Here is a 112,020-nt window from a genome sequence, read left to right on the forward strand (position 1 = left end):
CCGCAACGTCAAGGCTTATGGCTGGCGGTCGGCCACGAGGGGCTGGGCGTGACGACCGCCCCCGGCACTGCCGACTTGCTGGTCGCGCAGATGTTCGACGAAACACCACCGCTGGCTGCGCAGCCTTATCTGCCGCAACGATTTTTCAAGGAACCTCTGTATGCCTGAATTGATGCTGGACGGCCGCGCGCTGAAGGTTGCCGAGGGCACCAACGTTGCTGCCGCGTTGGCTCTGGGTGGCGACGGTTGCGGTCGCACCTCGGTCAGTGGCCAGCGTCGCGCGCCGCTGTGCGGCATGGGCATCTGCCAGGAATGCCGAGTGACCATCGACGGTCGCCGCCGTCTGGCTTGCCAGACCCTGTGCCGTGACGGCATGCACGTGGAGACTCACGCATGAGTGAATACGCCGACCTGCTGATCATCGGTGCCGGTCCCGCCGGCATGGCCGCCGCGCTCGCCGCAGCGCCGAGCGGTGCACGCATCGTCATGCTCGATGACAACCCGCTCCCGGGCGGGCAAATCTGGCGCGACGGCCCCCGGGCCAGCCTGCCGAATCAGGCGCGTCAGATGCGCGAGCGACTGGAGGCATGCAGCAACATCCACCACCATCACGGCACTCGGGTGATCGCCTGCGCCGGCCCTAAACAACTGCTGGTCGAAGACCCCGATCACGGCTGGCTGATCGATTACGACAAACTGATTCTGTGCACCGGCGCCCGCGAGTTGCTGCTGCCCTTCCCCGGCTGGACGTTGCCCGGTGTCACAGGCGCGGGCGGCCTTCAGGCATTGATCAAGGGTGGCCTGCCGGTGCAGGGCGAGCGCATTGTGATCGCCGGCAGCGGACCGTTGTTGCTCGCCAGTGCCGCCACCGCGAAACACAATGGCGCCCGGGTACTGCGCATCGCCGAGCAGGCTTCAACGGCCGCCGTCGCCGGTTTCGCCACACAACTGCCACGCTGGCCGAACAAATTGATGCAGTCGTTCACGTTGTTCGACCACCATTACCGTAGCGCAACCCACGTACTGGCCGCGCTAGGCAGTGACCGGCTCGAAGGCGTGCGCCTGCAACAGCAAGGAAAGATCGTCGAACTGGCGTGTGATCGCCTGGCTTGCGGCTTCGGTTTGATTCCCAATACCCAGCTCGGCCAGGCACTGGACTGTGCCCTCGACGGCGCCGCGCTCGCGGTCAATGCCTGGCAGACCACTAGTCGCGTCGATCACTACGCAGCGGGTGAATGCACCGGTTTCGGTGGCAGCGAACTGGCCTTGGTCGAAGGCGCGATCGCAGGCCACGCAGCGGTGGGTGACAGTGAAGCGGCCCGACAATTGTGGCCGCGTCGTGCGCGCTGGCAGGGTTTCGCCAAGGCCCTGAACCATGCATTCACCCTCGACCCACAGCTAAAGTCGCTGGCGCAGGCCGACACCCTGGTGTGTCGCTGCGAAGACGTACCTTACGCCGCACTGGCCGGGCACACTGACTGGCGCGAGGCCAAACTGGCCAGCCGCTGTGGCATGGGCGCCTGCCAGGGCCGGGTGTGCGGCGGCGCGTTGCAGCATTTGTTTGGCTGGCAACCCGCAGCACCACGGCCGCCGTTCAGCCCGGCGCGGATCGAGACCTTGTTGTGCCTGGAAGACACCCCGCCGGCTTGAATGCCGGCCCGGGGCTTTCGGGACGGCAGCCGAGTCTTTATGATCCCGGCAGTTGCCACCAGACGCCCAGCGCCATGTATGCCTCACTCACTCCCTTCAAACCGTGCGACCTGCCGACCCTGCTGAGCAGCCTGGAGCCGATCGCGGCACTGCTCGATACCCTGTCGGACGTGGTGTTTTTCATCAAGGACAGCGAGGCCCGCTACGCCTTCGTCAACCAGACTTTGGCCCGGCGTTGTGGTTTCAAACACAGTGACGAGCTGCTCGGGCGGACCGCCGAGATGGTCTTTCCGCAGCGCTACGGCCCGCTGTACACCGAACAGGATCGACGAGTGCTGTCCACTGGCCGCGAGCTGGCCGACCAACTTGAACTGCACCTCTATTACGGCAACCAACCGATCTGGTGCCTGACCCACAAACTCGCTTTGCATGATGGACAGGGTCACATCGTCGGCCTTGCGGGCATCTCCCGTGACCTGCAATTGCCGCAGTCCAATCATCCGGCCTTCCAGAAGCTTGCCGCGGTGGATGCGCATATCCGCAAGCACTTCGCTCGCCCCATCAGCCTTGCCGAGCTGACTGAAATAGCCGGGTATTCGGTGGCGCAACTGGAGCGTCACTGCAAACGGGTTTTCCAACTCACGCCACGGCAGATGATTCACAAGGCTCGCCTGGAAGAATCCTCACGGCTGTTGCTGGACACCGATCTGCCGATCACCGAGATCGCCCTGCGCTGCGGTTACACCGATCACAGTGCCTTCAGCCGCCAGTTTCGCGCGCTGACCAGCCTTGCGCCGAGCCAGTATCGCGACAGCCGTCGCTGATCAGTGTTCCTTTAAGGGGCGTCAGTTGTCCCTGCTGCTCCCTTCTGTAACACCGGCTGATACAGGCCACCGAAGTCTTCTTCTCGTTCGTTTTAGGTTCCTGATCCTTCAGGCCGCCTAGCTCAAGGGCTGATGAACAATTCTCGCCTCTATTCAGAAACAGGCACGTTCATTGCTAATTTAATATCGTATACGAAATTCACAATACGATAGCTAACAGCACTTTCCGACAACGAGGCCTCTATGAAAAACCCCGCATTTGCCGTAGCCCTCAGCGCTGTTCTCAGTACCTCTTTCATCGCCACCGCCCACGCCGACAAACTCGACGACATTATCGGTTCGGGCAAACTGCGTTGCGCCGTAACCCTGGACTTCCCGCCCATGGGTTTTCGCGATGAAGGTAACAACCCGGCAGGTTTCGACGTGGACTACTGCCACGACCTGGCGAAAATCCTCGGGGTCGATGCCGAAGTGGTTGAAACGCCCTTCCCCGACCGCATTCCGGCGCTGGTCTCCGGGCGTGCCGACGTGATCGTCGCGTCCACCTCCGACACCCTCGAACGGGCTAAAACCGTCGGCCTCACCGTGCCTTACTTCGCCTTCCAGATGGTCGTGCTGACCCGCGACAACACCGGCATCAACAGCTTCGCCGATATCAAAGGCAAGGCATTGGGCAACACCAGCGGCACCTATGAAGCGATCGCCCTGGAAAAAGATGTGAAGAGCTGGGGCTCCGGGACATTCCGCGCCTATCAGTCGCAGAACGACACGCTGCTGGCGGTCGCCCAGGGCCACATCGACGCCACCGTGGTGACCAATACCGTGGCCGCCGCCACGCTCAAATCGGGCAAATACAAGAACCTGAAAATCGCCGGCAACGCGCCATACACCATCGACTACGTGTCCCTGGGCGCCAAGCGCAACGAGTATGGCCTGCTCAGATACCTCGACCTGTTCGTCAACCAGCAGGTGCGCACCGGTCGCTATAAAGAGTTGTTTACCAAATGGGTCGGCACCGAGATTTCGCCCACCGACCTGACCGTGCCAAAGGTCTACTACTGAGATGTCCGGCATGCCTAGGTCCACTTCTCTGAACGGTCGCAGCCTGGTCGCGGGTGCCGCCCAGGGCGCCCTGCTGTTCGCCGATGTTGGCTTGAGTTTCTGGGGTGGAGTCGATCCGTATAGCGGAGAAGTCATTGACCGTCACCACCCGCTCAGCGGCGAACATCTGGCCGGACGCGTGCTGGCCATTCCCAGTGGCCGTGGTTCGTGCACCGGCAGCAGTGTGCTGATGGAACTGATCAGCAACGGCCACGCGCCGGCCGCGCTGGTGCTGGCCGAACCCGATGAGATCCTGACCCTGGGCGTGCTGGTGGCACAGACCATTTTCGAGCGTTCCCTGCCGGTGCTGTGCATCGGCCGGGAGGCCTTCGCCGCCTTGCGCGGCAAGGCTTTCGCGCGGGTCGACGGCGCCGTGGTGACACTCTTCGATCATCTGCCGGGCGATGCCTGGCAGGCACTCGACAGCCCATCGCAAACAACCGAAAAAAACGCCTCGATCGAACTCACCGAACACGACTACGCGCTGCTCGACGGCGAGTATGGCAAGGCCGCCCAGGTGGCGATGCAAATCGTCCTGCGCATGGCCGAACTGCAAGGTGCCCGCCGTTTGGTGGATGTCACACAGGCGCACATCGACGGCTGCATCTATACCGGGCCTGCGAGCCTGCGCTTTGCCGAGCAGTTGGTGCAGTGGGGAGCAAAAGTACGCGTGCCGACCACGCTCAATTCCATCTCCGTCGACCAGCGCCGTTGGCGTGAGTTGGGCATCGACCCGGCGCTCGGTGTGCCGGCCAGTGCCTTGGGCGATGCCTATATGGCGATGGGCGCGCAGCTCAGTTTCACCTGCGCGCCCTACCTGCTCGACAGCGCCCCGAAGGCCGGCGAGCAGATTGTCTGGGCCGAATCCAACGCGGTGGTCTACGCCAATAGCGTGCTCGGTGCCCGCACTCTGAAATACCCGGACTACCTGGATATCTGTATCGCCCTGACCGGCCGCGCGCCCCTGACCGGCTGCCATCTGGACGCGCAACGCAAAGCGAGACTGCAAATCGAATTGCCGGATCTGGGCGAGCTGGACGATGCCTTCTACCCCCTGCTCGGTTACCACATCGGTGCACTGGCCGGCAGCCGGATTCCACTGGTGCTGGGACTGGAACGAAACAAGCCGAGCCTGGACGACCTGAAAGCCTTTGGTGCAGCCTTCGCCACCACTTCTGCCGCGCCGTTGTTTCATATCGCCGGAGTGACCCCGGAGGCGCTCGACCCGGCACAAGTGCTGGAGCCGGAGTACTCGATGCCGGTGGAAAAAATCCGCCTGAAGGACCTGCTGCTCAGCTGGCGCGAGCTCAACAGTGCCCGCAACACCCGGGTGGATGTGGTCTCGCTGGGCAACCCGCATTTCTCCCTCAGCGAATTCGCCCACCTGGCTCGGTTATGTCGAGGGCGGCACAAACACCCCGAGGTGGTCCTCGCCATCACCTGCGGCCGCGCGGTGCTGGAGCAGGCCCGCGAGGCCGGGCATATCACTGTGATCGAAGCTTTCGGCGCAACCCTGGTGACGGATACCTGTTGGTGCATGCTGGGCGAGCCGGTGATCCCGGTGGCCGCAAAAACCTTGATGACCAACTTGGGCAAGTACGCCCATTACGCACCGGGGCTGGTCGGTCGAAAGGTGCACTTCGCCAACCTCGCAGAATGCGTCGACGTTGCTTGCAGCGCCACGGCCAGCGGTCGTTTGCCGGCCTGGCTGCAACCTGCCGCGTTTCGGGAGAGCCACCCGCATGTTTGATTACACCTTCCAATGGCGCGCGACGCTGCGTGCCCTGCCGGACATGCTCGCAGGCGCCTTGGTCACCTTCGAGACCGCGGCCCTGTCGATGATCTTCGGTGTGCTGATCGCCCTGGCCCTGACGGTGATGCGCGAGACCAAAAACCCGCTGTTGCGCGGCATCGGCAATGGCTGGGTGTCGATCGCCCGCAACACCCCTTCGCTGTTCCAGATCTACGTCCTGTACTTCGGCCTCGGTTCACTGGGTTTGCATGTCAGCTCATGGTTCGCGTTGCTGGCCGGGATCACCTTCAACAATGCCGGTTATCTCGCGGAAAACTTTCGCGGTGGCCTTAAGGCCGTGCCCGGCACACAAGTGCGCGCCGCGCGTTCGCTGGGCATGAGTGCCTTCCAGGCCTACCGGATGATCATCGTCCCGCAGTTGCTGCGGATCGTGTTCTACCCGTTGAGTAATCAAATGGTCTGGGCCGTGTTGATGACGTCGCTGGGGGTGATCGTCGGGCTGAACAATGACCTTACCGGGGTGACCCAGGATTACAACGTCAAGACGTTCCGCACCTTCGAGTACTTCGCCATCGCAGCGGTACTGTATTACCTGATTGCCAAGACGATCGTCGCGGCAGCCCGGCTGATGGCCTGGCGGTTGTTCCGTTACTGAGGACGTGACCATGTTTACCACCAGTTTTTCCGGGAATGACCTGCTGTTCCTGCTCAACGGCGCCTGGGTCACGCTGCAACTGACGTTCTGGTCGATCATCCTCGGTTCCGTGGCCGGGTTGCTGTTCGGCTTGCTGCGGGCACTGTTGCCGCGCGCCAGCCTGCCACTGGCGTGGGTGCTGGACGTGTTTCGCAGCGTGCCGTTGCTGATTCAGTTTGTGCTGTTCAACTCGCTGAAAAGCATCGTCGGCCTGAACATCAGTGCCTTCAGCGTCGGCTGCATCGTGCTCGGGGTTTACGCTGCCGCGTACTTCACCGAGATCGTGCGCAGTGGCGTGCTCTCGGTGCCGTTCACCCTGCGCCGGGCCAGCCGTTCGCTGGGTTTGAGCTTCCTGCAGGACTTGCGCTGGATCGTCCTGCCGATGGCCACTCGAGTGGCCTTCCCCGGCTGGCTGAACCTGGTGCTGAGTGTGATGAAAGACACCGCGCTGGTGATGTGGATCGGCATCGTCGAACTGCTGCGCGCCTCGCAAACCATCGTGACCCGCATCCAGGAACCGCTGCTGGTGCTGTGCATCGCGGGCCTCATCTACTACGTCATGAGCCTGGTGGTCGCACGCCTGGGCGCTCGTCTGGAAAGAAGGTGGCAAGAAAATGATTGAGATCGACAACGTATACAAATCCTTCGGCGACCTCGAAGTGGTCAAGGGTGTGAACCTGACGGTGAACAAGGGCGAAGTGGTATCGATTATCGGCGGCTCCGGCTCGGGAAAATCGACCCTGCTGATGTGCATCAACGGCCTGGAACCGATCCAGAAAGGCAACATCCGTGTCGATGGCGTCGAGGTCCACCACAGCGGTACCGACCTCAATCGCCTGCGGCAGAAGATCGGCATCGTCTTCCAGCAATGGAACGCCTTCCCGCACCTGACCGTGCTGGAAAACGTGATGCTCGCTCCGCGCAAAGTGCTGGGCAAAAGCAAGGCAGAAGCCGAGGAATTGGCGGTTAAACAACTGACCCACGTCGGCTTGGGCGACAAGCTCAAGGCCTTTCCCGGCAAGCTGTCCGGCGGCCAGCAACAGCGCATGGCCATCGCCCGCGCCCTGGCCATGTCGCCGGACTACATGCTGTTCGACGAAGCCACGTCGGCCCTCGACCCGCAATTGGTCGGCGAGGTATTGGACACCATGCGCATGCTCGCCGAGGACGGCATGACCATGGTGTTGGTGACTCACGAGATCCGCTTTGCTCGCGATGTGTCTGATCGCGTGGCGTTCTTTCGCAATGGGCTGGTGCATGAGATCGGTTCGCCGGATCAGGTGATTGGTAATCCGGTGCATGCGGAGACTGCGGCGTTCTTGAAATCAGTGAAGTAGCGGATGGCCCCATCGCGAGCAGGCTCGCTCCCACAGGGTTTGGTGGTGTGCACAAAATCAGTGTGGGAGTGAGCCTGCTCGCGATGAGGCCCTAACAGACAAAACAAGGAGCAAACAATGCGCTCATCAAAAGTCATCCATGTAGTCAGCTGCCACGCCGAAGGCGAAGTCGGCGACGTGATCGTCGGCGGCGTTGCGCCGCCACCCGGAGCCACCGTGTGGGAACAGTCCCGCTGGATCGCCAAGGATGAAACCCTGCGAAACTTCGTCCTCAACGAACCTCGCGGCGGCGTATTCCGCCACGTCAACCTGCTGGTGCCGGCCAAGGACCCTCGGGCACAGATGGCCTGGATCATCATGGAGCCGGCGGACACACCGCCAATGTCCGGCTCCAACTCACTGTGCGTGGCGACGGTGCTGCTCGACAGCGGCATCCTGCCAATGACCGAACCGCAAACCCGGTTGGTGCTCGAAGCGCCCGGCGGGTTGATCGAGGCCGTGGCCGATTGCCGTGACGGCAAGGTCGAACGGGTGGAAATCAAGAACGTGCCTTCCTTCGCCGACCGCCTCGACGCCTGGATCGAAGTCGAAGGCCTCGGCTCCCTGCAGGTCGACACCGCGTACGGCGGCGACAGCTTTGTGATCGCCGATGCTGAGCGCCTGGGTTTTTCCATCCGTCCCGATGAGGCCGCTGAACTGGTCGAGGTCGGGCTGAAAATCACCCGCGCGGCCAACGAACAATTGGGTTTCGTCCATCCGCTGAACCCTGAGTGGTCGCATATTTCCTTCTGCCAGATCGCCGCGCCAATCGTCTATGAAAATGGTATCGCCACTGGTGCCAACGCCGTGGTGATTCAACCCGGCAAGATCGACCGCTCGCCGACCGGCACCGGTTGCTCGGCGCGCATGGCGGTGTTGCAGGCCAAGGGGTTGATGCAGGTGGGCGAGCGCTTTGTCGGCCGTTCGATCATCGGCTCCGAGTTTCATTGCCGCATCGATTCGCTGACGGAAGTGGCCGGCCGCCCGGCGATCTATCCGTGCATTTCCGGCCGGGCGTGGATCACCGGCACCCACCAATTGCTCCTCGATCCGAGCGATCCCTGGCCACAAGGCTATCGACTGTCGGACACCTGGCCCGGTGCCTGAATCATTTGTCTCACTGACAAACGGCTAAAAAAACCCTTCAAACCTGAAAAAAGCACTGGCCGAGTCTTTTCACTTGAAATATCGTATACGAAATACAATTAATGAACCGGAGGTAACAATGAGCAAGCGAATCAACTGGAGTGGCGTCTTCCCCGCGGTGACCACTCAATTCAACGATGACTTCTCCATCAACCTGGAAAAAACCCACCAGGTAATTTCCAACGTGATCCGTGACGGCGTATCCGGCCTGGTGGTCTGCGGCTCGGTGGGGGAAAACACCTCGCTGACTGCCGAAGAAAAAATCGCCGTGACCGAAGTCGCGGTCGACGCCTCCCGCGGCCGTGTGCCGGTGATTTGCGGTGTGGCTGAATTCACCAGCATCCAAGCGGCCAAGGTGGCCAACGCGGTACGCCGGGTTGGCGTCGACGGCGTCATGCTGATGCCGGCGCTGGTCTACGGTTCCAAGCCGTTCGAGACCGCCGAGCACTACCGCTACGTGGCCAAGAACGCCGATGTGCCGTTGATGGTTTACAACAACCCGCCGATCTACAAAAACGACGTCACCCCGGACATCCTGATTTCCCTGGCCGACTGCGACAACGTGGTGTGCTTCAAGGATTCCTCCGGCGACACCCGTCGTTTCATCGACGTGCGCAACGAAGTCGGTGACCGTTTTGTGCTGTTCGCCGGCCTCGATGACGTGGTGCTGGAAAGCATCGCGGTGGGTGCCGAAGGCTGGGTTTCGGGCATGTCCAACGTGTTCCCGAAAGAAGGCGAAACCATCTTCCGCCTGGCCAAGGCCGGTCGCTTCGCCGAAGCCATGCCGATCTACGAATGGCTGATGCCGATCCTGCACCTCGACGCCCGTGCCGACCTGGTGCAGTGCATCAAGCTGTGCGAAGCCATCGCCGGTCGCGGCAGCGCCCTGACCCGTCCACCACGCCTGGCCCTGCCGGAAGCCGATCGGGTATTCGTCGAGCAGATCATGGCCAAAGCCATGGCCAATCGTCCGGAATTGCCGGACGTCGGTCTCTGAGTGAATGCCGGGCGGGCCCTTGTGGGCCCGGTCCGGCTGCCTGTCTTTGCGCCTCTACAGGAAACGCCAGCATGTCCAATCCTCAAAGCACTTCCAGCGCAACCACACCCTCGGGACTCAAGCGCGTCGTGGCCGCCGCCATGGCCGGCACCGTCGCAGAATGGTATGAATTCTTCCTCTACGGCACGGCCTCGGCCCTGGTCTTCGGCCAACTGTTCTTTCGCCAGACCGACAGTCCCATCGACGGCATCATCGCCGCTTTCGCCCTGTACGCCGTGGGCTTTCTCGCCCGCCCGTTGGGTGGCCTGGTGTTCGGTCACTACGGCGACAAATTCGGCCGCAAGCGCCTGCTGCAACTGAGCCTGGTGGTGGTCGGCATCACCACCTTCCTGATGGGCTGCTTGCCCGGTTTCGACCAGATCGGTTACGCGGCGCCAGTGCTGTTGGTGCTGCTGCGGCTGATCCAGGGCTTCGCCTTCGGCGGAGAATGGGGTGGTGCGATTCTATTGGTGTCCGAACACTGTCCGGACAATCGCCGGGGCTTCTGGGCCAGTTGGCCGCAAGCGGGTGTCCCGGCCGGTAACCTGGTGGCGACCGTCGCGCTGCTGCTGTTGTCGTCGAACCTGTCGGAGGAACAATTTCTTGCCTGGGGCTGGCGCGTCGCGTTCTGGTTCTCGGCGGTGGTGGTGCTGATCGGCTACTGGATTCGCACCAGCGTCGATGACGCGCCGATCTTCAAGGAAGCCCAGGCCCGTCAGGCGCAAAACAAGCAACAACAGCTGGGCGTGGTCGAAGTGTTGCGTCACCACTGGCGTGCCGTGCTGGTCGGTATCGGCGCGCGGTTTGCCGAGAACATCCTCTACTACACCGTCGTGACGTTCTCAATTACCTACCTGAAACTGGTGGTGCACAAGGACACCTCAGAGATTCTGTTTCTGATGTTCGGCGCGCACTTGCTGCATTTCTTCATGATCCCGCTGATGGGCTATCTGTCCGATCTGGTCGGACGCAAACCGGTGTACCTGATCGGGGCGGTACTGACCGCATTCTGGGGCTTCATCGGCTTCCCGATGATGGACACCGGCAACAACTGGCTGATCATCGGTGCAATCACCCTGGGCCTGGCCATCGAGTCGATGACCTACGCGCCCTATTCCGCGCTGATGGCCGAAATGTTCCCGACCCATGTGCGCTACACCGCGCTGTCCCTGTGTTACCAGGTGGCACCGATCTTCGCCGGCTCCATCGCGCCGTTGATCGCCATCACCCTGCTCAACAAGTACCACAGCTCGACACCGATCGCCTGGTACCTGGTCGGTGCTTCGCTGATCTCCATCGTTGCCGTCGGCCTGACCCGAGAGACCCGCGGCAAGTCGCTGCATCAGGTGGATGCCGAATCCGCTGCGCGCATTGCCGCGCTGGACAACGCTGCTCCGGCCACCCCGCGCCGGGGTGATTCGCTGGCTTGAGCCCGCTTTACCGACAGGAGTTTTCCATGCCCAAGATCATCGGCCACAACTACATCGGCGGTGCGCGCAGCGCCCTCGGCAACATCACCGTGCAAAGCCATGACGCCAGTACCGGTGAATCGCTGCCCTACTCGTTCATGCAAGCTACCGCGGAAGAAGTGCACGCCGCCGCCCAAGCCGCCGCAGCTGCCTACCCGGCCTTCCGTAACTTACCGGCGAGCCGCCGCGCGGACTTTCTAGAGGCCATCGCCGCGCAACTGGATGCACTCGACGATGACTTCGTCGCCCTGGTAACCCGAGAGACGGCGCTGCCGACCGGGCGCATTCAAGGTGAGCGCGGCCGCACCAGTGGGCAGATGCGCCTGTTCGCTCAGGTCCTGCGCCGTGGCGATTTCCATGGTGCGCGCATCGATCGGGCATTGCCCGAACGTCAGCCGCTGCCACGGGTCGATCTGCGCCAATACCGAATCGGCGTCGGCCCGGTCGCAGTGTTCGGCGCGAGCAATTTCCCTCTGGCGTTTTCCACCGCCGGTGGCGATACCGCTGCCGCCCTCGCCGCCGGTTGCCCGGTGGTGTTCAAGGCCCACAGCGGACATATGGCGACGGCCGAGCGGGTGGCCGATGCGATCATTCGCGCTGCCGAGCAAACCGGCATGCCCAAGGGTGTGTTCAACATGATCTATGGCGCCGGGGTCGGCGAAGCGCTGGTCAAGCATCCGGCGATTCAGGCGGTTGGCTTCACCGGCTCGCTCAAGGGCGGTCGCGCCCTCTGCGACATGGCTGCCGCACGACCGCAGCCAATTCCGGTGTTCGCGGAAATGAGCAGCATCAATCCTGTGATTGTGTTGCCCGAAGCACTCCGGGCGCGGGGCGAGAAAATCGCCAGCGAACTCGCGGCCTCGGTAGTGCTTGGCTGTGGCCAGTTCTGCACCAACCCCGGATTGGTCATCGGTATTCGCTCCCCCGAGTTCAGCGCATTCGTTGAACATTTCAGCGCGCTGATGGCTGAACAGCCGGGGCAAACCATGCTCAATGCCGGCACGCTCGACAGCTATTCCAGAGGCGTACAGGCGTTGCGCGCGCATCCGCAAATCACTCACCTGGCCGGCCGCGAACAAGAGGGCAAACAGGCTCAACCTCAACTGTTCAAGGCCGACGTCAGCCTGTTGCTCAAGGGCGACCCGATGCTGCAGGAAGAAGTCTTCGGCCCGACCACGGTGCTGGTGGAAGTGGCTGACAACGCCGAGCTGCAACGGGCGCTGCAGAGTTTGCACGGCCAACTCACGGCCACGCTGATTGCCGAAGCGGGTGACCTGCAAACCCATGGCGAGCTGCTCCCGCTGCTCGAACAGAAGGTGGGCCGAGTGCTGTTCAATGGCTACCCGACGGGTGTCGAAGTTTGCGATGCGATGGTGCATGGGGGGCCGTATCCAGCCACCTCCGATGCCCGTGGCACGTCGGTCGGTAGTTTGGCGGTCGACCGCTTCCTGCGCCCGGTGTGCTACCAGAATTGCCCGGATGCGCTCTTGCCCGACGCGTTGAAAAACGCCAACCCGCTGGGCATTGCCCGCCTGGTTGATGGCAACAGCCACCGCGAGCCGGTTTAAACAATCTCTCAATAGGTTTGCCCCCTGTGGGAGCGAGCCTGCTCGCGAAAGCGGCATGTCAGTCAACGTTGATGTTGAAATCTGATGGCCTCTTCGCGAGCAAGCTCGCACACAGGATTCAATCAGGCCAGCAGTGCCTTCAGGTCGTTGTACAAGGCCTCGGGAATCTGCACACCCTCCACCAGACTGCGTCCTCGCGCCTCATAGCGTCGTTGCGACGGCAAGCGTGCGCCCTGCCCTTGAATGCTCTCGAACAGAACTTCGGCACGTGCCAGGTGCTGCTCAGTGGCTTCGCCGAGGAAGCGCCGTGGATCGAGTGCGATGATCAACTCGCCATGGTACGGCGACGACTTGCTGCCAGCATCGTAGGCCAGCGATTCGGCGCTGGTCAGGTCACCGATCAACGGCCCGGCGATCAGCTCCACCATGGCGGCCAGCGCCGAGCCCTTGTGCCCGCCGAACGTCAACATCGCGCCGGCATCGAGTACCACGTTCGCATCGGTACTTGGCTGCCCTGCAGCGTCGACGCCCCAGCCCTCGGGAATCGCTTTGCCAGCACGCCGGTGCAACTCGATATCGCCGCGGGCAATCGCACTGGTGGCGAAGTCGAACACAAACGGATCTTTTCCTGAGCGCGGCCAGCCGAACGCGATGGGATTGGTCCCGAACACCGGCTGACTGCCTCCCGCAGGCGCAACCCAGGCATGGCTGGGATTACACGCCAGCGCCACGAGACCAGCAGCGGTCAGCTGTTCGATCTCGACCCACAGCGCGGAAAAATGCACACAGTGATTGATCGCCAAAGCTGCTATACCGTTTGCGCGGGTTTTCTCCTCAAGCAACGCCAGGCCCGCCTGAAAAGCCAGCTGAGAGAAACCACCCGCCGCATCGACACGCACAATCGACGGCGCCTGGTCGATTACTCGCGGCTCGGCATCGGCGGACACTTTGCCGGCTCGAAGCGAATTCACGCAGCCCAGAATCCGGTACAACCCATGGGAGGCACAGCCATCGCGTTCGCCGGCAATCACTGTGGCGGCCACCGCCTGAGCGTGGGCAGCGTTGAAACCGTTGTGCAGCAGGATCGATTCGGCGAGCGTACGCGCTTCGATCAGGGACAGTCGGATCATAAATCAACTCCTTGGACAGACCGTCCAGACTGGCCCATTCCAGGCCGCAAGGCTTGATCGATTTAGATCAGGTCGATGACGAATTCGGCACATCGCGTGATCAACAGGAGCTCAGTGGGGAACACCCAACTTGGTGGCGATATCTTCAGGCTTGAGATGCCGTCCATCGACTGAAACCAACTCCAGTTTTCTGATCGGCTTGCGGTCCCTTGCATCGACCATTACTGATCCGGTTTCGCCGGGCTCGTACATAAACTCGTTACCCCACTGCGAAAGGGCAATGAGGACTGGCTGCAAGGCCCTGCCCTTTTCGGTCAACACATATTCTTTGTAGATACTCCCGTCAGCCGCCGGCTCCATGCGCATCACACCCTGCTCGACCATGTTTTTCAGCCGTGCACTCAGAATGTTTTTCGCGACATCCAGGCTTTTCTGGAAATCACTGAAACGCCGCGTGCCTGCGAGCGCATCACGAATGATCAGCAATGACCACCAATCGCCGATGAGATCAAGGGATCGCGCGACCGGGCAGGCATTACCCTGCAAGCTTTTACGTTTCACTTAACGAGCCTCTATCTAAGGTTTCGGCATTGACGCCAACGCGTCCCTTGCCGTGCAGGCCGTTGAGCCGCACCTCAATCCTGGCGCATCGATCATTTTGAACGGGTCGGTGCACGCGGTCATGGGATGGCCTGGCTACAGCGCTTACGCGGCCACCAAAGGGGCTGTTCGCTCGATGACTCGCGTCATGGCCGCAGAATTTGCCCCACGTGGCATTCGGGTCAATCAGATCACGCCCGGGGCTGCACGCACGCCGGTGTGGAACCCTCACGCCGCCTCCGTTGGAATGGACGCGCTGGAGAAAAAGCTTGTAACCGCTATTCCTCTCGGCCGCATGGGTGAAGCTGAAGAAGTGGCCTCCGTCGCTTTGTTCCTCGCCTCCAGCGACTCTACCAACGTCGTGGGTGCGGAGATCGTCGTCGATGGTGGTGCAACGAGTTCACCCTTGGGCGCCCCTGCTCACCGGACAAACTGGGGGTAATCGAGCGCCTCGGTAACGCTACCCCACCAAATCAATCAACTGCTCGCGTTGCGCGCCCGTCAGCATCGGACCGAAACCGGCCCCGGCATTTTCCGCCATGTAGCGCGGGTTGCCGGTGCCGGGGATGACGCAGGTCACCGCCGGATGAGCCAGTAAAAATTTCAACGCCAGTTGCGGCCAGCTTTTGACTCCCACTTGTGAGGCCCATCCTGGCAAAGGTTTGTCTTTCAATCGGCCGAGCAAGGAGCCGCCACCAAACGGTCGATTACAGATCACCGCTACACCTCGCTCCCGACACAGTGGCAAGATCCGCTTCTCGACGCCGCGGTCGTCCAGGGCATAGTTGATTTGAAGGAAATCCATTGGCTCGGCTTTCAGCAGCGCTTCCACTTCGTCGTACGCCGACGAGGTGTAATGCGTGATGCCGATATAGCGAATGCGCCCTTCTTCCTTCCATTTACGCAAGGTGGGCAAATGGGTTTCCCAGTCCAGCAGGTTGTGAATCTGCATCAGGTCGATACGGTCGGTCTGCAACAGTTTGAAGGACTGTTCCATCTGCGCGATGCCTTCTTCGCGGCCGCGGGTCCACACCTTGGTCGCCAGAAAGGCCGGTGAGCGCGGCTCATGAATCGACAACAGTTCACCGGTGGTCTGTTCGGCGCGACCGTACATGGGCGAGCTGTCGATCAACTTCCCTCCCTTGGCAAACAACGCGCTGAGCACGTCCGGCAGAAGCTTGTAGGCGGGATCGGAAGGCCGCACATCAAAGCCGCGATAGGTGCCCAGCCCGACGACGGGCAGCGGCTCGGAGCTGGAAGGAATGGCTCGGGTCAGCATGTTCTTGCCTCCTGTTCCCATCGACGGCGATGATTCTGCCAAGACCGGTTCTAGGGTGAAGACCGCCGAGACACCGGCGGCCAGCGTGAGTATTTTTCGACGCGTGTATCCATCAGTGTGGCTCATGATCTCGCCCTTCCCCATTGTTGCTGTCGGCCTTTTGTTCCTGCTGCCTGGCGAGCCATAGCGATAACCAGCCCCACAGCCCGGCAAACGGCACGATCACCAGCGCCACAAGACCGAAACCCGCGCCCAGCGCCGTCAAGCCTGCGGACAGCCAGCCACTGGCGGCATCTCCGCCGCGATACACCAGGGTTTCGATCACATTCTTGGCCTTGTATTTTTCTTCGCGGCTGACCACGGTCCACAGCACCTCTCGCGCCGGCCGCACGACGGCGAACTCGACTGCGCGGCGCAGCCCTTGTGCCAACGCGACGGTTGCAGGCACTGGCGCCAGGGCCATGGCGGTGAACGCCACGATCGTCGCCAATGGCAACGCTGCCAGCGCCCCGCCGACGCCAATCAATCGGATCAACGGCGCCGTCAGCACCAGTTGAAAGATCAAGGTCAGCGCCGACACGATCAAATCGACGACGGCGAAAAATTGCGTCCTGCTGGCAACATCAGCATAGCTACCGGCGACAATCCGTCCTTGTTCGAAATACAACAAGGTTGCCGCGCTGGTGTGCAACAGCATGAACAACACCAGCCCCAGCAGATAACGCGAACGCAGGATCAGCGTGACGCCCGCCAACAGGCTGCCGCCCATGCGTCGATCATCCAGCAACCGGCTGCCGGACTGCGACTCGGTACGGGACAACAGCCCCCGATAGCAGCGCACCGCGACTTCCAGCAGCACCGCCGCCGCGACAGTCAACGCAACCGGACCAAAACTCGTGGCCATGGTCGCGGCCAGCAATGGCCCGATAAACGTGCCAAGGGTGCCACCCGCCGCGACGAAGCCGAACAGCCGCCGCCCTTGCTCACTGGAAAATCGGTCCACCAGTACGCTCCAGAAGATGGAGACGATGAACAGGTTATAGATGCTGATCCAGACGAAAAACACGCGCCCCACCGTCACCGGCGCAACGTGATTGGCGATCAGCACACCGAACACCAGCATCGACAAGGCGATCAAGCGATAGATCAACGGCACGAAACGCGTGGCAGGCAGGCGCGAGACCAGCGCACCAAACAGCGGAACCATCAGCAGCATCACCACGAAGGTGGCCGTGAACAGCCATTGCAACTTGTCGGCACCACCCTCCAGGCCCAAGGCGTCGAGCAGCGGCCGCACCAGGTAGTAACTGGCGAGCACACAGAAGTGGAAGGCGAAGCCCAGCATCAGGGCCGCTCTTTCAGAGGGTCGAACGTCGAGCCATTTAACAACGATGGGCATGGCTGCCCTCCCGGTGCGTCCCGCTATCGATCCACTACACTTTGACCGCTATCAAGCGATAGCCGTCTCCAGGCCAGATCAGCCAATGCTGCCCACTAAAGCTAGCCGAATGTCACGCACCCTGGTGTCTCTCGTCATCATCGTAGTCGTCGTGTATCTGGCGCTCTGCGCTGCGCTGTTCGTGTTTCAACGCGCCCTCATCTACTTTCCGCAACCACGTGCCATTGAGACAACCACAACGCCGCTCACCCTGTCAGTAGACGATGAGCACGTGCTGGTGTCCGTCAGACCGCGCGAGGGACCGAATGCATTGATCTATTTCGGTGGAAATGCCGAAGATGTCTCTCGCAGCCTGTCCGAGTTCTCGCAGGCGTTCCCGGACCACGCTCTCTACTTGCTTCACTACAGAGGCTTCGGTGGAAGCTCAGGCGCGCCTTCCGAGGAGGCGATTGCGCGCGATGCCATGACGTTGTTTGACCTGGTCTACGCCTCCCACCCGCACATTGCCGTGGTCGGTCGCAGCCTGGGCTCGGGCGTCGCCGTGCGTCTCGCCAGCCTGCGCCCGGCTGCGCGCCTGATCCTGATCACGCCCTACAACAGCCTTGGAGAACTCGCCGCACGGCAGTACCCCATATTCCCGGTGAAGTGGTTGCTAAAGGACAAATTTGAATCCTGGAAATACGCCGCCCACATCACCGTGCCGACACTCTTGATCGCGGCGCAGAACGACGAGGTGATACCGGGCTCAAGCACGGAGCGCCTCTACACCCATTTCGCCAAAGGCGTGGCTTCGCTGAAGGTCATACCGGGTGTGGGGCACAACTCAATATCCGAGAGCCCCGAGTACCTGAAGCTGTTGGGGGAAGGATTGTGAATCGCTTTGCCATCGCTGAGCACATTCTCTGTGCGGTAACCCAAGGACGCTGCGGTTTCCTCGACCTTCTGCCGCGTCTTCGGCGAAACACTGGCGACCCTTGGTGAAGGTTCGTCGGCTTGAACGCAGTCAATCACGAGCAGCACGCACCTTCCCGCTAAAGACTTTAAAACCGTAAGTGTTGTAGATGAGCGTCACCGGTATCAACACGACAAAACCGACCAACATGAACATCTGGCTGGTCGGACTGGAGGCGGCAGCTTGCAAGGTCAGATGCGGTGGGACAATCAACGGGTATAGCGCTGTGATCATCAAGGCGAACGCCAAAACGAAGATACCCAATGCCGCGAACAGCGGCAGATACTCCCGGCGGCTTCGAAAGCCCAGGATGAAGCCGATCAGCAGTGCAATGAGCACTGTTGCGGCCGGCAGCCAGACCAGACGATCAAACAACCGGTCCGCATACCGAGTGTCCAGTGTCGTTGTCCAGACCACCAACACGGCCAATAGCACCAAGGTTACGATTGCAAACGCCCTCGCCTGACGACCTGATCGTTGCTGAAGTTCTCCTTCAGTACGCCAATAAAGCCAACAGGCGCCCAGCCACGTGTAACCCAACACGAGCACGGCGCCACAGAACAGTGGAAACATACCCAGCCATTCCCAGCCGTTGCCACTGTACTGCCGGCCATCATTGGGTATGCCTTGAACCAGCGAACCCAAGACCAGCCCCTGACATCCACCGGCCAGCAGTGAACCGACCGACAGCAAACCGTCGACAACGCGCTTGATTTCATCACTGGGAGCGTAGTCACGAAATTCCAGCGCTACCACGCGAAGAATCAGAGCCAAAAACATCAGGATGAACGGCAGATAGAGCGCCGGCAGCAGGATGGCGTAGGCCAGCGGAAATAACGCTAGAAGCCCCCCGCCACCTAGCACCAGCCAGGTTTCATTAGCATCCCAGATCGGCAAGATGGTCACTGCCATGGCACGGCGATGTTTACCGCAACGGGTCAGGCCCAGCAGTACGCCGACGCCAAGATCAGTTCCGTCCAACAGCACATAGCTCAACACCGAAAACGCCAGGGCCGCAGCGCAAAGGAGTGTTATCCAGTCATTGTCCGCCATGGATCATGCCCTCAGGGTTCACCCGTCTCGTCAGCCAGGGTTGGCTGCGGCCCCGCCTCGTCCTTGTGCGGTGGTTCACGCAGGAGTCGCAGCAGCACCCAGAGGCCAATGCCGAATATCAGCAGGTAGAACAACAGGATTGTCCATGTCGACCCTACGACCTGCTGTCGGGACACCGAAGACAGACTGTCAGCCGTACGCAGCAAACCGTAGACAGTGAAGGGTTGGCGGCCCACCTCGGTCACCACCCAGCCACTGAGCATCGCCACCAATCCGGCCGGCGCCATCAGCACACACCCGCGCAGCATCCATCGCGCTGCGAACAACCGTTGTCGCCATCGCAACACCAAACTGCTCAGGCCCTGCACCAACATCAATACGCCCAGTCCGACCATGATGCGAAACGCGAAGAACACCGCTGGCACCGGCGGGATGTCCTGAGGCGGGAATTCATCCAGCGCGGCGATGGTGCCACTCAGGTCATGCGTCAGGTACAGCGAACCTATGCGCGGAATCGCCACTTCCCAATGATTGCGCCGCTCGGCCATGTCTGGCAGGGCGAACAAGCGTAAAGGCTCACCTGCACCTTTGGGCGGGCGAGTCCAGGAGCCTTCGATGGCGGCGACTTTCTGCGGCTGGACTTTGAGACTGTGTTGACCATGCAGGTCTCCCACCACGATCTGGACAGGTGTGAGCACGACGATTGTCCACAGCGCCATGGAATATTGAAGGCGTGCGCGCGGATTCTTTGGCGCACGTAACAATTGCCAGGCGCTGGCTCCGGCCACCAGTGTGGCGGTGCCGAGCAACGCCGCCAATGTCATGTGCCCCAGCCGATAGGGGAACGATGGATTGAAGATGATCGCCCACCAATCCTCGGCAACGAAACGGCCATCAGCGCCTACGGCATAACCGGCTGGCGTTTGCATCCAGGAATTGGCCGACAGGATCCAGAATGCGCTGATCAGCGAACCGACGGCGACCGCGCAGGTGGCGAAAAAATGCAGACGAGGGCCTACCTTCTTTAGCCCGAAGAGCATGATGCCAAGGAAGCCTGCTTCCAGGAAAAATGCGGCCAGCACCTCGTAGAACATCAATGGGCCGAGGATATCTCCAGCCTGAATTGAAAGCCGCGACCAATTGAGCCCGAACTGATATTCCAGTATCAAGCCTGAGGCGGTGCCCACCGCCACGTTGAGGGCAAATACTTTTAGCCAGTAACGGTAGACGTCCAGGTAGACCTTTCGTCTTCGCCACAGCCAAAGCGCTTCGAGCACCATCAAAAAGTTGGCCAGCCCGATGGTCAGTGCCGCCAGCACAATATGAAAACTGATGGTGATCGCGAACTGGACACGCGCCGCCATCAGCGCCGAATCAACCGCGTCCATGCCATCCACTCACCGCCAACCCATTCGTTCTGGTTTCAGCGGCTGACACAAACAAGCTGTTGACGGGAATAGGCATGACATCTGTCCAATGCAGTATTTGTCGGTTGACTGTCCTCGATGCCAATAATTCCGACAACGCCCGCTGCTAGCGCCACCTCGCGCATGGGGTTGCTGGCTGACAACAGGTTTACGCCGCTCGATAGAGCGCAGACAGCTTTCGGCTGTGGATTCAACGCCTCGATCATCCTCGCGTGGCTATCCTGGCGTTATGTCGAGGTGCCCTTTCGGCGTAACGGGGCGACGTGGCACTTTTTCTCGGGTCTTCGTCCGTCGATTCGCCATTCCGGCATTGGGACCTCCCGCATGAAGGCACGGTGAAATAGCCGCTGTCATTGCCCTACTCAACGTCTTCGAACGATCCCGTACGCACCTCACCGTTGCGGACGTAGCGTGTGATCAGCACACCCACTGACGTGCTGGTCGAGTGCACCAACGTGAAGGCCGATGCTAGTGCGTTGTCGCCGAACAGGCGCTTGCCGTGTCCCAGAACGACGGGGAAAATCATCAGCCGAAGCTCGTCCACCAACCCGGCTGCCAGCAGTTGGCGCACCAGGTCGCCGCTGCCCTGGGTCAATAGGTCGGCGCCGTCCCGATGCTTGAGCGCGCGTATCGCATCAACAAGGTTTTCCTCCAACCCATGACTGTTCTGCCAATCCAGCGTATCGGGCCGATGGGTGGCCACGTGCTTGGGCACGCTGTTGAATAAGTGAGCGATGGTGCGATGGTTTGGATCAGCCTGTTGGTGGTGCGGCCAATATGCCGCGAATATGTCGTAGGTGCGGCGCCCCAGCAGCAACTCGAACGGCTGCGCGAACAGGTCTTGAATAGCCTGGCCGGAGGCTTCGTCGGCGTAGGGCACTATCCAGCCACCGAAGCGGAATTCGCCGCTGGTATCTTCTTGCGGCCCGCCGGGCGCTTGCATGACGCCGTCCAGACTGATGAAGACGGCAACGGTTAGCTTACGCATGCTGTTCTCCTCGTTTGTCCTTGTGAAGGTGCTCGTACAGGGAGAGGTCTGTGGTCATTGCGACTCATCAGATTCATTCCCTGATGGGTAGTCGAATGAGACACGGCGAAATCGACCATACGGTCGAAAAAGTTAAAAAAACGCCCCTATCACTGCCGCGAGAATACGAACCTGGGACGGCACCTGCGGCTATATCGTCTGAACCTGGCGGGTCAAATTTCGGAAGGGGACTGCAAGTCCGCAAGTATGGAAATGCTGGGAGTGGCGATGGGCGTCGCATCAATCCTCATTGGCCGCACGTCATAACGCGGATAACACGTAGCAGTGTTTGGGGCAGCGTATCGGTGCGGGGTGAGATCCGCCGCGGATCGATTGCTGTCCTGCGATGAGGATGCCGTTACACGCAACCGCTTGTTAAAAGCGCCGCTAGCGCTGAAAGCCATGTCCAATCAACCCCACTAACACCTCGCCCGCCTCACTCACCTCCCCCGGGGCCAGCACCAATCGCAATTCATGCACGGGCAGTTCAGGAAACCCGTCAGCCGTGGTCAGCACGCGCATGCCTTGGCGCACTTGAGCGCGGTCGACAATGCCGATGGCCAATCCGGCCTCAATGGCGGTTTCCAGGGCGGTCATACCGGCGCTCATGATGACCGGTCGCCAGCGTCGGCCCAGTTGTGTAAGCGCATCGACCGCCACGCTGCGGTACGGACAGCCCTTGCCATGCAAAGCCAGGGGGATCGGTTTGGCGAGGTTCAGCCGGTAGTCATGGGCGGCCACCCAGACGGGTTGGGTGATGCCAAAAGTCTTGACGCAGCGCTTATCCGGCGCAGCAACGTCAGCCGGCTCCACCAGCAGAGCCATGTCTAGATGCCCACGCTGGAGGCGGGTGTTCAAACGCCCACTGGCACCGGTTTCTACCTCCAGTTCAATGTGCGGAAAATCCGCCGCCAGGTGCGGCAGCGTACAGCCCAGCACCGCACCGGCGTACTCCTCGGAAATGCCCAGCCTGACTCGACCACTGGCTACCGGCGCGGTGAAGCTGGCTAGCAACCGGTCGTGGAGCAGCAAAAGTTCGGCGCTCTGCAATGCAAAACGACGACCCAGCGGGGTCAGGTTGACGGTCTGGTTATCACGCTCCAGCAAGCGTCCACCCGCCAATGCTTCCAGGCGACGAACATGCAGACTGACCGCCGACGGGCTTTTGTTCAAAAAGCTTGCGGCCGCAAGGAATTGCCCAAAGCGCACGATGGCATGAAAGGTACGCAGCAGCTCGATATCAAGTGTCTCGGCCATGATTGATAAATCCTGCATCAGTAGTGCTATTCGTATCGTTTGATTGCATCACGGCTTCATTCATACCATCGAAGTCAGCCCACTGTCAGGTGACACTCGATGAACGTCATTCAAACCCGCCTATCGCTGTTGGGGAGCAGTTTGCTGCTGTTGGCCATGGTCGTCAGCTGGAGTTCTGGTTTCATTGGTTACCGCTATGTAGCCGATCAGGGAAGCGTTTACCTGGCGTCGTTGTGGCGTTTCATTCTGGCGGCGGCGGTGTTGCTTCCTTTCGCTTGGCCGGGTTTGCGCAACCTGCGCGGCCGCGACGTGGTGCATCAAAGTCTGCTGGGGTTGTTCGCGATTGGCGGCTACATCGGGCCCATCGCCGGATCCATTCAACTGGGGGTAGCGCCGGGCACTGCCTCACTGATCGCCAATCTGTTGCCACTGACGATTGTGGTGTTGGCAGGTAGCGTGCCTGGGCAGCATACACGCGGCTGGCAGTGGATGGGGCTGGCGCTGTGCCTGACCGGCATGCTGGTGGCCAGCGGTGCCAGCGTGGAATGGAACGCCGCTGACCTTTGGGTTTATAGCTTGCCGCTGCTGGCAGTCCTCTCCCTGGCGGCGGCCACGCTGTACCAAAAAGCGGCGCCCGGTGCATCGATGTCCGCCTTGAGCGCATTGTTCATTCAGGTATGTGCGGTGGTTCCGGTATTTACAGTGCTGGCGTGTCTTGAAGGAGAAATGCGCCCGCCGGCCAACGCCGGTTTTGCAGGGGGCGTGGTGTGGCTAGTGGTATTTGCAACGCTGGGGGGATATGGATTTTATTGGCTGTGCCTGCAGCGTTTCAGCATTCAGCGCATTAGTGGCGCACTGTTTTTGACACCGCCGGTGACCATGATCTGGGCATGGCTGCAGTTCGGCGATCCGTTGACTATCAGTGCACTGGCGGGAGTGGCATTGACCCTTTCGGGATTGCCATTGTTGGGGATGAGCACCGCGCAGGGGGATCGTGCCGGCAAGGTTGTCCGGCCCCCCGTTGTTCGTGATAGTGAATGAGTGATCTCGCTTCTTGCGGGCGCACTACGACAAAACTACATCGCAGCCCGCCCCGCTTTTCGGCTAACTCAGTCGTACCAGCGATTACAGATCGGTGATTTCCTTATGGCGTGGCACCAGTAACTTCATCACGCTCCACGCCACCAGATAGGCCAGCGCACAGATGGCAAACATGATCATGTAGCCGGTATGAATGTCGCCGATCGTTTTGTAATGGTCGATCACCCAACCGCCGATCTTGGTCATCACTACGCCGCCCATACCGCCAGCCAAACCGCCAATGCCGACCACCGAAGCGATAGATTTTTGCGGGAACATGTCGGACACAGTGGTGAAGATGTTGCACGACCACGCCTGGTGCGCCGATGCGCCCACGCCGATCAGCAGCACCGGCACCCAGAAACTGATGTAACCGAATGGCTGTGCCAGCAAAACCACCAGCGGGAAGAAAGCAATCACCAGCATGGCTTTCATACGGCCGTCATAGGGCGCGTCGCCGCGCGACATGAAGTAGCTGGGGAACCAGCCGCCGCCGATGCTGCCGACCATGGTCATGCTGTACAACACGGCCAGCGGCACCACGATGGCCTGGCCCTTCATGCCGTATTGCGCTGACAGATAGGTCGGAAGCCAGAACAGGAAGAACCACCACACGCCGTCGGTCATGAATTTTCCAAAGGCAAAGGCCCAGGTCTGGCGGTAGGTCAGCAACTTGAACCACGATACTTTTTTGGCAGCCTCACCCGAGTCTGTGGCGGTGAGCGCCTGCGCGCCCTGATCGCTGCGGATGTAGGCCAGTTCCTGCGCGGACAGGCGTTTTTGCTGCTCCGGCTTTTCATACAGCGCAATCCATACGCCCAGCCAAACGAAGCCCAACATACCGACCACGATGAAAGCCGCTTCCCAGCCCCATATACCGGCAATCAGCGGCACGCATATCGGCGCCAAAATCGCGCCCACGTTGGCACCGGAGTTGAAAATGCCGGTGGCAAAGGAACGTTCCTTCTTCGGAAAATATTCGGCGGTGGCCTTGATCGCGATCGGAAAGTTACCCGCTTCACCTATCGCCAGTACGGCGCGCGACAGCATGAAACCTGCGATCGAGACCGGGATGACGGCAATACCGAGCGCGCTGCTTATGGCGCCGATCCCCTCACCCATTGGCACCGCAAAGGCGTGCATGATCGCGCCGGTCGACCAGATGCCGATGGCCAACACAAAGGCGGTCTTGGTGCCGATCCTGTCGACCACGCGGCCGGCGAACAGCATGGAAATCGCGTACACAAACTGAAAAACGGAAGCGATGTTGGCGTAATCAGTATTGCTCCAGCCAAATTGCGTCGACAGATCCGGCGCCAACAGACTAAGTACCTGGCGATCCAGGTAATTGACGGTGGTAGCAAAAAACAACAGCGCACAGATAGTCCAGCGGTATTTGCCGACGGCCTGGCCGATACGTTGCGGATTAATGGGCTCGTTCAGATTCATAGCATCACTTTATTATTGGATTATGGTGATGATCGCTCGGTTTCAAGCGAGATCAAGTGGATCGTAGGGCATTGCCAAAACGCGATGAGTCCGCGCCACCCGGTCAAATCTCGCGAAGCTCAATTGTCAGCGGCCCGAGTTGGATTTTCGCTGGCACTAAGAGGCGTTTGGCGGGACCGTTGCATGCAATAGGCCTGATGCGCGCCGGCATGCAGCCAGGATCGAGCCGTCAGAATCGGCATTCAGGGAGGTGAGAAAGCAGGCTGGATTCATGATGGGCCGACACTCTTTTTTATTTTTAGGCTTGGACAGTCGACGCATCGTCTGTCGTCGTACAACTGTGCCTTTTATATCGAGTTCAATACTGGGCTGTCAATCTGAAAAATGGCCGTTCGTCTCGGCAAAGACCGCTGGTTGAAATTCCCGTTCGCACAGACGTAGCTGGCTGTAGGTCTGTCAGTCGGTTGATTTTCCGGGTGTTGGCAGCAAGGTTGGATATTTTTGAAGACCCATTCAAGTCATACGACAACCGGCTCACCATCAACGAAATAAGGACATTGTCCTGACCCTCCCCTGCCGGGTAAAAAAATCCAGAACTCAAAGCCATACCGCTCTATCCAATGTGTAGGTCAATGGAGGTAAGCGATATGAACAACGATGACACAGATGACGACGTCGAATCAGAAACCACATCAAACACACCGCCCACCGACACGTCTGGCGCCAAAAGCGTAGATCAAGCCAAGGAGGAGGAAGCTGAGGCGCTCAGGCGGAAAATAGCTGAGATAGAACGTAAGGTGGCGGATGGTAACTAGCAAAATGCTGGATCTGGCGGGGGGTGGAAAGCGGCCATAGACTTGAGTGGAGTTGGCCGCTTTTTTCCCGTCGTCAGACTTGTGCTCATGACTCACACACTGCTCTTGGAAGCTCATCGTTGACGCAGGGTTCATGCGCCGTTTCCATCAGCAACTGATCCACCACGGCCGACAGCGCGGCATGAACATCCTCTGAGCCGCGTATGACTCGCGCATAGACGTTTCGCTGTCGCTCTGCGCTGGTACCGTCTTGAAGAATCCGGCGAAGGTGAGAAAAAACATCCGCCATTCCCATCGCTCGAGCTGCGTCACCGAAGATCTGTTCCGCCATGAACAGCCACTGCTCAACAGAGAAGGGTTGGTCGTAACCTTCGACAATGAACGATGCGTGGATGCCACCTCGTTTCGCACGCCAACGATTCTCTTTGAGGATCCATTGGGATTTTTGGGAATAGGTCGACCCGGGGTGAGGTTGATCGATGGCATGGCCGACCAGTAACCGAAAAAAAGAGGCAATACACAACACATCCTCCAACCGAGGGCAGGCATCCGTCATCCGCAGTTCCAGGGTCGGGTACTTGGCGGCGGGCCGTAAACCCCACCAGCAATCGCTGGCCTGCTTGATTGTGCCGGTACGTATCAGCAGTGCGACGTAGGCGTCATAGGCCTTTTGATCTTCGAAGAACTCCGGAACCCCCATCCTCGGCCACTCATCACAGGCGGTCTGGCGATAGCTCATGAAACCAGTGTCGGCACCGTCCCAAAATGGAGAGGAGCAACTCAAGGCCAATAACAACGGAGTCCACGGCAAGACTTCGTTCATCACCTGAATACGGTCCAGGTGCTTCGGAACTTCAACATGCACGTGCAAACCCGATAGCAGGCTACGCCTTGCTACGCGCTGGTAGTCTTCAAACAGTTGAAGAAAGTGATCCTGGTGTGTGGCCTGTTGCGTGCGCCAGTCAGCCAAAGGGTGGCTGCCGGCGCAGAGCAGGCCCAGACCGTAAGGTTCGAAAATGCCGCGCAACGTTCTGCGAGCATAAACAAGGTACTGCGCTGCTTGCGCCATGCTGGTGAAGATGGGGGACGCAACTTCTATTTGTCCCTGGAACATCTCATAAGCGAAACAATGCCCCAAAGCAGCCTCGCACGCCTCAATCGCAGCGCCGGGAGGCTTGTCCGGCATACGCCGGGTAGCCGGGTCCGTGATGAAGTATTCCTCTTCTATTCCGAACCTCAGGTGTCTGTCCATCAATGCCCCCCCTTTTGAACCTTCGACGCGGTGCCCTCAGTGATAGTCCGCTCCGGCGACTGCGCGCAGATACGCCTGATCCGCTTCAATTCGCAGGTCTCGCCACTCTTCCCAACTGACAATGCCCTGGCGATCCATCTCATCCGATTGGCGTAGCAGTTCTTCATGGTAGGCATCGGGACACTCCTTGCGCAGAGCGATGTTTTCGAGTGCCCGATGCCAGACGTCCAAACCACACAGTCTTCTTTCCTGGGCCGGCGTCAGCAGGTTTTTGAAGGAGTTCATGGCATTGGAATCCGAGCGTCATTTTTTGAATGGATCAATCGTGTTCTATATAGGTTCATGAACGCCGACAGAAGGCGTTAACTGACCTTCTTTTGCTGAAACAGCGGTGACATTGAACGGGGGCCCACCGGATTCCGATGCTACGCTTTCATATCCTCGAACAGAGTTGAAGCGATGCACACCCAAACCTCACTCCCAGAATACTTGAGGGTGCAGCCATGCAGCGGAGCCTGATTGGCGGCATCGCCATAGCGATTGTCGGCGCGATGACGTATCTCCTGGTCCAATGGGAAGCCGCCGACAGCCAGAGACACGACGCTCTGTGTGGACAAGCCCAGCAGTCCCTCAAAGGTGTGGAAATACGCGCGCGGGCGTTGGCTGCCGGACTGTCTTTAGACGCGTACGCCAAGGATGAGGAAGCCAAAGTGGCGGCGCTGATCAGAGCGCTCGATGCCGCTAAAAATGAAGCAGAGGTTGACGCTGTAATAGAAGCTCACGCGGCGGCCATAGAAGCGCAGGACGCCGTTATTGACGCTGAAGTCGACACTCGAGGCGATCAGAAATTCCTCGAACAGCGACTCGTGAAACAGCGGATACCTGTGGACGTCAAACAGGAACTGCAACGCGCCGCGAAGGCCGTCAGCGTTGTTTGCAGTTAGCGTTCATCACTGATAAGCCGCTCTCCCCCGACTCATTTCTCAATCACATCATCCGCCCAGCTTATGGCCGCAACGACGGTCGGAAAACCAATCGTGCTCGTCAGCGAGATCAGTGTGTGACGAATCTCCTCTGCCGTAGCGCCCGCTTCCAGTGCCCGTCTGGTATGACTGTGCACCGCGCCCTCAGAGCGAATGGCCGCCGCGGCACCCAGTTGGATCAGCTGGACAACTTTCTCCTCAAGTGGCCCGGAATGACGCACAGACTTACCCAAGGCCTGCACGGCATCCAGGTAATCCGGGTACTGTTTTTTGAGCTGTCGATACGTGTTGTGCTCTCTCTTCTTTCCCATCGTTGTTTCCTCGCGATTCGATGCCGGCAACCGAAACTTGCACTTGGCAACAGTAGGCTAAGCTTAGTGCAGCTTATTGCCCACGATGCTCGCGTCTGCAGGTTTTGGTTGTTTCTGGAGAGCGTCTGCAACAGCTATTTCAGACACGCCAAAACAATCTGTGCAGGACTGTCATATGACCGAGCCTCTACTCAGCTTTGATCAACTCAAGCGTGCTGCCGCCTCCGGTGAGATCGATACCGTGCTGGTGTGCATGATCGATATGCAAGGGCGACTGGTCGGCAAGCGATTCCAGGTCGAGTTTTTCATCGACAGCGGACATGAAGAAACCCACTGCTGCAATTACCTGCTGGCCGACGACATCGACATGGAGCCGGTACCGGGTTACGCCGCGGCCAGTTGGAGCAAAGGTTATGGCGACTTTGTGCTCAAACCCGACATGTCCACGTTGCGACGGGTGCCGTGGCTTGAATGCACGGCGCTGGTGCTCTGTGATGTGCTCGATCATCACCATCGACGGGACTTGCCGCACAGCCCGCGGGCGATCCTGAAAAAGCAGATCGAGCGCCTGCGCGAACGTGGCTATACCGGCATGTTTGCTTCGGAACTTGAGTTCTATCTGTTCGACGAGAGCTACGAGGCTATTCACGAACGCAACTACCACAAGCCGAAGACCGCCGGCCATTACATCGAGGATTACAACATCCTCCAGACCACCCGCGAAGAGCCGGTGCTGCGGGCGATCCGCAAGCATCTGCAGGCCTCCGGCATCCCCGTGGAAAACTCCAAGGGTGAATGGGGGCCGGGCCAGGAAGAGATCAACATCCGTTATGCCGATGCCCTGACCATGGCTGACCACCACGTCATCATCAAGCACGCCTGCAAGGAAATCGCGCAACTGCAGGGCAAGGCAATCACCTTCATGGCCAAGTGGCGCTATGACGCCGCCGGCTCCAGCAGCCATATCCATAATTCGCTGTGGGACAAGAACGGCAAAAAGCCGCTGTTTTTCGATACCAAGGCAGAGTTTGGCATGTCGAAACTGATGCGTTCATGGGTGGCCGGTCAGCTCAAATACGCCAACGACATCACCTGTTTTCTCGCGCCCTACATCAATTCGTACAAGCGCTTTCAGGCCGGCACTTTTGCGCCGACGCGGGCGGTGTGGAGTCGAGACAATCGCACCGCAGGTTTCCGTTTGTGTGCCGAAGGCAGCAAAGCGATCCGTATTGAATGTCGTGTCGGCGGCGCCGACCTCAACCCTTATCTGGCGTTCGCTGCGCTGATCGCTGCGGGGCTGGCGGGGATTGACGAGAAGCTCAACCTCGCGCCGCCCTTCGAGGGCGATGCCTACGTCGACGAGCACTTGCCTGAAGTGTCGAAGACCCTGCGCGAAGCCTGTGCCGCGCTTCAGGGCTCGACCATGTTGCGCGAGGCCTTCGGTGATGAAGTGATCGACCACTACGTACACACCGCCGAGTGGGAACAGAAAGAGTACGACCGACGGATCACCGACTGGGAACTGCAGCGCGGTTTTGAGCGCTATTGAGAAGGCTACTATTGAGAAAATCATGACTTCGATGATTCAACTCATTTCGCCGGTCGATGGCCGGGTCTACGCCGAACGCCACTGCGCCGATGCAACACAGATCGATCAGGCGCTGGCGGCTGCCGCAACCGCTCAGGCGCAATGGAAACGTCGACCACTGAGCGAGCGCGCAGCCTATTGCAACGCCGCAGTGGACGCGATGTTGGCAATGAAGGCCGACATCATCCCGGAACTGGCCTGGCAGATGGGCCGTCCGGTACGGTTTGGCGCCGGTGAGCTACGCGGCTTTGAAGAACGCGCCCGGCACATGATCGCCATTGCACCTGAAGCGTTGGCTGTGCTTGAACCCACGCCTGTCGCTGGTTTTCGACGGCATATCAAACGTGAGCCACTCGGTACGGTGCTGGTCATCGCCCCCTGGAATTACCCCTACCTGACGGCGGTCAACACGATCATTGCGGCGCTGATGGCCGGCAACAGCGTCATTCTCAAACATGCATCGCAAACGTTGCTGGTCGGCGAACGCTTCGCCGAGGCCATGCGCCGGGCCAACCTGCCCGAAGGGCTGTTTCAGAACCTGGTGCTGGATCATGTCTATACCGCAGCAATCATTGCTTCTGGACGGGTGCAGCAGGTGAACTTCACCGGCTCGGTCGAAGCCGGCAAGGCCATGGAAAACGCCGCCACTGGACGCTTCCTCGGACTGGGCCTGGAGCTCGGAGGCAAAGACCCGGCCTACGTCCGGGCCGATGCCGACCTGGTACATGCAGTGGAAAACCTGGTGGACGGCAGCTTCTTCAACGCCGGACAAAGCTGTTGCGCGGTCGAGCGCATCTATGTCGATGAAAAAATCTACCCGGCGTTTATCGAGCGCTTCGCCGCCCTGACCCGCCAATACGTGCTGGGCAATCCACTGGACGAAGCCACCACGCTCGGCCCGCTGGTGTCTCCGAGCGCTGCCGAGTTCGTTCGGGGCCAGATCGCCGATGCACTATTAAAAGGTGCAAAGGCACTGATCGATCCGAAGGCTTTTCCCGCTGGCGTGCCGGGCAGCGCCTACCTCGCGCCGCAGGTGTTAGTCGACGTCAACCATCAAATGTCGGTGATGCGTGAGGAAAGTTTTGGTCCGGTGGTCGGCATCATGCCGGTGGCCAGCGACGACGAAGCCATCGCCTTGATGAACGACAGTGAGTTCGGCCTCAGCGCTTCCATCTGGACGCAAGACCTCGCCGCCGCCGAGCGCCTGGGCAACGAGATCGACACCGGCACCGTGTTCATGAACCGCTGTGATTATCTGGACCCGGCCCTGGCCTGGACCGGCGTGAAGAACAGCGGACGCGGCGTGACGCTATCGCGCCTGGGCTACGAGCACCTGACCCGAGCCAAATCCTTCCATTTGCGCCACGAGATCTGAGCCATGAGCCTGACTGGAAACTGGAACTACCCCACGAGCATTCGCTTCGGTGTCGGCCGCATCGCCGAGCTGGCCGAGGTCTGTCGCAGCCAGGGTATCCAGCGACCGTTGCTGGTCACCGACAGTGGCCTGGCACGCGCGCCGATCACCACGGCAGCGCTGGACGCCTTGCGCGCCGCCGGCCTGGGCGTCGCGCTGTTTTGCGACCTCAAGCCCAACCCGGTCGAAGCCAACCTGGCAGGCGGGCTCGACGCCTGGCGCGCCGGCAAGCATGACGGCGTGGTCGCCTTTGGCGGTGGCAGCGGGCTGGACATGGGCAAGCTCATCGCGTTCATGAGCGGCCAGACCCGACCGGTCTGGGATTTCGAAGACATCGGCGACTACTGGACCCGTGCCGACGAAAGCAGCATCGCCCCGGTCATCGCGGTGCCAACTACTGCGGGCACAGGCTCGGAAGTAGGTCGTGCGGCGGTGATCATCGACGAAAGCACCCACACCAAACGCATCATCTTCCACCCGAAAATGATGCCCCGCGTGGTCATCAGCGACCCGGCCCTCACCGTCGGCATGCCGGCCAAGGTCACCGCCGGCACGGGCATGGATGCTTTTTCGCACTGCCTGGAAGCGTACTGCGCCCCCGGTTTTCACCCGATGGCCGATGGCATTGCGGTGGAAGGCATGCGCCTGGTAGCCAACGCTCTGGTGCGCGCCGTACACACCCCGTCCGACCTTGAAGCGCGCGCGCAAATGCTCGCGGCTGCGGCGATGGGTGCCACCGCCTTCCAGAAAGGACTGGGCGGGATGCATGCCCTCTCGCATCCGGTGGGCGCGCTTTACGACACCCATCACGGCATGACCAACGCCACCTTCATGCCCTATGTCTTGAAGTTCAATCGCCCGGCCATCGAAGAACGCATCACTCGCCTGGCGGCCTGGTTGCGTCTGCCCTCCCCCGGCTTCGAGAGTTTTCTGGCCTTCGTCCTCAAGCTGCGCAAGGACATCGGCGTGCCTCATACGCTGTTTGAACTGGGCGTGGATGATCGGCAGGCCGATTTGATCGCCGACATGGCGATTGTCGACCCCTCTGCCGGCGGCAACCCGCTGCCGTTGACCCGGGCCGGCGCGGCAGAAATTTTCGACGCGGCGTTTCACGGCCGTATTTAGAGCAGTTGTCTGTCCAGTCCGAGGCGTGAACACAGAGCATGGACAGGTTGTAGCGGTTGGAGACAGGAGCAGTACGACAAGGGGTTGAAGGCCAGCCCATCCGGTACCCCGGATGGATGCGTATCAAAACCTGAAGGGGCACACAACATGAATCCAGCAAGTCAGCCCGGCACCAGCGCGCCGCAAGACGACGACGTCAAGGTGTTGCACAGCATGGGCTATGCCCAGCAGCTCTCGCGACGTATGGGCGTTTTCTCCAACTTTGCCATTTCCTTTTCAATCATCTGCATCCTCTCGGGGGGTATCAACTCACTCGCCCAAGGCACATCGGGCGCGGGCGGCGCGTCAATCGGCATCGGCTGGCCCATCGGCTGCCTGATTTCCGGAGTGTTCGCCATGGCCATGGCGCAGATTTCCTCGGCCTACCCCACCGCCGGCGGTCTGTATCACTGGGGCTCGATTCTCGGTAACCGCTTCACCGGCTGGCTGACCGCATGGTTCAACCTGCTGGGGCTGGTCACTGTGCTCGGGGCGATCAACGTCGGTACCTATTACTTCTTTTTCGGCGCCTTCGGACCGGCCCTTGGCATGGAAGACACGACCACGACTCGGGTGATTTTCCTGGCGATCCTGACCGGCCTCCAGGCTCTGTGTAACCACCTGGGTATCGGCCTGACCGCGAAGCTCACCGACTTCTCGGGTTACCTGATCTTCGCCACGGCGCTCGCGCTGACCATCGTCTGTCTGATCTCTGCCCCCAGTTATGAATTCGCCCGGTTATGGACCTTCAGCAACTATTCCGGTGAGGCGGGCGGCAGCGTCTGGCCAGAGGTCTCGAACGGCTGGATTTTCATGCTCGGCCTGCTGTTGCCGATCTACACCATCACCGGCTATGACGCTTCCGCGCACACCTCCGAAGAGACCCGCAATGCGGCCATGTCAGTGCCACGCGGTATGGTCATGTCGGTGGTCTGGTCGTTGCTGTTCGGTTGGGTCATGCTCAGCGCGTTTGTGCTGATGCTGCCGAGCATGGACGAGGCGGCGAAGCATGGTTGGACCGTGTTTTTCTGGGCCATGGACACTCAGGTGAACCCGACGGTAAAAATGGCGCTTTACGTGGCGATTTTTATCTCGCAATTTCTCTGCGGGCTGGCAACCGTGACCTCGGTTTCGCGCATGATCTTCGCGTTCTCACGGGACGGTGGCCTGCCCTTCTCCAAAGCACTGTCCTCTGTCTCGCCTACCCTTCGCAGCCCGGTGGCGGCGATCTGGACCGGTGCCACCCTCGCGGTACTGTTCGTCTGGGGATCGTCGGTGATATCGATCGGTGAAACACCGGTCTACACCATCGTGGTGTCCTGCACGGTGATCTTCCTGTTCTTCTCCTTCGTCATTCCCATCATCCTGGGCCTGTTTACTTACGGGACCTCGAAATGGCCGACCATGGGGCCGTGGAACCTGGGGCGCTTTTGGTACTCATTCTTCGCAATCCTCTCGATCCTCTCGATGGTGATCATTTTCGTCATCGGCATCCAGCCGCCGAACGATTGGGCGCTGTACATCACCATCGGCTTTCTGGTGCTGACGGCCATCGTCTGGTTCGGCTTTGAAGCCCGACGCTTCCAGGGCCCGCCGATTGGCGACATGATCGTCAAGCGCCAGGCTGAAATCGCGGCGGCTGAGGAGGCGTTGAATAAACGGGCGGGAAGCTGAGTGCCCGCTCTGCAACACCCGATTGAGACCTATCGCAAAAGGTGAAGCCTTGCGCTTCACCTTTGCGTAAAACAGGCACCTTGTGGGCGCAATTCGCCCACTCAGACCAGGTTGATCTCGACGTTGATGTTGCCCCGCGTGGTTTTGGAGTACTTTTTCAAATTGGCCGTGCAGTTCTCGGATGTCGAGGCGATACATTCGGCGTCCGCGCATGCTTACCCCGAGGCAGGCCGGCAAATTGCCGCACACGCCAGCCTCGAAACCGCGCGCATCGAAGCGCTGCGTCTGGGGATTACTCAGATTCGTTGGAATGTGTCGATCTGATCCTCCCCGTGCAATCACAAAAATGCAGGGCCAGCACCTCTTCTGAAAACGTCGATTCAAATCCGCGCCAGCGCCTGTGCCAGGTCGGCGCGCAGGTCTTCCACATCCTCCACACCCACTGACAAACGCACCAGCGCATCGCCGATGCCGAGCTGCGCGCGGGTGTCTGCGGGGATGGTGGCGTGGGTCATGATCGCCGGGTGCTCGATCAGGCTTTCCACACCGCCCAGGCTCTCGGCCAGGGCGAAGATCTGCACATTTTCGAGGAAGCGCTTGGCGCCGGCCAGATCGCTGTTCAGGTCGAGGGAAATCATTCCGCCGAAACCGCGCATCTGCTGACGTGCCAGTTCGTGCTGCGGGTGCGACGGCAGGCCCGGATAATAGACGCGCGCCACCTGCGGCTGACGCTCAAGCCACCGCGCCAGTTCCAGCGCGTTGCTGCAATGACGTTCCATGCGCAACGCCAGGGTCTTCACGCCGCGCAGGGTGAGAAACGCGTCGAACGGCCCGGCGATCGCGCCCACTGCGTTCTGCAGGAAGCCCAGGCGCTCAGCCAGCTCAGCGTTCTGCCCCACCACCGCGATGCCGCCGATCACGTCGGAATGGCCGTTCAGATACTTGGTCGTCGAGTGCACCACGATATCGAAACCCAGCTCCAGCGGACGCTGTATCCAAGGGCTGGCGAAGGTGTTGTCGGCCACACAGAGAATGCCTCGTTCGCGGCAGATGCGTGCGATCGCAGCGAGGTCAGTGAGGCGCAGCAAGGGATTGCTCGGCGTCTCGACACAGACCATCCGTGTGTCGTCCTGCAGCGCGGCTTCGAAGGCCGCCAGGTCCGTCAGATCGACGAAGCTGAAGCGATGCCCGGCGCTGCGCCGGCGCACCTTGTCGAACAGCCGGAACGTACCGCCGTACAAATCATTACCGGAGACGATGTGCGAGTCAGCGTCGAGCAGCTCGAGCACGGTGGAAATCGTCGCCAGCCCGGAAGCGAAGGCGAAGGCCTGGGTACCGCCTTCGAGATCCGCCACACAACGCTCCAGCGCAAAGCGCGTCGGGTTGTGCGAACGCCCATAGTCGAAGCCCTTATGAACGCCGGGGCTCTGCTGCAAATAAGTGGAGTTGGCGTAAATCGGCGGCATCAACGCCCCGGTGGAAGGGTCCGGCGTCTGTCCGGCATGGATCACACGGGTGGCGAAGGCGCGTGGTGTAGCGGTTTCATCGTGTTGACTCATGTGAGGGATCTCCGTAAGTGATTGAGCAGGTCGACGCGGGTAATCAGGCCGTGGAAGCCCGAGGCGTCGGCGATGATCGCTACCAGCCCACGGTCAAGCTCTGCTTGCAGTTCAGCCAGACTGGCGCCGGGCGGCAGGGTTTGCAATTTGTCGGTCATGGCGCTGGCCACCGTCAAACGAAAGTGCGAAGCGTTCTGGTGCACGCCAAGCAAAATATCGGATTCATCAATCACGCCAACCAACCGCTGTTTATCCACCAGCACCGGCAGTTGCGACACATCTGCCAGGCGCATGCGCTGGAAGGCAGTGAGCAGCGTATCGTCCGGCCCCACGCTGATCACTCGGCCATCCTCGAAGCGCCGTGAGATCAGGTCGCGCAGATCGCCGTAATGCTTGTACTGCAACAGACCCTGATCGTTCATCCACTGGTCGTTGTAGACCTTCGACAGGTAGCGGGTGCCGGTGTCGCAGACGAAAGTGACCACGCGTTTCGGTTCGGTTTGCTCGCGGCAGTAACGCAGCGCTGCCGCCAGCAAAGTGCCGGTCGAAGAGCCGCCGAGAATACCTTCGGCGCGCAGCAGCTGGCGGGCATGATCGAAGCTTTCCTCGTCGCTGATTGAATAGGCCTGGCGCACGCTGGAAAGGTCGGCAATCGAGGGAATGAAGTCTTCGCCGATGCCCTCCACCGCCCACGAGCCGGGCGTACCGAGGGTGCCGCTGCGGCTGTATTCGGCCATCACCGAGCCGACCGGATCGGCCAGCACCATGGCGAGTTCTGGCTGCACGCGGCGAAAAAAACGGGTGAGCCCGGTCAGCGTGCCGGCCGAACCGACGCCGACGACGATGGCATCCAGGTCATGCTGGGTCTGCGCCCAGATCTCCGGCGCAGTGCTGCATTCGTGGGCCAGCGGGTTGGCCGGGTTGTTGAATTGATCGGCAAAGAAGGCGTCGGGAATTTCCTGCGCCAGCCGTGCCGCAACGTCCTGGTAATACTCGGGATGGCCCTTGCCGACGTCGGAGCGGGTGATGTGCACCTCGGCGCCCATTGCCTTGAGGTGCAAGACTTTCTCGGTGGACATTTTGTCCGGCACCACCAACACCACCCGGTAACCCTTGGCACGGCCGACCAGGGCCAGGCCTAGCCCGGTGTTGCCGGCGGTAGCCTCCACGATGGTGCCGCCGGGTTGCAGGCGACCATCGCGCTCGGCGGCGTCGATCATCGCCAAGCCTATACGGTCCTTGATTGATCCACCGGGGTTCTGCGATTCGAGTTTGAGAAACAGCGTGCACGGGCCGGTATCGAAGCGGCTGACGCGCACCAGCGGCGTATTGCCGATCAGTTCGAGCACGGCGGGACGGGAGTCGTTTGGCATGTCGTAACCTCGCTGCGAAAATCCGCACTGGATGGACAGCAACCTGAGGCCAGTCAAGCACGTTGGTCGCTGGAGATGCCTCGCATGGAACATAGGCAGGGATTGCGCCCTCCGCAACCATGCGCAGCCAGCCGGTAACGTGCCGGTTGGTGCAATGCACTGTTTACCCAATGAAAAACGCCGCTTATCCCTCACCGGGAAAGCGGCTTTTTTTTGGCGCGGCCCACTCAGGGCTTCAACGGAAACTCTTGGTCTCGGTCTGACAGTTCTTTGCCGTCGTCGGGATGCTTCCAGTCCGGCGTCGAACGCTTCTGCCGCTTGATCTCTTCTTCCGTGGGTTCATCCATGTCTTCATCCGGGTCCGGAACTTTTTGTTCAGTTGCCATGCTCACCTCTCTTCCTAAGGGATCAGTCATCAACTTTAAGCGTAGAACAATTTCTTGCACCCGGCTCAGAGCCACCAGCGCAACAGAAAGAAAAACCCCATGCTCAACAGCATGCTGAGCAAGGTATTGCGGGTGTAAAGCACCAGCCCCACCGCCACCAGCGAACTGATCAGATACGGGTTATCCCACTGCAGATTCAGCTGTTTGTCGGGCATGAACACAATCGGCCCGCAGATCGCGGTCAGCATGCCCGGCACCGCAAAACCGAGGAATTGCCGGGCGTTGCTGCTCAAGCGCAGCGGCAGCCGAGGCTCGAGAAATACGTAGCGGTTCAGAAAGACGAGCACGCCCATCCCGATAATCACAGCCCAGACCATCATGGACGACCCCCATAGAATTTATTGCAGACAAAGCCTGCGGTCATGCCTGCCAACCCGGACAGCACCAGCGCCGAGCCCCATTGCCAGTAGCTGAACAGCACCGAGCAGAACAGTGACACCGCCACACACACCACGGTCGGTACATTACGTACCACGGGGGTGATCAGGGCGATAAACGTCGCCGCGATGGAGAAGTCCAGCCCCAGATGTTCCAGGCCCGGAATGCTGCTGCCGAGCACGATCCCGGCCAGGGTGAAGAGGTTCCAGGCGATGTAAAACGTCAGGCCGACGCCCAACGCGTACCAGCGGTTGAACTGCTGTTTGTCATGCTGGCTGGTCAGGGCGAACAGCTCATCGGTGAGCAAAAAACCAAGCCCTGCCCGCCAGCGACCCGGCAACGGTGAAATTACCGAACGCATGCTCATGCCGTACAGCAAATGCTGGGAGGTCAGCAGCAGCGTGGTCAGCAGAATCGAAAAGATCCCGGCTCCACCCTTGAGCATGCCGATTGCCACCAGTTGTGCGGCACCGGCGAACACGATGCCCGACAGGCCCTGGCCTTGCAGGGGTGTGAGATTGGCCTCGATGGCCATGGAACCGGCCAGCAATCCCCAAGGCGCAGTCGCCAGGGACAACGGCATGATGGCTGCGGCACCACGAAGAAACGCACTGCGCGGCATGAGTGAATTGGACATAACGCTCTACAACCAGGGAAAGACGTCAGACTGTGCCAGCAGTCGTGGGCGATGGCTTGAACAATCTTGCGCACTTTGATCGCGTCTTTGTCCGCATCGCTGCACGCAACGCCGCTGGAATTCGTCGAACAGGTCGACAAGTTGCTCTATCAGGCCAAACGCAATGGCCGGATGCGCGCCCAGTTCACTGATTTTCGCGATTGACAAACACTGCGCCGACTTTTAAAACTGAGCGCCTCATTCAGGGTGTCAGCAACATGTCCGCAACCTTCAACCTCAACACTATCGTCATTGGCTTGAATGCCAAGGCGCAAGGTTGCGTTGCGCACGCCCTGAAATCGAAGAAACAGTCGCTCATGTGACCGGGGCGCGCTGTCCCGTCAGATGAGCTGACAGGACATTGAGCGCTACGGACTCCCGACCCTTGCTTACTGCCTTCTACGCTTCTGACGGTGACGAAATCGGTCAACCTTCAGGAGAAAGTGCATGTCATCGTTTCAAGGTATCTGGGTTCCACTCGTTACACCGTTTCACAATGGCGCTATCGACTTTGTCGGGTTGGGGCGGCTGGTCGCTCATCTGCTGGAAAAAGGCGTCGACGGGATCGTGGTCTGCGGCACCACGGCCGAAGCGGCGGCACTGAGCAAACATGAGCAATTGGCGGTGCTCGATGCCGTGCTGGAACAGGTGCCGGCGCATCGCGTGGTCATGGGGCTGGCCGGGAACAATCTGACCGAGCTGCTGCAATTTCAGAGTGAAATCCTGACACGTCCGGTGGCGGGTTTGCTGGTGCCACCGCCGTATTACATCCGCCCTTCCCAGGCAGGCCTCGAAGCGTTTTTCAAAACGGTGGCCGACGCCTCCAGCGTCCCGGTCATTCTCTACGACATCCCTTACCGCACCGGCGTGGCCTTCGAACAGGCGACCCTGCTCAACATCGTTGCCCATGAGCGCATCGTCGCGATCAAGGATTGCGGCGGCAATCAGGCCAACACCCTGGCGCTGCTGGCCAGTGGCAAGGTCGACGTTCTGTGCGGCGAAGATAACCAGATCTTCAACGCCTTGTGCCTGGGCGCCAAAGGCGCGATTGCGGCCTCCGCGCATGTCCATCCCGAGTTGTTCGTGGCGTTGTATCAACAGATTCGCGACAACCAGTTAGCGACCGGACGAACGACATTCTTTCAACTGCTGCCGCTGATCCAAAGCCTGTTCATCGAACCCAACCCCGCCCCGGTGAAAACCGCCCTGGCCTTTGAAGGCTTGATTGGCGACGAAGTGCGCGCGCCAATGCAACGCAGCACTAAAGCCATGGTGACGAAGTTGAAGGACGTGCTGATGACGCTGAACCACAACAATCGATAGAGCGCCGGCAACCAGCCCGAGTACCATGAAGCGACTCGCTTAACGCATCAGGGAGTCGACATGCTTTACCGAATCGCTGCCGACGGGCTGGTGCTGTTTCACCTGTTGTTCATTCTGTTCGTGCTGTTCGGCGGGCTGCTGGTACTCAAGTGGCGACCGCTGATCTGGTGGCACGTGCCCGCCGCGGTGTGGGGCGTTTCGGTGGAAGTCTTCCACCTGCCCTGCCCGCTGACTGACTGGGAAAACCTCATGCGTCACGCTGCCGGGCAAACCGGCTATGGCGACAGTTTCATCGAGCATTACCTGTGGCCGATCATTTACCCGGCCGGCCTGACCCCGGCGATTCAGGTGGGATTGGGCAGCGTGGTGCTGGCGATCAACGTATTGGTCTATCTTCGCGTGATCAGGCAGTGGAAAGTACGTCGGGCCGCCTGAAACCAGATCCGGGGATTGAGAACATGCTGTCGATTGAAGACCTGGCGTTGCTCGAAGCCAACCGCGAAACCGGCAGCCTGTCGCGGGCCGGGGCTCACCTCGGTGCTGATGTTCTGCGCGGTCAGTTGGCGATGACGCTCATGTTCCGCCCGCTGGCCTTGGCCACGTAAAGCGCCTTGTCGGCGGCACCGATCAAATCGTCGGGCCGGGCTTGCGAGGCCGGGTCGTACGCAGCGACTCCCAGGCTCACCGTCACCACGCCTTCGGCACATTCTGTGTGCAGGATGCCCGCTAGCTGAACCGCACGACGGATTTTTTCCGCCACCAGAAACGCCCCCACATAGTCGGTCCCGGGCAGTACCACGGCAAACTCTTCACCGCCATAACGGGCGGCCAGATCGCCGGGGCGCTTCATGTTGTCCGTGATGATTGCGCTGATGTTGCGCAAACACTCATCACCGGCCAAATGGCCGTAGTGATCGTTGAACAGTTTGAAGTGATCGACATCGATCATCAGCAGCGCGAGGCGGGTCTGGGTACGCTTGGCCCGGCCGATTTCCGCGAGGATGAACAAGTCAAACTGGCGCCTGTTGGACAGACCGGTCAGTGCATCCTCCAGGGCCAGTAACTCGAGGCTGCGATTGACCTCAAGGAGTTTTTCCTGAGCATCCAGCAGCACCTCCTGAACTTGATTCTGCTGCTTCATGAGGCGGATCAGGCGAAAACCGAGAATGCCCAGGAACCCGAGCAGAAATGCAACGATGCCGGCCCTCAGTATTGACTCCTGGCGCCAGCTGGCGAGGACTTCATCCTTGTTAAGTGCGGCGAAAATGATCAGCGGATAACCTTCCACTCTTCGAAACCCCACCACCCGCTCGACGCCATCGACATAAGACTTGACCGTTGCCGTACCGAAATTGCCCTTGGGCAACAACTGATTGAACAACGGTCCCTTGGCAACACTGGTGCCGATGTCAGCTTCATTGAACGGTCGACGAACCACGATGCTAGCGTCGTTGGCGATCAGGTTGATCACGCCGTTTTTGCCCATGTCGATGCTGTCATAGAGCCCGAGGAAATGGCTGAGATAAATCGTTGCCAGCGCCACGCCGGCAAAGCGGCCATCCGAATGATTGACGCGGCGCGAAACCGTCATGATCCATTCACCGCTGGAACGGCTCTTGATCGACGGACCGATGTGGGGCCCGCGGTCGGGGTGATCGCGATGGTAGACGAAATATTCACGGTCGGAGTTGTTGGCAATGGACACGACGGCGCCGTTGGAATTGGCAATCCAACGCCCGGCTTCGTCATAAACGAACAAGCCATGGAGCTGGCGCAACTCATTGCGCTGGGCACTGAGCAAATGCTCCAGCCGGGGTACCCGGGCTGCGTCGATGCCGTCGTTTTCGAGGCGATCCACCAGGGTCAACAGGAGCGTATCGGCTTGCTTGATTGACGCCTGCGCTTGCGAGGCCAGGGTCTGGGCAAGGTTGGACATCGCCACTTCTTTGTCTTGCAGATGGTATTGGCGTGAGCTCCAGGCTTCCCAGATGACAATGACCGTCATCGACAGGCACACCGCCACCAGCAGAAACACCGCAGAGCGGACCTTGAGCGTCGCACCGACTTGTGCAGCCACCAAAGGCCTGCCGTGGCGGGATCGTTCAATTCGGTCTTTAACGGACGGATGTCCCATAACGCTCCCTGATTCTTATGACAGGCGAACCATTCCGTTAGCCGTTTTAACCATGCATGACGGGTATGAGCCGTCAGGGGCCGGTCGACTATGCCTGATCAAACACCTGACAGGGTGATCTACGCCATAAGTATTCGCACGGCTGTCTCGACAAACGGGCGCAGGTTTTGCGTCACGTGAATCGGACACATCGAGGATACTGTCCGCCACCGTCAGGGTTTAAGAAGAGGCAGTAGCGCGCCCCGCCGTCTTGCACGCCCAAATCGTGGCCACACCCAGGACAACGGCGAAGATCAGTATCGGGCTAAACGTGGGTTTCAGGGGCATGAGCGTTTCCTTACTGGCATCAGACTCCCGTTCGGGCAGTGAAGGTTCAGCCGAGACTCCATGCCCCCGAAGCCCTACCTCCAATGGTGCGCAATTCGCCCACACCATTGTTTCACTTCGACGACTGTTTCACGGCCTCGATCCAGGCGGGATTCAATTGCGTCTGTTCAGTGTCGATGCCCTGCGCTTCCATCCGTGCCTTGTGTTGATCCATCTCGCGGGTCAACTGGCTGTGATCGCTGGAATTGCCGTCCAGCTCGTGCATCTGGCTCAAGCCCAGATGGTAGAAGCGCAGCAGCTTCATGGCCGTCGGATCGTCCTTCTCCACCGCTGCCGTGACCTGATGCATGACGTTCGTGATGCTCATCAGGCTGCGTTTGAGCTGCCAGCCGTAGACCGCCGGAGCCATCCATTCCTGGGTCCAGAACGTACCGCGCATCAGCGCCACCATCAGCAGCACCGCGACAAACACCCCGCCGACGTTGAAACGCAGATTGTCCCCACCGGGCTCACCGAACAGCGCCACCGCCGCGGTGGACAACACCATCGCCAGCGCCAGGAAAAGCAGCGCAATAATCACCGTGCTGCGCCGCGTCTGTTGTCGATAGGTTTCGGCATTCTTCGGCTGGATCTCGAACATCGCGGCTGGATTCCTTGGGGGCATGGGCAAAAAGTGTGCGGGCATTATCGCCTCTGCGGGGGATTTAGCTATGCTGGGGCTCCTATTCATCTTTTCATCGTTAAACGCAGAACATGGCGATACAGCGCAGTTCGTGCCATCTTCTTTCATGGATACATACTATTCGGATGCCATTTCCCTGTATGAACGGCATCGTTTTAAGGATCATTGAATGACCCAACGACAAGTAATCAACGCCTCGGTCAGCCCCAAAGGCAGCCTGGAAACCCTCTCTCAACGTGAAGTACAGCAACTGAGCGAAGCCGGATCCGGCAGCACCTACACCTTATTCCGCCAGTGCGCCCTGGCCATCCTCAATACCGGCGCCCATGTCGATAACGCCAAGACCATCCTCGAAGCCTACAAGAACTTCGAAATCCGCATTCACCAGCAAGACCGTGGAGTACGCCTGGAACTGCTGAACGCCCCGGCGGACGCGTTCGTCGACGGCGAAATGATCGCCAGCACCCGCGAAATGCTCTTCAGCGCCCTGCGCGACATCGTCTACACCGAAAACGAACTCGACGCCCAGCGCATCGATCTGAGCACGTCCCAAGGCATCAGCGACTACGTCTTCCACCTGCTGCGCAACGCCCGCACCCTGCGCCCCGGCGTCGAGCCAAAAATCGTCGTGTGCTGGGGCGGACACTCGATCAACACCGAAGAATACAAATACACCAAGAAAGTCGGCCACGAACTGGGCCTGCGCAGCCTCGACATCTGCACCGGTTGCGGCCCCGGCGTGATGAAAGGCCCGATGAAAGGCGCGACCATCGCCCACGCCAAGCAACGCATCCACGGCGGCCGCTACCTCGGTCTGACCGAACCCGGAATCATTGCTGCCGAAGCGCCAAACCCGATCGTCAACGAACTGGTGATCCTGCCGGACATCGAAAAACGCCTGGAAGCCTTCGTGCGCGTCGGACATGGCATCATCATTTTCCCGGGCGGCGCCGGCACGGCCGAAGAGTTCCTGTACCTGCTCGGTATCCTGATGCACCCGGACAACGCCGGCCTGCCCTTCCCCGTGGTCCTCACCGGACCGAAACATGCCGCGCCGTATCTGGAGCAACTGGATGCGTTTGTCGGCGCCACCTTGGGTGAAGCTGCGAAGCAACACTACGAGATCATCATCGATGACCCGGCTGAAGTGGCACGGCAGATGACCCAAGGGCTCAAAGCGGTCAAACAGTTCCGTCGCGAGCGCAACGACGCGTTCCATTTCAACTGGCTGCTGAAAATCGACGAAGGCTTCCAGCGTCCGTTCGACCCGACTCACGAAAACATGGCCAACCTGAAACTGAGCCGCAACCTGCCGGCCCACGAACTGGCCGCCAACCTGCGCCGCGCGTTCTCCGGGATCGTCGCCGGCAACGTCAAGGACAAGGGCATCCGCCTGATCGAAGATCACGGGCCGTACCAGATCCGTGGCGATGCAGCGGTCATGCAGCCGCTGGATCAACTGCTCAAGGCCTTCGTCGCCCAACATCGGATGAAATTGCCCGGTGGCGCGGCGTATGTGCCGTGTTACCAAGTGGTTGCGTAGCTCGGTTAAAAATCATTCCCACGTTCCCGCGTGGGAATGCCTCTACGGACGCTCTGCGTTCGGCTTTGGAAGGGACGCGGAGCGTCCCGGGCTGCATTCCTTTGCTGCGCGTGGGAACGAATCAGCACACTATTCGCGGCACTGATGCTCAGAGGTTATCCGCGTCGATCACTGCCTTGGCAAAGGCTTGCGGGTCTTCCTGTGGCAAGTTGTGGCCGATGCCGCCGGTGATGAGTCGGTACTCATATTTGCCGGTGAAGCGCTTGGCATAATCCTCGGCAGCCGGATGCGGCGCCCCGTTGGCGTCACCTTCCATCGTGATGGTCGGCACCGTAATGACCGGGGCCTTGGCCAGCCGTTGCTCCAGCGCTTCATATTGAGGTTCACCCTGAACCATGCCCAACCGCCAGCGATAGTTGAAGATCGTAATAGCCACATGATCGGGGTTGTCCAGGGCCACCGCGCTGCGGTCGAAGGTGGCATCGTCGAAGGTCCATTTCGGCGACGCCAGCTCCCAGATCAACTTGGCGAAGTCATGGCGGTTTTTTTCGTAACCGGCTTGCCCGCGTTCAGTCGCGAAGTAGAACTGGTACCACCATTGCAGCTCGGCCTTGGGCGGCAACGGATTCTTGCCGGCGGCCTGATTGCCGATGAGGTAGCCGCTGACGGAGACCAGCGCCTCTACCCGCTCCGGCCAGAGCGCCGAGACGATGCCCGCCGAGCGCGCGCCCCAATCGTAGCCGCCGAGCACCGCTTTCTTGATCTTGAGCGCGTCCATAAAGTCGATGACGTCACTGGCCAGCGCAGCGGGCTGGCCGTTGCGAACAGTTTTGTCGGACAGGAAGTGCGTGTCGCCGTAGCCCCGTGCATACGGGATCAGCACCCGGTAACCCTTCGCCGCCAACAAGGGCGCCACTTCGCTATAGCTGTGAATGTCGTAGGGCCAACCGTGCAGAAGAATCACCACCGGACCGTCGGCGGGGCCGACTTCGGCGTAAGCCACATTCAGCAACCCGGCGTTGACATGCTTCAGCGGTCCGAACGAGTCCGTCTTGAGGGTGCCAGCGCTGGCCACCACGGGCTCTGGCGTCGCGGCTTGCACATTGACAGCACCAAGGGCGCCCAACTGCATCAGCGCGAACGCGAGAATCGACGGGCCAAGGAAACGGCAACGGCGCGAGTCGGATGTATTGCTCAACACACTGATCTTCATTGTGATTTCCTGCGAGTCATGGACCTGGTATCTGGACGACGCGAGTCAGCCATCGCGCTTGGCGAGCAGGCTGTGCATTCGTCGGTTTCGACAGCAATGAGCGTAGTGCAAAGATCAGCCGCCCTGATTACCGCACTCTGCGAACTTGATGTAATCGAAGGCTTTCTGCGTGCCACTGGAATCAAGGTACGTCAGGCGGGCATCGACAATGCCGCAATTGCCGCCATCGTTGTCGACGATGGAAACCACCTTCTTGATATCGAGGTGGGTGCCGTGAGAACTTGTCTGCGCCGGGGCTTGAACATCGGCATGGGCCGAAAACGCTGCAACGTTCAGGACCGCGAAGAAGCTGGCGGCAATCAATTTGTTCCAGTTCATGGTGATTTCCTCAGGGTTGCAATGGGCGGTGGTTGCGAGGCAAGTCGTCTTGTCTCGATGGAACCCATTTAATCGGCCCGAGGTATCTGCCCTGTGTCGTAAATCAGGCTAATTGAGGCGTAACGTGTCACACAGGGCACGGGATACAGTGCGATACAAATGCCGGCATGCAGGTTCGGCATGGCTTGCGAATGTGCAACATACGAATAACAAGAGGGTTGAGCGATGGAACATGTGAACCACATCCTGATCGTCGACGACGACCGGGAAATTCGTGAACTGGTCGGTAATTACCTGAAGAAGAACGGCCTGCGCACGACGGTGGTTGCCGACGGCCGGCAAATGCGCAGCTTTCTCGAAGCCAACACCGTGGACCTGATTGTGCTGGACATCATGATGCCCGGCGATGACGGCCTGCTGCTGTGCCGCGAATTGCGTTCGGGCAAGCACAAAGCCACACCGATCCTGATGCTGACCGCACGCAACGACGAAACCGATCGTATCCTCGGCCTGGAAATGGGCGCCGACGACTACCTGACCAAACCCTTCGCCGCCCGTGAGTTGCTGGCGCGGATCAACGCTGTGCTGCGCCGCACCCGCATGCTGCCACCGAACCTGCTGATCACCGAAAGCGGCCGATTGTTGCGGTTCGGCCGCTGGCGCCTGGACACCACCGCCCGACACTTGCTCGACGACGACGGCACGATGGTGGCCCTCAGTGGGGCCGAATATCGGCTGCTGCGGGTGTTCCTCGATCACCCCCAGCGAGTGCTCAGTCGTGACCAGTTGCTCAACCTGACCCAGGGCCGCGATGCAGACCTGTTCGATCGCTCCATCGACTTGCTGGTGAGCCGTTTGCGCCAACGGTTGATGGATGATTCGCGCGAGTCGACCTACATCAAAACCGTGCGCAGCGAAGGCTACGTGTTCTCCTACCCGGTGGAATTGCTCGGCGCAGACGCGTGAAATTCTCCCTGGGTTGGCCGCGCATGCGGGTGTCTCAGTGGCTACATCCCGGATTATTGCTGGCCGCAGCGCTCTGCATCAGCATCGATTCCAGCAGGGCGTGGACCGCGTCGACTACAAAGGCAAAAGCATCACCTTCAGCGGCGACATCGATGCCCACGCCCACACCGCGCTGACGCAACTCGCCAAGGGCTGCAATGTGCTGGTGTTCAATGCCCCCGTTCTTGATCCGCCCCATTCACCACCAGCGCTTTATGCGCTGCACACCGCACCCGGCGACATCGGCAAGATCAGCGCCGCAGCTCAAGTGTCTCGAACCGGACTTGATAGGTATGTTCCGAAGGGTTTTGTATCCGTCTGTATAAGAACCCTCGACAGATACGCAGATCGCGATTTCAGGGCATTCAGGCACACATCACCGATACACCCGAGCGTTTAACTGTGAACACCAGATAGCACTGACTCACTCAGCGCTACTGACCCACTCATACTAAAGCGCACGGAGAATCACCCATGTTCAACTTCTCGAAAGTCTCGTCCCTGGCACTCGGTCTGGCACTGGTCGGTGGTCTCGGCCTGTCGAACCTGGCTTCGGCCAACACCATGAGCGCTGCGTCCCACAGTCAGATCCAGCAACTGCTGGTGGAAGGTGGCTCGGATCGGCTGCAAAACAATCGCATGGCTGAATATGGCTCTGAAAACCTGCAAAACAATCGTGTGGCTGAAGGTGGCTCGGATCGCCTGATCGAGAATCGCGTGGCTGAAGGCGGTGCCGACCGTTTGCAAGAGCTTCGCGAACGTGTTGCCTCGATCAGCCCGGGCAATGCAGTGCGCGGCGGTGTGATCGTCGCGGAAAACCGCGCCGAGTTCGGTTCGAAATATCAGCGGTATTGATCTCGGGCCAGAGGTTGATCGTTCCCACGCTCTGCGTGGGAACGATCAGTCGAGGTCCTCGTAATGAAACGGCACCTGGCAATGGATCAACGCTCTCGATATCAACTATGCGCAAGGGTGTTTTCTCATCGCGACGCTCCAGCACTACAGTGGCCACATCTTCTCCCCACCCTTCTGGAGCAACATCATGAAAAGCATCATCGGTCTTGGTTTCGCCCTGTCGGTTCTTGGCGCTACATCCGCCATTGCCGCCCCACACGCCACGTCGCAAGTCGTTGCAGCGGCTAATGTCAGCCAACCGGCAACACTGAACGTGAACACCGTCGGCATCGACACTGAACGCAAAGGCAGCGTCAACCTGCAACAAAATGCCGAACAAACCAAACTGTACGTCGCGGAAAACCGACCTGAATTCGGTTCCAAGTATCAGCGTTACTGAGTGGCTGGTTTGAATTGCCGGAAACAAGAAACCCCGCTTTGTGCGGGGTTTCTTGCGTTATGGGCTAGCGATATCCATGGCCGTAGATTGAGGTTCGGCCTGTGGATCAATGCTGCAATGGTGGAACCCCCACACCTGGACGGCAAATAAATACACTACCTTTTTGAAGCCTATTCAATAGTTTCAATCTCTTCGCCCGCTTCTTCGCCATTTTTAAGTCGAGGGAAGCGCTTTTATACATATAGCCGGCGCCCTGGCGCTCGTTCCTCCTGCGCTCTGCCAAATCCACTGATTTGGATACTTGTACCCCGTACGTCGAAGGGTATGTGGGAAACCGTTAGTGGTACGTCCCGTGATATGAATATCGGAACCGGAATGTGCAATGTATTTTTCCTTCAGCGCCGCCAGCAGAACAGTATCGTATTGCTGGATAGGGCTTCCACCTACTGAACTGATCCAAGAACGAGCCTCATCGTGGCTAAGCCCTTCGGGATTGTGCAAAATCTGAAAGACATTCGATGTCTGCACGGGATAACTTTTTTCTTTTGCTGGTTTGGATGAATCCCTGACTCTAATCACGGTGGCCCCGTTACCCACGCTGCGAACAGTACCCGTGTTGTCCACTGTAGCTATCGCCGCGTTATAGGAAAAATAGGTATAAGGCGGACGCCCACCCTGAGGGATGCGTTGCGCAAAACTCCCGATGGCATCACCTCTTTTTTCCCAGTTGAGTGACGCTGCCGCGATGGGGTTTCTTCCCTGCAATTGCATGAGAGAAGTATCAATATTCACGTCAGAGATCACGCTGTAAGTCTGAACAGGGAAAGTCACTGCTTCACTTTCATTTCTGCTGCCGCCTAATGCCGCCTTAAATGTGATGGAGAGAGAGGAGCCATGTTTCAGGTTTTTAAGCTGGCTGAGGTTCAGAGACTTGGTGAAGTAACGGAGATCGATCCACGCCTGGTTGACATAGGAACCCGGTGCACTTGAGGGGACTGCCTCATAGGGAGTTCCGTCATTGTTAGTACCTTGCAGGCGTATCCAGATGAATTGCAGTCTAGCAATGAGTGGCCAGTCGCTCATTCGAAAAGTAGCCGTGATCAGACTGTTCACATTCAGGAAGGGGCCATTTCCGGCATTATCAGCTTCTTCAATGATCGGCGAATTCAAGACCGAGGCAGGCAAGGTACCTATGTTCAAGGCCAATGGCCGCGACGTATAGGATTTGCCATCGCGGGTAATCGTGAAGGTCACGGTCACCGGCTTGCCCAAGTTGAACGCTAGCACCGAGACCGGTAGTGCGATGTTTAACCCGACTTCACTGATCGGCTTCGCCGGTGTGGTATGCGAGCCACCCGCCGGGGTGCCCGGTGCACCCGCAAAGGTGACGCTCAGCAAATCGGCAGGCCGTGTACCTTGCACAGGAACGACAACCGTCAGTGTGTCCTTGGCCTTGACCGGCTGCAGAGTGCTGCCGTCCGGCTCCGCTTCCCGCACTTTCGGCGCGTTGAACTCCGGTACTGCTTCGCCGGTTACCCGCGCCATCGCCATTTTGGAGCTGCCGACCAGAGCGCCGCCCCTGAGCAAGTCATACACCACCGTCACCATACTGTCGGCCAGCACTTTGTCGTTGGCAACTTCCAGAATGCAGGGGTTTTTCTGCCCGAAGTCGTCCGCCTCCACCACCCCGCTCACCGTCACCACGACGTCCGGTTGACCTTCGATTTTCGCGGTATAGGTGGCGTTGATCGTATCCCCCCGTTGAAAACGTGGCCCAGCGGTCAGCACGATCAGCAGCAGCGGTTTGCTGCCGAGTTTTACAAGATCAATGAGGCCCGGATCGTCCGTAGTGTCCTCCCGGATTTCTCGCAAGACCGCCGCCGGCAAACGTTTCCCGGCCAGATCCACATCCACTTCCGTTGTGGCCGACCAGGGCGAATCGGTATCCGGGGAGTTTTTCAGTTGATCGGTTACCGTGAAGGAGAACTTGAACGTCGCACTGTCGCCGCCCGAGAGATCGGCACGGGTCACGGGGAAACAGACGGTGACCGGCGTGTCCGAGCCCGGGAGCGGAGCTTCGGCCTCCGTCACCGTGTGAAACACGTCATGGCCATTGCAGTTCAGACGAATCTCGTCATGGGCCCGGCAGTACGGATAGGACACACACACCTGAGCGCTGACGAAATCGGCGCCGACGCCGTTTTTGATGGCGTCGGGCAATAACAATTCGAGTCGCGAATGGCCCTCGACACCAGGGTCGGAGTCTTGATTGCCGGGACGAATGGCGTTGTACAACATCGTCAGCAGTGGGGTCGAAGTGCCCATGTTCTGGCTGCCGCGCACCACCGTGTAGGTCAGCTGATTGAGCGCATCGGCGAGGAGCATGTTTTTCGGTAGATACAGCGTTGTATTGCTGTTGTCGCTCTGAGTCTTCGCATTGACGATGTCGGACTGACCGTTGAGATTGAGGCGGACGGTATCCCCCGCTAACTGCCCAAAATAAGCCAACACCTCAATGATCAACCCGATGGGCTCAAGGTCATAAATATGCAGTGGTATTCCGTAATGAGCCCCCACCACCGATTCGGTACCTCTGGGAATCCTCGGCGGATACAGCGCCATGACGTGATTGTCGGGCAATTCGGGAGTTGTCATGTTTGAGGCTCCTGCACGATAGGCATTGGCAGGAGTTATCAAACAGTGCGGCAGTCATTTCGGCTACTGTCATATCTGACAGGTAAAGGAAGGTTCCCGACAAGCGGCTCTGGCGCGAAGTACCCATCGAAAGACTGCCAGAAATAACAAACCCCGCTTGATGCGGGGTTTAGTGCATTTGAAGACTCAGCGAACCAAACGCTCGGCCAACGCCTTGGCCTGTAGCGCCACATCCGTGACCGCTGTGCTTTCCCACCACATCCCCCGCAACGGCGGCCCCATGGCGAATAACCGTTCGGCGACCTGTCCCTCAGCGCCCAGCACCGCACCGTCGCCTGCCGCCGCAATCCCTAACGCCAAAGGTCCCGGCCGCACCAACCCACGCGCTAACAATTGCTGTGGCAGCGGGCGGGCGACCCGTCGCCAGTCGTATTCGATGCCGCTGGAGTTGATCAATGCCGCGCCGCTGACGACCGATGTTTGGGCCTCGCCGCGACGTCGAATGCGAATGTTCACTTCGCCGTTCACCGAAGGCTCAAGCCCCTTGAACGACGCTGCCTGAATTCGCAAGCGCCCTTCCTTGTGCAATCGTGCCACCAGCTCGGCGCTCAACGGTGGCGAGCGGTGGTGATGACTTTCCCACCACGGCCGCACATGTCGCACGAACTGCCGACGCTGGACGTCCGTTGCCTGATTCCACAATCGGCCGATGTGCACCCGCACGGTGTCGAGCGGTGCTTGCCAGTCGATGCCTTGCGCGATGGCCTCGCGGCAATGCCGGCGCAGTTCGCGCACCAGCTGTCGTGGTGTGCGAATGCTGTGATCTTCGGCGAGAAAATCCGTCCAGATCGGTGGTTGTCGGCGCACGTGAGGCAGCAACCCATGACGGGAAAACACCTCGATCGGCCCGCGATGCCCGGCCTGTTCAAGCGACACCACGGCGTCGACCATGGTCAGGCCCGAGCCGATGATCAGCACCGTCGACAGAGGGTCGAGCTGCTGCATGGCGGCGACATCCCAAGGATCGAGTGCCGCAGCGTTCAGGCCGCTGGATTCAGTCTGCGGCGTGCGCGCGGCGGGGAACATTCCCGTCGCCAACACCGCATAAGCGCCCTGCAAGCGCTGCCCGTCACTCAAGGTCAGCAGCACCGAATCGTCTTGAGTTTGCAGGTCGGTCACCTCTGCCCGCACATGCTCGACTGTTGAGCCATTCACCGCCCCAACGGCTTGCGCTTCGGCCAGGCGCTGCTGCACGTACAAGCCAAAAATCCCCCTCGGCGGGAACAATTCACTGACCGGTACGTGCTGTTCATCGGACTCCGGCCAGCCGCCGGCGGCAATGTATTCGCTCAGCCATTGGGTCAGGTCATCGGCGTTGTCCGGGTCGACGCTCATGCGCGCCGCATTACCGTTGAGCGTATGCCCCAATTCGACTGCGCTGTACGCCTCGCCCCGGCCGAGTTCGGCGCGGGGTTCGATCACCAGCACCTGGCGTTTGCCCGGCAGGCGCAGCAACTGCGCCGCCAGCATCGCGCCGCTGAGGCCGCCGCCGACGATCAGGATGTCTGCGTGGCGAATGGCGGGAGTTGCCTGTGCGCTTGGTGTTTCAGTCATGGCGTTCTCACGGATCCGTTGAGGCGTACTTGAGCGCCACATTAGTAGTTTGCTCGGCAAACAGGAAGCTCACCTGTTCGTCAGGGCCGGATTCATGCGATGTCCCGTTTGAATTCAGTCAGCCAGGCTCGGATCGAGCGTCGGGTGTGCGAGTGGCCTGCCAGATGAAATGCAGATGCGGAGTATCCAAGGCGGCATTCCCATGTGGAGCATGGGAAGGATCAAAGCGTGCGGCGCACTTGTGAGCGATGGCAATCGCCTCCACGTCCGAGCGGATCACATGGGCGGCGCGAGGGCGGTGGGCAGAGGTTGTCATGGCGTGACTCCGGAGTCAGGCGAATACAGCGTGGCCGTGGAGTACTCTGAGTTTCCGCCCTCGTAGTAAGCGATGTATTTAAATTCCTTATTGCGCCCTACATGGCTACTTAGCGACGTTTTATTCACCGGAATCTTGTAAACATCATCACTAGGCTTAACGACGTATCCTCGAACTATTAGTACGTCACTGATGAATATGTCAAAGGAGTACCAACTGCGTTCCTGGTTCGTGGGAATCCCGGATCAAATCACCACATTGCGCACAAACCGCGCCGCCACCACCCCATCGTTGCGATAGGAATGAGGCTGATTGCTGGCGAACATGAAGAACTCACCGGCGGCGATTTTCTGTGGCTGGCCGCCGAGCATCAGGGTCAGGCAGCCTTCAAACACATAAAGCTGTTCGCTGTAGCCATCGGCATCCGGTTCCGACGGGTAATGCTCGCCCGGTTCCAGGCGCCATTCCCAGAGTTCGACTTCACGGGTGGCGTTGGCCTTGGCCAGCAACACTGCTTTACTGCCGGGAATCGCTCCGGCCCAGGCCACTTCGTTGATGCGGCTCGGATCGCGCGCATCCGGAGCCTGGATCAGGTCGCTGAAAGCAACCTCCAGCGCTTCGGCCACGCGATCGAGGGTGGTCAGGCTGACGTTCTTCTCACCGGCCTCGATGGCCACCAGCATCCGGCGGCTGACCCCGGACTTCTCGGCCAGGGCGGTCTGGCTCATGTCGGCGGCATGGCGCAAGCGTCGAATGTTCTGGCTGACGTGCTGAAGGACCGAAGCCCGCTGCGTGGAATCTTTGTGCACTATATTGCTCACTTGGTGGGGTTGGGCAGTATACTGCGCAACATTCGGCGCATTGTGCGTCCCCCTCAGGTAGCGCGCAAGGTCATGACGTCGGTGAACTCCCCCCAGGCTTCTTCCCGTTTCTCGCGGTTCAGCAAGGCCGAGTGCGTGCTGGTGCTGATCACCATGGTCTGGGGCGGAACATTCTTGCTGGTGCAGCATGCAATGACCGTCAGCGGGCCGATGTTCTTCGTCGGCCTGCGATTTGCCGCTGCAGCGATCATTGTCGCGCTGTTCTCCTGGCGGCGCCTGCGGGAACTGACTCTGTTTGAACTCAAGGCCGGGGCTTTTATCGGCGTGGCGATCATGCTCGGTTATGGTTTGCAGACCGTCGGGTTGCAGAGCATTCCCAGCAGTCAGTCGGCGTTTATTACCGCGTTGTACGTCCCCTTCGTGCCGTTGCTGCAATGGCTGGTGCTGGGGCGTCGTCCGGGGTTGATGCCGAGCATCGGGATCATGCTGGCGTTCACCGGGTTGATGCTGCTGTCGGGACCGGCCGGCGCTTCTTTCAATTTCAGTCCCGGTGAAATCGCCACGTTGATCAGCGCCGTGGCGATTGCGGCGGAGATCATTCTGATCAGCACTTATGCGGGCCAGGTCGATGTGCGTCGGGTGACGGTGGTGCAACTGGCGGTGACTTCGGTGCTGGCGTTTTTGATGGTGGTGCCGACTCAGGAAGTAATTCCCGACTTCTCGTGGCTGTTGTTATGCAGCGCGTTGGGGTTGGGCGCAGCGAGTGCAGCAATTCAGGTGGCGATGAACTGGGCGCAGAAGAGTGTTTCGCCGACTCGGGCGACGCTGATCTATGCCGGGGAGCCGGTGTGGGCCGGGATTGTCGGGCGGATTGCCGGGGAGCGGTTGCCGGCGATTGCCTTGCTGGGGGCGGGGTTGATTGTGGCGGCGGTAATTGTCAGTGAGCTGAAGACCAAAGGTAAGGCTGCTGCGCCTGAGGAAGAGCTGGAGCAGGAAACACAGGGTTAAGGCTCGGAATCTGCAGCGTTTGAAAGACGGCCATCGCGGGCAAGCCCGCTCCCACAGGGTTAGCGCAATCCTTGTGGGAGCGGGCTTGCCCGCGAAGGGCCGGCACAGGCGAAATCCTTCTCCCTGAAACAATGTGAATCAGGTTTTTTCCGTCTACCTTGTAGGATTCTGCGACAGCTTGGCGTTTGGTGATCCGGGAGCTGGCACGTATGATGCTTCACAAACTTCCGCAGATTAGAAGCCTATGTCCCTGATAGTTCTACTGCTTCTGCCTTTTATTGGCAGCTGTCTGGCAGCCTTGTTGCCACACAACGCGCGTAACACCGAATCGCTGTTGGCTGGCCTGGTGGCCTTGATTGGCACCGTTCAGGTCGCCCTCTTGTACCCGCAGATCGCCCACGGCGGCGTCATCCGCGAAGAATTCTTCTGGCTACCGAGCCTGGGCCTGAACTTCGTCCTGCGCATGGACGGTTTCGCCTGGCTGTTCTCGATGCTGGTGCTGGGCATCGGCACGCTGGTTTCGTTATACGCCCGCTATTACATGTCGCCGGACGATCCGGTGCCGCGATTCTTTGCGTTTTTCCTGGCGTTCATGGGCGCGATGCTCGGACTGGTGATTTCCGGCAACCTGATCCAGATCGTATTTTTCTGGGAGCTGACCAGTCTCTTCTCGTTTTTGTTGATCGGCTACTGGCACCACCGCGCCGATGCGCGACGTGGTGCTTATATGGCGCTGATGGTCACCGGCGCAGGCGGCTTGTGTCTGCTGGCGGGGGTCATGCTGCTCGGCCATGTGGTCGGCAGCTATGACCTGGACAAGGTCCTGGCCGCCGGCGATCTGATTCGCGCGCATACCCTCTACCCTATTCTGCTACCCCTGATCCTGATCGGCGCCCTGAGCAAAAGCGCACAATTTCCCTTCCACTTCTGGCTGCCCCACGCCATGGCGGCGCCGACACCGGTTTCGGCCTATCTGCACTCGGCGACCATGGTCAAGGCTGGCGTATTTCTGCTCGCGCGGCTGTGGCCTTCACTCTCCGGCAGCGAAGAATGGTTCTACATCGTCAGCGGCGCCGGCGCCTGCACCCTGTTGCTCGGCGCGTACTGCGCGATGTTCCAGAACGACCTCAAGGGCTTGCTGGCCTACTCGACCATCAGCCACCTGGGCCTGATCACTCTGCTGTTGGGCCTGAACAGTCCGTTGGCCGCCGTGGCCGCGGTGTTCCACATTCTCAACCACGCCACCTTCAAGGCCTCGCTGTTCATGGCCGCCGGGATCATCGACCACGAAAGTGGCACCCGCGACATACGCAAACTCAGTGGCCTGATCAAGCTGATCCCGTTCACCGCCACCCTGGCCATGGTCGCCAGCGCCTCGATGGCCGGTGTGCCGCTGCTCAACGGCTTCCTCTCGAAAGAGATGTTCTTCGCCGAAACCGTGTTCATCAACGCCACGGCGTGGATCGAGATGACTCTGCCGATTGTCGCGACCATCGCCGGCACCTTCAGCGTCGCCTACTCCCTGCGTTTTACCGTCGACGTGTTCTTCGGCCCGACCGCCACCGACCTGCCGCACACCCCGCACGAACCACCACGCTGGATGCGTGCGCCGGTGGAATTGCTGGTGTTCGCCTGCCTTGTGGTTGGGATTTTCCCGGCGCAGGTGGTCGGCCCGTTGCTCGCTGCCGCGGCCCTGCCGGTCGTCGGCGGCGCCCTGCCGGAATACAGCCTGGCGATCTGGCACGGCTGGAACGCGCCGATGATCATGAGCCTGGTCGCCATGTCCGGCGGCATCGTGCTTTATCTACTGCTGCGTAATCAGCTCAAGCGCGGCCGCTTCAAATACCCGCCGATCATTGGCCGGTTCAACGGCAAGCGCCTGTTCGAACGCAGCCTGGTGATCATGATGCGCCTGGCCCGTCGTATCGAGCGGCGGATCAGCACCAAACGCCTGCAAACCCAGCTGTTTCTGGTGGTGCTCGCCGCCGTGCTGGCCGGGTTGATCCCGATGCTCCACAGCAGCCTGAGCTGGGGCGACCGGCCGAAGATTCCGGGCTCGATCGTGTTCGTGACCTTCTGGCTGCTGGCCATTGCCTGTGCCCTCGGCGCGGCGTGGCAGGCCAAGTATCACCGGCTCGCGGCCCTGACCATGGTCAGCGTCTGTGGCCTGATGACCTGCGTGACCTTCGTCTGGTTCTCGGCACCGGATCTTGCGCTGACGCAACTGGTGGTCGAAGTGGTGACCACGGTGCTGATCCTCCTTGGTCTGCGCTGGTTGCCGCGCCGGATCGAAGACGTTTCGCCGCTGCCAAGCACCCTGCGCAAGGCACGCATCCGCCGTATCCGCGACTTGCTGCTGTCGACCGTGGTCGGTGGCGGCATGGCGCTGCTGGCTTATGCAATGCTGACGCGCCAGACGCCCAACGACATTTCCTCGTTCTACCTCAGTCGCGCCCTGCCAGAAGGCGGCGGCAGCAACGTGGTCAACGTGATGCTGGTGGACTTCCGCGGCTTTGACACACTCGGTGAAATCACCGTGCTGGTGGCCGTGGCCCTGACCGTGTTCGCTCTGTTGCGACGCTTCCGTCCGCCGAAAGAAAGCCTGCAGTTGCCGGCCCAACAACGTCTGCTCGCGCCCGACGTGGTCACCGACCTCGTCAACCCGCGTCAGGCCAGCGACACCGCGCTCGGCTTCATGATGGTGCCGGCGGTGCTGGTGCGCCTGCTGCTGCCGATTGCGTTTGTGGTGTCGGTCTACCTGTTCATGCGCGGGCACAATCAACCGGGCGGCGGGTTTGTCGCCGGTCTGGTGATGTCGGTGGCGTTCATCCTGCAATACATGGTCGCCGGCACCCAGTGGGTCGAGGCGCAAATGAGCCTGCGACCGCTGCGCTGGATGGGCACCGGGTTGTTGTTCGCCACGGTCACCGGGCTCGGGGCGATGGCGGTCGGGTATCCGTTCCTGACCACCCACACCTGGCATTTCGAGTTGCCGGTGCTGGGCGACATTCACGTCGCCAGTGCGCTGTTCTTCGACATCGGCGTGTACTCGGTGGTGGTCGGTTCGACGCTGTTGATCCTCACCGCCCTCGCCCACCAATCGGTTCGCGGTCACAAAACCGCTGCCCTGCCCAGATCCGTCGCCACGAAAGGAGCCGTCTGATGGAAGAAGTCATCGCAATCGCCATCGGCGTGCTCGCCGCGTCCGGCGTCTGGCTGATCCTGCGGCCACGGACATTTCAGGTGGTCATGGGCCTGTGCCTGCTGTCTTACGGCGTCAACCTGTTTATCTTCAGCATGGGCAGTCTGTTTATCGGCAAGGAGCCGATCATCAAGGACGGTGTGCCACAAGACCTGTTGCACTACACCGACCCGCTGCCGCAAGCGCTGGTATTGACCGCGATCGTCATCAGCTTCGCCATGACCGCGCTGTTCCTGGTGGTGCTGCTGGCCTCCCGGGGCTTGACCGGTACCGACCATGTGGATGGCCGGGAGCCTAAAGAATGAATCTGATGCCGCACCTGATCGCTGCACCGATTCTGCTGCCGCTGCTGACCGCCGCCGTGATGCTGATGCTGGGCGAGAAACATCGTCCGTTGAAGGCCAAGATCAACCTGTTCTCCAGCCTGCTGGGCTTGGGCATCGCCGTGCTGTTGCTGCAATGGACTCAGGAGACGGGCGTCCCCGGCTCCATCGGCGTGTACCTGCCGGGCAACTGGCAGGTGCCGTTCGGCATCGTGCTGGTGGTCGATCGCCTGTCGGCGCTGATGCTGGTGCTGACCGGAATCATCGGGGTCAGCGCCCTGCTGTTCGCCATGGCCCGATGGGACGGCGCCGGTTCGAGCTTCCACGCGCTGTTCCAGATCCAGATGATGGGCCTTTACGGCGCATTCCTGACGGCGGATCTGTTCAACCTGTTTGTGTTCTTCGAAGTGCTGCTGGCGGCTTCTTACGGCCTGATGCTCCATGGCTCGGGCCGGGCGCGGGTGTCGTCGGGGCTGCATTACATCTCGATCAACCTGTTGGCCTCGTCGCTATTTCTGATTGGCGCGGCACTGATTTACGGCGTCACCGGCACCCTGAACATGGCCGACCTGGCCCTGAAAATCCCATTGGTACCCGAAGCCGATCGCGGCCTGCTGCATGCCGGCGCGGGCATTCTCGCGGTAGCGTTTCTGGCGAAGGCCGGGATGTGGCCGCTGAACTTCTGGCTGGTGCCGGCCTATTCCGCGGCCAGCGCGCCGGTGGCGGCGATGTTCGCGATCATGACCAAGGTCGGCGTTTACACCTTGTTGCGTCTGTGGACCTTGCTGTTCTCCGGTCAGGCCGGGGCGTCGGCGTACTTCGGCGGCGACTGGCTGATCTATGGCGGCATGGCGACCATCGTCTGCGCGGCGGTGGCGATCCTCGCCGCGCAACGCCTGGAACGCATGGCCAGCCTGAGCATTCTGGTGTCGGCCGGGATTCTGCTGTCGGCCATCGGTTTTGCTCAACCGAACCTGATCGGCGCGGCGCTGTTCTATCTCGTCAGCTCGACCCTGGCGTTGAGCGCGCTGTTCCTGCTGGCGGAGTTGATCGAGCGTTCGCGTTCGGCCAATGAAATGCCGCTGTTCGATGACGGCGACCTGCTGCCACGGCCGATGGAATCCTTGCAGCCGCCCAAAGGCATCAACCTCGATGACGAGCAAAAAGCCGTGGTCGGCCAGGTGATCCCCTGGACCATGGCGTTCCTCGGGTTGAGCTTCATTGCATGCGCCCTGCTGATCATCGGTATGCCACCGCTCTCCGGGTTTATCGGCAAAGTCGGCCTGCTCAGCGCCCTGCTCAATCCGCTGGGCCTGGGCAATGGCAGCGATGAGCCGGTTGCCAATGCCGCGTGGGGCTTGCTGGCGTTGCTGATCCTCTCCGGGCTGGCATCGTTGATCGCCTTCTCGCGCTTGGGTATCCAGCGTTTCTGGACACCCGAGGAGCGGCCGTCGCCGTTGCTGCGACGCTTCGAATGCGTGCCGATCATCGCGCTGCTGGGCTTGAGCATTGCACTGACCTTCAAGGCTGAACCGCTGCTGCGCTACACCCAGGCGGCCGCTGAAGCCCTGAACAACCCGCAGCAATACGTGATGGCGGTGCTCGGCACCCGTGCGATCCCGAGCCCGGAAGCCAAAGCCGCAATAGCGGAGGTCAAACCATGAAGCGTCTGTTCCCTGCTCCCTGGTTGTCCCTGGCGCTGTGGCTGTTGTGGCTGGTGCTGAACCTGTCGATGAGTCCCGGCAATCTGCTGTTGGGCGCGGCGCTGGGGTTCTGCGCGCCGTTGATGATGCGCAAGTTGCGGCCGCTGCCGATCCGCATTCGTCGCCCTGGCGTGATTGTGCGTTTGGTCTTTCTTGTCGGTCGCGATGTGGTGGTGTCCAACCTCGCCGTGGCCTGGGGCGTGCTGAATGCCGGCCGCCGGCCGCCGCGCTCGCAGTTCATCAAGGTGCCGCTGGACTTGCGCGATGCCAACGGCCTGGCGGCGCTGTCGATGATCTGCACGGTGGTGCCCGGTACGGTCTGGTCGGAACTGGCGCTGGATCGCAGCATTCTGTTGCTGCATGTCTTCGATCTGGATGACGAAGCGCTGTTCATCCAGCACTTCAAGGCGACCTATGAGCGCCCCTTGATGGAGATCTTCGAATGAGCCCGCTGCTGACGAACGCGATTCTGCTGAGCCTGTTCATCTTTTCGCTGGCGATGATCCTGACCCTCATCCGCCTGTTCAACGGACCGTCGGCCCAGGACCGGGTTCTGGCGCTGGATTACCTGTACATCATTGCGATGCTGATGATGCTGACGCTGGGCATTCGCTATTCCAGTGACACGTACTTCGAGGCGGCGCTGCTGATTGCGCTGCTCGGTTTCGTCGGTTCGTTTGCCTTGGCGAAATTCCTGTTGCGTGGCGAGGTGATCGAATGAACGCTGAACTGTCTTTGTGGGTGGAAATTCCGGTGGCGATCCTGCTGGTGGTCAGCGCCCTGTTCGCGCTGATTGGTGCGATTGGTCTGGTGCGGATGAAGGATTATTTCCAGCGCATGCACCCACCGGCGCTGGCCTCGACATTAGGCGCGTGGTCCGTGGCACTGGCCTCGATCATTTACTTTTCGGCGCTCAAGTCCGCGCCGGTAGTGCATGCCTGGCTGATTCCGATTCTGTTATCGATTACGGTGCCGGTGACCACGCTGTTGCTGGCCCGGGCGGCATTGTTCCGCAAGCGCATGGCGGGAGATGAGGTGCCGGCCGAGGTGAGTAGTCGGCGCACGGAGAGCGGGAGTTAAGTTCGCAGATTTGTGTTGATAGGACGGGCCTCATCGCGGGCAAGCCCGCTCCCACAGAGATCGTGTGAACACTGACGATCCTGTGGGAGCGGGCTTTCCCGCGATGACGATGGATCGGTCACCTCAAATCCAGGCAACTGCCAACAACCCCGCCCCCAACACCACACACAACGGCGAATAGGCCCAGGTATCGAGCCGGGCAAACTTCGAATCCTTGACCTGTTTAAAAAACCCCACCAGATTCGAATCGCCGATCGCGCGGGCGAACATCAGCATTGCAATCGCACTGATCACCCATTGCAGCGACCAGTGATGCACCGTCGGCAGATACAGGCCGACCCGCAGGCACACCAGTATCGCGATCAGCAGCAAACCGACCGCCACCAGCAACGTGGCAAAGCCCGAAGGCTTGAATGCGGGCCTTGATTCCCCACCGCCCTCTGAGGGCACTCGCGGCACTGCCGCCTCGCTACCCAACTTGCCACCCGCCGCCCAGTACAGGTGGACCAGGCTGATCAACAGGAAGATTGCAGCCATCCATTGCGCGACCATTAGGCTCATATTCAGATTTCCAGCGTGAAATGTTGCAGCAGGATGAACTTCCTTGAACGTTTTTGTAAGGGTATTCGTGATCGACGGTGGTAAAGTGCCGCTCCATGAAATTAGCCCGAACCGATCGCTCACTCATTGCCTGGATGCTCTATTGCTGCGTCCTGTTCAATGTGTTCGCCTGCAGCATCGGCCACGGGCAAATGGTCGGGCTGCAACTCAACGGTCTCGGCGGCCAGTTCTGTACAGCCGACCCGGCCACTCAGGTGCCAGCCTCCCCGAGCACCTCCGAAGACAAGCTGCCGACCCTGTCCAAGGCCTTCGGTTGCCCGTTGTGTTCCACCGGCGGCATGGGCCCGGCGCTCAACTCCAGCCTGACCCTGGCGATTCTTCCGCAGCAGCACAGCCCGCCGTTGGCCGTCATCGCCAACGCCGACCTCCCTTCCCGCTTCACCTGGCCTTCGGCCAATCCTCGCGCGCCGCCGCTCGCCTGAGTTTCTTTGCCTTTTCCGATCAGCTCACCGCGCCAACGCGTGACGTTCGCCTGTGCGCTGTTTCCTAGACGAGAATTCAGGATTCATCGATGAAACGCATTCCTTTGCTGGCAAGTCTGTTCGGCTGTTTGTCTGTTAACACCTGGGCGCAATCCACTGTCAATCTCGCGCCAATCACCATTGATGGCGACGCTGCCACTGCGCCGGGGCTGAGCCTCGATCAATCCAGCGGCATTGCCTCGCGTCTGGGCTTGAGTGTGCGAGAAACGCCGGCCTCGGTAGCCGTGGCCAACCGCAACGACATCGAGCGCCACGGTGCGCAGAATTTCCAGGACGCCGCCAACACCCTGCCCGGGGTGAATGCCAGCGCACCGCCGGGCTTTGGCGGATTCGTCTCCTACCGTGGCTTTACCAGCAGCCAGATCACCCAAATGTTCAACGGTATCAATGTTTCCGGCGGACTTGCCCGGCCAGTGGATGCCTGGATCTATGATCGGGTGGAACTGGTGGGTGGCCCATCGTCGCTGATCAACGGTGCCGGCTCCGTTGGCGGTTCGCTGAACTACGTGACCAAACTGGCGACCCGTGAAGAGCAAGCCGTCGAAGGTCGGGTCAGCTACGGCACTTACGACACCACCGAGACGTCTTTTGGCCTCAACCACGCCCTGAGCGAGGCTGGGGCGGACGTGCAGCACTACGCGCGCCTCGATGTCAGCCACAACACCGGCAACGGCTACATCGACCGTCAGGAGCGCGATGCCTGGAGCGTGGCGTTTTCCTTGCTCAGCGACCTGACACCGAACCTGTCCCACACCCTGGCGCTGGAATATCAGGACGAACACGAAGACAGCCCTTACTGGGGCACACCCGTGCTCAATCCCAAGGCCGGTGAACTGAAAATCGACAAGCACAACCGATTCAACAACTACAACGTCGAAGATGGCCGCTACGAGCAGCGCACGATCTGGGCTCGCTCGATCATCGACTACCGGATCAACGACAGCACCACGCTGCGCAACACCCTCTACCACCTCGACAGCCAACGCGATTACCGCAACCTGGAAACCTACCAGTACAACGCCGACAACAGCGCCGTGAACCGCTCCACGGCGTATCAGGTTCGGCATCAGGGCGAACAGAACGGCAACCAGTTCGAACTGCGCCACGACAACACACTGTTTGGTCTGGACACCACCTGGTCCGGCGGTTTCGAGTACAAGGTCAACCAGACCACCAACTCACCGCTCAACGTCAAAGGTGCAAGCACTGTCGACCCGAACAATTTTCAGCCCGGGCATTTCTATGACATCCCGGGCACCCGGCCGGGCTTTGTCAGCGACAAGACCAATGACGTCACGACCAAAGCCTTGTTCGCCGAGAACCGTTTGGCGCTGACCGACAAGCTGGCGTTGCTGACCGGTTTGCGTTACGACGACATCGACCTGGACGTGACCAATCACCGTGAAGTGACCGCCAGCAATCCCCGGCACCTCAAACGCAGCTGGGAGCCGGTGACCGGTCGCGTCGGCCTGACCTACCAGTTCATTCCCGACGCCAACGTCTACGTGCAATACAGCACCGCCGCCGAACAGCCCAATGGCACTCAAGACTTCGACGTCTCCACGGGCAAGCAATGGGAAGTCGGCAGCAAGTTCGATTATCTGGACGGGCGTGGTTCGGCGACAGTGGCGGCGTACACCATCGAGCGCAAGGACTTCGCGGTGACCGATCCACTGGACCCGACCGCCAGCATCCCGGTCGGGCAGCAGACGTCCAGGGGTATCGAATTGGCCAGTTCGTTGCGGATCACCGACAAGCTATTGGCTGAAGGCAACTTCGCCTGGGTCGACGCCCGGTACGACGAATTCACCGAGAAGAACGCCGCCGGTGTGGTGGTTTCACGCAAAGGCAATACACCAACCAACGTGCCGGACCGGGTCGGCAATCTGTGGCTGACCTATGATTTCGCGCCGCAATGGCAAGGAGGCGTCGATGCCCGATACGTGGCCTCGGTGTTTGCCGACAGCGCCAACACAATGACCCTGCCGTCGTACACGCTCTATGGCACGTTCCTCAGTTACAAGGTTGATCAACACACCACCGTCACCGGCCGTGTGCGCAACCTGACCAATGAGGTGTACGCCGAGTTTGCGCATGTTTCACCGGCGTATTACCTCGGCACGCCGCGCACCTTCGAGTTGGCGGTGCAAACGCGATTCTAAAAGCTTCGCGAGCAAGCACGCTCCCACACCGAATCTTCAGTGTTCACACAACCCCTGTGGGAGAGGGCTTGCCCGCGATTGCAGTAGTCGGCACAACACCCCCCTCCAACCAACCCCTTACTTCAGTTCAGCAGACACTTTATCCGCCACATCCTTCGGCACCCACGCCTGCCAAACATCCGGGTGCGCCTTCATGAATGCCTCCGCCGCCTGCCGTGGCGGGGTGTGTTTTTCGCTCATTTGCGCCAGAGCCTTGTTCAACGGATCGATCGGAAAGTCGACCTTGCTGAAGAACTCGGCAATCTGCGGATACTGTTTCTGGAATGGCGTGGACACGCCGATGGACAGCTTGGACGGCAGTGAGCGAGTTGGTTTCGGGTTCGGGTTATCCGCGTCGGTCAGGGTTTTCCAGGCGTCGGCGTCGAATGGCGGCTCTTCGAGTTGAACCAGTTTGAAGCGACCGAGCAAAGGTGTTGGCGACCAGTAATAGAACAGCACCGGTTTGCCACGACGAATCGATGAGCTGATTTCCGCGTCCAGTGCCGCCCCCGAACCGCTGCGGAAGTTCACATAGCTGTCGTCCAGCCCATAGGCCCTGAGCTTCTGCTTGTTGACCACTTCCGAGGTCCAGCCGATCGGACTGTTAAGGAAGCGTCCTTTGCCCGGGGTTTCCGGATCGCTGAACACGTCCTTGTATTTGGGCAGGTCGCTGACACTGCGCAGGCCCGGCGCCAGCGCTTTGATGCCTTTGGCCGCGTCGCCCTTGATCACATATTCGGGCACCCACCAACCTTCGGTGGCGCCCTTGACCGTATCGCCCAGGCTCACGACTTTGCCTTCGGCCTCAGCCTTGACCCAGACCGGACTGCGACCGGCCCATTCTTCGCCAATGACCTGAATGTCATTGTTGGCTAGTGCGGTCTCCAGGGTGATGGTCGTTCCCGGCAAGGTATCGGTCGGCAGCCCATAGCCCTTCTCGACGATGATCCGCAGGATGTCGGTGATCAGGCTGCCGCTTTCCCAGTTCAGGTCGGCGAAGTGGATCGGCGCCTGGGCCGCGAACACCGGAACCGGTGAAGCCAACAAACCGAACGTGGCCAACGTAGCCGCCAGCAACCGTCGAAATCCGTTCATGCTTTTGCACCTCGTGCTGTACAGCAATAGCAGGATGGCCTGGCAGAAGACCGCAAAGCCTCTGAATACTCAGTCAACTGACTGTAGTAGAGGTTCCTGCTTTGGAGGGATGTCGATTAATTTTCGGAAAGTTCCTGCAAGCGCGCCAGCTCTCTTCGTACCATGCTGGCGTACTCCGCCGGCCGCAGTATGTAGATCTGTGATGCCACCCAACCCAGCCATGAGCCCTGCAAAACAACCTTCTGCTCGAACAGCCGCCGGGCCTCGACGCGGACGCTGGCCTGGTTCTGTTCATGGAAATCGGCGCGGGTCAGGGGCATTACTCGCTGGCCTTGAAGGTGACCAGTTCACCCTTGCGCCACTTGGCAGCCTTTGCGGTAACGGCTTTCAGGGTTTTGGTCAGGCCTTCCTGCAACTGTTGGTGGGCGGCAAACACCATCACCACGCTATGCCCTTCCTTGAACACAATAGCCTGGCCATCAGCGGTGGTGACGAAAGCGTAGTCACCCAACCCGTACACGGTCAGTTTGATTTCACGGAATTTGATGTCCAGCTTGCCGCCTTCGCGACTGGGTAATACAGAGGCGCTGAAATGATCGCCGACCTTGAGTTTAAGCCCTGGTTTGTCATCAACCACCAGCGCTTCTTCGGTGTCGATCTCGGCAATGTAAATGCCTTCAGCATTCTGTTCGGTGATGTAAACGAAACGTGACTGGAACTGTTTAACCAGCTTTGCGCGCAAATCACCCAGCACGAACAAAGCATGCATATCGAGATTACTTACTGCCAAGGACCCATCCCCACATCTGAAAATGATGCCGCACGCTAAAAAAGCGAACAGCAGAAAAAAAAGCCGCAATGCCGAAGGTGTAGCCAAATGACCCGGGTTGAATCCTGAAACGAGCTGAGCGCTCATCCATCGCGAGGGAGAAGACTACTGGAATGTCACTCACGTCGTCTTGCCTGGCGTTCGTCAGAGGTTGAAGGAAAACGCCCTTCTGACTGCCAGAAAAACCGGATTACCAACTTTAGGGAAAAAACTCTTTAAAAAAAGCACTTTTCCGACATATCGCCAGCAAAAAATTGCTTTAGATGAACATCAATCGCCAACCAGTGACGGTGATTCTAGAGCAGCGATGCTCATTGAGACTACCCAAAACCACGTACACACGTCGGTAAAACAACGAAAAGGATTTCATATGTGCACGCTGACACACTTCGCTCACCCCCTGGCACCTTACACAAACAGCACGCCGACTCTGCACCCGCTGATGTGGCAACAGCATGAATACCCCCCTGAAGAGCCTGCCCCGCCCAGGTTTCAGGTCATTCTGGCCGGCAATGCCTTCTTCCACATCAAGGAAATTTCCACAGGCCGCGTCAGAGGTTTCCGAGGCAATCATAACGAAGCCTGCGCCCTTGCCCGATCTCTTGAGTTACGCCGTTGACGGTCCTGCCACGCTCATTTCCATAGACGCTTCGTCATGCCGACGACTTAACTCAGCCGTCGGCAGGCAACTACTGCCATACTGCCCGACCAATGAAACCCGTCCCCAGGGCGGACGGCGTTCAAAACAACAGACTATTTCCAAGGGAAGGCTGCTACGTGACGGAATTTGATATCGGTGAATTTTTTATCCGGGGCGAAGCCAGAGAGGTCGAAGGCGAATTCCAGGCAGTCATTGTCATGCGCGCCAAACCACCGCTGACCACCGTGACGTATCACCAGGTCGAGAAGGATCGCTGGTTCAAGACCTCGGACGTTGCAGCCAACGCCGCACAGGAAGCCGCCAAGGCTCTGAAGGTTGCCGTCGATGAAGGCGCATTGAAAGCCTGAATCAGGTTTGCAGTCTATGCTCACTCCTGCTTTTGACATCGCTTTCGAACTCCTGAAGCGCGGCTCCCTCAGATGCATTGAAGCCGCACCTCAGATCTCGCACTCGACGCGACCAGCAAGGAGATGAATATGGATTCACCTACACACGACTTGAAAGGCTTGTTCGACCAGCTCGGCCTGGAATCCAGCGAGAAAGCCATCGACGATTTCATCGCCAGTCATTCACCTTTGGCAGACGACAAAAAACTCATCGATGCCGAGTTCTGGACGCCGCAGCAAGCGGGTTTCCTGAAAGAGCAGTTACGTGAAGACGCCGATTGGGCGCGGGTGGTCGACGACCTGAACCTGCGCATGCACCAAATCCACTAGCCTGTAGATTCAATGCAGGCTGTCGGGGGTTTCGGCGTTCAGTTGTGCCAGCCAGGCAGCCCTGCACTCCTCGGCCTCATCGCGACTGGAGAACGCCGTCCCCCGGCGCTCACCATTGAGCAGCACCACCCAACAAACGCTTTGCCCCACCGCACGCAGACACTGTGGCACCCCGCTGCCAATCATCACGGCGACATCGACTTTGCATTGCATGCTGACCTCTCGAATTTCATTAGCAACCTAACTATGCAGGCATGTTAATGAGTTCATTCGCGAGGAAACAGCAACGACGCTGCATAGCTTCGTTGCATAACAAGTAACAATTAACCACTCACCGATCCTCTCAACGAGGATTTTCCGGTTTGTAGCCCAACCGCAAACCACCCCAATGCCGTCCCTTGAGCATGATCGGCACCGAGAGGTCGTGCATCAGTTCGCCGGTGTCTCGGGTGTAGGTTTGCAGCAGCACCGGCTGTTGATGGCTGCCGCAGCGAATTCCGGTACGGTCGGCGAATTTGCGTTTGGTGCGGTTATGCAGCGTGTCGACCTGTGCATCGCCGGTCAGTGGCTGGCTGAACACCGTGTTATGGGTCGGCACATAACCTTGCTGGGTGCAGGCGATGGCGAACACCAGGCCTTCATGGCGCGGTAATAACGGTTCCTGGATCGCCGGCAGCACCTGATCGGTGTAGCGATCGAAGCGGGTCTGATATTTGGCCGGACTGGTGTTTGGAATCGTCTGGTAATTGCGATCGAACAGGTCATCGAGACTGACGCGTCCTTCGTCAATGTCCGCCTCAAAGCGCGCCGCAATCTGACTGGCGCCTTCACGGGCCAGGTCATAAATGCGCTGGTGATAGTCATCCAGTCCGACTTCGGCAAGGCGCTCGCTGATGGTTTCGGCCTGCCCTTCCATTTGCACCGCAGCCTGCGCCAGGCGCTGGGTCTGTTGATCGCTGATCGCCAGATCGCTGCGCATCTGCTCGATGGCATGAAACAGGCTGTCGAGTTGTTCGCGATTGGTGTCCGCGCCTTTGGCAATCTCCGCGACCTGGCTTTCAACGCCCGCCGCCAGACGTGCGATGTTTTCCAGATGCTGACCGGTGTGCTCGACTTGCTCGACGCCAGTGTCGAGGTCGCTGGACAGCTGGCGGATCTGCTCCACCACTTGCGCAGTGCGTTGCTGGATGTCGGCGACCATCTCACCGACTTCGCCGGTAGCCGTCGCCGTGCGCGCGGCCAGGCCGCGAACCTCATCGGCCACCACTGCAAAGCCGCGACCGTGCTCCCCGGCCCGCGCCGCTTCAATAGCCGCGTTCAATGCCAGCAGGTTGGTCTGGCTGGCGATCGACTGGATCACCAGCGTGACCCGCTGGATATCGTTGCTGCGCAGGCTCAGGGCTTCGATCATTTCGCGACTGCTACTGGCGCGCTGGCTGAGTTGATGCATGCGGTCAATGGACTCGATCAGCTCCGTGCGTCCTGCCGCGCTACTCTGGTGAGCCTCGCTGGCCGCACTGAGCGCTGCTCGACTGAGTGTCGAAGTGGCTTGTTCGGTCGCGATCATCACTTCGGCGTTGCTGACAATCTGCGCCGCGGCACCGAGTTGCGATTGCAGCTTGTCGGCCAGTTGCTTGACCGAAAAGGCCACGCCGGCAGCCGACAGTGCGTTGTGACTGGTGGTGTAGGAAAGATCGCGAGTCAACTCGGCGATGGCGCTGGCGCTGGCGCTATCGATGGGGGTTGCCTCAGGGATGGCACGCGAGCGCAGGCGAGGCAGCCAGATAATGACCACGGCCAATGGCAAGCCAAGGTAAAGCGACCAGCCTCCCAACGTCATGCCGCACAACAAAAGCATCAGGGCGATGCTTTGCAGGGTCGGCATCAGCCAAAGGTTTTTCGGCAAAAGCACTGGAGCAGGCACTGGCCCAACCAGAGATCCATCCCTCGTCATCTTCGTCACCCCATGCAGCTTCTAATTGTTGTGACGGCATTAAACGCCACTAGAGGGCCATTATCTATGGTCCGTTAGTAGTGGGCGTTGCAGCAGATCGATAGAAGTGCAGAGGAATCGCAGACGGCAAAAAGCATCGCGGGCAAGCTCGCTCCCACAAGGTTCGCATTGACCTGTGTGAGCGAGGCTTGCCCGCGATGCGGGGTGCTACGAAATCAGGCCTGACGCTGGTGCTTGTCGATCTGCTCGTGACGCTCTTGAGCTTCGATGCAGTACTTGGTGGTCGGGCTGATCAGCAGGCGTTTCAGGCCAATGGCCTCGCCGCTGTCGTCGCACCAGCCAAAGCTGTCTTCCTTGATACGCTCCAGAGCCTGTTCCAACTGAGGCAGCATGCGCTGGTCGCGATCGATCGCGTTCACCAGCCAGGTGCGCTCTTCTTCAACAGAAGCAGCGTCGGCCGGATCGGCTGGAGTGTCCAGGCTCTCGATGGCGATGCGATTCTGTTCGATGCGCTCATGGGTTTCGACTTTCATGTTCTGCAACAGCTCGGAGAAAAAAGCATGTTGCTCGGCATTCATGTAGTCATCCGCCGGCATGGCCAGCAACTTGTCCTTTGTCATTGATATCTCTATAAAAAAACGTGCATTAAGGCGAATTAGGGAGCGTTCCGGCGGACCGTGGGTCGGCGATCGGAAAGGCGCCGTTTATTCCAAGCGCCACCCGGCACTCAATTTACGAGGGGCGGCAGTCTAAGGCCGACTTGAGGCCTCAGCAACTGAAAAGACAGCGAATTTGTCCGACAAAGCCCCGAAAGTGCTCTATGGAAGGCTATGAGGTGGTTATCGGAGTGCGTTTATAGCAAGAAATTCAATCGAGCGGCTGTATATAGAAGACAAACGGCTGCGCCACGCGGGTCAGACGTGGCGCATTTTTTGTTTCCTTCGAATTCAGCGCTTGAGTTTACGCTTGTTGCGGTACTGATCGATCACCACCGCTACCACAATGATCAGCCCCTTGATGATGTCCTGAATATAAGCATCCACACCGACAAAGGTAAAGCCGCTGGCCATGACCCCGAGGATCAGTGCGCCAATGACCGTTCCGGTGATGCGCCCGACGCCACCGGCCAGGCTAGTGCCGCCGATCACTGCCGCGGCAATCGCATCCAGCTCATAAGACATCCCCATCCCGGCCTGCCCGGTCGCGGCACGCGCCGAAGCCACCACACCCGCCAGGCCTGCCAACAACCCGGCGATGCTGTAGACGATCACCAGATGCCGCTTGACGTTGATCCCCGAGGTGCGCGCCGCCTGCATGTTGCCGCCGATGGCGTAGGTGTATTTGCCGTACTTGGTGTAACGCAGGGCGATGTGGAAGATCACCGCCACCACCAGGAAAATAACCACTGGCATCGCGCCATGGCCGATGGCCGTGTAGGAATCAGAGAGCATGCTCACCGGCTGACCTTCGGTGTAGAACCGCGCCAGGCCACGCGCCGAAACCATCATGCCAAGGGTGGCAATGAACGGCGGAATACCGGTAATGGCAATGATGCTGCCGTTGATCGCCCCTGCCAGCAGTCCGACCCCGAGCCCGGCGATCACCGGAATCCACACCGGCAAGTCAGTCAGTGACGGAAACACTGCCCGGGCGAAGTCCGAAGTCTGGGCCAGGCTGGCAGCAATCATCGCCGACAATGCCAGCACCGAGCCGGACGACAGGTCGATACCGGTGGTGATGATCACCTGGGTCACGCCGATCGCCAGCAGCCCAATGATCGACACTTGCAGGATCATCAGCACCAGACGCTGGGAGTTCATCAGAAAGCTCTGGTCGCGCACGATCCAGCCGAATACTTCGAAGACCAGGCCGATGCCAATCAGCACCAGGAAGATACTCAGCTCGGTCGGAAAGCGCCGACGGCTCTTGATCGGTGCCGTTGCCGGCTTGTTTTCCAGTATCGCGTTCATAACCCTTCACCCTTCTATCGCGTCGCCGACGGCGGCCGCAGCCACCGGCGGTATCAATTAGTGAACCGCGGACATGCCCGAGGCCAATTGCATCACCCGTTCCTGGGTCGCTTCGCTGCGGTCGAGGGTGCCCATCAGGTCGCCCTCGTGCATGACCATCACCCGGTCGCTCATGCCGAGCACTTCCGGCAGTTCCGAGGAAATCATGATCACCGCCATGCCTTCGCTGGCGAGGTAGGAAATGAGCCGATAGATCTCGACCTTGGCACCGACGTCGATACCGCGAGTCGGCTCGTCGAGAATCAGGATCCGTGGATTGGTCATCAGCCAGCGTGCCAGCAAGGCTTTCTGTTGATTGCCGCCGGACAGGGTGTCAATGCACTGCTCCAGCGACGGAGTTTTCACTCGCAGCTTCTTGCACATGTCTTCGCACAAGGCGCGCAGGGCTTTTTGCTGGATAAACCCGTGGCCGGCGTAATGCGGCAACACCGCCATTTCCATGTTCTCCAGCACCGACAGGCACGGGAACAGGCCGCTGAGCTTGCGATCTTCGGTCAATAACGCGAAGCCCTTCTCGATCGCCATGTGCGGATCACTGATGCGCACCACTTCGCCGTCGAGACGAATCTCGCCACCGTCGCTCGGCGTGATGCCGAAAATCGCTTCGGCAACGTTGGTCCGCCCCGAGCCCATCAACCCGGCAATGCCGAGAATCTCGCCGGCGTGCAGGTCGAAGGAAACATCCTTGAAAATGCCGTCCAGTTTCAGGTCGCGCACCGACAGCAGCAGATCGCCGATCGGTTTTTCACGCACCGGGAACAACTGGCTCAGCTCGCGGCCAACCATCATCGAAATCAGACTGTCGCCGTCCATGCTGTCGGCCCGTTGCAGGCCGATGTAGGCGCCGTCGCGGAACACCGCCACTTCATCGGCGATGCTGAACACTTCGTTCATTTTGTGGGTGATGTAGATGATGCCTTTGCCCTGACTCTTGAGGTCGGCAATGATCGAGAACAGGTGCGCGACTTCCTTGTCGGTGATGGCTGACGTCGGTTCGTCCATGATCAGGACGTCGGAGTCGTAGGACACCGCTTTGGCAATCTCGACCATCTGCCGTTCGGCGATGCTCAGGTTGCCGACCTGCTCTTCGGGATCGAGGTTAATCCGCAGGCGTTCCAGCAGTTTCGCCGTGCAGCGGTGCATTTCACGGTGGTCGATCATGTGCAGGCCGTTGAGTTGCTCGCGGCCGATCCAGATGTTCTCGGCGATGCTCATGTGCGGCATCAGGTTGAGTTCCTGGTGGATCATCGCGATCCCGGCCTGAAGCGCTGCCAGCGGCGTTTCGAAAACCACCGGTTTGCCTCTCAGGCGCAGCTCACCGGCATCCGGCTGATAGATGCCGGCAATGATTTTCATCAGGGTGGATTTGCCTGCGCCGTTTTCGCCCATCAGGGCCAGTACGGAACCGGGGCGTACCCGAAGCTGCACATCGGACAAGGCCACCACACCGGGAAAACCCTTGCTGACGTTGATGATCTCCAGCAGGTACGGCTCATCGACGGGTGTTGCAGCTGGCTGGATACTCACCAACGGGGTGCTCGAAGCAGTCGCTGAAGCGAACATGATCAGGTACTCCATCAGCAAGGTCGCGGTCGCAACCTTGCGTATTTATTGTTGTTATTGAGCGGACAGGCTATTTGAACGTGTCGACGTTTTGCGGGGTGATCAAGCGGTATGGCACCCACACGGCCTGTTCGACCGGCTCGTTTTTGGCCATTTTCACGGCGGTGTCGATCGAACCGTCTGCCTGACCCTTGGCGTCCTGGAACACCGAGACGGCCAGGGAGCCTTTCTTGATCGCGTTCAAGCCGTCCGGCGTACCGTCGACACCGGCGATCAGCACACTGCCCTTGTCGACGCCGGCCTGTTGCAAGGCCATGGCCGCGCCAATCGCCATCTCGTCGTTGTTGGACACGACCGCATCGAACTTGCGGCCCTGGGTCAGCCAGTCGTTGACCAGGGTCATGCCTTTATCCCGTGACCAGATCCCGGTTTGCTCTTGCTCGATCTTGATGTTCGGGTATTTGGCCAGCACGTCTTTGACGCCCTTGGTGCGGTTGGTGGTGGAGTTGTTCGCGAGGTCGCCCAGCAGAATCACGATGTCACCCTTGCCGCCCATCTTGTCGGCGAGGTACTGCATCTGCATTTCACCGGCCTCCAGGTCGTTGGAGGCAACAGTCACCACACCTTTGGGCAGTTTCAGGTCATCGGGGCGCCGATTGACGTACACCAGCGGGATGCCGGCCTTGACGGCGGCTTCGGTGATTTTTTTGGTGGCGGCGGTATCCACCGGGTTAACCACGATGGCATCAACCTTTTGGCTGATGAAGCTTTCTACCTGACTCAGTTGCTTGACCACGTCGCTGCGGGCGTCTTCGAACTGCAGCTGGACGCCATCGGGGTAGGACTTGGCTTTCTTGTCCATGGATTCGCGCAGGTAAGTGAGCCAGGTGTCATCGAACTGCGACATGCTGACGCCAATCTTCATATCGGCGAGCACCGCGCCGCTGGCGAACATCAGGGACAAGGCAAGTAAGGCGAAGCGGATTTTGGTCTTCATGAAAAGTCTTTCTCCACATTCTTGTTGGTTTTATGGATGAGGCGTGACGATTTCAGTAAGCGGCAAAAGAATGAAAACGAGTCGCGAGGCAGGTCGCTGGAAATGACTCTATTGGAATATAATTTCTATATCAACTCATTTTAGAATTTTATTCTAATTTTATTCCATGACTGTCGAACGGGCTCAACGCCACCACTTGCCGGCGCTCGAAACTCAGTCGCGCAGCGTCTAGCACGCGGGTGGTCGCCAGTGCATCACGGGCTTTCACAGGCAGTGGGCCACCGCTCTGTAACGCGGCTTGTAGCTGTAAATAGAACTGATTCCAGCAACCGCGCTCGGAAGGAACCCGTTCACGCACTTCGCCCTGTTCAAACCAGCCCCAGCGGCGATGCTCTTCGACGCCCCAGCGTTGACCTTCGGATTTGGGCGTGAGCCCGTCGAGCGCCAACGCCTCCTGCCCGTCCAGGCCATCGACGCTGTAACAGCCCTGTGTGCCCGTTACCCGGAAGCGCGGGCCGGGAGTGTTTTGCAGGCAACTGCCGCCCAAGTGCGAAGTCACGCCACTGGCGTGGGTCAGGGACATAAAGAAGCCGTTATCGAAGACCTGGCCTTTTTCCAGATAATCCAGTTCGGCGTAGACCTGTGTGACCGGGCCGAACAAAAGCATCGCCTGATCCACCAGATGGCTACCGAGATCGCGCAGGAAACCACCGCCACTGCCGTTGTTCACCGAGGCTGGCGAGTAACGCTCGATCCGCGATTCGAAACGGGTGACCTGGCCCAGCGCGCCGGACTCGATGAGTTTGCGCACGGTGAGGAAGTCCGAGTCCCAGCGACGGTTTTGATAGACGCTGAGCGGCACGCCTTGGCGCTCGGCCATGGTGATCAGGGTTTGGGCCTGCTGCGCGTCAGCGGCGAACGGTTTGTCGCTGACCACTGCCACACCGTGTTCGATGCCATCGAGCACCAGTGCCGGACGGCCTTTTAGCGGTGTGGAGACCACCAGCACATCGATCCCGGCCTCCATCAGTTGGCCAATGCTGTCGAAGGCCGGCACCCCTGGATGCTCGGTCGCCAGTAACTGTCGGCGCTCCGGTGAACGGGTGACCACACCCACGAACGTCGCCGCCGGCAAACTACTGATCAGCGGAGCATGGAAAAACCGGCCGCCATGGCCGTAACCGACAAGTCCGATGCGCATGAGAAATTCTCCTTATTGATCGTTCCCACGCTCTGCGTGGGAACGATCATTACGGGGGGGTTAGCCGTAGAAGTGTGGGCGCTCTGGCAAGCCGACTTTTACGATCGCACCGCTGTTCTGTGCTTCGATGCACGCGTCTGCTGCGACGGCAGCGGCGAAGCCATCCCACGCCGAAGGGCCACCTACCTGCCCGGCCCGCACGCCATCAATGAACGCTTGCAACTCAACGTCGTACGCGGCGATGAAGCGATCCTTCCAGTCCATCAGAATCGCGTTGGACAACTTCGCCCCGCTGCGCAACTGAACCTGCGACGGCTCCGGCAGTTTGGCGATGCCGGTCTCCCCCACCACTTCGCACTGGATGTCGTAGCCGTATTGGCAGTTAACGAACACTTCCACGTCGATGCGCGTGCCTTTGGCGGTTTCCAGCAGCACGATCTGCGGGTCTTTCAAATGCGCGAGCGCCTTGCTGCTCTTGCGCGGGAACACCACTTGCACCGACACGTAATCGTCGTCGAGCAACCAGCGCAACACATCCAGCTCATGGATCAGCGTGTCGGTGATCGCCATGTCGGTCTTGTAGTTTTCCCCCACGGTCGGGTTGCGGTGCGCGCAGTGCAGCATCAGCGGTTCGCCGATTTGACCGCTGTCGATCACTGCTTTCAGTGCGCGATAACCTTCATCGTAAGGACGCATGAAACCGACCTGCACCAGGCGCTTGCCGTGGGCCACTTCGGCCTCGACGATTTTGCGGCAGCCTTCAGCGGTGACCGCCAGCGGCTTCTCGCAGAACACTGGTTTGCCGGCAGCAATCGCCGCCAGCACGAACGCTTCGTGGCTCGGGCCCCAGGAGGTCACGAGGATCGCGTCGACTTCCGGCGCCTTGATCAGCGCGTGGCCATCGGGATAAACCTCGGCGGTCAGCTTCAAGTCGGAAACGATGTTCGCGGCTTGTTGCAAGTTGATGTCGGTGACCGCAACGACCTGGCTATTGAGCAAGGTCTGGCTGCAACGACGAATGTGATCCTGGCCGATGGCTCCGGTGCCGATGACGCCGATTTGCAACGAATTAGAAAGCAATGACATGTAAGGACTCCTGGATTTGTTGTTGTTCACTTCAGGGGCAATCAGTACTGACGAGCCTTGGCCAGTCGCTCATTCAGGGTCTTGGCCACCGCATCGGTGCGGGCGCTGGTGGAAACTTGCGCCACGCCGACCCGCCACCACGACAGGTATTTGTGGATCATGGTTTTGGGCAGGACCTTGATGTCGATCAGCGTCGAGACGGTTTGCAAGCGCGCATCGGCCAACGCTGCTTGCAGTTCTTCGACCGTGTTCACTTTGTAGGTCTTGCAGCCATAGGCCGCCGCGCTCATGGCGAAATCCACCGGCACAAAACCGCCATCGAGCTTGCCGGTTTCAGGATTGCGGTAACGAAACTCGGTGCCGAAGCTGTCCATGCCGTGTTCCATCTGCAGGTTGTTGATGCAACCGAACGTCATGTTGTCGAGTAGCACCACGTTGATCTTGCATCGCTCCTGAATCGAGGTCGCCAGCTCCGAGTGCAGCATCATGTAAGAGCCGTCGCCGACCAGCGCGTAGACCTCGCGATCCGGCTCGGCGAGTTTCACGCCCAGTGCGGCGTTGACCTCGTAACCCATGCAGGAATAACCGTACTCGACGTGATAGGTGTTCACCCCCTTGCTGCGCCAGCTACGCTGCAAGTCACCGGGCAGGCTGCCGGCGGCGGCGACGATCACGGCGTCATCGGCGAGGGTTTCATTGAGCACGCCGAGCACGCGGCTCTGGGTCAGGCAGGAACCGGTCAGCTCGATGAATTCGCGCAGCACCGCCGGGTCCATGTGGTCGTTGATTTCCGGGATGAAGTCTTTGCGCTGGTATTCGACCTGATAGATACGGTCGACTTCCTCGTCCATTTGCGCCTTGGCCTGACGCGGTTGATCGCCCCATGCAGAACGGTAATCGCCCAAGGCTTCAGCCAAGGCTTGCAGCCCGACTTTGGCATCCGCCAACAGTTGCACGCCGTCGAGCTTCAAGGCATCGCAGGGACTGATGTTGAGGTTGAGAAATTGCACGTCCTGATGCTGGAACAGGGATTTCGACGCGGTGGTGAAATCGCTGTAGCGGGTGCCGACACCGATGATCAGGTCCGCGTCTTTAGCCAACAGGTTCGCGGCCAGGCAACCGGTTTCGCCAATCCCGCCAACGTTCAGCGGGTGACTGGACACCACCGCGCTCTTGCCGGCCTGGGTTTCGGCGAAGGGAATATCGAAGCGCTCGGCAAACGCCTGCAAGACGGCATTGGCGCCGGAGTATCTGACCCCGCCACCGCAAATGATTAGCGGCTTGCGCTTGCCTTTGAACAGCGCCAGCGCATCACCCAGCATCGCTTCAGTCGCCGGACGACGCTCGATGCGGTGCACGCGTTTTTGCAGGAAGTAATCGGGGTAGTCATAGGCCTCGGCTTGCACATCTTGCGGCAAGGCCAGGGTCACCGCGCCGGTTTCCGCAGGGTCGGTGAGCACGCGCATCGCGTGGATAGCGGCGCTCATCAACTGCTCGGGACGGTTGATACGGTCCCAGTATTTGCTCACGGCCTTGAACGCGTCGTTGGTGCTGATGCTCAGGTCGTGGAACTGCTCGATCTGTTGCAGCACCGGGTCCGGCTGGCGGCAGGCGTAGACATCGCCGGGCAGCAGCAGCAAGGGAATGCGGTTGGCGGTGGCCGTTGCGGCAGCGGTCAGCATGTTGGCTGCGCCCGGGCCTACCGATGAGGAGCAGGCGTAGATCTTGCGCCGCAGGTGTTGCTTGGCGAAGCCGATGGCGGCGTGGGCCATGCCTTGCTCGTTGCGGCCCTGATGGACGATCAGGTCGCCGCTGTCTTGCTCCAGGGCCTGGCCCAGACCCAGTACGTTACCGTGGCCGAAAATGGTAAAGATCCCGGCAACAAATTTGCTTTGAACCCCATCGACCTCGATGTACTGGTTATCGAGGAATTTCACCAGGGCCTGGGCCATGGTCAGTCTTGTTGTGGTCATAACCGATCCTTCAATAAACGAGGAAACCCTTGTGGGAGCGAGCCTGCCCGCGAAAGCGGTGTGTCAGGCAATACTCATGTTGAATGTGCCGGCCTCTTCGCGAGCAGGCTCGCTCCCACAGGGGGATCTCCATTAGCCTTGAGATTTTTGCAGGTGATGCATGCTCGCGCCGATCGCCTGCTGGATATCCGTCAGGCCATGCACGCTGTCGGCAAACGGTTCGAACGACAGGTAGCCGCTGTAACCGCTGCTGAGCAAGGTGTCGATTTGCGCCGCGCTGCCGAGGATGTCGCCCTCGCCCACCAGCACCCGATGCCCGTCACGAATGCTCGCCAGCGGCGCCTCGGCATCCTCGACACCGGAGATGTGCACCAGCCCGGTCAGCTCGGGGAAAAACTCATGTTCGCTGGCCAGGTGATGGTGAAAGGTGTCGTGCACCAGACGGAACACATCCAGCCCGCCGATGACCTTGATCGCGTCCACTGCCGTGCGCTTGCGCCGCAGCGAGCACTGTTCGAAACCCAACGGCTCGATGAAACCGAGAATCCCGTGATCGCGCAGGATTGGCGCCAGTTCACTCAATGCCGTGCGCAAACCTGAAGCGCGTGCGGCCTCATTACGCGGGTCGGCACGGTCGTTGAGCGGGCACATGACCAACCCTTGAGCGCCGCAATCACGGGCATAAGCGGCCAGATTCAAGGCCTGTGCGCGACGCTCGTCATTCCACACATCAAACGGATACAGCGCGTTGATCGACAGCACGGTGATGCCTTTGGCGGCACACAATTCACGGACGCGCTCGGGGGCGGTGCCGTCTTCGATCTCGACGCCTTTAAGGTCGTTGCGAATTTCGATGGCGCCGGCCTTGAGGGTCACCGCCAGCTCGATGAACGCCGGCAGGGACAAACGTGGGGCGACCATACGGTTCAGGGCGAAGCGCAGGGGTTTGCTCATTATTGTTGTTCTCCGCAGACGTGCGTTATTTGGCGGTTGGCATGCTGAATTCAGGGCCCTTGGCAATGCTGTCGGGCCAGCGCTGCATGACGCTTTTGTAGCGACTGTAAAAACGAATGCCTTCTTCGCCGTAAGCGTGGTGATCGCCGAACAGCGAGCGTTTCCAGCCACCGAAGGAGTGCCAGGCCATCGGCACCGGAATCGGCACGTTGATGCCGACCATGCCGACCTTGATCGTGCGGGCGAAGGCTCGGGCGATACCGCCGTCGCGGGTGAAACAGGACACGCCGTTGCCGAACTCGTGGGCGTTGATCAACGCGACGGCGCTGGCAAAATCCGGTACCCGCACGATGCCCAGCACCGGACCGAAAATTTCCTGTTGGTAGATGCTCATCTCGGTCGTGACGTTATCGAACAGTGTCGCGCCGACGAAGAAACCGTTTTCGGCGCCCGGCACCTTGAAGTTGCGGCCATCGACAATCAGCTGCGCGCCCTGGGCCACGCCTTCGTCGATGAAACCTTCGACTTTGGCCTTGTGCTCGGCCGTCACCAACGGGCCCATGTCGATGTCGCCCAGCAGGCCGTTGCCGACTTTCAGTTGATCGATACGCGGCAGCAGTTTGGCAATCAGTTGATCACCGACATCGCCCACCGCCACGGCAATCGAAATAGCCATGCAGCGCTCGCCGGCCGAACCGAAAGCGGCGCCGATCAAGGCATCCGCCGCTTGATCCAGATCCGCATCGGGCATGACGATCATGTGATTTTTCGCCCCGCCCAGTGCCTGCACACGCTTGCCGCGGGAGGTGGCTTGCTGGTGGATGTACTCGGCAATCGGCGTCGAGCCGACAAAGGAGATCGCTTCGATATCCGGGTGTTGCAGCAACGCGTCGACGGCGGTCTTGTCACCCTGAACCACGTTGAACACACCGTCTGGCAAACCGGCTTCGCTCAACAGACGGGCCATCAGCACACTGGCGGACGGGTCGCGCTCGGACGGTTTGAGGATGAAGCAGTTACCGGTGATCAGCGCCAGCGGGATCATCCACAGCGGCACCATCACCGGGAAGTTGAACGGCGTCACGCCAGCACACACGCCCAGTGGCTGACGAAGGTTCCAGTTATCGATGCCGCCACCGATGTTATCGCTGAATTCGGTTTTCAGCAGGTTCGGCGCACCGCAGGCGTATTCGACGATCTCGATGCCGCGGGTGACTTCACCCTTGGCGTCCGAGAACACTTTGCCGTGTTCGCGGCTGATGATTTCTGCCAACTCATCGTGATGTTGGTCGAGCAATTCCTTGAATTTGAACATCACCCGCGAACGACGCAAGGACGATTGCTCGGACCAGGCCGGGAACGCTTGCAGCGCCGAGGCGACGGCTTCGTCTACGGTCTTCTGGCTGGCCAGCCCGACGCGCGCCTGGACGCTGCCGGTGGCCGGATTGAAGACATTGCTGAAGCGTTCGCTGCCGCTGTCTTGCACTTGACCGTGGATGTAATGGCCGATTACCGGGGCGTCGCTCATCGTTATTGTTCTCCGTGCAGAAGTAGGATTCAGAGGTCCAGCAGCCAGCTGTGCTGCGGATCGTTATGGAACTGCCAGACACGTTTGGGGCCCGCCATCACGTTCAGGTAATACGACTCGTAGCCGTACGGCACGCTGACCGGGTGGTAGCCCTTGGGCACGACCACGAGGTCGCTGTTTTCCACGGCCATGGCCTGATCGATGCTGCGATCGTCGGTGTAGACCCGCTGAAACACGAAGCCCTGTGGCGGGTTGATCTGGTGGTAATAGGTTTCTTCGAGAAAACTCTGGTACGGCAAATCGTCGGTGTCGTGCTTGTGCGGCGGGTAGCTCGACGAGTGACCCGACGGCGTACGCACTTCCACCACCAACAGCGAATGGGCCGGTTCGGTGTCCGGCAGGATGTCGCAGACGTAACGGGTGTTGGCGCCTTTGCCGCGTACGCTGCGCTTCATGGTGTCGGGTTTGATCAGCCGCGGGCCGAGGCCGTTGCTCGTTGAACCGGGTGCGGCGCAAACGGCGATTTGCACATCGCTGAGCGCGACCACTTGCGCCTGACTGCCGGGTGGCAAGTACGCCGCGAAGGGCGATTTGTCTTCGAACACCGATTGACGGTCACCGATGTTGTCCCAGTCGAAAGCGCCCTGCCCCGGCGCTTCACCCTTGATGCCAACCCGACCGCTGAGCAGCACCAGGCACAGTTCTTTATCACCGGCCGACACCGGCAGGGTTTCGCCCAGGCTCAAGCGATAAGCGGCGAAGCCAACGTATTCCAGCTCACGTTTACCCAGCTCGACCATGGTCCGGCCACGGGCATTGCTTTTGACCAGCAGGCTCATAATGCAGTCCTCTCATCAAGCAGCGAACGCAAGGTGTCGTAGCCTTTTTTGGCGTAGACGTAACTTGGCGCCACCGCTGGATCCTGTTCCGCTTCGACCACTAGCCAGCCGTGGTAACCGGCCGCCAGCAGCACGTCGAGCAAGGCGCCGAAGTCGATGTCGCCATCGCCGGGCACGGTGAAGGTGCCGTTGATGATGCAGTCCGGGAAGCTCCACAGGTTGTTGCGCGCCAGTTGCACCACTGGTTTGCGCACGTCCTTGAAATGCACATGGCAGACGCGTTCGATGTGTTTGCGCAGAACCTGCAACGGTTCGCCGCCGCCCATGTAGCAATGGCCCGAATCGAACAGCAGGCCGACTTCGCTGCCGGTCAGCGCCATCAATTTGTCGATGTCTGCCGGGGATTCGACGTAGGCACCCATGTGATGGTGGTAGGCCAGACGCACGCCTTGGGACAGGGTGAAGCGCGCCAGTTCGGTGAGCTTGTCGGCGTATTCCTGCCAGGCGTGTTCGGTGTGGAAACGCGGGCGCTCGACCAGCGGGATGCGCTGGCCTTGAATGGAATCAGCGACCTCGCCATAGACCAGCACCTTGGCGCCGTTCTTCGCCAACAACTCGACATGGCGGCTGATGGCGTCGATTTCTTCGGCCACCGAGCGGCGGGCCAGACGGCTGGAATACCAGCCGGAGACCAACGCCAGATCGTAAGGCCGCAGCACGTCACCGACGCCTTTGGCATCCTTGGGGAATTTACCGTTGAGTTCGAAACCTTCGTAGCCGATTTCCTTGCCTTCGCCGAGGGCGGTGCTCAGCGGCGTCTCGCCACCGAGGGACGGCAGGTCGTCGTTGCTCCAGGAGATCGGGTTGATGCCAATTCGAATAGCGGGCATGGCTGCACCTTTTATTGTTTTTTACATAAATCATTAAGAGCGACACAAAACCCTGTGGGAGCGAGCCTGCTCGCGATGAGGGCAGCACATTCAACATAGATGTAACTGTCAGTCCGCTATCGCGAGCAGGCTCGCTCCCACAGGTTCTGTGTTCACACATTGAAAATGTTCAGCTTCGGGCCGTGCGCCAGGCATCGATCAGTTCGACGAACGTGACCTGCACCTGGCGGATCAGCGTTTCGTCGTCGATTTCGCCGGCCATCCACGCGCGGCTCGGCTCCTGGAAAATCGTCCGGCCCACGGCGAAACCACGGCACGTCTGGCTCTGGCTGGCCTGTTGAAACCCTTCGGCCAGTGCCGCTGCCGGTGCATTCAGCCCCAGCAACACCACGCCTCGGCAGTACGGATCACGTTCCTGAATCAGTTCGTCGAGTTGTTTCCACTCCTCGGCGCTCTGCGCTTCGATCTTCCACCATGCCGGGTAAATGCCCAGGTTGTAGAGGCGTTTCAGCGCGCGATACAACACGTGCGGATGCGTCGACGGATGATCTTTAGGCGGGATGATTTCCAGCAGCAATTCATGACCGCTGACCTGGGAGGCCTGGTACAAACCCTTGATCTGCGCTTCCTGTTCCAGTCGCAGCAGCGGTTCGTCGTCGGGGTGAAATTGCACCAGGCACTTGATGATTTGTTCCTGCGGCCAGGCAATCAGGTTGCTGCCGATGGAGCGCCCATGTTCGAAGGCCAATGGCCGCGAACCCTGCACTTCCACCGGTCGCGCCACCCACCAGCCGCGACCGGTGGCGACGTTCAGCGAGTCCTGGCCGAAGCGTTGATCGGCCAGCAGCCCGACATCGGCCTCGATGCCCTGCTCGCGCAAATCGGCTTCGACCCGCTCCACAGCCTTGATAAACAGTTGCTTGAGTTCGCCGATGGCGTTCAGGTCGCGACCGCCCTTGTGCGCCAGTTCCACCAGTTGCCCGCGATGGTCGAAGGCAAAAATGAACAGTTGCTTCCACTGTTTGCGCGGCACGCTGACCTGATGCAGACGCTGCAACACTGCGTCCTGATCCGGCCGGGTAATCGGCACCGGGCTGTTGAATAGATAGTCGAGTTCGGCGCGGGTCGGCATCGCCGGGGCGCAGGCATGGCGCGACACCACCAGCCCGCCACAGGCATTGGCCAACTGGCAGCAGCGCTCGTCGCTAGCCTCCTCCAGCCAACCGGCGAGGAAGCCCGACATGAAGGCATCGCCGGCCCCCAGCACATTCAACACTTCCACCCGAACGCCGGGATAAATGGCGCCGTCCTCGAGACGCTCAGGAATGACGCCGTGAATCACCGTGCAACCTTGCGGGCCGAGTTTGACCACCAGGGTCGCCGCGCTCAGGCGCCGCACATTGCGCAACGCGGTGAGCAAATCCTCGGAGCCGCCGGCAATCAAAAACTCTTCTTCAGTACCAACGATCAGGTCGAAACGCGGGAGGATTTTCTGCACATGCTGGCTGACGTTCTGGTCGGCAACGAAACGGGTTTCACCGTCGGCCTTGCCGGCCAGACCCCAGAGCACCGGGCGATAGTCAATGTCCAGCACCCGTTTGACGTTGTGCTTCTCGGCGTAATCCAGCGCCTGGATGCTCGCCTTGTAGACGCCGTCGGTGGAGAAATGGGTGCCGGTGATCAGCAAGGCTTTGCTGGAGGCAATGAAAGACTCGCTGATGTCTTCGGCCCGCAGTGCCATGTCGGCGCAGTTTTCGCGGTAGAAGACCAAAGGAAAGGTTTCGCGGTCCTTGAGGCCCAGCAGGACCATGGCGGTCAGACGTTCCGGATCGACCTTGATGCCGCTGACATCGCAACCTTCGCGGGTCAGGGATTCCACCAGGAAGCGACCCATGTGGTCATCCCCTACCCGGCTCAGCATCGCCGATTTCAGGCCCAGCCGAGCCGTGCCGAAAGCGATGTTGGCGGATGATCCACCGAGGTATTTGGCGAAGCTTGAAACATCTTCCAACCGCGCTCCGACTTGCTGCGCATAGAGGTCGACGCCAAGGCGCCCGAGGCAAATCAGATCCAATTGACGCCCACTGGCAAAACGAGTCTGGCCCATGTTGGCTCCTGTTATTTTTATCAGCCTGCGTTCGGGGCGATGGCCGCGCCGAACGCTCTTGGTGGATGGAGACTAAAACGTCCGGGGCCGAATAATCAATAATTATTCTAAATATTTTTTACGTGGAATATTTTTTCCAATAAGCTGTGGTACAGGCGTTCCACAGGCAGTGCATCGTTTCAGCACACATCACACAGACTGCAAGCTCAAGATTTTATTCCGGCCTACCCTGTAGACTGCGCACAGCCAACCTATTGTCAGGGGATGACCTATTCGTCGTTCCTATAAGAACAAGCCAGAAGGATCCTTTATGTCCCGCACCGATCAGCCGGCTCCGACCGAGAGCACGCCCGACAGCGATCTCGCCAGCCCCCCGATCAACGCCGAGCGTCTGCTGCAGCTGATCACCAACGAGTACGAAAGCCTGCCGCGCCAGCTCAAACGCATCGCCAGTTACATGAGCCAGCAGAGCGACCGGATCATGGTCGACCGCATCAGCGACATCGCCCGCGAGTGCGAAGTGCACCCGTCGGCGATCGTGCGGTTTTCCCAGCGCTTCGGGTTCAGCGGCTTCAGCGAAATGCAGGCACTGTTTCGCGAGGCCTATACCCACAAGACCACGCCGGTTCAGAACTACCAGCAGCGCATTCGCAGCATGATCGCCAACAAGTCGCAGAAGGCCAGCGGCGGCGATCTGGCGCGCGAGTGCATCAATGCGACCCTGTCTGGCATCGAACGCCTGGGGCTGGAACTCGACGATGCAGCCTTCGACAAGGCCGTCGACCTGGTGGTGAATGCCGACAATATCTACGTGGTCGGGGTGCGCCGTTCGTTCGCGGTGGCCGACTACCTGGTCTACAACCTGCAACACACCAACAAGCGCATCCATCTGGTCTCGGGGCTCGGCGGCAGCTACCGCGAGCAGATGCGCAGCGTGCGCGCCAATGACCTGGTAATCGCCATCAGCTTCACGCCCTATGGCAAAGAAACCCAACACTGCCTGCGCATCGCCCAGCACCATCAGGCCAAAACCCTGATCATCACCGACAGCAACCTCTCGCCCCTGGCCAAGCGAGCCAGCACTGTGCTGCTGGTCAACGAAGGCAGCTCGTTTGCCTTCCGTTCGCTGAGTGCCACACTGTGCTTGTGCCAGGCGCTGTTTATTGCCGTGGCCTATCGCCTGGAATTGAAGGTCGATGAGATTCACGAACAGGTCGGCTTCGAGGATTAGCAGCACGCCGTTTGCAGCTCGCTGAACCTCAGCCAAGGTAGTCCGTCCTGAAACGGACATCTGAAGGAGGAGCGGTTCAATGAAGCTGATCGGCATGCTCGATTCGCCCTATGTGCGGCGCGTCGCCATTTCTGCCAAATGCCTGGGGATCAACCTGGAACACCAGTCGGTGTCGGTGTTTCGGCATTTCGAGCAATTCCAGCAGATCAACCCGGTGGTCAAGGCGCCCACCCTGGTGCTGGATGACGGTGAAGTGTTGATCGACTCGACGCTGATCATCGAATACCTGGAAGCTTTGGCCGGCCCCGGCAAGAGCCTGATGCCCGTCGATATCGATCAACGCCTGCGCTCATTACGTCTGATTGGCCTGGGATTGGCGGCGTGCGAGAAGGCAGTGCAGATTTATTACGAACGCAACCTGCGCCCGGCGCACATTCAATTTGAACCGTGGGTAGAACGGGTCGAAGGGCAATTGGCGGCGGCGTATTCGGCGCTGGAGCGTGAGCTGGAAAAGCAGCCGTTGAAGACTGATGGTTCGATCGCGCAAGACGGGATTACCTTGGCAGTGGCCTGGAGCTTTACCCATCTGGTGGTGCCGGATCAGGTGCAGGCTGCGCAGTTTCCGCTGATTCGAGCGTTCACGGCGTATGCCGAGGGACTTGAAGAGTTTGTGAACACTCCGATTGAGTAGACGAATGCGTTGCGTCTGATCTGCCCCCTTCGCGAGCAAGCCCGCTCCCACAGTTGATTGCGTTCTCCTGTGGGAGCGGGCCTGCTCACGAAGACGGACTGACAGTCACCATCAATGTCACGATCAGGCTGCTCAGACAAAAACGCCGCTTCCACCAAAGGCAGAAGCGGCAGAGGCACAAGCCTCAGAAGAATCAGTGCATGAACAGGGCGATCAGGATAATGATCGGGATCGGTACGCCGAGAAAGAACAGCAGTAATGAGCGCATGGAAGTTCTCCTGGTTTAGCGAACAGGTACGGTAGTAGTGGTGGCATAAGCGTCGGTTTCGACGTACTCGACCGCATCCCGACGACGACCGCCGAAGGTTGCAGCGAAGCTGGCGAAAAACGCACCGATCAGCAGTGCAACGAACATCCACAACGATGTCGTTGCAGCCACCTTCGCAGCCGTGTCAGCCGCTTGTTGAGCCGCCAGTTTGGTGTCGGCTACGGCTTTTTGGGTGCGGGCATAAACCTCATCGACTCGACGTTCAGCATCCGCTTGGGTCAGGTTGGTGCGCTGGGCGACCAGTTGTGCGAGGTAGGTCCGGTCTTCGGCAGCCAGTTGGCCGTCGTTGCTCAGGCTGCGCACGAAGATGCGCGTTACCGTGCCGCGAGCGGCGTCATCACTGACCGCCGCGGGGCGATCATCACGGAACAGGCTGTCGATGAAGTAACCGTACTGGTCACTGTCGGTGTTACCGGCAGCTGTACCCGCCGCTTGAGTCACCGCATTGGCGGCACCACTGGCAACACTCGCACCGGCCTGCACACCACCGCTGACAATGCCGCTGACAGAACCGACCACCAGGGTCGCGGTGACCAGCGTCGCTACGCACCAGGCCAGAAAGCCATGGGCCGTGTCGCGGAAATAGACCTCATCACCGTGCATGTTCGCCCACTTCACCCGCAGGCGACCGGCGATATAACCGCCAAGCCCGGAAGCAACAATTTGGGTAACGGCCAGCCAGACGATCGTTGAAATCCCCAGGCCCTTGGCACTCGCGCCTTCATTGGCCCAAGGCGAGACCGCCGAAAAGCCCAGACCAATGCCGAGCAATACCAGGATCAACGACAACGCCGCCGCCGCAGCGGCCCCGGCGAAAATCGCGCCCCAGGACACGCCAGAGAGCGTGCTTGATTCTTCGAGGGCAGGATAGAAACCATCAGGGGATCTATTCATTGTTATCGCTCCAGGCAGGAAAGATGGTGTTACAACTCTTCAACGGAGGAATTGCAGTCACCGTGCCAGTCGCCAACTTTAAATAAATCCTGGTATTTCAATAAGTTATAAAGTTTGAACTTCCAATGGCCATGCAATTTGCAAGGAACTGCCAAACGCAGCGGGTTTTATGCATTGCGGACGAACTACTTGCGCTTGTAGCTCTTGTTACCACTAGGCGTAAGGCAATACACCCCGCCTCTGGGCCCCGTACAGAACGACCCGGTGCCACATGCGCAACCATCGGCGTTGCGCAGCAGCGTTTGTGGTTGTGCCTGGCTTGCGCCGCCGTACAGTCCCGAGCAACTTTTTTTCGATGCACTGATAGAACCGTCGTTGCACAGAAACAAATCGCCATCGCAGCGATCAATTCCGCCCTTTTTTCCCGAACAGGGCGTGTTGCCCGCCCAAGCGGATATGCTAGCCACGCACAGCAACAATAAAACAATCGGCATGCCGCCATGGCGAATCAAAGTGCGCACAGTCCAACTTCCCAGAGTTATGGCCCGATGCCATCAATGCTCCGGCCAGACCTATAAAGCAACATGAAAGTTAATTTAAAAAGTCGCCGGTATTTCTTGGCAAAATGCTCACACCTTTGCCATGAACCCATTATCAGGTCCGCCCTATGACCCGCATCTTGACCATCGAAGACGACGCCGTGACCGCCCGGGAAATCGTCGCCGAACTGAGCAGCCACGGCCTCGATGTGGATTGGGTCGACAATGGCCGCGAGGGTCTTGAGCGCGCGGTCAGCGGCGACTACGACCTGATCACCCTCGACCGAATGTTGCCCGAGCTCGATGGCCTGGCGATTGTCACTACCCTGCGGGCCATGGGCGTGGCCACACCAATCCTGATGATCAGCGCCCTCTCCGATGTCGATGAGCGCGTTCGTGGCTTGCGCGCTGGCGGTGACGATTACCTGACCAAACCGTTTGCCACCGATGAAATGGCTGCCCGGGTCGAAGTTCTGCTGCGCCGGCAGAACACCGTGACCGCCCAGGCCACCACGCTGCGGGTGGCGGATCTGGAACTGAACCTGATCAGCCATGAAGCCAGCCGCGACGGTCAGCTGCTGACGCTGTTGCCCACCGAGTACAAATTGCTGGAATTTCTGATGCGCAACACCGGGCAGATTCTGTCGCGGATGATGATCTTCGAAGAGGTCTGGGGTTACCACTTCGACCCCGGCACCAACCTGATCGACGTGCACATCGGCCGGCTGCGCAAGAAGATCGACCCGCCTGGCAATGTCCCACTGATTCGGACTGTGCGAGGCTCGGGTTATGTCATTGCCGAACCCGTCTAAAGGCTGGCGTTCTTCCAGCAGCCGACTGCTGGCGCTCTACAGTTCGCTGTTCGTGATCTGGAGCGCGATCCTGCTGGGCGTCATGTACTACGAGGTTTCGGCTTACCTGGACAACCTCGCCAAACATTCGCTGATGCAACGTCAGCATCTGTTTTCGCGTTTTTCCGGTGATCAACTGGTGGATGCCCTCGCGGTCAGCATGACCTTCGACATCCGCGGCATCGATGCCTACGGTCTGTTCGATGAACAGCATCGCTACCTCAGCGGTGCCCTGCGTCATATTCCCCAAGGCATGTCGCTGGACGGCAAGATTCACACGCTCAGCGATTGCGCCGAGTCCGACGACCCAACCCTGCCCGCCGACAGTTGCGACGCGGTGGCGACCCAGACCAAGGACGGTCGCTGGCTGGTGCTGGTGCGCGACAACGGTTCGTTGTTTGCCGTGACCCGAATCATCCTTCATGCATTGTTCTGGGGCGTAACCCTGACGATCCTTCCGGGTATCGCCGGTTGGCACTTGTTGCGCCGTCGACCTCTGCGGCGCATACGCGGGATTCAGGCCAGCGCCGAGGCCATCGTCGCCGGCGACCTGACCCGGCGTTTGCCGCTGTCCAATCGCCGCGATGAACTGGACATGCTCGCCGCCATCGTCAATGCCATGCTTGAGCGCATCGAGCGCTTGATGAACGAGGTCAAGGGCGTGTGCGACAACATCGCCCATGATCTGCGTACCCCGCTGACCCGCTTGCGGGCGCAGCTGTACCGGATTCAGCAACAAGCCGACGACGGTTCGACGCTGGCCGTGCAACTGGACTCAGTGCTCGGTGAAGCAGACACCTTGATGGCGCGCTTTCGTGGGTTGCTGCGGATTTCCGAGCTGGAAGATCGCCAGCGGCGTTCCGGTTTTGTGCAGCTGGATCCGGTGCCGTTGTTGCAGGAACTGCATGAGTTCTATCTACCGCTGGCGGAGGAAGGTGAACTGGTTTTCAAGCTGCAATTGCCGGAATCGTTACCTGTGCTGAACGGTGATCGAGCGTTGTTGTTCGAGGCTGTAGCGAATTTGCTGAGCAACTCGATCAAATTTACGCCGCCGGGTGGCGAGGTGATTTTGCGTGGAATCAGTGAGGGTGGGCATACGCGGATTGAGGTTCTCGATTCCGGGCCTGGTATTGCGGAGGCCGAGCGAGAGGCGGTGTTCCAGCGTTTCTATCGTGCCGATGGCGGCAATCAGAAAAACGGGTTTGGGTTGGGGCTGTCGATTGTCGCGGCGATTGTCAGCCTGCACGGGTTTGCGCTTGAGGTGGGCACTAGTGAACTCGGCGGGGCAAAATCAGTGCTCGATTGCCGACAGAACTTGATTCCCCCGGGTTAAAGATCGTTCCCACGCGCAGCAACGGAATGCCTCAAGGGACGCTCAGCGTTCCAGCTCTCGAAAGGGACGCGGAGCGTCCCGGGCTGCATTCCTTTGCTGCGCGTGGGAACGATCAGTGGTGACGGCTTCAGGCGGGGTAGTTCGCCCGCAGGGCTTGGAGCCCACCCTGGTAGATCCCGGTAAACAACTCCTCAACCTCTTTATCACTCACCCCAACAGGCGTGAACCGTCCCGACCAGGTCACTCGCGCGCCCTGCCCCTGTGCGTCAACACTGATCGTCGCCAGATAGTCAGTAGCCGGAAACGGTGCCTGCAAAATCGAATAGCTGTAGGTTTTTACTGCATTGTCGAAAGACTCAAGCCGCTCGACCACTACCGCGCCATCCGCCGTTTGCAGACTACGCACCCGCCCGCCTTCGCTGAGTTCACTTTTCGGGATAAACGGCAGCCAGTCCGGCAGCGTGTCGAAGCCGCCAATCAATTGCCAAACCTCATCGGCCGAAGCCGGAATGTCGATAGATGCTGATGCAGTTGCCATGTGAAGTTCTCTCTTAATCAAAAAGGTTCAGATCGCCATGCTGTCGACGACACCGCCATCGACCCGCAGTGCCGCGCCGGTGGTAGCCGAGGACAGCGGCGAGGCGATGTAAGCCACCAGGTTGGCGACTTCCTCGACATCGGCTACGCGCTGGATGATCGAACTCGGCCGGGCCTTGCGCACGAATACATCGGCTTCTTCCCGAGCGCTGCGACCCGATTCGGCGGTGGCGTCCTTGAGCATCTGTTCCAGCCCATCGGTAAACGTCGGGCCCGGCAGAATCGCATTGACCGTCACCCCGGTGCCCGCCAGCCGCTTGGCCAGACCATGGGATACCGCGAGGTTGGCGCTTTTGGTCACGCCGTAGTTGAGCATATCGGCCGGGATTGCGATCCCCGACTCCGAAGACAGGAAGATCACCCGGCCCCAGCCTTGCTTGACCATGTCCGGCACGTAATGCCGAGACAGACGCACACCCGAGATCACGTTGACCTCATAGAAGCGCGTCCACTCGCTGTCCGGCGTGTCGAAGAAATCCACGTCGTTGAAGATCCCGAGGTTGTTCACCAGAATGTCCGCCCGGGGTTCGGCCGCGAACAACACCTCGGCGCCTTCAGCCGTGCCCAGGTCAGCGGTCAAACCACGCAACTGTGCGTCCGGCACGCGCTGTCGAATGCTCGCCAGCGCCTGCTCGACCTTGGCCGTCTCGCGGCCGATCACCACCACCGTGGCGCCGGATTCGGCCAGCGCCTTGCTGATGCCCAGGCCAATACCAGCGGTGCTGCCGCTGACGATGGCGAGTTTTCCGCTCAGATCAATTTTCATGTTCAAGCTCCAATGATCGGCAATGGCGCACGTTCCGAAACCAGCTTCGCATCGCGCATCGCCTGCCAGAAGGCAGCGGGAATAACGGCCGACAACGCGGCAACGTCTTCGGCAATCCGGTCCGGACGGCTGGAACCCGGAATCACCGCCGCCACGGCCGGGTTAGCCAGGGAGAACTGCAACGCGGCGGCCTTGATGTCGACACCGTGGGCAGCAGCGATGCGCTTGATCTGCTCGACTTTGTTGACGATCGCCGGGCTGGCCTTCTGGTATTCGAAGTGCGTGCCACCCGCCAGAATGCCCGAACTGTAAGGACCACCGACCACGATCTCGACGTTCTGCGCCAAGGCCGCGTCCATCAGACGTTGCAAGGCACGATCGTGATCGAGAAGCGTGTAGCGACCCGCCAGCAGAAAACCGTCCGGCTGGGCTTCAGTCAGATCAAGAGTCAGCTCGCAAGGCTCGACCTTATTCACGCCCAGACCCCAACCCTTGATCACGCCTTCTTCGCGCAAACGGGTCAGCACTTTGAAGGCGCCGGTGCGGGCCTGGTTGAAGTATTCCAGCCATTGATCGCCGTAGAAGTCCTGGGCGATGTCGTGAACCCAAACGATGTCCAGACGATCGGTTTGCAGACGCTTGAGGCTGTCCTCGATCGAACGCATGGTTGCATCGGCGCTATAGTCGTTGACGATCTTGTTCGGGCGACCGTGTTCAAACACACCGCTTTTTTCACCCAGGTCGCGAGCCGCAGCATCTTCGACTTCATCGAGAATCACCCGGCCGACCTTGCTGCTGAGCACATAGTCGTCGCGGTTGTATTGGGCCAGCGCGGCGCCCAGACGAATCTCCGACAGGCCGGAACCGTAAAACGGCGCGGTATCGAAGTAACGCACGCCAGCATCCCAGGCGGCGTGAACGGTGGCCATCGCCTCTTCTTCAGGAATGGCGCGGAACATGTTGCCCAATGGGGCGGTACCGAAACCCAGTGTGCCGGGCAGTTTGTCGTTCAAGCTCATGATTCAATCCTCGTCAGTTTCAAAGTCAGTTGAATGACCGTTGAGCAGATCCTAGATTGCGATGATCGGACCGTCCAAGACATAATGCGCAGCACTTAAGTCCCGATAGGTCTGACATGATCGACATCCGTCAATTGCGCTACTTCGTCGCCGTCGCCGAAGAAGAACACGTCGGTCGCGCCGCCGAACGCCTGCACATTTCCCAGTCGCCCCTGAGTCGGCAGATCGCCCAGCTCGAAGAGCGCCTGGGTTTGACACTGTTTGAACGCAGCCAGCAGCGCATTCGCCTGACCCGCGACGGCCAGACTTTCCTGGCCGAAACCCGCGCCCTGCTGACCCACGCCAATCGCCTGGAATCGCTCGGCAAACGCCTCGGTCGCGGTGAAGAAGGCGGCTTGTGCATTGGCTATATCGAAAACGCCATGCACGCCGGCGTCTTGCCCAATGCCCTGCGGGTGCTGCGGGTCGACCGGCCGAGCGTGCACATCGCGTTATACAACCTGAGCTCCGCCGAACAACTCGAAGGCCTGCGACAGCGTAGTCTGGATATCGCCCTGGTCAGCGAACCGCCCGTCGCCGACGATCCGGACCTGCTGGGTTTTCAGGTGCTGGACGACCCGATGCTGCTGGCCCTGCCCGAACATCACCCACTGGCGCAGCAGACGACCTTGACCCCGGCGGACCTGGCTGATCAGGAATGGATCGGCGTGCAACACCGCCAGCACTGCGCCAGCCGCGAAGACTTCCTCAGCGCCTGCATCCGCGCCGGTTTCACCCCGGACATCCGCATGGAAGCCACCGAACCCTTCACCGCGCTGGGGCTGGTGGCGTCGGGGCTGGGGATCGCGATGATTCAGAAAGGCTTGAGCCGCAACGCACCACCGGGTGTGGTGCTGCGGGAAGTACCGTGGATTTCCTTCACCACGCCACTGTGGGCGGCATGGCACCGGATTAATTTGCGACCACTGGTGGAGACATTCAGGAAGGTGCTAACGGAATCAGGCCCGACCACATGATCGTTCCCACGCTCTGCGTCACCCAGCCGCTCTGTTTCAGGCAGCAGCCAAAGGACCTGGATCAATAAGGTCGGGCGGGCGTTTTGCCGGGTACTCAGCCCTACTCGCTAGAAAGACATCTGCGGGTTACCGGCAGCCAACGCATCGACACGGTTCGCCGCTGGCGGGTAGATCCACTGGGTGTTGATCATGCGTTTGCGGGCCTTGCCTTCATCGTGGGTCAGCAACACCTCGCGATCCCAGCCTTCGGTGTACACCGCGCCCCACTCGCCCAGATCCAGGCACGTGGCATAGAACGGCTGACGGTATTCGAGGGTCGGCACGCCCACCAGGTCGGCGGCCACGTTGTGCCCGGCAAAGCGTCCCATGAAAATCGCATGCTGACAGGACATCAGCGCGTAATGACCTTCGTCATCGGTCAGCGCCGTCGCTACATCCCCCGCTGCGAAGACATGATCCGTACCGACCACACGCAAGTCGCCGGTGACTTCGGCACGTCCCTGGCGATCCAGTCGCGTCGACACTTGCGAGGTCAGACTGCTGGCGATCATGCCGCCGGTCCAGATCACCGTTTTAGAGTTGATTCGCTCGCCAGCAGCAGTCAACACACCGTTCTCATCAATGGCGACCACGCCGGAACCGACCTGAAACTCGATGCCCATGGACGTCAGTGCTTCAGTGATCATCGGCCGTGGGTTCGGGCCCAGATCCGGGCCAATCGCATCGGCGCGCTCGACCACGATGATCTTGAACCGGGCATCCGCGCCATGGATGTTGCGCAGGCGTTCCGGCAGTTCGGTGGCGACTTCGAGCCCGGTGAAACCGCCGCCAACCACCACAATAGTATGGCGGGCCGCCGAGTCAGGCAGGTTGGCCAGTTCCGCCAGGTGCCGGTCGAGTTTCACCGCGTCAGACAGTTGATCCACCGCGAAGGTGTTTTCCAGAAGGCCCGGCACCGGAGGACGGTTGAGTTTGCTGCCACTGGTCAATACCAGGCGGTCATAGGGCACGGTGATGTGTCGGCCATCGGATGCGATCGCATGCACGAAACGTGCGCTGGAGGTGTCGATGCGCTCCACCTCGGCTTCGATGAATTTGACGCCCGCCGCTTCCAGCAATGGCAGCAACGGTGCGCTCATTTCGTGAGGCGCGTGTTCATGCAGACGCGGACGGATGACGATTTCCGGCTTGGGGGAAATCAGGGTGATTTCGACGTCTGCGGTTTTGCCGTGCGTATCCAGCACGCGTGCCGCGCCCAAGGCGCTCCAGACGCCGGCAAAACCGGCGCCGACGATGAGTATTTTCCGGGACATGATTGCTACCTTCGTAATAGTAATGGAGGCAGACAGCGAGCGACTGTCTGGTACAACCCATTGCCGATGGTAGGGTTGAACGTTGTCGGGCTAAATGACATAAAACCCTGAAATCCTGACAGCCGATCAATAGCGATAACGCTTATACCGTTTGCGAATTATGCTTATTCCATCTCGCTGATACAGAAGCCTATGAACGATATCGCCAGCACTGCCGATGACCCCGCACCTCAGCCCGACCGGCCGCGCCTGATCGTCTTCCTCGCTTACCTCGAATTGGGCTTGCTGGATTTGACTGGCGCGCAAACTGTTTTCTGGGCCGCTTCCAGGTACATGAACAGCCGTGGTTTGCCGGGTTACACACTGCACACGGCCAGCCTGGCCGGAGGCTTGATTCACACCGCCGAGGGCCTGGCCGTCGACACCGTGCCGTTGAGCAACTTTGCGGACCAACCGATCGATACCCTGATCGTTCCCGGCGCACCGAATATTCTTCAGGCGATGAACAATGCTCTGGATCTGGTCGCTTGGCTTGCACACGCATCGACCAACGCCAAACGTATCGCTTCGGTGTGCAGCGGGACTTTCCTGCTGGCGCAGGCCGGGTTGCTCGACGGCCGACGAGCCGCCACCCACTGGGCGATGTGCGACATGCTCAAGGAGCGCTATCCGTCAATTGAAGTCGACAGTGATGCGATCTTCGTCAAACACGGTTCGGTCTGGACATCCGCCGGTGTCAGCGCCGGTATCGACCTGGCACTGGCGCTGGTCGAAGAGGATTGCGGGCGTGAAGTGACGCTGCTGGTGGCGCGGGAAATGGTGGTGTACCTCAAGCGTCCCGGTGGCCAGGCCCAGTACAGTCAACTGCTGCAATCGCAAACCAGCGAGGGCGCCGCCTTCGACGAACTGCACCTGTGGATTACGCGAAACCTTGCGGGCGCCCCCCTCACGGTCGACTTGCTCGCCCAGCAAGTGCAAATGAGCCCGCGTAACTTTGCCCGGGTCTACAAATTCAAGACCGGCCGCACCCCGGCCAAAGCCGTGGAAGTGCTGCGAGTGGAAGCCGCCCGGCGCTTGCTGGAAGACTCCGAGCGCAACATCGATCAAATCTCCCGGCTATGCGGGTTTGGTGATGAGGAGCGCATGCGCCTGACCTTTCAGCGCAACCTGGGCATCTCGCCGCGGGATTATCGCAACCGGTTTACGCGTTGAGTTGATCCGTTTCGCACAGCCGTAATCCTATGATCGTTCCCACGCGCAGCAAAGGAATGCATTCCGTGACGCTCGCGTCACCAGTGCGCAGGGCTGAAGTCTTGCGTCGGGAGCGGAACGCGGAGCGTCCCCTGCGGCATTCCCACGCAGGGTCCGATCGCCAGCGCGCCGAACGCCAACCGCAATGTGGCGAGACAAAACTGGCGCATCCGGACTTATTGGTTGAAGTGATTGTTTGCGCGGCAAGGAACTCCTGAGGGCTGCCGTGCATCCTAAATTATGTGGTACTTCCTTTACGCTTCATGCTGTCGGAGGACACCGTCATGCGCCGTCTGTTTTTATTATCGTCACTGATACTGTGTTTACCTTTCGGTTCGGCTATGGCCAAAGTGGACGCGGGCGATGTCGCCACCTCAGCCGGGGTTTCCGCATCGCTGTACTCGACGTTCAAGGATGACAAACTGGTCATTCCCGCCCGGGATGACGCCTCCAGCTTCGTTGCGAGTGGCGGTGCGATTCGCGGCGTTTACCTGGAGTCGGTTTTAAAACAGATTCGTCTGGATCATCCCGACCTCAAGGCTAGCGACGAAGACCTGGCCCGCGCCATCCTCGTTCAGGAAGGCGTTCCAGCAGGTCAATGAACACCGTAACGTCAGCGGTGGGGCTCGTAACACGCGAGTAGTGTTTCCAGCCCTGCCTTGCCTCAGCGCAGCTTTGTTTATGCGCCGGCGGACGTGCGCGCCCAGCCGGCCACCAACTGCGCGCTAATGCTCACCCCACCACACACCACAATCACCACATCATGGGCGCCGGCAATCGCCGGATGGTCCAGATAGCCGATCGCCAACGAAACACCGCACGCCGGTTCGACCAACTGACGCAAATCATTGGCGTAACGGACCACGCCCATGATCGCCTCCTCATCGCCGAGCGCCACGCACTCATACGGAAAATCGAGAATGTGCTGCACCGGCCAGGCGGCCACTTGCGTCGCGCCAAGTGACCTGGCGACCGTGTCGATCCGGGGGAATATGACCGGATGTCCGGCACTGACAGCAGCAGCGAAAGACGCCGAGCCCTGGGTTTCACACGCGATGATCCGACAGTCCATTCGATGGTGGCGGATCAATCCGGTCAGAATTCCCGCCAGCAAACCTCCGCCCCCTACCGACATCACCAACGCATCGACCTCGGGACAATCCTCGAGGATTTCATCGACCATGGTGCTGTGCCCTTCCCACAATACCGGGTGATCAAAGGCCGGCACGTACTCGGTGTCCGCACCCTGCGCGAGTTCTTTGGCCCGTAGATTGGCTTCGTCCCAGACCTTGCCATGGACGATCACCTCGGCACCGGTTTTCCTGATCCGTGCGCGAGTCGTTTCCGGCGTGGTGTGCGGCACCACGATGCAGGCTTTCATCCCCAGACTGGCGGCGGCCATGGCGGTGGCAAACCCGGCGTTGCCACCGGAAGGACAAATCACCTTGCGTTTACCCTGTTGCGCCGCCTGACTGCACAAAAGCCCTATGCCGCGAAGTTTGAATGAGCCGCTGGGTTGCAGGTTTTCCAGCTTGAGCCAGATTCGCCGGGATGGGGTCGACAGCTCTGGATGCAGAATCAAGGGCGTTCTGATGTGCAGCATTTTCGGCTCCCTTTGGCACGCCACCGGCTCGTCGAGCGTTTGACGAGCCGCGGGTGAACGGTCCTTATCCAAGCTTAGTTCACCCTACCCCGGGCCTGTCTTCTCAGCGATAACGCGGTGCCGCCGTGCAATGGCCGAACAACCCTGACAGCGTCTGGCGCTGAGCTTCGTAAGCGTCCCATTGTTCGCCTTCGTGCAGGCCCGGAATCGTTACTACTTCGCCTTGCGCCAGCCCCGCCAGCGCGGCATCGACCATGTCCTCGGCGGACATCACGATCTCTTGCGGCAGGTTTTCCACCGGGTTGCCGGCCTCGCTCCAGAAATCAGTCGCGGTAGCGCCGGGCAACACAGCCTGGATGCGGATGCCCTTGTCGGCCAATTCGTGGTGCATGGACTGGCTCAAGCCAAGAACGAACGCCTTGGTCCCGCCGTAAACGCCGTTGAGAATGTGCGGTGCGATGGCGACGATCGAGGAGATGTTAATCACCGTGCCGGTACCACGGGCGACGAAACCTGGCACCACCGCGTAAGCCAGACGCATCAACGCGGTCACGTTAAGGGTGATCATGTTTTCCATGTCATCCACGGGGCTGCCGAGCAGTGGCATGACAGCGCCGACCCCGGCGTTGTTGACCAGCAGGGTAATGCTCGCGTCGTGGCGCAGAATGTCTTCGACCCGCCGCAAGTCAGCCTTGTCTTTCAGATCAGCGGCGACCACCTCCACGGCGCGGCCGGTTTCCTTGCTCAGGTGGTTGGCCAAGGCGTTCAACCTGGCTTTACTACGGGCGACCAGAATCAGGTCGTAACCCTGCCGGGCGAGACGGTCGGCATACACCGCGCCGATGCCGGAAGAGGCGCCGGTGATCAGTGCGGTACCTTTGGATGAGAGGGCCATGTTCAATTTCCTTCACAGTAAGGCGATACGTTCGCCGGGTGTGAACCGTTATAAATTGACTCACGCCCGTCGCAAATGACGTTTAAAGTACGTTTTTCGGACACGACCTTGAGGACCTACCGATGACTTGCGTGGCGTTTGTAGTTTTTGAGGGGTTCCAGTCCATGGCGCTGGCGGCCATGCCGGTGTTCGAGTACGCCAACTTCAGCGCCGGCGAAGCGCTGTATGACGTCAGCGTGCTGTCCGAAGACGGCCGCACATTACGCGCCTCCGGCGGGCTGAACGTCGGTACCGAGGCGTTCGATGAGCGGGTGTTCGACACGGTGATCGTGGTCGGCGGCGATGCCATCCTCGAGCAGGCGCCCGAAGGTGTGCTGAGTTACCTGCGCGACAGCGTTAAAACCGCACGGCGCACGGCATCGATTTGTTCCGGGGCTTTTGTCCTGGCCCAGGCCGGTTTGCTGGACGGTCGGCGGGCGACCACGCATTGGGCTTACGCGCGGGACCTGCAAGCGCGGTTCCCGTCGATCAAGGTCGAAGACGATCGCATCTATGTGATCGATGGTTCGATCTGGACGTCCGCTGGCATGACCGCAGGGATCGACCTCGCACTGGCCATGGTCGAGAAGGATCACGGTGCCGAACTGGCCCGCTCCGTGGCGCAGAAACTGGTGATGTACCACCGCCGCGCGGGCGGTCAGTCGCAGCACTCGGCGCTGCTGGAACTGGAACCGAAATCCGACCGCATTCAAACAGTTCTCGGCTATGCACGCGAACACCTCACCGAAACATTGTCAGTGGAGCAACTGGCAGACGTCGCGCGCCTCAGCCCCCGACAATTCAGCCGGGCCTTCCGGGCGGAAACCGGGCAGTCGCCGGCCAAGGCCATCGAGAACCTGAGACTTGAGGCGGCGCGACAGATGTTGGAACGCGGGCGACTGACCCTCAATCAGATCGCCGAAGCGTCCGGTTTCAGCGACTGCCGACGCATGCGCGAAGCCTTCCTTCGGGCGTTCGGGCAGCCACCGCAGGTGATTCGGCGTAATGCGAGGTCCGTGTAAGCGCGCCTCCTACACTGAAAGGTGTACGGCAGACCTTGGGAGGTACACATGAAAATCTCACCGAAACTGGCGTTCTTCGCCATCATCAGCACCCTGGCCTATCTTGGCCTCGCCATTTGGGGGCTGGGCGGGTTTGCGGCGTTATTCTCCCATGCGCCGCTGGTGGTTGTTGCGCTGGCAACCCTGGTGATGGCCATCGCATCGTTGTTTACCGAGGTCAACCTCAGCTCCGGCGAACGGGAAGATCGGGCCAATCGCTGGGTGATCCCGGCCCTGGGGGTGATCGGATTATTGAGTGGGTATCTGCCGGCCTACACCGACCGGATCGATTTCTGGACCTTCGGTGGCGAGGGCGTGCGCTGGTGGGGAGCGCTGCTGTTCATCGTCGGCGGCGCATTGCGGTTGTGGCCGGTTTTTGTGTTGGGCAAGCGCTTCAGTGGTCTGGTGGCGATTCAACCGGGGCACAGCCTGGTCACCGACGGGATTTATCGAACCTTGCGCAACCCCAGTTATTTGGGGATGTTGATCATTGCCGTGGGCTGGGCGCTGGCGTTTCGTTCGAGTGTCGGCCTGTTACTGGCAGCGCTGACGCTGATCCCGCTGATCGCTCGCATTCATTCCGAAGAAGCGCTGTTGAAGGCGCAGTTCGGTAGCGAATACGAGGCCTACTGCGCCCGGAGTTGGCGGTTGATTCCCGGGGTTTACTGAAACACCACATTAGATTTTCTTTAGGCGGATGAGACCGTCGGCATCTGCGCGGGCCTCGACCGAGTCATAGCTGGCTAATGTAGCGTGCAGCGTCTCAATCGGATGAACATGGGTCGATGTCATGACAACAAGATCCGCCCCCGCCGCCTCGGCTGCAAGAATCCCCACCGTAGCGTCTTCAAAAATCAAGCATTGCGTCACTTCAACGCCTAACCGCTGAGCAGCCAGTCGATAACCGGCGGGATCAGGCTTGCCAGCGCTGACGTCTTCGGCAGTGACCATCACCGAAGGTTCTGGAATCCCCGCCGCCGCCATCCGACGCAGTGCCAACGCCTTGGGCGCGGAAGTGACGATGGCCCATTGGTGGGTGGGCAGCGACTTCAGGAAACCGGCCGCAGCAGACACCTGGACAATCCCCTCGACATCCTCGATTTCCGCCTCGGTGATAAACGCTGCTTCAGCCTCGGCATCCACCCCGGGCAATGCCAGGCGATTGATGGTGTCGATGGCGCGAGCGCCGTGAATGGTGGGCAGGAAAGACGCGACATCGACGCCATGGCGCGTGGCCCAGGCAGCCCAGATCCGCTCGGCGGCGGCGATGGAGTTGAGGACGGTTCCATCCATATCGAACAGAAAGGCGCGGTATGGCGTGTTGAAAACGGATTCGTTAGCAGACAAGTGGGAGCATCCTCTCGCAAGGGCCTGACGGGTGTGCCGGGCAATGTAGCATTTGCGAGCTGACAGGGCTCGAACGCGGTATCGACGTTTTCAGCCGATCGGCTTCGACTTCGACTTCAAGGCACCCGCCACACAGTCCAGCAATTGCCCAAGCGCCCACGGCTTCTTGATGAACGAAACCGAATGCTTCACTCCAGAGGTTTCCGGGGTTTCGAAGCCGGACATGATCATGATCGGCTTGTCCGGCCAGCGGTCACCGAACTGGTTGGCGAGGTCCGCGCCATTGAGTTTGCCGGGCATGGTGATGTCGGTGAGCAATAGATCGACGCCGTCCGAGTGTTGCTCCAGATACGCCGATGCGGCATCCGCGCTGACATGCGGTTCAACCACAAACCCTTCTTCCTGAAGAATTTCGCAAAGAAACTCCAGGATCAGCGGATCGTCCTCCACCACAAGAATCAACTCGCCTGAAAAGCGCTCGCCTCCCGTCGATACTGGACTCATGACCTCGCAACTCCCTGATCGTATAAAAGATTTCGCGTGCGTAAATCCGCTGCCTACAGGTATGAGCAGCGGGCTTGGCGGAAATTCATTTTAGATATAGGTGACCGACGAAATCTGCCGAACTGCAAGCCGTGGGCTACAATACCGCCCCCTCATATTGTCGACGCTGCCCGATGAACTCAGACGCCCTCTCCACCCTCCACGCCCATTTGCTGACGGCGCTGGCCACTGCCCCCGCAGAAACCCGTCGGCTGTTCCACGGTCGCGGTCGCTGCTGGCCCGGGCTGGAGCAATTGACGGTCGACTGGTTGCAGGGCGTGGTGCTGGTATCGCTGTTCAAGGAGCCTGAAGTGTCGCAACTGGAGGTGTTGAAACAGCGGCTGATGGAAGTTACTCAGTCATCCGAGTGGGCGAAATCCGGCGCGCACACCTTGGCGTTGCAACATCGCTATCTGCTGCAAAGCACCACCGAGTGGCTGCGTGGAGACGCGATCGAGGACATGACCATCACCGAGGGCGGCCTGAATTATCGGGTGGACCTGGGCCGCAAACAGAACACCGGCCTGTTCCTCGACATGCGCTACGGCCGCGATTGGGTACGGGCGAACGCCGAGGGCAAGCGGGTGTTGAATCTGTTTGCCTACACCTGCGGATTCTCGGTGGCGGCCATCGAAGGTGGCGCGCTGCATGTGGTCAACCTGGACATGTCCAGCCCGGCCCTGAACCGGGGCCGCGACAATCACCGGCTCAACGGGCACGACCTGAGCAAGGTGACTTTTCTCGGTCACGACCTGTTCAAGTCCTGGGGCAAGGTCATCGGCAAGGGACCGTACGATCTGGTGATCATCGATCCGCCGTCCTTTCAGAAAGGCAGTTTTCTGCTGACCAAGGATTACCAGCGGGTGTTGCGCCGTTTGCCGGAGTTGCTGAGTCTGGAGGGCACGGTACTGGCTTGCATGAACGACCCGGCCTTCGGTGCGGATTTCCTGATCGAGGGCGTCATGCGTGAAGCGCCGAGCCTGCGGTTCGAGCAGCGGCTGGACAATCCACCGGAGTTTGCGGATGCCGATGTTGAATGCGGGTTGAAGGCGTTGGTGTTCACACGCGCCGATTGAGTTTTTGTTTCACGGTGGATCGGGTGAACTCATGACTTGTAGGCCGCCTCGCCTCACCGCGGCTGCAACACCAACGCAAACAACTCCCCATGCCCATTCACATTGAGCTTGTGATAAAGATTGCGCCGATGCACCTTCACCGTTTCCGGGGAGATGCCCAGTTGCTGGGCGATGGCCTTGCTTGAGAATCCCTGAAGAATCAGCCGCGCCGTTTCCACTTCCCGTACCGTCAGTCGCGCGTCGAAGCGATCCAGAAGGCTCGCCAGATCACCGGCCACCGCCTCGGCGGCCGGGCCTTCCGGCGGCATCAATTGCAGGTGCCGACGCATCGCGGCCAGCACCCAGTCGCGCACGCAGAGCAGACGGCCCTGCTCTTCAAGCGTGAAGCGCGTCGAGCGTCCCAGAGACAAACCGAGCACCGCGCCATCGACGTTGACCATGAACTGCAACTCGTCAGCGCCCACCACCGAGCGGAAGTAGCTCAGGTAGTACTCGCTCTGCTGGAACTGGTCGGGAGCCAGCGATTCAAGGCTGTGCAAACCGTCGGCAATGCCGGCGCACGCAGCCTGATAAAACGGATCGAGCAAGTACATGCCAGCGCTGTAGTCCGCCAGTTCCTCATGCTCGTCGCCGCTACCCTTGGAGTCGAAATCAATCATCAGGCGCGGCACTCGTCCGGACCGCATCACCGCAACCAACGCGTTGTCCAGCGGCACCAGCAGGCGCAGGGTATCCACCAGCGCGCGCCAGAATCCGTCCTGACCCACTGCAGCAAATACCCGCGCCAGCCCCTGGTGCACCGGTAACTCTTTCAACAACGCGTCCACGCACTACCCCTTTCGAGTAACCCATGATGGGAATGGGTGAGTCCAGCCCCTGCCGATACGCTGCAAGCACCTGTTCATCACCGGCCTGCAGCAGGCCAGGAGTGCCGCATCATGAGTCGTCACCGCTCGTATTTCAATCTGGGGTTTGGCGCCTGTCTGGCGGTTTCGCTGTCGGCGGTTGCCGCCGATGGCCCGACCGTGCACGTCTACAACTGGTATGACTACATCGGCCCGAACACCCTGCATGACTTCAAGCGTGACACCGGAATCCAGCCGGTCTACGACACCTTCGACAGCGCCGAAGTCCTGGAAGGAAAACTGCTGACGAGCCGCAGCGGATATGACGTGGTGGTGGCCAGCAACTTCAGCCTGCCGACCCTGATCAAGGCCGGCGCCCTTGCACCGCTGCCCCGCGCCGAGATGCCCGATTTCAAAAACATGGACACTGACTTGCTGGCGAAACTGGCCACCAACGATCCGGGCAACCAGTACGCCGTGCCTTATCTGTGGGGCACCAATGGCATCGGCTACAACATCGAAAAAGTCCGCGCAGCCCTCGGCGACAAGGCGCCGGTGGATTCCTGGGACCTGGTGTTCAACGAAGAGAACCTGGCCAAACTCGGCGAGTGCGGCGTGGCCATGCTCGACTCGCCGTCCGAGATGTTGCCGGTCGCCCTGCACTACCTGGGCCTGCCGCCCAACAGCACCAACCCAGAAGACTACAAGAAGGCCGAAGCGCTGCTACTCAAACTGCGTCCGCACATCGCCTACTTCAACTCGTCGAAGTTCATCAGCGACCTGTCCAACGGCAACATCTGCGTTGCGGTGGGTTGGTCGGGTGCGATGCTGGAAGCGAAGGCCACCGCCGAGCAAGCCGGTAATGGTGTGAAGATCGCTTACAGCTTGCCGAAGGAAGGCGCGCCGGTGTGGTTCGACACGCTGGTGCTGCTCAAGGACGCGCCGCATCCGCAACAAGGGCTGGCCTTCATCGACTACCTGATGCGCGCTGAAGTCATCGCTCCGGTCAGTAACCACCTCAACTACCCCAACGGCAACCGCAACGCGACGTCACTGGTGGCCGAAGCGACCCGCAACAACCCGGCGGTGTATCCGTCCGCAGAAGCCTTGGCCACGTTGTTCATCCTTCAGCCGTTGCCGCCCGCAACCGAACGAGTGCGCACGCGGATCTGGAGCAAGGTCAAAAACGGCCAATAGATTCACCGTTCCCTGTGGGAGCGGGCTTGCCCGCGATGAGGCCGTCAAATCCAACATTGATGTCGTCTGACACACCGCTATCGCGAGCAAGCCCGCTCCCACAGGTTCTGCGCCCAGCAAGCCCGATTTTTTCTGCCACGAATCGAGATGAGAGAAACAATGAAACCACGTGCCCGCGACCTGAAGATCCAGTTCGGCCAACTGCAACCCGGCCCGCTCAACGCGATCACCGACGTGCCCGGCGTACGGGTCGGCCACAGCAATGTGCGAGGACGCACCGCCAATGGCCGCGACATCCTCACTGGCGTCACCGTGATCGAACCGCGTGCCGGTTCTACCAGTCTGCAACCCTGTTTTGCCGGCGTTCATGTGCTCAACGGCAACGGCGATGCGACCGGTCTTGAGTGGATTCGCGAGGCGGGTTTGCTGACCAGCCCGATCGCCTTCACCAACACCCATAGCCTGGGCGTAGTGCGTGACGCGCTGATTGCGATCGACCGTGAGCAGCAGCCGGATAACGGACGGCTCTACTGGAACATGCCGGTGGTGCTGGAAACGTTCGACGGCCTGCTCAACGACATCAATGGCTTTCACGTGAAGCCCGAACATGTGGCCCAAGCCCTGGACACAGCGGCGGGCGGCCCGGTGACTGAAGGTTGCGTCGGTGGCGGCAGCGGCATGATCTGCCATGAATTCAAGGGCGGCATCGGCACCGCTTCGCGGCGTCTGAACAGTGCCCAGGGCGGCTGGACCGTCGGCGCTATCGTTCAGGCCAACCACGGCATCCGCAACGAACTGCGCGTCGACGGTTACCCCGTCGGGCGCTACATGGAGCAGGCCGATTCGCCGTTCCTCAAGGCTTCACTGCCGCATCCGGGCATGGGCTCAATCGTGGTCTGCCTGGCCACCGATGCGCCGTTGCTGCCGCACCAGTGCACGCGCCTCGCGCAACGCGCCAGCCTGGGCCTGGCCCGTACCGGCGGCGGTAATGAAGACCACAGCGGTGACATCTTCATCGCCTTCGCCACCGGCAATCACATGCCGCCGGCCGCTTATGAAAGCAAGCGCGCGCCGACCTGCGACAACCTGAGCATGGTCAATAACGACCACATCAGCGAGTTGTTCCTGGCCGCCACCGAAGCCGTTGAAGAAGCCATCATCAACGCCTTGCTGGCCTCCGATACCGCCGAGGGCAATGGCCATGCGGTGCCGGGGCTGGATGCCGAAACGCTGCTTAACGCACTGCGTCGAGCTGGCTGGCCGGGCGAACAGGTGTAGCCGGATCGAGGTGTCTGGATGCCGCAAAGAGATCGCGACCGATAGCTCGCGCGGCCTCCAGATGAACCGCCGGATCCTGTGTTTCCGATTCAAGCAGCAGTTGGGACGTCAACACCCGAGCACCGCAATATTCGAAGATGCCATGGTCGATCTGGGTCTTCATCGCCTCGGCATAACCGTGGCGGGCATAGGTTGCCGCGTCGGCGCCGCCTACACCGATCAAGTGCACCCGCAGATGGCCAAGCTTCTTCTCCAGTTTGTCGGCACTGAAATCGAACGCCCAGCCGTTGGAGAACACCCGATCAATCCAGCCCTTGAGCAGCGCCGGCATCGACCACCAGTAGACCGGATAAACCAGCACCAGCGCATCGGCGCGTTCTATCCGTGCTTGCTCGGCAAGCACATCAGCAGGGGGTGGCGCTTCCCTGTGATGCACCGCCAGATCAGCGGCGCTGAACCTCGGTTCGAACCCTTCGGCCGAGAGGTCGGCAATTTCGAATGTGTTTTCGGGATCCAGCGACAGGCCTTCAGCAATCTGTGCCGCCAGGCTATGGGTGAGCGAACGGGGATCGTGATGAGCGACAACAATAAGCGCGTGCATGCTGGAATCTCCTGATTGAGAGCACAAGGCGAACCTTATATACTCTTGGTAAGTTACGATCACTAAGTTACTTTTGGTACATAGCCATGTCAACCACAGAAATAACCGAACAGGATTCCAGCCCACAACCGCGACGACGGATGTCCCGGGAGGATCGTCAGCGCCAGTTGCTGGACGTCGCCTGGCAACTCGTCCGGGATGAAGGGACGGACGCCTTGACCCTCGGTCGCCTCGCCGAGCTAGCCGGGATTACCAAACCGGTGGTCTACGATCACTTCACCACGCGACCCGGATTGTTGGCGGCGCTCTATCAGGATTTCGACGCCCGACAGACAGCGCTGATGGATGCCGCGCTTGAGCGCAGCGAACCGACGTTGCCCGGCACCGCCAGGGTGATCGCTTCGTCGTACGTCGACTGTGTGTTGCTTCAGGGCAACGAGATCCCCGGCGTTATCGCGGCACTGGCCAGCTCCCCGGAACTGGAGAAGATCAAGCGCGAGTACGAGGCGATCTTTCTGGGAAAATGCCGGACCGCCCTCTCCCCTTACGCGAATACGGGTGAGATCAAGCCTGCGGGATTGCGAGCGATGCTTGGTGCAGCGGAAGCGTTGTCGAACGCCGCGGCGAATGGAGAAATCACCGCTGCGCAGGCACAGGACGAGCTATTCGAAACCATCGTGGGGATGGTCGAAAGAAGCGCACGCAGAGACGTTGGAGAGGCAGCCAAAATTGATGCCTGAAACAGCTTTCGACTAGCGGTACTTGAGTGCGAAAGCCCATCTTCCTACGATAATTCTACGCAGCCGTTTGTTGACTCAAGCCGTTGCGTAAGTGGTGAGTGAACTGAACCCCTAATCAAGCTCGCCACTTGTTTCACGCGCATCTTGAGCCTCAAGGGCTCTACTTCCTCCCCATCAAAGAGCGTTGAGGCTCTTTTTTAACCGCGTGATTTCCAGACACGAAAAAGCCCGGCATTTGCCGGGCTTTGCACATCTGAAACTCACCAACTTTCCTGTGGGAGCGGGCTTGCCCGCGGAGGCGGTGTATCAGGCGACATCAATACCAGATGTGACGGCCTCATCGCGGGCAAACCCGCTCCCACAGTGGATCTAGACCAGACGTAAATGAGCGGCGCTTGCTCGCACGGCACCGTCGCCCAGACGTTCGCGAACAAACTCATTGGCCTTGCGAGTCATCTGGTCCAGATGCCGGTCACGCTGCTTTTCCGCATCAACCATCGCGCGCTTGCCGTGTTTTTGCAGCAGATACGTATGAATCTGCCGCACCTCCAGCGAGCTGTAGATCGAGGCCACATCCAGCAACCCCATCAAGCCGTCACTGCCATGGTCGCGGGTGTTCATCAGCACCTGTGTCCCGCGCACGCCCACTACCTGAAAACCCATCGATTCAAAATACGGCACCTTATTAACGGCGCAGGTCAATTCAGCATGCGGATAGCGGCCGACCATCTCCCGCAACATCCTCCGGGCAATACCTTGACGCCGATGGCCGCCATCCACCGCCATATAGGCCACGCCGCACGCCTCGGGATCGTCCTTGACCGGCAAGTACAGCAAAAAGCCGACGACCTTCTCCGGGTCGTCATCGTCGGTTGCGACCAACAACTCCACGGCAATCCCTTTCGCCCCGTTCAACGCCTCCAGATAGAGGTGAACCTCAAAGCCGATCGCGTACTGATAGATGTTGTACAACAGGTTGCTCGGCGGGATCGCGACCATGCTGATGTCGGTCAGGTTGTCGACCACCATCTGCAGGATCTGGCTATTGATGTGCTCGGGGCACGGGGTTTTGAAGTAGGTAATCTGGGGCATTGCAGGGGCTGACTCCGAGGGGCGGATGTGAACAGTTGATCGCGGGGCTGCCTATCATAACGTGCCGGGGCGGCTTACTCGCAAAAGTACTCTGCGCTACGCAATGATCGTTCTCACGCTCTGCGTGGGAACGATCTACGGCCGTGATTGATGAGGTCAACTCATGACTCCATACGGCTTATTGCCCTTAATCAATTGTTCAAACTTTTCTAGTCTGTGAAAGCCGAGAAACGTGTCTGGCTTCTATTCATGAACCCCACGCATAACTCTATAGCTGAAAAACGCAAAAACATTCCGCAAGCGCGCGGGTCACTCTTTTGATGAGGACTGGCAACGCCAACTATCTAATAGGAATCGAACCCATGGACCACCGTGACCTGATGTCGATAACCCGGCGCAAATTTCTGATTGTAGGTGCGGTGACGGCGGCAACCGTGGCGCTGCCACCGTTCATTTCTGTGCAAGCATCCGCCGCCAATGAAGCACGTCCGATCAAGGCCAAGGTGTCGTTCGAGGTGAACGGTCAAACGCGAGCGCTCGACCTCGACACCCGCACCACCCTGCTCGACGCGCTGCGAGAAAACCTGCAACTCACCGGCACCAAAAAGGGTTGCGATCATGGCCAGTGCGGCGCCTGCACGGTGATTGTCGACGGTCGGCGCCTCAATTCCTGCCTGACCCTGGCGGTGATGCACGAAGGCTCGACAGTTACCACCATCGAAGGGCTGGGCACACCGGAAAAACTGCACCCGATGCAGGCCGCGTTCATCAAGCATGACGGTTATCAGTGCGGCTATTGCACACCGGGGCAGATCTGTTCCGCGGTCGCCGTGCTGGGTGAAATTCGCGAGGGCATTCCCAGCCATGCCAGTCCAAGTCTCACCGATCAGCCACAACTGATCGCCAGTGAAATCCAGGAGCGCATGAGCGGCAATATCTGCCGTTGCGGCGCGTACTCCAACATCATCGAAGCGATCACCGAAGTCGCGGAGGCCACGGTATGAGGCCCTTTACTTATTTACGCGCCAAGTCGCCGGCCGAAGCGGCGACGCTGGCGGCGCAGGTCGATGGCTCACGGTTTATCGCCGGCGGCACCAACCTGCTGGACCTGATGAAGCTGGACATTGAGACGCCGACGCACTTGATCGACGTCAATGGCCTCGCCCTGGACCGGATCGAAGCCACGCCTGAAGGCGGCCTGCGAATCGGCGCGCTGGTCAGAAACACCGACCTGGCCGCTGACGCACGCATCCGCAAGGACTATGCCCTGCTCTCCCGCGCTCTGCTCGCTGGTGCTTCCGGCCAGTTGCGCAACAGGGCAACCACGGCGGGCAATTTGCTGCAACGCACCCGCTGCCCGTACTTCTACGACACCCATCAGCCGTGCAACAAACGTCAGCCCGGCAGTGGCTGCGCGGCCATCGGCGGCTTCAGTCGGCCGCTGGGCATTATCGGTGTGAGTGATGCGTGCATCGCCATCCATCCCAGCGACATGGCTGTAGCGATGCGGGTCCTTGATGCTCAGGTTGAAACCGTACGCCCCGACGGCACGACACGGATCATTCCCATCGCGGACCTGCACCGGCTACCCGGCAAAACGCCCAACATCGAAACTACAATGGTGGCCCACGAACTGATCACTGCCGTAACCCTGCCCGCCCCTCTCGGCGGTACACACCTCTACCAGAAAGTCCGCGACCGCGCCTCGTACGCCTTCGCCCTCATCTCTGTGGGCGCGGTGATTCAGAAAGACGGCTCCGGTCGCATCGCATTGGGCGGTGTCGCGCACAAACCGTGGCGCGTAGAGGCAGCCGAAGCTGCGATGTCCCAAGGTGCCAAAGCAGTGAGCGAACAGTTGCTCGCCGGCGCCACCCCCACCGATGAAAACGCATTCAAATTGACCCTGGTCGAGCGCACGCTCGCTTCGGTGATGGCACAAGCGAGGGCTCTGGCATGAAATTCGATACCCCCGCCACAACCAACCCGATCGACCAGATGAAGGTCGTCGGCAAGGCCACGCCCCGTATCGAAGGGCCGTTGAAGACCACCGGGCTTGCCCCTTATGCCTACGAACACCACACCGTCGTGCCAAACCAGGCCTATGGCGTGGTGGTCGGTTCCGCCATTGCCAAGGGGCGCATCGCTTCGATGGATCTGGAAATGGCGCAGTCGGCACCCGGCGTGATCACCATTGTCACTGCGGCGAATGCCGGCAAGCTCGGCAAAGGCAAATACAACACCGCGACGTTACTCGGCGGACCAGATATCCAGCACTACCACCAGGCAGTGGCACTGGTGGTGGCTGAAACCTTCGAACAGGCACGGGCCGCGGCAAAACGGTTGAACGTGACCTATGTCAGCACCGAAGGCGCGTTCGATCTGGCCAGCTCGCGCGGCTCGGCGGTGGAACCCAAGGACCAGATGACTGACACGGTCCATGGGGATTTTGAAACGGCGTTCGCGGCAGCACCGGTGCAACTGGACGCGACCTACACCACCCCCGATCAGGCCCACGCGATGATGGAACCCTTTGCGTCGATGGCCGCCTGGGACGGCGACCAACTCACGCTGTGGACGTCGAACCAGATGATCGATTGGTCAGTCACCGATCTGGCGACCACCC

The 112,020-nt window shown here is 59.9% G+C and carries 116 protein-coding genes (2 of these 116 cut by a window edge); 59 read left to right on the plus strand and 57 right to left on the minus strand.

What is annotated here, in order from left to right; genetic code table 11:
- The 13 genes from FQ185_RS02220 to FQ185_RS02280 all read left to right on the plus strand — a co-directional run.
- Window positions 1-168 carry the 3' portion of an FAD-binding oxidoreductase gene (locus tag FQ185_RS02220; protein ID WP_149416026.1) on the plus strand. Its footprint begins 948 nt before the window's first position, so 168 of the gene's 1,116 nt are visible here — the last part of the coding sequence; its start codon lies off the left edge, out of view; it ends in the stop codon at window positions 166-168.
- Complete coding sequence (locus FQ185_RS02225) at window positions 161-397, plus strand: (2Fe-2S)-binding protein (RefSeq protein ID WP_149416027.1); 237 nt, start codon at window positions 161-163, stop codon at window positions 395-397. Before FQ185_RS02220 ends, FQ185_RS02225 begins: the two co-directional genes overlap by 8 nt.
- Window positions 394-1,650: an FAD/NAD(P)-binding oxidoreductase gene (locus FQ185_RS02230; RefSeq protein ID WP_149416028.1), complete on the plus strand. Its 1,257-nt coding sequence runs from the start codon at window positions 394-396 to the stop codon at window positions 1,648-1,650. The genes FQ185_RS02225 and FQ185_RS02230 overlap by 4 nt, the downstream gene beginning before the upstream one ends.
- Window positions 1,651-1,724: 74 nt before the next feature.
- A complete protein-coding gene (locus FQ185_RS02235; RefSeq protein WP_149416029.1) occupies window positions 1,725-2,474 on the plus strand; it encodes an AraC family transcriptional regulator in 750 nt (249 codons plus the stop codon).
- Window positions 2,475-2,717: 243 nt separating this feature from the next.
- Window positions 2,718-3,536: a transporter substrate-binding domain-containing protein gene (locus tag FQ185_RS02240; RefSeq protein ID WP_149416030.1), complete on the plus strand. Its 819-nt coding sequence runs from the start codon at window positions 2,718-2,720 to the stop codon at window positions 3,534-3,536.
- A gap of 10 nt (window positions 3,537-3,546) precedes the next feature.
- The gene (locus FQ185_RS02245; RefSeq protein WP_149416031.1) at window positions 3,547-5,325 is read left to right on the plus strand and encodes an aconitase X; all 1,779 of its coding nucleotides are present in this window, start codon (window positions 3,547-3,549) and stop codon (window positions 5,323-5,325) included.
- The gene (locus FQ185_RS02250; RefSeq protein ID WP_149416032.1) at window positions 5,318-5,983 is read left to right on the plus strand and encodes an amino acid ABC transporter permease; all 666 of its coding nucleotides are present in this window, start codon (window positions 5,318-5,320) and stop codon (window positions 5,981-5,983) included. Before FQ185_RS02245 ends, FQ185_RS02250 begins: the two co-directional genes overlap by 8 nt.
- Window positions 5,984-5,993: 10 nt before the next feature.
- Window positions 5,994-6,644: an amino acid ABC transporter permease gene (locus tag FQ185_RS02255; protein WP_149416033.1), complete on the plus strand. Its 651-nt coding sequence runs from the start codon at window positions 5,994-5,996 to the stop codon at window positions 6,642-6,644.
- Window positions 6,637-7,359 carry an amino acid ABC transporter ATP-binding protein gene (locus FQ185_RS02260; RefSeq protein ID WP_149416034.1) on the plus strand — a complete coding sequence of 241 codons (723 nt, stop codon included), beginning with the start codon at window positions 6,637-6,639 and terminating at the stop codon, window positions 7,357-7,359. Before FQ185_RS02255 ends, FQ185_RS02260 begins: the two co-directional genes overlap by 8 nt.
- Window positions 7,360-7,476: 117 nt before the next feature.
- Entirely contained in the window at window positions 7,477-8,505 is a 1,029-nt protein-coding gene (locus tag FQ185_RS02265; protein ID WP_149416035.1) for a proline racemase family protein, read from the plus strand.
- A 118-nt stretch (window positions 8,506-8,623) separates the two neighbouring features.
- Entirely contained in the window at window positions 8,624-9,541 is a 918-nt protein-coding gene (locus tag FQ185_RS02270) for a dihydrodipicolinate synthase family protein (protein WP_149416036.1), read from the plus strand.
- 71 nt (window positions 9,542-9,612) lie between these two features.
- Window positions 9,613-11,010 (plus strand): fosfomycin efflux MFS transporter AbaF, encoded by a 1,398-nt coding sequence (gene abaF / locus FQ185_RS02275; RefSeq protein ID WP_149416037.1) that lies wholly within the window; start codon window positions 9,613-9,615, stop codon window positions 11,008-11,010.
- A 26-nt stretch (window positions 11,011-11,036) separates the two neighbouring features.
- Window positions 11,037-12,617 (plus strand): aldehyde dehydrogenase (NADP(+)), encoded by a 1,581-nt coding sequence (locus FQ185_RS02280; protein ID WP_149416038.1) that lies wholly within the window; start codon window positions 11,037-11,039, stop codon window positions 12,615-12,617.
- A 122-nt stretch (window positions 12,618-12,739) separates the two neighbouring features.
- On the opposite strand, the gene FQ185_RS02285 is transcribed toward FQ185_RS02280, so the two are convergent.
- Complete coding sequence (locus FQ185_RS02285) at window positions 12,740-13,747, minus strand: Ldh family oxidoreductase (protein ID WP_149416039.1); 1,008 nt, start codon at window positions 13,745-13,747, stop codon at window positions 12,740-12,742.
- Window positions 13,748-13,858: 111 nt separating this feature from the next.
- Window positions 13,859-14,308, minus strand: coding sequence for a helix-turn-helix domain-containing protein (locus tag FQ185_RS02290; RefSeq protein ID WP_149416040.1), 450 nt, complete (start codon window positions 14,306-14,308; stop codon window positions 13,859-13,861).
- Window positions 14,309-14,360: 52 nt separating this feature from the next.
- Between FQ185_RS02290 and FQ185_RS02295 the strand changes: the two genes are divergently transcribed.
- Complete coding sequence (locus tag FQ185_RS02295) at window positions 14,361-14,789, plus strand: SDR family oxidoreductase (protein WP_256730349.1); 429 nt, start codon at window positions 14,361-14,363, stop codon at window positions 14,787-14,789.
- Window positions 14,790-14,807: 18 nt separating this feature from the next.
- Here the strand turns inward: FQ185_RS02295 and FQ185_RS02300 are convergent, their stop codons facing one another.
- Together FQ185_RS02300 and FQ185_RS02305 are read right to left on the minus strand one after the other, a co-directional pair.
- On the minus strand, window positions 14,808-15,752 hold the full coding sequence (locus FQ185_RS02300) for an aldo/keto reductase (protein WP_149416041.1): 945 nt from the start codon (window positions 15,750-15,752) through the stop codon (window positions 14,808-14,810).
- The gene (locus FQ185_RS02305; RefSeq protein WP_149416042.1) at window positions 15,739-17,025 is read right to left on the minus strand and encodes an NTP/NDP exchange transporter; all 1,287 of its coding nucleotides are present in this window, start codon (window positions 17,023-17,025) and stop codon (window positions 15,739-15,741) included. Before FQ185_RS02305 ends, FQ185_RS02300 begins: the two co-directional genes overlap by 14 nt.
- Before the next feature lie 85 nt (window positions 17,026-17,110).
- On the opposite strand from FQ185_RS02305, the gene FQ185_RS02310 reads away from it, so the two are divergent.
- Window positions 17,111-17,899 (plus strand): alpha/beta hydrolase, encoded by a 789-nt coding sequence (locus FQ185_RS02310; RefSeq protein WP_149416043.1) that lies wholly within the window; start codon window positions 17,111-17,113, stop codon window positions 17,897-17,899.
- A gap of 129 nt (window positions 17,900-18,028) precedes the next feature.
- Here the strand turns inward: FQ185_RS02310 and cydB are convergent, their stop codons facing one another.
- The 4 genes from cydB to FQ185_RS02330 form a co-directional block, all read right to left on the minus strand.
- Entirely contained in the window at window positions 18,029-19,030 is a 1,002-nt protein-coding gene (gene cydB / locus FQ185_RS02315) for a cytochrome d ubiquinol oxidase subunit II (protein WP_149416044.1), read from the minus strand.
- Window positions 19,031-19,041: 11 nt separating this feature from the next.
- Window positions 19,042-20,418 (minus strand): cytochrome ubiquinol oxidase subunit I, encoded by a 1,377-nt coding sequence (locus tag FQ185_RS02320; RefSeq protein WP_149416045.1) that lies wholly within the window; start codon window positions 20,416-20,418, stop codon window positions 19,042-19,044.
- A 397-nt stretch (window positions 20,419-20,815) separates the two neighbouring features.
- Window positions 20,816-21,445, minus strand: coding sequence for a dihydrofolate reductase family protein (locus tag FQ185_RS02325; protein WP_149416046.1), 630 nt, complete (start codon window positions 21,443-21,445; stop codon window positions 20,816-20,818).
- A 426-nt stretch (window positions 21,446-21,871) separates the two neighbouring features.
- Complete coding sequence (locus FQ185_RS02330) at window positions 21,872-22,741, minus strand: LysR family transcriptional regulator (protein ID WP_149416047.1); 870 nt, start codon at window positions 22,739-22,741, stop codon at window positions 21,872-21,874.
- 99 nt (window positions 22,742-22,840) lie between these two features.
- Between FQ185_RS02330 and FQ185_RS02335 the strand changes: the two genes are divergently transcribed.
- On the plus strand, window positions 22,841-23,782 hold the full coding sequence (locus FQ185_RS02335) for a DMT family transporter (RefSeq protein ID WP_149416048.1): 942 nt from the start codon (window positions 22,841-22,843) through the stop codon (window positions 23,780-23,782).
- An 84-nt stretch (window positions 23,783-23,866) separates the two neighbouring features.
- Here the strand turns inward: FQ185_RS02335 and FQ185_RS02340 are convergent, their stop codons facing one another.
- Complete coding sequence (locus tag FQ185_RS02340; RefSeq protein ID WP_149416049.1) at window positions 23,867-25,270, minus strand: MFS transporter; 1,404 nt, start codon at window positions 25,268-25,270, stop codon at window positions 23,867-23,869.
- A 647-nt stretch (window positions 25,271-25,917) separates the two neighbouring features.
- Here FQ185_RS02340 and FQ185_RS30135 point away from each other — a divergent pair.
- Entirely contained in the window at window positions 25,918-26,085 is a 168-nt protein-coding gene (locus FQ185_RS30135) for a hypothetical protein (RefSeq protein ID WP_178113482.1), read from the plus strand.
- 85 nt (window positions 26,086-26,170) lie between these two features.
- Here FQ185_RS30135 and FQ185_RS02345 read toward each other — a convergent pair whose 3' ends face one another.
- Complete coding sequence (locus FQ185_RS02345) at window positions 26,171-27,337, minus strand: carboxylate-amine ligase (protein ID WP_149416050.1); 1,167 nt, start codon at window positions 27,335-27,337, stop codon at window positions 26,171-26,173.
- 36 nt (window positions 27,338-27,373) lie between these two features.
- On the minus strand, window positions 27,374-27,622 hold the full coding sequence (locus FQ185_RS02350; protein WP_149416051.1) for a hypothetical protein: 249 nt from the start codon (window positions 27,620-27,622) through the stop codon (window positions 27,374-27,376).
- 218 nt (window positions 27,623-27,840) lie between these two features.
- On the opposite strand from FQ185_RS02350, the gene FQ185_RS02355 reads away from it, so the two are divergent.
- Window positions 27,841-28,281 (plus strand): hypothetical protein, encoded by a 441-nt coding sequence (locus FQ185_RS02355; protein WP_149416052.1) that lies wholly within the window; start codon window positions 27,841-27,843, stop codon window positions 28,279-28,281.
- A gap of 32 nt (window positions 28,282-28,313) precedes the next feature.
- Here the strand turns inward: FQ185_RS02355 and FQ185_RS02360 are convergent, their stop codons facing one another.
- Window positions 28,314-28,631, minus strand: a complete 318-nt coding sequence (locus FQ185_RS02360) for a carboxymuconolactone decarboxylase family protein (protein WP_149416053.1) — start codon at window positions 28,629-28,631, stop codon at window positions 28,314-28,316.
- Between the two features lie 175 nt (window positions 28,632-28,806).
- On the opposite strand from FQ185_RS02360, the gene FQ185_RS02365 reads away from it, so the two are divergent.
- From FQ185_RS02365 to FQ185_RS02385, 5 genes are all read left to right on the plus strand, one after another.
- Complete coding sequence (locus FQ185_RS02365; RefSeq protein ID WP_149416054.1) at window positions 28,807-30,180, plus strand: glutamine synthetase family protein; 1,374 nt, start codon at window positions 28,807-28,809, stop codon at window positions 30,178-30,180.
- 22 nt (window positions 30,181-30,202) lie between these two features.
- Window positions 30,203-31,594, plus strand: a complete 1,392-nt coding sequence (locus FQ185_RS02370) for an aldehyde dehydrogenase family protein (protein WP_149416055.1) — start codon at window positions 30,203-30,205, stop codon at window positions 31,592-31,594.
- Window positions 31,595-31,597: 3 nt separating this feature from the next.
- Complete coding sequence (locus FQ185_RS02375; protein ID WP_149416056.1) at window positions 31,598-32,758, plus strand: iron-containing alcohol dehydrogenase; 1,161 nt, start codon at window positions 31,598-31,600, stop codon at window positions 32,756-32,758.
- Window positions 32,759-32,905: 147 nt separating this feature from the next.
- Window positions 32,906-34,471 (plus strand): amino acid permease, encoded by a 1,566-nt coding sequence (locus tag FQ185_RS02380; RefSeq protein WP_149416057.1) that lies wholly within the window; start codon window positions 32,906-32,908, stop codon window positions 34,469-34,471.
- 126 nt (window positions 34,472-34,597) lie between these two features.
- Entirely contained in the window at window positions 34,598-34,795 is a 198-nt protein-coding gene (locus tag FQ185_RS02385) for a hypothetical protein (protein ID WP_149416154.1), read from the plus strand.
- 56 nt (window positions 34,796-34,851) lie between these two features.
- Here FQ185_RS02385 and FQ185_RS02390 read toward each other — a convergent pair whose 3' ends face one another.
- From FQ185_RS02390 to FQ185_RS02405, 5 genes are all read right to left on the minus strand, one after another.
- A complete protein-coding gene (locus FQ185_RS02390; protein ID WP_149416058.1) occupies window positions 34,852-36,030 on the minus strand; it encodes a PLP-dependent aspartate aminotransferase family protein in 1,179 nt (392 codons plus the stop codon).
- On the minus strand, window positions 36,027-37,403 hold the full coding sequence (locus FQ185_RS02395) for a cystathionine beta-synthase (RefSeq protein WP_149416059.1): 1,377 nt from the start codon (window positions 37,401-37,403) through the stop codon (window positions 36,027-36,029). The genes FQ185_RS02390 and FQ185_RS02395 overlap by 4 nt, the downstream gene beginning before the upstream one ends.
- A gap of 227 nt (window positions 37,404-37,630) precedes the next feature.
- Complete coding sequence (locus FQ185_RS30140) at window positions 37,631-37,789, minus strand: hypothetical protein (protein WP_178113483.1); 159 nt, start codon at window positions 37,787-37,789, stop codon at window positions 37,631-37,633.
- Between the two features lie 65 nt (window positions 37,790-37,854).
- Window positions 37,855-38,166: an AzlD domain-containing protein gene (locus tag FQ185_RS02400; RefSeq protein ID WP_010455066.1), complete on the minus strand. Its 312-nt coding sequence runs from the start codon at window positions 38,164-38,166 to the stop codon at window positions 37,855-37,857.
- The gene (locus FQ185_RS02405) at window positions 38,166-38,864 is read right to left on the minus strand and encodes an AzlC family ABC transporter permease (RefSeq protein WP_149416060.1); all 699 of its coding nucleotides are present in this window, start codon (window positions 38,862-38,864) and stop codon (window positions 38,166-38,168) included. The genes FQ185_RS02400 and FQ185_RS02405 overlap by 1 nt, the downstream gene beginning before the upstream one ends.
- A gap of 66 nt (window positions 38,865-38,930) precedes the next feature.
- On the opposite strand from FQ185_RS02405, the gene FQ185_RS30145 reads away from it, so the two are divergent.
- The 4 genes from FQ185_RS30145 (at window position 38,931) to FQ185_RS30150 (ending at window position 40,831) form a co-directional block, all read left to right on the plus strand.
- Window positions 38,931-39,068 carry a hypothetical protein gene (locus FQ185_RS30145; RefSeq protein ID WP_178113474.1) on the plus strand — a complete coding sequence of 46 codons (138 nt, stop codon included), beginning with the start codon at window positions 38,931-38,933 and terminating at the stop codon, window positions 39,066-39,068.
- Window positions 39,069-39,350: 282 nt separating this feature from the next.
- Entirely contained in the window at window positions 39,351-40,226 is an 876-nt protein-coding gene (gene dapA, locus FQ185_RS02410) for a 4-hydroxy-tetrahydrodipicolinate synthase (protein WP_149416061.1), read from the plus strand.
- A gap of 60 nt (window positions 40,227-40,286) precedes the next feature.
- Window positions 40,287-40,661, plus strand: a complete 375-nt coding sequence (locus FQ185_RS02415) for a DUF2784 domain-containing protein (protein WP_149416062.1) — start codon at window positions 40,287-40,289, stop codon at window positions 40,659-40,661.
- Window positions 40,662-40,684: 23 nt separating this feature from the next.
- Entirely contained in the window at window positions 40,685-40,831 is a 147-nt protein-coding gene (locus FQ185_RS30150; protein ID WP_178113475.1) for a hypothetical protein, read from the plus strand.
- On the opposite strand, the gene FQ185_RS02420 is transcribed toward FQ185_RS30150, so the two are convergent.
- Together FQ185_RS02420 and FQ185_RS02425 are read right to left on the minus strand one after the other, a co-directional pair.
- Window positions 40,783-42,360: a sensor domain-containing diguanylate cyclase gene (locus tag FQ185_RS02420; protein ID WP_149416063.1), complete on the minus strand. Its 1,578-nt coding sequence runs from the start codon at window positions 42,358-42,360 to the stop codon at window positions 40,783-40,785. The genes FQ185_RS30150 and FQ185_RS02420 overlap by 49 nt on opposite strands.
- A gap of 439 nt (window positions 42,361-42,799) precedes the next feature.
- A complete protein-coding gene (locus FQ185_RS02425) occupies window positions 42,800-43,327 on the minus strand; it encodes a DUF3087 domain-containing protein (RefSeq protein WP_149416064.1) in 528 nt (175 codons plus the stop codon).
- Between the two features lie 211 nt (window positions 43,328-43,538).
- Between FQ185_RS02425 and ppnN the strand changes: the two genes are divergently transcribed.
- On the plus strand, window positions 43,539-44,912 hold the full coding sequence (gene ppnN, locus FQ185_RS02430) for a nucleotide 5'-monophosphate nucleosidase PpnN (RefSeq protein ID WP_149416065.1): 1,374 nt from the start codon (window positions 43,539-43,541) through the stop codon (window positions 44,910-44,912).
- Between the two features lie 148 nt (window positions 44,913-45,060).
- Here the strand turns inward: ppnN and FQ185_RS02435 are convergent, their stop codons facing one another.
- Both FQ185_RS02435 and FQ185_RS02440 read right to left on the minus strand, forming a co-directional pair.
- Window positions 45,061-46,125, minus strand: a complete 1,065-nt coding sequence (locus tag FQ185_RS02435) for an alpha/beta fold hydrolase (RefSeq protein WP_149416066.1) — start codon at window positions 46,123-46,125, stop codon at window positions 45,061-45,063.
- 114 nt (window positions 46,126-46,239) lie between these two features.
- Complete coding sequence (locus FQ185_RS02440; RefSeq protein WP_149416067.1) at window positions 46,240-46,503, minus strand: DUF2790 domain-containing protein; 264 nt, start codon at window positions 46,501-46,503, stop codon at window positions 46,240-46,242.
- 225 nt (window positions 46,504-46,728) lie between these two features.
- Here FQ185_RS02440 and FQ185_RS02445 point away from each other — a divergent pair, with 225 nt between their 5' ends.
- A complete protein-coding gene (locus FQ185_RS02445) occupies window positions 46,729-47,469 on the plus strand; it encodes a response regulator (protein ID WP_149416068.1) in 741 nt (246 codons plus the stop codon).
- A gap of 34 nt (window positions 47,470-47,503) precedes the next feature.
- Here FQ185_RS02445 and FQ185_RS30155 read toward each other — a convergent pair whose 3' ends face one another.
- Entirely contained in the window at window positions 47,504-47,707 is a 204-nt protein-coding gene (locus FQ185_RS30155; protein ID WP_178113484.1) for a hypothetical protein, read from the minus strand.
- Window positions 47,708-47,982: 275 nt separating this feature from the next.
- On the opposite strand from FQ185_RS30155, the gene FQ185_RS02455 reads away from it, so the two are divergent.
- Together FQ185_RS02455 and FQ185_RS02460 are read left to right on the plus strand one after the other, a co-directional pair.
- A complete protein-coding gene (locus tag FQ185_RS02455) occupies window positions 47,983-48,363 on the plus strand; it encodes a hypothetical protein (protein ID WP_149416069.1) in 381 nt (126 codons plus the stop codon).
- 187 nt (window positions 48,364-48,550) lie between these two features.
- A complete protein-coding gene (locus FQ185_RS02460) occupies window positions 48,551-48,802 on the plus strand; it encodes a hypothetical protein (protein WP_149416070.1) in 252 nt (83 codons plus the stop codon).
- Between the two features lie 213 nt (window positions 48,803-49,015).
- Here FQ185_RS02460 and FQ185_RS02465 read toward each other — a convergent pair whose 3' ends face one another.
- The 4 genes from FQ185_RS02465 to FQ185_RS02480 form a co-directional block, all read right to left on the minus strand.
- Window positions 49,016-51,457, minus strand: a complete 2,442-nt coding sequence (locus FQ185_RS02465) for a hypothetical protein (RefSeq protein ID WP_149416071.1) — start codon at window positions 51,455-51,457, stop codon at window positions 49,016-49,018.
- A gap of 186 nt (window positions 51,458-51,643) precedes the next feature.
- The gene (locus tag FQ185_RS02470) at window positions 51,644-53,071 is read right to left on the minus strand and encodes an FAD/NAD(P)-binding protein (RefSeq protein ID WP_149416072.1); all 1,428 of its coding nucleotides are present in this window, start codon (window positions 53,069-53,071) and stop codon (window positions 51,644-51,646) included.
- 118 nt (window positions 53,072-53,189) lie between these two features.
- Window positions 53,190-53,387, minus strand: a complete 198-nt coding sequence (locus FQ185_RS02475) for a hypothetical protein (RefSeq protein WP_149416073.1) — start codon at window positions 53,385-53,387, stop codon at window positions 53,190-53,192.
- Window positions 53,388-53,632: 245 nt separating this feature from the next.
- Window positions 53,633-54,196, minus strand: a complete 564-nt coding sequence (locus FQ185_RS02480; RefSeq protein ID WP_149416074.1) for a helix-turn-helix domain-containing protein — start codon at window positions 54,194-54,196, stop codon at window positions 53,633-53,635.
- On the opposite strand from FQ185_RS02480, the gene FQ185_RS02485 reads away from it, so the two are divergent.
- The 7 genes from FQ185_RS02485 to FQ185_RS02515 all read left to right on the plus strand — a co-directional run bounded on the left by FQ185_RS02485 (window position 54,191) and on the right by FQ185_RS02515 (window position 61,524).
- Window positions 54,191-55,216 carry a DMT family transporter gene (locus tag FQ185_RS02485; RefSeq protein WP_149416075.1) on the plus strand — a complete coding sequence of 342 codons (1,026 nt, stop codon included), beginning with the start codon at window positions 54,191-54,193 and terminating at the stop codon, window positions 55,214-55,216. The two genes, FQ185_RS02480 and FQ185_RS02485, sit on opposite strands and share 6 nt — an antisense overlap.
- 244 nt (window positions 55,217-55,460) lie before the next feature.
- On the plus strand, window positions 55,461-58,379 hold the full coding sequence (locus tag FQ185_RS02490) for a monovalent cation/H+ antiporter subunit A (RefSeq protein ID WP_149416076.1): 2,919 nt from the start codon (window positions 55,461-55,463) through the stop codon (window positions 58,377-58,379).
- The gene (locus FQ185_RS02495) at window positions 58,379-58,723 is read left to right on the plus strand and encodes a Na+/H+ antiporter subunit C (protein ID WP_007986256.1); all 345 of its coding nucleotides are present in this window, start codon (window positions 58,379-58,381) and stop codon (window positions 58,721-58,723) included. Before FQ185_RS02490 ends, FQ185_RS02495 begins: the two co-directional genes overlap by 1 nt.
- The gene (locus tag FQ185_RS02500) at window positions 58,720-60,405 is read left to right on the plus strand and encodes a monovalent cation/H+ antiporter subunit D (RefSeq protein ID WP_149416077.1); all 1,686 of its coding nucleotides are present in this window, start codon (window positions 58,720-58,722) and stop codon (window positions 60,403-60,405) included. The genes FQ185_RS02495 and FQ185_RS02500 overlap by 4 nt, the downstream gene beginning before the upstream one ends.
- On the plus strand, window positions 60,402-60,890 hold the full coding sequence (locus tag FQ185_RS02505; protein ID WP_149416078.1) for a Na+/H+ antiporter subunit E: 489 nt from the start codon (window positions 60,402-60,404) through the stop codon (window positions 60,888-60,890). Before FQ185_RS02500 ends, FQ185_RS02505 begins: the two co-directional genes overlap by 4 nt.
- Complete coding sequence (locus FQ185_RS02510) at window positions 60,887-61,165, plus strand: K+/H+ antiporter subunit F (protein ID WP_149416079.1); 279 nt, start codon at window positions 60,887-60,889, stop codon at window positions 61,163-61,165. The genes FQ185_RS02505 and FQ185_RS02510 overlap by 4 nt, the downstream gene beginning before the upstream one ends.
- A complete protein-coding gene (locus tag FQ185_RS02515) occupies window positions 61,162-61,524 on the plus strand; it encodes a Na+/H+ antiporter subunit G (RefSeq protein ID WP_149416080.1) in 363 nt (120 codons plus the stop codon). The genes FQ185_RS02510 and FQ185_RS02515 overlap by 4 nt, the downstream gene beginning before the upstream one ends.
- A 123-nt stretch (window positions 61,525-61,647) precedes the next feature.
- On the opposite strand, the gene FQ185_RS02520 is transcribed toward FQ185_RS02515, so the two are convergent.
- Window positions 61,648-62,085, minus strand: coding sequence for a DUF3995 domain-containing protein (locus tag FQ185_RS02520; protein ID WP_149416081.1), 438 nt, complete (start codon window positions 62,083-62,085; stop codon window positions 61,648-61,650).
- A 95-nt stretch (window positions 62,086-62,180) separates the two neighbouring features.
- On the opposite strand from FQ185_RS02520, the gene FQ185_RS02525 reads away from it, so the two are divergent.
- Together FQ185_RS02525 and FQ185_RS02530 are read left to right on the plus strand one after the other, a co-directional pair.
- Entirely contained in the window at window positions 62,181-62,567 is a 387-nt protein-coding gene (locus FQ185_RS02525) for a DUF2946 domain-containing protein (RefSeq protein ID WP_149416082.1), read from the plus strand.
- An 89-nt stretch (window positions 62,568-62,656) separates the two neighbouring features.
- On the plus strand, window positions 62,657-64,789 hold the full coding sequence (locus FQ185_RS02530; protein ID WP_149416083.1) for a TonB-dependent siderophore receptor: 2,133 nt from the start codon (window positions 62,657-62,659) through the stop codon (window positions 64,787-64,789).
- A gap of 117 nt (window positions 64,790-64,906) precedes the next feature.
- Here the strand turns inward: FQ185_RS02530 and FQ185_RS02535 are convergent, their stop codons facing one another.
- From FQ185_RS02535 to FQ185_RS02545, 3 genes are all read right to left on the minus strand, one after another.
- Window positions 64,907-65,923 carry an ABC transporter substrate-binding protein gene (locus FQ185_RS02535; protein ID WP_149416084.1) on the minus strand — a complete coding sequence of 339 codons (1,017 nt, stop codon included), beginning with the start codon at window positions 65,921-65,923 and terminating at the stop codon, window positions 64,907-64,909.
- A gap of 116 nt (window positions 65,924-66,039) precedes the next feature.
- Complete coding sequence (locus FQ185_RS02540; protein ID WP_149416085.1) at window positions 66,040-66,243, minus strand: hypothetical protein; 204 nt, start codon at window positions 66,241-66,243, stop codon at window positions 66,040-66,042.
- A complete protein-coding gene (locus tag FQ185_RS02545) occupies window positions 66,243-66,692 on the minus strand; it encodes a hypothetical protein (RefSeq protein ID WP_178113487.1) in 450 nt (149 codons plus the stop codon). Before FQ185_RS02545 ends, FQ185_RS02540 begins: the two co-directional genes overlap by 1 nt.
- Before the next feature lie 430 nt (window positions 66,693-67,122).
- Between FQ185_RS02545 and FQ185_RS02550 the strand changes: the two genes are divergently transcribed.
- The 3 genes from FQ185_RS02550 to FQ185_RS02560 all read left to right on the plus strand — a co-directional run bounded on the left by FQ185_RS02550 (window position 67,123) and on the right by FQ185_RS02560 (window position 68,129).
- Entirely contained in the window at window positions 67,123-67,371 is a 249-nt protein-coding gene (locus FQ185_RS02550) for a hypothetical protein (protein ID WP_149416155.1), read from the plus strand.
- A 158-nt stretch (window positions 67,372-67,529) separates the two neighbouring features.
- Complete coding sequence (locus FQ185_RS02555) at window positions 67,530-67,760, plus strand: hypothetical protein (RefSeq protein ID WP_149416087.1); 231 nt, start codon at window positions 67,530-67,532, stop codon at window positions 67,758-67,760.
- A 129-nt stretch (window positions 67,761-67,889) separates the two neighbouring features.
- Entirely contained in the window at window positions 67,890-68,129 is a 240-nt protein-coding gene (locus tag FQ185_RS02560; RefSeq protein ID WP_149416088.1) for a DUF2789 domain-containing protein, read from the plus strand.
- Window positions 68,130-68,138: 9 nt separating this feature from the next.
- On the opposite strand, the gene FQ185_RS02565 is transcribed toward FQ185_RS02560, so the two are convergent.
- The 14 genes from FQ185_RS02565 to iolC form a co-directional block, all read right to left on the minus strand.
- Window positions 68,139-68,342 carry a hypothetical protein gene (locus FQ185_RS02565; RefSeq protein ID WP_149416089.1) on the minus strand — a complete coding sequence of 68 codons (204 nt, stop codon included), beginning with the start codon at window positions 68,340-68,342 and terminating at the stop codon, window positions 68,139-68,141.
- Window positions 68,343-68,472: 130 nt separating this feature from the next.
- Window positions 68,473-70,083 (minus strand): methyl-accepting chemotaxis protein, encoded by a 1,611-nt coding sequence (locus tag FQ185_RS02570; RefSeq protein WP_149416090.1) that lies wholly within the window; start codon window positions 70,081-70,083, stop codon window positions 68,473-68,475.
- A 215-nt stretch (window positions 70,084-70,298) separates the two neighbouring features.
- On the minus strand, window positions 70,299-70,703 hold the full coding sequence (locus tag FQ185_RS02575; protein WP_007907888.1) for a TraR/DksA family transcriptional regulator: 405 nt from the start codon (window positions 70,701-70,703) through the stop codon (window positions 70,299-70,301).
- Between the two features lie 327 nt (window positions 70,704-71,030).
- Window positions 71,031-72,053 (minus strand): ABC transporter permease, encoded by a 1,023-nt coding sequence (locus FQ185_RS02580; RefSeq protein ID WP_149416091.1) that lies wholly within the window; start codon window positions 72,051-72,053, stop codon window positions 71,031-71,033.
- A 57-nt stretch (window positions 72,054-72,110) separates the two neighbouring features.
- Window positions 72,111-73,676: a sugar ABC transporter ATP-binding protein gene (locus FQ185_RS02585; RefSeq protein WP_149416092.1), complete on the minus strand. Its 1,566-nt coding sequence runs from the start codon at window positions 73,674-73,676 to the stop codon at window positions 72,111-72,113.
- Window positions 73,677-73,746: 70 nt separating this feature from the next.
- Window positions 73,747-74,673 carry a sugar ABC transporter substrate-binding protein gene (locus FQ185_RS02590; protein WP_149416093.1) on the minus strand — a complete coding sequence of 309 codons (927 nt, stop codon included), beginning with the start codon at window positions 74,671-74,673 and terminating at the stop codon, window positions 73,747-73,749.
- 148 nt (window positions 74,674-74,821) lie between these two features.
- A complete protein-coding gene (locus FQ185_RS02595; protein WP_149416094.1) occupies window positions 74,822-75,874 on the minus strand; it encodes a Gfo/Idh/MocA family protein in 1,053 nt (350 codons plus the stop codon).
- Window positions 75,875-75,934: 60 nt separating this feature from the next.
- Window positions 75,935-76,960 (minus strand): Gfo/Idh/MocA family protein, encoded by a 1,026-nt coding sequence (locus FQ185_RS02600; protein ID WP_149416095.1) that lies wholly within the window; start codon window positions 76,958-76,960, stop codon window positions 75,935-75,937.
- A 41-nt stretch (window positions 76,961-77,001) separates the two neighbouring features.
- The gene (iolD, locus tag FQ185_RS02605) at window positions 77,002-78,933 is read right to left on the minus strand and encodes a 3D-(3,5/4)-trihydroxycyclohexane-1,2-dione acylhydrolase (decyclizing) (protein WP_149416096.1); all 1,932 of its coding nucleotides are present in this window, start codon (window positions 78,931-78,933) and stop codon (window positions 77,002-77,004) included.
- A gap of 132 nt (window positions 78,934-79,065) precedes the next feature.
- Window positions 79,066-79,887: a TIM barrel protein gene (locus FQ185_RS02610; RefSeq protein ID WP_149416097.1), complete on the minus strand. Its 822-nt coding sequence runs from the start codon at window positions 79,885-79,887 to the stop codon at window positions 79,066-79,068.
- Between the two features lie 25 nt (window positions 79,888-79,912).
- Window positions 79,913-81,415 (minus strand): CoA-acylating methylmalonate-semialdehyde dehydrogenase, encoded by a 1,503-nt coding sequence (locus FQ185_RS02615; RefSeq protein WP_149416098.1) that lies wholly within the window; start codon window positions 81,413-81,415, stop codon window positions 79,913-79,915.
- A gap of 29 nt (window positions 81,416-81,444) precedes the next feature.
- Window positions 81,445-82,254 (minus strand): 5-deoxy-glucuronate isomerase, encoded by an 810-nt coding sequence (gene iolB / locus FQ185_RS02620; RefSeq protein WP_149416099.1) that lies wholly within the window; start codon window positions 82,252-82,254, stop codon window positions 81,445-81,447.
- On the minus strand, window positions 82,251-83,144 hold the full coding sequence (gene iolE / locus FQ185_RS02625) for a myo-inosose-2 dehydratase (RefSeq protein WP_149416100.1): 894 nt from the start codon (window positions 83,142-83,144) through the stop codon (window positions 82,251-82,253). Before iolE ends, iolB begins: the two co-directional genes overlap by 4 nt.
- Before the next feature lie 169 nt (window positions 83,145-83,313).
- A complete protein-coding gene (iolC, locus tag FQ185_RS02630) occupies window positions 83,314-85,251 on the minus strand; it encodes a 5-dehydro-2-deoxygluconokinase (protein WP_149416101.1) in 1,938 nt (645 codons plus the stop codon).
- Window positions 85,252-85,561: 310 nt separating this feature from the next.
- On the opposite strand from iolC, the gene FQ185_RS02635 reads away from it, so the two are divergent.
- Together FQ185_RS02635 and FQ185_RS02640 are read left to right on the plus strand one after the other, a co-directional pair.
- Window positions 85,562-86,482, plus strand: coding sequence for a MurR/RpiR family transcriptional regulator (locus FQ185_RS02635; RefSeq protein WP_149416102.1), 921 nt, complete (start codon window positions 85,562-85,564; stop codon window positions 86,480-86,482).
- A gap of 79 nt (window positions 86,483-86,561) precedes the next feature.
- Window positions 86,562-87,173: a glutathione S-transferase gene (locus FQ185_RS02640; protein ID WP_149416103.1), complete on the plus strand. Its 612-nt coding sequence runs from the start codon at window positions 86,562-86,564 to the stop codon at window positions 87,171-87,173.
- Between the two features lie 283 nt (window positions 87,174-87,456).
- On the opposite strand, the gene FQ185_RS02645 is transcribed toward FQ185_RS02640, so the two are convergent.
- On the minus strand, window positions 87,457-88,395 hold the full coding sequence (locus tag FQ185_RS02645) for a hypothetical protein (RefSeq protein WP_149416104.1): 939 nt from the start codon (window positions 88,393-88,395) through the stop codon (window positions 87,457-87,459).
- Between the two features lie 185 nt (window positions 88,396-88,580).
- Window positions 88,581-88,889, minus strand: a complete 309-nt coding sequence (locus FQ185_RS30445) for a hypothetical protein (protein WP_256730356.1) — start codon at window positions 88,887-88,889, stop codon at window positions 88,581-88,583.
- Between the two features lie 173 nt (window positions 88,890-89,062).
- On the opposite strand from FQ185_RS30445, the gene FQ185_RS02655 reads away from it, so the two are divergent.
- On the plus strand, window positions 89,063-89,746 hold the full coding sequence (locus tag FQ185_RS02655) for a response regulator transcription factor (RefSeq protein WP_149416106.1): 684 nt from the start codon (window positions 89,063-89,065) through the stop codon (window positions 89,744-89,746).
- Window positions 89,724-91,118 (plus strand): HAMP domain-containing sensor histidine kinase, encoded by a 1,395-nt coding sequence (locus FQ185_RS02660; RefSeq protein WP_149416107.1) that lies wholly within the window; start codon window positions 89,724-89,726, stop codon window positions 91,116-91,118. Before FQ185_RS02655 ends, FQ185_RS02660 begins: the two co-directional genes overlap by 23 nt.
- A 127-nt stretch (window positions 91,119-91,245) precedes the next feature.
- Here the strand turns inward: FQ185_RS02660 and FQ185_RS02665 are convergent, their stop codons facing one another.
- The 3 genes from FQ185_RS02665 to FQ185_RS02675 are packed head-to-tail and all read right to left on the minus strand — an operon-like array spanning window position 91,246 to window position 93,500.
- A complete protein-coding gene (locus FQ185_RS02665) occupies window positions 91,246-91,656 on the minus strand; it encodes an SRPBCC family protein (RefSeq protein ID WP_149416108.1) in 411 nt (136 codons plus the stop codon).
- 27 nt (window positions 91,657-91,683) lie between these two features.
- On the minus strand, window positions 91,684-92,481 hold the full coding sequence (locus FQ185_RS02670) for an SDR family NAD(P)-dependent oxidoreductase (RefSeq protein ID WP_149416109.1): 798 nt from the start codon (window positions 92,479-92,481) through the stop codon (window positions 91,684-91,686).
- A 2-nt stretch (window positions 92,482-92,483) separates the two neighbouring features.
- Window positions 92,484-93,500 carry an aldo/keto reductase gene (locus FQ185_RS02675; protein WP_149416110.1) on the minus strand — a complete coding sequence of 339 codons (1,017 nt, stop codon included), beginning with the start codon at window positions 93,498-93,500 and terminating at the stop codon, window positions 92,484-92,486.
- A 116-nt stretch (window positions 93,501-93,616) separates the two neighbouring features.
- On the opposite strand from FQ185_RS02675, the gene FQ185_RS02680 reads away from it, so the two are divergent.
- Window positions 93,617-94,516, plus strand: coding sequence for a LysR substrate-binding domain-containing protein (locus FQ185_RS02680; RefSeq protein ID WP_149416111.1), 900 nt, complete (start codon window positions 93,617-93,619; stop codon window positions 94,514-94,516).
- A 107-nt stretch (window positions 94,517-94,623) separates the two neighbouring features.
- Here the strand turns inward: FQ185_RS02680 and FQ185_RS02685 are convergent, their stop codons facing one another.
- The gene (locus FQ185_RS02685; protein WP_149416112.1) at window positions 94,624-95,829 is read right to left on the minus strand and encodes an NAD(P)/FAD-dependent oxidoreductase; all 1,206 of its coding nucleotides are present in this window, start codon (window positions 95,827-95,829) and stop codon (window positions 94,624-94,626) included.
- A 192-nt stretch (window positions 95,830-96,021) separates the two neighbouring features.
- Between FQ185_RS02685 and FQ185_RS02690 the strand changes: the two genes are divergently transcribed.
- Window positions 96,022-97,041 (plus strand): GlxA family transcriptional regulator, encoded by a 1,020-nt coding sequence (locus FQ185_RS02690; RefSeq protein ID WP_149416113.1) that lies wholly within the window; start codon window positions 96,022-96,024, stop codon window positions 97,039-97,041.
- A gap of 323 nt (window positions 97,042-97,364) precedes the next feature.
- A complete protein-coding gene (locus tag FQ185_RS02695) occupies window positions 97,365-97,682 on the plus strand; it encodes a DUF2388 domain-containing protein (protein WP_149416114.1) in 318 nt (105 codons plus the stop codon).
- 77 nt (window positions 97,683-97,759) lie between these two features.
- Here the strand turns inward: FQ185_RS02695 and FQ185_RS02700 are convergent, their stop codons facing one another.
- Window positions 97,760-98,683, minus strand: a complete 924-nt coding sequence (locus tag FQ185_RS02700; protein ID WP_149416115.1) for a pyridoxal-phosphate dependent enzyme — start codon at window positions 98,681-98,683, stop codon at window positions 97,760-97,762.
- A 103-nt stretch (window positions 98,684-98,786) separates the two neighbouring features.
- Window positions 98,787-99,578 (minus strand): SDR family oxidoreductase, encoded by a 792-nt coding sequence (locus tag FQ185_RS02705; RefSeq protein WP_149416116.1) that lies wholly within the window; start codon window positions 99,576-99,578, stop codon window positions 98,787-98,789.
- 122 nt (window positions 99,579-99,700) lie between these two features.
- Between FQ185_RS02705 and FQ185_RS02710 the strand changes: the two genes are divergently transcribed.
- Both FQ185_RS02710 and FQ185_RS02715 read left to right on the plus strand, forming a co-directional pair.
- Complete coding sequence (locus tag FQ185_RS02710; RefSeq protein ID WP_149416117.1) at window positions 99,701-100,639, plus strand: GlxA family transcriptional regulator; 939 nt, start codon at window positions 99,701-99,703, stop codon at window positions 100,637-100,639.
- A 48-nt stretch (window positions 100,640-100,687) separates the two neighbouring features.
- On the plus strand, window positions 100,688-101,347 hold the full coding sequence (locus FQ185_RS02715; protein WP_149416118.1) for an isoprenylcysteine carboxylmethyltransferase family protein: 660 nt from the start codon (window positions 100,688-100,690) through the stop codon (window positions 101,345-101,347).
- A 9-nt stretch (window positions 101,348-101,356) separates the two neighbouring features.
- Here the strand turns inward: FQ185_RS02715 and FQ185_RS02720 are convergent, their stop codons facing one another.
- Window positions 101,357-102,025, minus strand: a complete 669-nt coding sequence (locus tag FQ185_RS02720) for an HAD-IA family hydrolase (RefSeq protein ID WP_149416119.1) — start codon at window positions 102,023-102,025, stop codon at window positions 101,357-101,359.
- A gap of 90 nt (window positions 102,026-102,115) precedes the next feature.
- Window positions 102,116-102,529: a response regulator gene (locus FQ185_RS02725; protein ID WP_149416120.1), complete on the minus strand. Its 414-nt coding sequence runs from the start codon at window positions 102,527-102,529 to the stop codon at window positions 102,116-102,118.
- A gap of 173 nt (window positions 102,530-102,702) precedes the next feature.
- Between FQ185_RS02725 and FQ185_RS02730 the strand changes: the two genes are divergently transcribed.
- Window positions 102,703-103,644 carry a class I SAM-dependent methyltransferase gene (locus FQ185_RS02730; RefSeq protein WP_149416121.1) on the plus strand — a complete coding sequence of 314 codons (942 nt, stop codon included), beginning with the start codon at window positions 102,703-102,705 and terminating at the stop codon, window positions 103,642-103,644.
- A 53-nt stretch (window positions 103,645-103,697) separates the two neighbouring features.
- Here the strand turns inward: FQ185_RS02730 and FQ185_RS02735 are convergent, their stop codons facing one another.
- Entirely contained in the window at window positions 103,698-104,471 is a 774-nt protein-coding gene (locus FQ185_RS02735; protein ID WP_149416122.1) for a helix-turn-helix transcriptional regulator, read from the minus strand.
- Window positions 104,472-104,582: 111 nt separating this feature from the next.
- On the opposite strand from FQ185_RS02735, the gene FQ185_RS02740 reads away from it, so the two are divergent.
- Both FQ185_RS02740 and FQ185_RS02750 read left to right on the plus strand, forming a co-directional pair.
- A complete protein-coding gene (locus FQ185_RS02740) occupies window positions 104,583-105,686 on the plus strand; it encodes a polyamine ABC transporter substrate-binding protein (RefSeq protein WP_149416123.1) in 1,104 nt (367 codons plus the stop codon).
- Between the two features lie 159 nt (window positions 105,687-105,845).
- Window positions 105,846-106,964, plus strand: coding sequence for a P1 family peptidase (locus FQ185_RS02750; RefSeq protein WP_149416124.1), 1,119 nt, complete (start codon window positions 105,846-105,848; stop codon window positions 106,962-106,964).
- Here FQ185_RS02750 and FQ185_RS02755 read toward each other — a convergent pair.
- Window positions 106,921-107,565, minus strand: a complete 645-nt coding sequence (locus tag FQ185_RS02755) for an NAD(P)H-dependent oxidoreductase (protein WP_149416125.1) — start codon at window positions 107,563-107,565, stop codon at window positions 106,921-106,923. The genes FQ185_RS02750 and FQ185_RS02755 overlap by 44 nt on opposite strands.
- An 86-nt stretch (window positions 107,566-107,651) precedes the next feature.
- Here FQ185_RS02755 and FQ185_RS02760 point away from each other — a divergent pair, with 86 nt between their 5' ends.
- A complete protein-coding gene (locus FQ185_RS02760; protein WP_149416126.1) occupies window positions 107,652-108,305 on the plus strand; it encodes a TetR/AcrR family transcriptional regulator in 654 nt (217 codons plus the stop codon).
- Window positions 108,306-108,674: 369 nt separating this feature from the next.
- On the opposite strand, the gene FQ185_RS02770 is transcribed toward FQ185_RS02760, so the two are convergent.
- Complete coding sequence (locus FQ185_RS02770) at window positions 108,675-109,397, minus strand: GNAT family N-acetyltransferase (protein ID WP_149416127.1); 723 nt, start codon at window positions 109,395-109,397, stop codon at window positions 108,675-108,677.
- A gap of 380 nt (window positions 109,398-109,777) precedes the next feature.
- Here FQ185_RS02770 and paoA point away from each other — a divergent pair, with 380 nt between their 5' ends.
- The 3 genes in view from paoA to paoC are tightly spaced (each overlapping or abutting the next) and all read left to right on the plus strand, a layout consistent with a single transcriptional unit that may run on beyond the window.
- Complete coding sequence (paoA, locus tag FQ185_RS02775; RefSeq protein WP_149416156.1) at window positions 109,778-110,401, plus strand: aldehyde dehydrogenase iron-sulfur subunit PaoA; 624 nt, start codon at window positions 109,778-109,780, stop codon at window positions 110,399-110,401.
- Complete coding sequence (locus FQ185_RS02780) at window positions 110,398-111,354, plus strand: xanthine dehydrogenase family protein subunit M (RefSeq protein ID WP_149416128.1); 957 nt, start codon at window positions 110,398-110,400, stop codon at window positions 111,352-111,354. Before paoA ends, FQ185_RS02780 begins: the two co-directional genes overlap by 4 nt.
- A protein-coding gene (gene paoC, locus FQ185_RS02785) for an aldehyde oxidoreductase molybdenum-binding subunit PaoC (RefSeq protein WP_149416129.1) crosses the window boundary here: on the plus strand, window positions 111,351-112,020 show its 5' end (the start). It continues 1,529 nt past the right edge of the window; the window shows 670 of its 2,199 coding nt (coding positions 1-670); it begins with the start codon at window positions 111,351-111,353; its stop codon lies off the right edge, out of view. The genes FQ185_RS02780 and paoC overlap by 4 nt, the downstream gene beginning before the upstream one ends.

Source organism: Pseudomonas sp. ANT_H12B (genome assembly GCF_008369325.1).
GTDB lineage: Bacteria > Pseudomonadota > Gammaproteobacteria > Pseudomonadales > Pseudomonadaceae > Aquipseudomonas.

Bases quoted from the DNA above. Each gene is read 5' to 3' on its own strand.
- FQ185_RS02455 (WP_149416069.1), top strand. From the start codon at position 47,983: ATGTTCAACTTCTCGAAAGTCTCGTCCCTGGCACTCGGTCTGGCACTG.
- FQ185_RS02645 (WP_149416104.1), bottom strand. From the start codon at position 88,395: ATGAATAGATCCCCTGATGGTTTCTATCCTGCCCTCGAAGAATCAAGC.
- FQ185_RS02545 (WP_178113487.1), bottom strand. From the start codon at position 66,692: ATGCATGCTTTGTTCGTGCTGGGTGATTTGCGCGCAAAGCTGGTTAAA.
- FQ185_RS30140 (WP_178113483.1), bottom strand. From the start codon at position 37,789: ATGGCAACTGAACAAAAAGTTCCGGACCCGGATGAAGACATGGATGAA.
- cydB (WP_149416044.1), bottom strand. From the start codon at position 19,030: ATGGCGGACAATGACTGGATAACACTCCTTTGCGCTGCGGCCCTGGCG.
- FQ185_RS02640 (WP_149416103.1), top strand. From the start codon at position 86,562: ATGAAGCTGATCGGCATGCTCGATTCGCCCTATGTGCGGCGCGTCGCC.
- FQ185_RS02390 (WP_149416058.1), bottom strand. From the start codon at position 36,030: ATGAGTCAACACGATGAAACCGCTACACCACGCGCCTTCGCCACCCGT.
- FQ185_RS02245 (WP_149416031.1), top strand. From the start codon at position 3,547: ATGCCTAGGTCCACTTCTCTGAACGGTCGCAGCCTGGTCGCGGGTGCC.
- FQ185_RS02250 (WP_149416032.1), top strand. From the start codon at position 5,318: ATGTTTGATTACACCTTCCAATGGCGCGCGACGCTGCGTGCCCTGCCG.
- FQ185_RS02695 (WP_149416114.1), top strand. From the start codon at position 97,365: ATGCGCCGTCTGTTTTTATTATCGTCACTGATACTGTGTTTACCTTTC.
- FQ185_RS02535 (WP_149416084.1), bottom strand. From the start codon at position 65,923: ATGAACGGATTTCGACGGTTGCTGGCGGCTACGTTGGCCACGTTCGGT.
- iolB (WP_149416099.1), bottom strand. From the start codon at position 82,254: ATGAGCCTGCTGGTCAAAAGCAATGCCCGTGGCCGGACCATGGTCGAG.
- FQ185_RS02280 (WP_149416038.1), top strand. From the start codon at position 11,037: ATGCCCAAGATCATCGGCCACAACTACATCGGCGGTGCGCGCAGCGCC.
- FQ185_RS02240 (WP_149416030.1), top strand. From the start codon at position 2,718: ATGAAAAACCCCGCATTTGCCGTAGCCCTCAGCGCTGTTCTCAGTACC.
- FQ185_RS02420 (WP_149416063.1), bottom strand. From the start codon at position 42,360: ATGGGACATCCGTCCGTTAAAGACCGAATTGAACGATCCCGCCACGGC.
- FQ185_RS02705 (WP_149416116.1), bottom strand. From the start codon at position 99,578: ATGGCCCTCTCATCCAAAGGTACCGCACTGATCACCGGCGCCTCTTCC.
- paoA (WP_149416156.1), top strand. From the start codon at position 109,778: ATGTCGATAACCCGGCGCAAATTTCTGATTGTAGGTGCGGTGACGGCG.
- FQ185_RS02590 (WP_149416093.1), bottom strand. From the start codon at position 74,673: ATGAAGACCAAAATCCGCTTCGCCTTACTTGCCTTGTCCCTGATGTTC.
- iolD (WP_149416096.1), bottom strand. From the start codon at position 78,933: ATGACCACAACAAGACTGACCATGGCCCAGGCCCTGGTGAAATTCCTC.
- FQ185_RS02415 (WP_149416062.1), top strand. From the start codon at position 40,287: ATGCTTTACCGAATCGCTGCCGACGGGCTGGTGCTGTTTCACCTGTTG.
- FQ185_RS30155 (WP_178113484.1), bottom strand. From the start codon at position 47,707: ATGGGGCGGATCAAGAACGGGGGCATTGAACACCAGCACATTGCAGCC.
- FQ185_RS02700 (WP_149416115.1), bottom strand. From the start codon at position 98,683: ATGCTGCACATCAGAACGCCCTTGATTCTGCATCCAGAGCTGTCGACC.
- abaF (WP_149416037.1), top strand. From the start codon at position 9,613: ATGTCCAATCCTCAAAGCACTTCCAGCGCAACCACACCCTCGGGACTC.
- FQ185_RS02235 (WP_149416029.1), top strand. From the start codon at position 1,725: ATGTATGCCTCACTCACTCCCTTCAAACCGTGCGACCTGCCGACCCTG.
- FQ185_RS02330 (WP_149416047.1), bottom strand. From the start codon at position 22,741: ATGGCCGAGACACTTGATATCGAGCTGCTGCGTACCTTTCATGCCATC.
- FQ185_RS02310 (WP_149416043.1), top strand. From the start codon at position 17,111: ATGCTGCCCACTAAAGCTAGCCGAATGTCACGCACCCTGGTGTCTCTC.
- FQ185_RS02440 (WP_149416067.1), bottom strand. From the start codon at position 46,503: ATGAACTGGAACAAATTGATTGCCGCCAGCTTCTTCGCGGTCCTGAAC.
- FQ185_RS02665 (WP_149416108.1), bottom strand. From the start codon at position 91,656: ATGGCAACTGCATCAGCATCTATCGACATTCCGGCTTCGGCCGATGAG.
- FQ185_RS02300 (WP_149416041.1), bottom strand. From the start codon at position 15,752: ATGAGCCACACTGATGGATACACGCGTCGAAAAATACTCACGCTGGCC.
- FQ185_RS02470 (WP_149416072.1), bottom strand. From the start codon at position 53,071: ATGACTGAAACACCAAGCGCACAGGCAACTCCCGCCATTCGCCACGCA.
- FQ185_RS02425 (WP_149416064.1), bottom strand. From the start codon at position 43,327: ATGTTCGAGATCCAGCCGAAGAATGCCGAAACCTATCGACAACAGACG.
- FQ185_RS02740 (WP_149416123.1), top strand. From the start codon at position 104,583: ATGAGTCGTCACCGCTCGTATTTCAATCTGGGGTTTGGCGCCTGTCTG.
- FQ185_RS02380 (WP_149416057.1), top strand. From the start codon at position 32,906: ATGAATCCAGCAAGTCAGCCCGGCACCAGCGCGCCGCAAGACGACGAC.
- FQ185_RS02595 (WP_149416094.1), bottom strand. From the start codon at position 75,874: ATGCGCATCGGACTTGTCGGTTACGGCCATGGCGGCCGGTTTTTCCAT.
- FQ185_RS02260 (WP_149416034.1), top strand. From the start codon at position 6,637: ATGATTGAGATCGACAACGTATACAAATCCTTCGGCGACCTCGAAGTG.
- FQ185_RS02610 (WP_149416097.1), bottom strand. From the start codon at position 79,887: ATGAGCAAACCCCTGCGCTTCGCCCTGAACCGTATGGTCGCCCCACGT.
- FQ185_RS02600 (WP_149416095.1), bottom strand. From the start codon at position 76,960: ATGTCATTGCTTTCTAATTCGTTGCAAATCGGCGTCATCGGCACCGGA.
- FQ185_RS02750 (WP_149416124.1), top strand. From the start codon at position 105,846: ATGAAACCACGTGCCCGCGACCTGAAGATCCAGTTCGGCCAACTGCAA.
- FQ185_RS02255 (WP_149416033.1), top strand. From the start codon at position 5,994: ATGTTTACCACCAGTTTTTCCGGGAATGACCTGCTGTTCCTGCTCAAC.
- FQ185_RS30135 (WP_178113482.1), top strand. From the start codon at position 25,918: ATGAACAACGATGACACAGATGACGACGTCGAATCAGAAACCACATCA.
- FQ185_RS02365 (WP_149416054.1), top strand. From the start codon at position 28,807: ATGACCGAGCCTCTACTCAGCTTTGATCAACTCAAGCGTGCTGCCGCC.
- FQ185_RS02580 (WP_149416091.1), bottom strand. From the start codon at position 72,053: ATGAACGCGATACTGGAAAACAAGCCGGCAACGGCACCGATCAAGAGC.
- FQ185_RS02335 (WP_149416048.1), top strand. From the start codon at position 22,841: ATGAACGTCATTCAAACCCGCCTATCGCTGTTGGGGAGCAGTTTGCTG.
- FQ185_RS02510 (WP_149416079.1), top strand. From the start codon at position 60,887: ATGAGCCCGCTGCTGACGAACGCGATTCTGCTGAGCCTGTTCATCTTT.
- FQ185_RS02355 (WP_149416052.1), top strand. From the start codon at position 27,841: ATGCAGCGGAGCCTGATTGGCGGCATCGCCATAGCGATTGTCGGCGCG.
- FQ185_RS02320 (WP_149416045.1), bottom strand. From the start codon at position 20,418: ATGGACGCGGTTGATTCGGCGCTGATGGCGGCGCGTGTCCAGTTCGCG.
- FQ185_RS02585 (WP_149416092.1), bottom strand. From the start codon at position 73,676: ATGTTCGCTTCAGCGACTGCTTCGAGCACCCCGTTGGTGAGTATCCAG.
- FQ185_RS02325 (WP_149416046.1), bottom strand. From the start codon at position 21,445: ATGCGTAAGCTAACCGTTGCCGTCTTCATCAGTCTGGACGGCGTCATG.
- FQ185_RS30150 (WP_178113475.1), top strand. From the start codon at position 40,685: ATGCTGTCGATTGAAGACCTGGCGTTGCTCGAAGCCAACCGCGAAACC.
- FQ185_RS02405 (WP_149416060.1), bottom strand. From the start codon at position 38,864: ATGTCCAATTCACTCATGCCGCGCAGTGCGTTTCTTCGTGGTGCCGCA.
- FQ185_RS02550 (WP_149416155.1), top strand. From the start codon at position 67,123: ATGTGCACGCTGACACACTTCGCTCACCCCCTGGCACCTTACACAAAC.
- FQ185_RS02520 (WP_149416081.1), bottom strand. From the start codon at position 62,085: ATGAGCCTAATGGTCGCGCAATGGATGGCTGCAATCTTCCTGTTGATC.
- FQ185_RS02265 (WP_149416035.1), top strand. From the start codon at position 7,477: ATGCGCTCATCAAAAGTCATCCATGTAGTCAGCTGCCACGCCGAAGGC.
- FQ185_RS02570 (WP_149416090.1), bottom strand. From the start codon at position 70,083: ATGACGAGGGATGGATCTCTGGTTGGGCCAGTGCCTGCTCCAGTGCTT.
- ppnN (WP_149416065.1), top strand. From the start codon at position 43,539: ATGACCCAACGACAAGTAATCAACGCCTCGGTCAGCCCCAAAGGCAGC.
- dapA (WP_149416061.1), top strand. From the start codon at position 39,351: ATGTCATCGTTTCAAGGTATCTGGGTTCCACTCGTTACACCGTTTCAC.
- FQ185_RS02560 (WP_149416088.1), top strand. From the start codon at position 67,890: ATGGATTCACCTACACACGACTTGAAAGGCTTGTTCGACCAGCTCGGC.
- FQ185_RS02350 (WP_149416051.1), bottom strand. From the start codon at position 27,622: ATGAACTCCTTCAAAAACCTGCTGACGCCGGCCCAGGAAAGAAGACTG.
- FQ185_RS02690 (WP_149416113.1), top strand. From the start codon at position 96,022: ATGAACGATATCGCCAGCACTGCCGATGACCCCGCACCTCAGCCCGAC.
- FQ185_RS02500 (WP_149416077.1), top strand. From the start codon at position 58,720: ATGAATCTGATGCCGCACCTGATCGCTGCACCGATTCTGCTGCCGCTG.
- FQ185_RS02615 (WP_149416098.1), bottom strand. From the start codon at position 81,415: ATGAGCGACGCCCCGGTAATCGGCCATTACATCCACGGTCAAGTGCAA.
- FQ185_RS02515 (WP_149416080.1), top strand. From the start codon at position 61,162: ATGAACGCTGAACTGTCTTTGTGGGTGGAAATTCCGGTGGCGATCCTG.
- FQ185_RS02680 (WP_149416111.1), top strand. From the start codon at position 93,617: ATGATCGACATCCGTCAATTGCGCTACTTCGTCGCCGTCGCCGAAGAA.
- FQ185_RS02270 (WP_149416036.1), top strand. From the start codon at position 8,624: ATGAGCAAGCGAATCAACTGGAGTGGCGTCTTCCCCGCGGTGACCACT.
- FQ185_RS02530 (WP_149416083.1), top strand. From the start codon at position 62,657: ATGAAACGCATTCCTTTGCTGGCAAGTCTGTTCGGCTGTTTGTCTGTT.
- FQ185_RS02660 (WP_149416107.1), top strand. From the start codon at position 89,724: ATGTCATTGCCGAACCCGTCTAAAGGCTGGCGTTCTTCCAGCAGCCGA.
- FQ185_RS02475 (WP_149416073.1), bottom strand. From the start codon at position 53,387: ATGACAACCTCTGCCCACCGCCCTCGCGCCGCCCATGTGATCCGCTCG.
- FQ185_RS02780 (WP_149416128.1), top strand. From the start codon at position 110,398: ATGAGGCCCTTTACTTATTTACGCGCCAAGTCGCCGGCCGAAGCGGCG.
- FQ185_RS02575 (WP_007907888.1), bottom strand. From the start codon at position 70,703: ATGACAAAGGACAAGTTGCTGGCCATGCCGGCGGATGACTACATGAAT.
- FQ185_RS02460 (WP_149416070.1), top strand. From the start codon at position 48,551: ATGAAAAGCATCATCGGTCTTGGTTTCGCCCTGTCGGTTCTTGGCGCT.
- FQ185_RS02435 (WP_149416066.1), bottom strand. From the start codon at position 46,125: ATGAAGATCAGTGTGTTGAGCAATACATCCGACTCGCGCCGTTGCCGT.
- FQ185_RS02635 (WP_149416102.1), top strand. From the start codon at position 85,562: ATGTCCCGCACCGATCAGCCGGCTCCGACCGAGAGCACGCCCGACAGC.
- FQ185_RS02340 (WP_149416049.1), bottom strand. From the start codon at position 25,270: ATGAATCTGAACGAGCCCATTAATCCGCAACGTATCGGCCAGGCCGTC.
- FQ185_RS02305 (WP_149416042.1), bottom strand. From the start codon at position 17,025: ATGCCCATCGTTGTTAAATGGCTCGACGTTCGACCCTCTGAAAGAGCG.
- FQ185_RS02375 (WP_149416056.1), top strand. From the start codon at position 31,598: ATGAGCCTGACTGGAAACTGGAACTACCCCACGAGCATTCGCTTCGGT.
- FQ185_RS02505 (WP_149416078.1), top strand. From the start codon at position 60,402: ATGAAGCGTCTGTTCCCTGCTCCCTGGTTGTCCCTGGCGCTGTGGCTG.
- FQ185_RS02540 (WP_149416085.1), bottom strand. From the start codon at position 66,243: ATGCCCCTGACCCGCGCCGATTTCCATGAACAGAACCAGGCCAGCGTC.
- FQ185_RS02710 (WP_149416117.1), top strand. From the start codon at position 99,701: ATGACTTGCGTGGCGTTTGTAGTTTTTGAGGGGTTCCAGTCCATGGCG.
- FQ185_RS02495 (WP_007986256.1), top strand. From the start codon at position 58,379: ATGGAAGAAGTCATCGCAATCGCCATCGGCGTGCTCGCCGCGTCCGGC.
- FQ185_RS02445 (WP_149416068.1), top strand. From the start codon at position 46,729: ATGGAACATGTGAACCACATCCTGATCGTCGACGACGACCGGGAAATT.
- FQ185_RS02285 (WP_149416039.1), bottom strand. From the start codon at position 13,747: ATGATCCGACTGTCCCTGATCGAAGCGCGTACGCTCGCCGAATCGATC.
- FQ185_RS02385 (WP_149416154.1), top strand. From the start codon at position 34,598: ATGTTGCCCCGCGTGGTTTTGGAGTACTTTTTCAAATTGGCCGTGCAG.
- FQ185_RS02225 (WP_149416027.1), top strand. From the start codon at position 161: ATGCCTGAATTGATGCTGGACGGCCGCGCGCTGAAGGTTGCCGAGGGC.
- FQ185_RS30445 (WP_256730356.1), bottom strand. From the start codon at position 88,889: ATGCCGATTGTTTTATTGTTGCTGTGCGTGGCTAGCATATCCGCTTGG.
- FQ185_RS02230 (WP_149416028.1), top strand. From the start codon at position 394: ATGAGTGAATACGCCGACCTGCTGATCATCGGTGCCGGTCCCGCCGGC.
- FQ185_RS02465 (WP_149416071.1), bottom strand. From the start codon at position 51,457: ATGACAACTCCCGAATTGCCCGACAATCACGTCATGGCGCTGTATCCG.
- FQ185_RS02400 (WP_010455066.1), bottom strand. From the start codon at position 38,166: ATGGTCTGGGCTGTGATTATCGGGATGGGCGTGCTCGTCTTTCTGAAC.
- iolC (WP_149416101.1), bottom strand. From the start codon at position 85,251: ATGGGCCAGACTCGTTTTGCCAGTGGGCGTCAATTGGATCTGATTTGC.
- iolE (WP_149416100.1), bottom strand. From the start codon at position 83,144: ATGCCCGCTATTCGAATTGGCATCAACCCGATCTCCTGGAGCAACGAC.
- FQ185_RS02670 (WP_149416109.1), bottom strand. From the start codon at position 92,481: ATGAAAATTGATCTGAGCGGAAAACTCGCCATCGTCAGCGGCAGCACC.
- FQ185_RS02755 (WP_149416125.1), bottom strand. From the start codon at position 107,565: ATGCACGCGCTTATTGTTGTCGCTCATCACGATCCCCGTTCGCTCACC.
- FQ185_RS02525 (WP_149416082.1), top strand. From the start codon at position 62,181: ATGAAATTAGCCCGAACCGATCGCTCACTCATTGCCTGGATGCTCTAT.
- FQ185_RS02715 (WP_149416118.1), top strand. From the start codon at position 100,688: ATGAAAATCTCACCGAAACTGGCGTTCTTCGCCATCATCAGCACCCTG.
- FQ185_RS02730 (WP_149416121.1), top strand. From the start codon at position 102,703: ATGAACTCAGACGCCCTCTCCACCCTCCACGCCCATTTGCTGACGGCG.
- FQ185_RS02770 (WP_149416127.1), bottom strand. From the start codon at position 109,397: ATGCCCCAGATTACCTACTTCAAAACCCCGTGCCCCGAGCACATCAAT.
- FQ185_RS02760 (WP_149416126.1), top strand. From the start codon at position 107,652: ATGTCAACCACAGAAATAACCGAACAGGATTCCAGCCCACAACCGCGA.
- FQ185_RS02370 (WP_149416055.1), top strand. From the start codon at position 30,203: ATGACTTCGATGATTCAACTCATTTCGCCGGTCGATGGCCGGGTCTAC.
- FQ185_RS02685 (WP_149416112.1), bottom strand. From the start codon at position 95,829: ATGTCCCGGAAAATACTCATCGTCGGCGCCGGTTTTGCCGGCGTCTGG.
- FQ185_RS02655 (WP_149416106.1), top strand. From the start codon at position 89,063: ATGACCCGCATCTTGACCATCGAAGACGACGCCGTGACCGCCCGGGAA.
- FQ185_RS02360 (WP_149416053.1), bottom strand. From the start codon at position 28,631: ATGGGAAAGAAGAGAGAGCACAACACGTATCGACAGCTCAAAAAACAG.
- FQ185_RS02395 (WP_149416059.1), bottom strand. From the start codon at position 37,403: ATGCCAAACGACTCCCGTCCCGCCGTGCTCGAACTGATCGGCAATACG.
- FQ185_RS02345 (WP_149416050.1), bottom strand. From the start codon at position 27,337: ATGGACAGACACCTGAGGTTCGGAATAGAAGAGGAATACTTCATCACG.
- FQ185_RS02725 (WP_149416120.1), bottom strand. From the start codon at position 102,529: ATGAGTCCAGTATCGACGGGAGGCGAGCGCTTTTCAGGCGAGTTGATT.
- FQ185_RS02565 (WP_149416089.1), bottom strand. From the start codon at position 68,342: ATGCAATGCAAAGTCGATGTCGCCGTGATGATTGGCAGCGGGGTGCCA.
- FQ185_RS02490 (WP_149416076.1), top strand. From the start codon at position 55,461: ATGTCCCTGATAGTTCTACTGCTTCTGCCTTTTATTGGCAGCTGTCTG.
- FQ185_RS02675 (WP_149416110.1), bottom strand. From the start codon at position 93,500: ATGAGCTTGAACGACAAACTGCCCGGCACACTGGGTTTCGGTACCGCC.